This window comes from Saccharothrix algeriensis, from assembly GCF_016907655.1.
GTDB lineage: Bacteria > Actinomycetota > Actinomycetes > Mycobacteriales > Pseudonocardiaceae > Actinosynnema > Actinosynnema algeriense.
Window position 1 is genome coordinate 3,468,160 of record NZ_JAFBCL010000001.1, and the last position, 111,102, is coordinate 3,579,261.

Here is a 111,102-nt window from a genome sequence, read left to right on the forward strand (position 1 = left end):
ACCCCGATGATGGAGCTGCGGGCGCGGCTGAAGGGCACGCCGCAGTTCCGCGACGTCAAGCTCACGCCGCTGGCGTTCGCGGCCAAGGCCGTGGTCCTGGCGACCCGCCGCACCCCCGACGTGAACGCGACGTGGGACGCGGCGGCCGGCGAGATCGTCTACAAGGACTACGTGCACCTGGGCATCGCGGCGGCCACGCCGCGCGGCCTGGTGGTGCCGAAGGTCCGCGACGCGGACCGCCTGTCGCTGCGCGACCTGGCGGTGGCGCTGGACGACCTGGCCACGGTCGCCCGCGAGGGCCGCACGACGCCGGCGGACATGCTCAACGGGACCATCACCATCACCAACGTCGGCGTGTTCGGCGTCGACACGGGGACGCCGATCATCAACCCCGGCGAGTCCGCGATCCTCGCCCTGGGCGCGATCCGCGACCTGCCGTGGGTGGTCGACGGCCAGGTGGTGCCCCGCAAGGTGTGCCAGCTGGCGCTGAGCTTCGACCACCGCGTGGTCGACGGCCAGCAGGGCTCGCAGTTCCTGGCCGACGTCGGCGCCCTCCTGGCCGACCCCGGGGTGGCGATGACGTACTGATCCGCGCACCGGATCGCGACGGGTGGGAGCCGACCCCGGCCCCCACCCGTCGCCGTTCTCCCCGCCCGCCGGAAAAGGGCTTGAAGTTCCAGTCACTGGAGAGTCGAAGGTGGTTCCCGTGACGCACTACTCGATCGGCGAACTGGCGCGGTTGGCCGGCCTGTCCACCAGGACGGTCCGGTTCTACTCCGACTCCGGTCTGGTCCCCGTCGCGGGGCGGACCGCGGGCGGGTTCCGCACCTACGACGTCGACGGGTTGGCGCGGCTGAAGCTCGTGCGGACCCTGCGCGACCTGGGCGTGGACCTGCCCACGGCGCAGCGGGTGCTCGCGCACGAGGTGTCCGTCGCCGAGGTGGCGCGGGCGCACGCGGAAGCCATCGACGCGCAGCTGCGCACGCTCCGGCTGCGCCGGGCCGTGCTGCGGGTCGTGGCGCGGAACGGGGAGGTGGAGATGGTGCACGAGTTGGCGCGGCTGTCGGAGGAGGAGCGGCAGGCGATCCTCGACGACTTCTTCGACGAGGTCTTCGGCGGGTTGGACCTGGAGCCGGGCTTCGACCAGCGGATGCGGTCGGTGCGGGTGGAACTGCCCGACGACCCGTCGACCGAGCAGTTGGAGGCGTGGATCGAACTGGTGAACCTGGTGCGGGACCCGGACTTCCGCGCGTCGATCCGGCGGATGTCCGAGCGGCACCAGGAGATGCGCGCCGAGGGCGTCGACATGTCCGGCGGCAGCACGCCGGAGCACCTGCAGGCGTTCCAGGGCGCGATCGCCGAGGCGCGCAAGGCGCTCGACGCCGGGGTCGCGCCGGGTTCCGCCGAGGCGCGGGAGGTCGTCCGGCAGCTCAACGAGCGGTGGGGCGGGGTCTTCGGCGTCCCGGTGGGGCCGGAGCTGACGCGCCGGCTGGAGGAGTTCGGCGACCCCAGGGCCGAGCGCTACTGGGCGCTGCTGGCGAGGATCAACGGCTGGCCCCCGGTGCCGGACACCACCGCGGAGCGGGCCTGGCTCGCCGAAGCGGGCCGCTGACCCTCACTCCCGGACCAGGCAGAAGGGGTGGCCCGCCGGGTCGGCGAACACCCACCACGCCTCGTGGGAGTCGTCCAGCAGGGCGCCGCCGAGCCGCAGGACCTCGACCTTGCCGAGGTCGAGGTCCTGCACGGCGATGTCGAGGTGCAGCTGCCGGGGCCGGGCCGGGTCGGGCCACCGGGGCGCGACGTGCCCGGCGACCCGCTGGAAGCACAGCACACCGCGCGCGGTGTGCAGCGTCGACCAGTCCTCGTCCAGCGACCACTGCCGGTCGGGCCGGTCGACGTCCCCGCCCAGCAGCCCCCGGTAGAACTCGGCCAGCGCGCGGGGCTCCGGGCAGTCGAGCACGACGCACTGCAAACTCCCGATCATGCCCCGCACCCTAGGCCGGCTCGCACTCCCCCGCGGCCGGACGGGACCGCCGAGGACCCGTCCGGTGCAAGCCGGTCACCTGACGAGCCGCTCTGTCCACCAACGACCACTGAACTTGCTCGCCCCTTCCACGAGGGTGTCATGAGTTAGGTTGACCGCAAGTCAGCGCCACGGCGACGGACACGGGCGGGGCGCAGGTCGCAGGTCTGTCACCGTCTCCAACCCTTAGGGTGGGCCCATGCTTACTCGGCTGGAAGTCCGAGGGTTCAAGAACCTGCTGGATGTCGACGTGGAGTTCGGTCCCTTCACGTGCATCGCGGGCGCCAACGGAATCGGTAAGTCGAACATATTCGATGCGATCGAATTCCTCTCCCACCTGGCCGGTGAGACGTTGATGGAGGCTTCCCAGCGCGTCCGCGGTTCGACCGGACTCCGGGGCGGGGACCCTCGGGACCTGTTCTGGGATGGTTACCGCGACCACCAGCGGCAGATCGACCTGGCCGCGGAGATGATCGTTCCGGCCGAGGTGGAGGACGACCTGGGGGCGCCGGCCAACGCGCGAACGACTTTCCTGCGCTATGAGCTCACCCTCGGCTACCTCCCGCCCCGGGGCGAAGGGAGCATCGGCCGGCTGACCCTGCTGAAGGAGCAGCTCCGGCACATCACCAGAGGTGACGCGCCGAAGCACCTCCGCTTCCCGCACAGTGCGAAGCACTTCCGAGCGGCGGTCGTGAAGGGCGAACGGCGGGGCGGCCCCTTCCTCTCCACCGAGGATCGCGAAGGCGGCATCGTGATCAACGTCCACGGTGACGGCGGCAGCCACGGCAAACCCCAGCCCCGCGCTGCCGGTCGGGCCGGGCGCACGGTGTTGAGCACGGTCACGACGAATGACTACCCGACCGTCCTCGCGGCCCGGCGCGAGATGCAGAGCTGGAAGCGGCTGGCGCTCGAGCCGAGCGCACTGCGCGCCCCTGACGGCTTCGCCGACCCCAAGGCCCTGGACACCGACGGTCGCCACCTCGCGTCCACCCTCTACAGGATAGCGAACGAGAACGCGAGAGACTTGTCGGCACCGGACCCGGACGCCGTCTACGCGCGAGTGGCGGGGCGCCTCTCGGACCTGTCGGGTGTCAGCGTGGAAGGCTTGACGGTCGAACTCGACCAAGTACGGGAAGTGTTCACCCTCTTCCTCCAGGAACGCGGTGATCTCCGACTTCCCGCACGTGCCCTGTCCGAAGGCACGTTGCGCTTCCTGGCGCTGTGCGTCCTCCTCGAGGATCCGACGTTCAAAGGTCTCATCTGCATGGAGGAGCCGGAGAACGGCATCCACCCCGCGAACCTCCCGGCGATGCTGAAACTGGTCGAAGACCTCGCCGTCGACCCGTCCGCCGCTCCGGACAACGGGAACACCTTTCGGCAGGTGATCGTCAACACGCATGCGCCCGGAGTGGTGCAGTTGTGCGATCCGCAGGACCTGCTGCTCGCCGAGGTCCGGCCACACCGGACGCCGGACGGCGAAGTCACCCGAGGTCTTTCACTACTTCCGTTCAAAAATTCCTGGCGGGTCGGCGGGACGGGCTCGCCTTCCTTCTCGGAGGCGGATGTGGTGGCTTACCTGACGGCGCCGGCAGGAGCGCAGCTCCGACTTCCCTGGGACCTGGTGGGATGACTGATCCATCTTTTACCGGATTGTTCGTGGCGGAGGGGACCTCGGATGCGCCGCTGGCCGGCATAGTCGAATCCCTCTTCTTCGAACGCGGGGTCTCGCTCCGGCTGAGCAAGCCGGAATACGCGATGCTCGGCGCGCGGGTCAAGAAGGACGTGGAGTCGCGGATCCGGGCCGGTGTGGCGCTGATCGGGAGCGCTCCGCGGGTCATCGTGGTGCACCGCGACTCGGACAACGTCGACCCGTTCGAAAGGCGGGTCGAGGTGGAGTCCGCCGTCCGTGCCGCATCCTCGGGATCCCACCCCGTGCCGGTCATCCCGGTCAAGATGACCGAAGCTTGGCTCCTCCTGGACGAGCAGGCGATCCGGACGGTCGCCGGGAATCCGAGAGGAAAACTTCCGCTGGGCTTGCCGAAGACGCACGAAGTCGAATCCCGAGCTGACCCGAAAGCGATCCTCGCCGACTGCATCCTTCGTGCTTCCGAGCTGACCGGGAGAAGGCGTGAGAGGCTCTCCAAGCGTTTCTCGGACAACAGGAGGCAACTCCTGGAGAGACTCGACCACCTCGGCCCGGTGGCATCGTTGGCGTCCTGGCAGGCTCTCGTCGACGATGTCGACGAAGCTGTGCTCGAACTCGGTGGTCCGGACGGTCCGACTCGGCCGAGCGCGCGCAGGTGATGGAACGACCCACCCCTGAGATGCGCTGATGCGACCACGGCAGCGGATGTGCACCTCGGAGATCGCCCGGCCGCCCGCCGCTGAACCTCCTCCGCGAGTCCATCCGGGCTGGGTTCCAGCGCCGGGTCGACCCGCCGCAGCGTCGAGGCAGGCTTCTGCGGGTGAGCTTCGCCATTGCCTCGTCAGTGAGGTCGGTGGCCATGCACGTCACCCTCGCTACCTGCTCGTCGGTGACATTACTGACGAGTAGGTAGCGGGGTGGGGAGTCCGATAGCCTTGACCGGGCCTTGAGGGGGGTGACATGCACGCAGACCAACCGGTCCGCACCGGTCGGGCCAAGCGGCTGCCGCGCGCGGTGCGCGAGCGGCAGATCACGGACGCCGCGGTGGAGGTCTTCTCGCGCCGGGGCTTCCACGCCGCGTCCATGGACGAGATCTCCGAGGTCGCGGGCATCTCCAAGCCGATGCTGTACGCGTACCTGGGCTCGAAGGAGGAGCTGTTCGCGACCTGCATCCGCCGCGAGGCGACCCGGATGGTGGAGGCCGTCGCGACCGGGGTCGAGCGCGACCAGCCGCCGGACGTGCAGCTGTGGAGCGGGCTGCGGGCGTTCTTCGGCTTCGTCGGCGGCAACCGGGCGAGCTGGCAGGTCCTGCACCGCCAGGCGTCGTCCCAGGGCGGCCCGCTCGCCGAGGAGTCGGCCGACCTGCGCGGCCGGGCGATCGGCCTCGTGGCGGGGTTGCTGGTCGGCTCCTCCGGCTTCCCGGACGTGCCGCGCCCCGGCGACAAGGAGGCGGAGTCGCTGGCCGCCGCCCTGGTCGGCGCGGGCGAGTCGCTGGCCGACTGGTGGCTGGACAACCCCGAGGAGCCGGCGGGGGTCGTCGCGGCGCGCCTGATGAACCTGGTCTGGATGGGGTTCGGCGACCTGGTCGGCGGCCACACCTGGCGCCCGCCGTCCCGGCGCGCAGCCGACCCCGATGCGCCCGACCCTGATGCGCCCGACCCCGATGCAGCCGACCCCGATGCAGCCGACCCCGGCGCACCCGCGCCGGAGGCGCCCGCGGCGGGCGGTCCGGCCGACGGCAGTCCCTAGGCGGAACCCCTAGGCGAGCGCGGTCTTCAGGGTGGCGACGGCCTGCGCGATCGCGGCCCCGGCGGCGTGCGTCGGGCGCAGCGCGTCGAGCATCACGAAGTCGTGGATCACGCCCTGGTACCGGACCGCGACCACGGGCACCCCCGCCTCGCGCAACCGGCTCGCGTACGCCTCGCCCTCGTCGCGCAGCACGTCCGCCTCGGCGGTGATCACCAGCGCCGGCGGCAGGCCCGCCAGGTCGTCCAGCGACGCGCGCAGCGGTGACGCGGTGATCTCCGCGCGCTGCGCCTCGTCGGTCGTGTACTGGTCCCAGAACCAGACCATCGCGTCCCGGCGCAGGAAGTAGCCCTCGGCGAACTCGTGGTAGGACGGCGTGTCGAAGGACGCGTCGGTGACCGGGTAGAACAGCACCTGCTGCCGGAACGCCACGTCGCCGCGCCGCTTGGCCAGCAGGGTCAGCGCGGCGGACATGTTGCCGCCCACCGAGTCGCCCGCGACCGCGAGCCGGGACGCGTCGAGGCCGTGGTCCGCGCCGGAGTCGGTGATCCACCGCGCCACGGCGTAGCCCTCCTCCAGCGCGACGGGGTAGCGCGCCTCGGGCGAGAGGCTGTAGTCGGGGAACACGACGGCCGCGCCGACGCCGACCGCCAGTTCGCGCACGAGCCGGTCGTGCGTGCGGGCGTTGCCGAACACCCAGCCCGCGCCGTGGACGTAGAGCACGACGGGCAGCGGGCCGGTGGCGTCGACCGGGCGGACGACGCGGACGGGCACCTCGCCCACGGTCACCCACTCCTCGGCGACCTCGGGCTTGGCGACCTCGCCCGACTGCACCTCGTCCACGGCCTTGCGCCCCTCGGTCGGACCCAGGTCGTACAGGTACGGCGGGTTGGCGGTGGCGGCGGCGAACTCCGCGGCGGCGGGTTCCAGGACGGTCATCTCGAACTCCTCGGGTCGTGGTTGCGACGCTCGATAACCTAGTGCGCGATTACATCGTGCACAATCTAAATGGCCGCAGGGGTAGTGTGGACCCAGTCACGGGGGAGGGTCACATGGACCACACGCTGGCGCTCGACGACCAGCTCTGCTTCGCGCTCTACGCCGCATCGCGCGCCGTCACGGCCCGTTACCGCCCGCTGCTGGAGGACCTGGGCCTGACCTACCCGCAGTACCTGGTCCTGCTGGTGCTGTGGGAACGCGGCGACGTGCCCGTCAAGGACCTCGGCGCCGCGCTCCAGCTCGACTACGGCACCTTGTCGCCGCTGCTCAAGCGGTTGGAGGCGGCCGGGCTGGTGCGGCGCGAGCGCCGGGCCGACGACGAGCGCTCGGTGCGGGTCGCGCTCACCGGGCAGGGCGTCGCGCTGCGCGGGCGGGCGGAGCGGGTGCCCCCGGCGATGGGCGCGGCGATGGACCTCGACGCGGCGGACGCCGAGCGGTTGCGCGCCCTGCTGCGGACGCTCGCCGCCAACGTCAGCCGCTGATCGCGCCCTCCGGTCCGGGGCGCCGCGACCACGGCGCGAACCACCTGCCGGCCACCCCGTCCGCGGTGACCGGCGCGCGGGTCGTCGTGCCGCCGAAGGGGGCCCGATTTCTGTCCGCGCGACGGGAGGCCGGGCGTGACGGCGAGCCCGGAGCGTTGACCCGGGCCCCAGGGCGCTAGTCCAGCAGCGTCCACGTGGCGGTGCAGCGGACCGTCACGACGATCTGCTGCGCCTCCAGGTTCAGCTCGTCCATCTTCGGCGCCTGGCCGACCGACCCGCCGTACGCGGCCATCGCCCGGCCGGGGGAAGCCTCGGCGGCCCACACCTCGCCGTCGCCGTCGGAGAGTCGCTGCAGCGTGCCCAGGCGCGCACCCAGGGCCTCGGCGTACCCCTCGGCGCGCCGCCGCGCGTCGAGCACGGCCTCGCGCTGCGCCTCGCGGACCGCCTCGGCGTCCGCCGCGAGCTGCCACTGCGGGCCGTTGAGCCAGGTCGGCTCGGCGGCGACCAGGGTCGACAGCAGGTCGTCCAGCCGCGCCAGGTCGTCGACCCGCAGCACGTACTGCTGCGCCGCCCGGCTGCCCGCGCGCTGCTGCCCGTCCCAGTTGTCGTGCACGGACAACTGCCGCGACCGCACCTGCACACCCGCCCGCCCCAGCGCCGGCTCCACCGCCGCCATCCGCCGGTTGAGCAGGTCGACCGCCTCGTTGCGGGTCGCGCCCACGGTCTCGAAACTCGCCTGCACCTCGGCGCGGTCGGCGGTGCGCTCGACCTTGCCGGTGCCCTTGGTCACGACTTCAGCCACGGGTCCAGCCAACTCGGCCGCCGGCCCGTGCGCAACAACCCGGTCGTCCGGTGTTCCCGGGCGCCCCCCGCCGGAACGGGGGTCCGGGGGGTGCTCGCCGCGCGGTGCCCGGGACCGGTCCGCGGCGCTCGCCGGGCGGCCTGCGGGGCTCGGGAGTGGCGTCCGGCACAGGTGGGTGTCTGCCAGGCGAATCGTAGGGGCCACTCAGGTGGACGCCGGTGATTCGTCGGCCTGTGCGCCAACTCACCGGATAATCGGGTGATTTCGCTGCCCGGAGGGTGCATACTTGAGGCACACCACCGAGGAACCGTTGAGAGGGATGAAACCCCGATGAACTTCACTGCGAAGCTCCGCGCTCGTCGTGTCGAGGCTCGCAACCGCAAGGCTGTCGCCCGCGCGATCGACATGGCGCCCACCCCGGCGATGCGCCACGAGCTGATGGCGATCGCCCAGGCCCAGGTCTCCACCCTCCGCTGACGTCCCGCGCGGGGCGACTCACCCGATCGACACCGGGTGCGCGCCCCGTCGTCCCGCGCGGCCGGCGAAGGGGGAAACGTCGAAAGCCCTGCCGCACCTCCCGCGCGACAGGGCTTTCGACATTCGAGCTGACATCGCAACGTGATCTCCGTCACACTCATTAGAGGATGTAACGGACCACGATCGTGTATCGATGTTCCTGGTGACCCCGCGATGCTGTCGGACCCCCGACCTGGCAGCACCGCGGGGTTTCCCATGTCCCCGACTGCTCAGGACCACCCCGGCTCGACGAGCCAGGGCCTCCCCCGGACTACTTGGACGTGGCGGAGCCGGTCCAGGTGTCCTCGTCCTGTCTGCAGGCGTGCTCCATCATCACTATCCCCCTGAATGTGTTCTTGTCCCCCTTGGACACCTCCATGGTGCCATCGGAGTGCGACAGTTTTTTGAGGGTTTGCTGAGAGCATGGGGCGATGACCCGCCCACTCGTTGTCGTTGACGCGGCAAATGTCATCGGATCCGTGCCCGACGGCTGGTGGCGCGACCGCGCCGCGGCGGCGACGAGATTGCGGAATTCGCTGGTAGGAGTGGGTGAGCGGGGCTTGGCGGGGTTCGCCGAGGGACCGGTCGAGGTCGTCCTCGTGGTGGAGGGTGAGGCCCGCCACGTGCAGTCCGTGCCGGGCGTCCGTGTGGTCTCCGCCACTGCGTCGGGTGATGACGCGATCGTCGCAGTGGTCCGCGCCGAATCCGCTGACCGCCAATGTGCGGTGATCACCGCCGACCGCGACCTGCGCCGCCGGGTAACCGCCCTGGGCGCCACCACCCTCGGCCCGCGCACCGTCCGCTGACGGTGCGACTTCGAGCGCGGGAATACCCGCAACCGCCAATTGCGCCGACTTCTCGCGGAACGCAGGGTGCATGTTCACCGTTGCCGACTCCGCGGACCCCGGAATGCCGCGCCCGCCACGTCGTGTCGACTTCCTCCGCGTCGACTGCGCCGCGCCCGAGTTCGCGCCTCCGAACCGGTCGGTCGAGGTGACGGGGACAAGGCCGGCTCGACGCACTTCGACGGGCCCGGTCGGTGGAAGCGGTCCGCCGGTCGAGCTCACACCTTCCGGTGCACCTCGCGTCGATGCGCCACCCGCACGACCGTCACCAGGACCTTGGCGTCCTCCACCTGGTAGATCACCCGGTGGTCACCGACCCGGATGCGCATCACGCCTGCCGGTCGGCCGGTGAGCGCCCGGCACCCCGGCGGGCGGGGGTCGTCCCCCAGGGCCGTCACCGCCAGCACGACCCTGCGTCCGGTCTGCTTGTCGAGCTCGCGAAGCTCCCGCAGGGCGGAAGCCGTCCATTCGATCTCGTAGGGCACGGGTCAGACGTCACCGAACTCGGCGAGCACGTCGTGGTGGGCAACCCGTGGCTCGGCGGCGGCCAGCGCCTCCCGTGCCGCGGCGAGATCGGCTTCGTCCTCTGCCGCTTCGAGCCGCCGGAGGTCGTCGATGGAGACGACCGCGGCAACCGGTCGACCGTGCCTGGTCAGCACGGCTCGTTCATGCGCGTGCTCGACCTTGGAGACGAGTTCGCCGAGCTGGTCCCGCGCCACGCTGATCGGCAACTCGAACATGCCCCAAATTGTACAAAACGGGGACCCTTCCGGGAAGACGCCCACACCACGCCCTGCTGGACGTTCCGGGTTGGCTCGACTCAAGCACTGCTCGCGAAGCGGGTGTCGACGCAGAGGAGTGACCAGGCACTCGCGGACAGCTCGTGCAACTTGGCTCCTGTCCCTGGTGACACCGCTTTGGCGGGGCATCCACGTCCGCATCGTGGGCGTGGAAATACTGTGCCTTGGACGTCGTGTTGACTCACTGCGTGACGACTGTGCCACGCCGCCGCGCCCGAGTCCGCGCCCCCGAACTGGTCGGTCGGGGGTGGCTCAACACCGGTGACCGGGAGGTCCGGCTCGCCGACCTGCGCGGCAAGGTCGTGCTGCTGGACTTCTGGACCTTCTGCTGCATCAACTGCCTGCACGTGCTGGACGAGCTGCGCCCCCTCGAAGCCGAGTTCCCGGACGTCCTGGTCACCATCGGCGTGCACTCCCCGAAGTTCGTGCACGAAGCCGACGCCGAAGCGCTCGAGGCCGCCGTCGAGCGCTACGAGGTCCACCACCCCGTCCTGGACGACCCCGAGCTGACCACGTGGCAGAACTACGCCGTCAAGGCGTGGCCCACGCTGGTCCTGGTGGACCCCGAGGGGTACGTCGTGCACGTCGCCGCCGGCGAGGGGCACGTCGACGCGCTGCGCCGGATCGTCACCGAGGTCGTCGCCGAGCACGAGGCCAAGGGCACGCTGCACCGCGGCGACGGGCCGTACGTCCCGCCGGCCCCCGCCGACACCGAGCTGCGCTTCCCGGCCAAGGCGCTGCGCACCCCGCGCGGCACCCTGCTGGTCAGCGACTCCGCCCACCACCGCCTGGTCGAGCTGGAACCCGACGGCGAGACCGTCGTCCGCCGCGTCGGCACCGGCGAGCGCGGCCGGCGCGACGGGCTCGAACCGACGTTCTCCGAGCCCGCCGGGCTGGCGCTGCTGCCGCCCGACGTCGCCGCCGAGGTCGGCTACCACGTGGTCGTCGCCGACACGGTCAACCACCTGCTGCGCGGCCTCGACCTGGACACCGGCGAGGTGACCACCGTCGCCGGCACGGGCGAGCAGTGGCGCGACGGCGCGACCGACGGGCCGGCCGACGCGGTCGACCTCACCAGCCCGTGGGACGTGGCCTGGTGGGAACCCGCCGGCGGCGTCGTGATCGCGTTGGCGGGCAACCACACCCTCGGCCTGTTCAAGCCCGTCGAGCGCCGCCTCGAACGCCTGGCCGGCACCACCGTCGAGGGCCTGGGCGACGGACCGGCCGCCGACGCCTTCTTCGCCCAGACCTCGGGCCTGGCCGCCGACGGCGACCGGCTCTGGCTGGTCGACTCCGAGACCTCCGCCCTGCGCTACCTGGAGGGCGGCGAGGTGCGCACCGCCGTCGGCAGGGGCCTGTTCGACTTCGGCCACCGCGACGGGCCGGCCGACCAGGCGCTGCTCCAGCACCCGCTGGGCGTGGCCGTCCTGCCCGACGGCGGGATCGCCGTCGCCGACACCTACAACGGCGCGGTCCGCCGCTACGACCCGGCCACGGGCGAGGTGTCCACGCTCGCCACCGACGTCGCCGAACCGTCCGACGTCCTCTACGTCGACGGCGAGCTGGTCGTCGTGGCCTCCGCCGCGCACCGCCTGGAGCGCCCCGTCGCGCCCGGCGCCAAGGTGTTCGGTGAGGCCCACCGGGTCCGCCGCCCGCCGACCGTCCTGGCGCCCGGCGACGTCGAGCTGAGCGTCATCTTCACGCCGCCCGCGGGCACCGTGCTCGACGACCGCTACGGCCCGTCGACCCGCCTGGAGGTCACCAGCTCGCCGCCGGAGCTGCTGGCGGGCGGTGTGGGCGTGGGCACGGACCTGACCCGCGCCCTGCGCATCGCCGAAGGCTTCACCGAGGGCGTGCTGCACGTCGTCGCGCAGGCCGCGAGCTGCACCGACGACCCCGCGGTCGAGCACCCGGCCTGCAAGCTGACCCGGCAGGACTGGGGCGTGCCGATCCGCGTGGAGGCGGGCGGGCCGCACCGGCTGCCCCTGGTGATGGGCGGCCTGGACGAGGAGCCCCGGAGCGCCACGTAGACTCTGCTGGTGCCCGATGTCAAGCTTGAGATCCAGATGCTGCATGACCGCGTCATGGTGCGGATCTCCCCGGAGGACGGTGAGCGCCGCAGCAGCGGCGGCATCGTGATCCCGGCGACCGCTCAGATGGCGAAACGCCTGGCCTGGGGCGACGTCCTCGGCGTCGGGACGAACGTCCGGCACGTCAAGGTGGGCGACCGGGTCCTGTTCAACCCGGAGGACCAGTTCGAGGTCGAGGTGCAGGGCACGACCTACCTGGTGATGCGGGAGCGGGACGTGCACGCGACCGCCACCGAGCGGTCGGACCACGGGACCGGTCTTTACCTCTGAACCACCGAGAAGTGATCGGCGCGTGACGGCGGTCGGGTAAGCAGTCCCAGGAACTTGCGAGAGGCAAGAGGGGGAGCGGGTGCCGGAGAACCAGCGACCGGAGTACGACGCTGAGCGGACCAGGGCGTTCGAGCCCGTCCGCCCGTCGGGCACCGCTTCGGAGCGCACGACGCAGATCCCGGCGTCATCGGTGCGGGAGGCCGCGTGGCCGGCGGAGGACGCCTGGCCGCAGGAGGAGCCCGACGAGCCGTCGGCCGCCCCGACCGTGCGCACCGTCCCGCCCTCGGACGCGGCGCGGGCCGTGCCCGGCGAGCCGGCGCGCGACACCGCGCCGCCCGCGGACGCGGCGGCGCCCGGGTCGAACCCGCCCGCGGACGAGGTGACGCACAAGCTGAACCCGCCTGCGGGCGCGGTCACGCACAAGCTGAACCCGCCCGCCGAGCAGTCGCCGGCCGAGGAGACCCGGGCCGTCGCGCCCGACCGCGGCGCCGCGCCCGACGCGACCCGGGCGTTCCCGCCGGCGGGCGACCCGCGCGGGCCGTCCCCGGCCGAGGCCACGACGGTCTTCGCCACCCCCGTGCCGCCGCCCGAGGCCGTCGTCCACGGCCCGCTGCCGGTGGACGACGACAGGACCGCCGCGGAGGAGGGCGACGAGCGGCGCAAGCGGCGCCGCCGGGTCCTCCTCGTCGCCGCGGGCGTGCTGGGCCTGCTGGTCGTGCTCTACGGCGCGGACATCCTGATCTCCGGCGGCAACGTGCCGCGCGGCGTGACGGTCGCGGGCGTCGACGTGGGCGGGCTGAGCCACCCCGCCGCCGAGCAGAAGCTGCGCGAGACCATCGGCCCGCGCCTGGCGCAGCCGGTGCAGGCGCGGGCGGGCGACGTGACCACCGGGATCGACCCGAAGGCCGCGGGCCTGGAGCTGGACTGGGCCGCCACCCTGGACCGGGCGGGCGACCAGCCGCTGTCGCCGATCACCCGGATCACCTCGTTCTTCACCTCCCGCGAGGTCGGCTTCGCCACCCGCAGCGACGACGCGAAGCTCACCGCCGCCCTGGAGGCCCTGCGCGCCCAGACCGACCACGAGCCGGCCGAGGGCACCATCCGGTTCGAGGGCGCGACCCCGGTCGCGGTCGACCCGAAGCAGGGCCAGAAGCTGGACGTGCCGGGCGCGTCGGAGAAGCTGCTCGCCGACTGGGCCGACGGCGGCACGGTCGAGCTGCCGGTCGCGGTCACGCCCGTGAAGACCACGAAGGAAGGCGTGCAGAAGGCCCTGGCGGAGTTCGCCGAGCCGGCCACCTCCGCCCCGGTCGTCGTCAAGGGCGAGGGCAAGGACGCGACGCTCACGCCCGAGCAGCTGGGCGCCACCCTGGTGTTCGAGCCCGTCGACGGCGGCGGCCTGGCGGCCAGGGTCGACAACAACAAGGTCGTCGAGGCCGCCGGCCCGCAGCTCGAGGAGACCGAGAAGGAGGGCAAGGACGCCGAGATCGTCTTCGAGGGCGGCAAGCCGACGGTCAAGGAGTCGGTGGACGGCCTGGCCATCGACTGGGAGAAGTCCCTGGCGACCTTCATGGACGTGCTCAAGAGCACGGACAAGCGGGAGATCAAGGCGGAGTACAAGCACACGCCCGCGGAGGTCACCACCGAGCAGGCGAACAAGATGGGCATCAAGGAGGTCATCGGCGAGTTCCAGACCGGTAACTTCGCCGCCGACTCGGGCGTCAACATCCGCGTGGTGGCCGAGGAGGTCAACGGCGCGATCGTCAAGCCCCACGAGACGTTCTCGCTCAACGGCCACACCGGCCCGCGCGGCCTGGCGCAGGGCTACGTCGAGGCGGGCATCATCGAGAACGGCGCGCCCGGCCGCGCGGTCGGCGGCGGCATCTCGCAGTTCGCGACCACGCTCTACAACGCGGCGTACACCGCGGGCATGAAGGACGCGGGCCACAAGGAGCACAGCTACTGGATCTCGCGCTACCCGGCGGGCCGCGAGGCCACGGTGTTCATGGACAACGCGGGCAACAGCCTGATCGACATCGCGTTCACCAACCCGGACGACACGGGCGTCGCGATCCAGACCATCTGGACGCCGAGCTCGATCCGGATCGTCCTGTGGGGCACGAAGAACTACGACGTGACCGGGTCGACCAGTGAGCGGACCGACTTCACCGAGCCGAACGAGGTCAAGAAGACCACGCAGCCGTGCGTGAACAGCCCCGGCGCCCAGGGCTTCACGGTCACCGACACCCGCACCATCAAGGACCGCCGCACCGGCCAGACCCGCTCCGAGTCGCGCACGGTGCGCTACGACCCGTCGCCGAAGATCGTCTGCGAGGCGCCGCCCGCGGGGTGACGCGCCCGCGGGCCCGAGCCGGGCGCCGCGCCCGGCGCCCCGGTGGTCGGGGCGTAGAACCTCGCGAAACGGGTACTCACCCTTCGTGAGCGTTCACGCGGTAAGACGTCACCCGGCCGTGCAGTTGCTCGGCCGCGGTGGGATGGTGTGCTACGGGTTGGTGCACGTGCTGCTCGCCGTCCTCACCGCCCAGGTGGTGTTCGGCGACACCGGTGAGCGCACCGACCAGAAGGGCGCGGTCGGCGCCCTGGCCGAGACCGGCTTCGGGCCGGTCCTGCTGTGGGTCCTCGCCCTCGGCCTGTTCGCGTTCGCGGTCTGGCAGGCCGCCATGGCGGCCTCCGGCTACAACTGGGTCACCCCCGAGCGCAAGCGGGCCATCCGCCGGCTCGGCTCGGTCGGCCGCGCGATCACGGCGACGGCCATCGGCGTCGCGGCGGTCAAGTACGCGGTCGGCAGCGGGCAGTCCAGCTCCACCGAGCAGTCCCAGACCTGGACGGCGCGCCTGCTCGCCCTGCCGCTGGGCCAGTTCCTGGTCGGCGCGGTGGCGCTGTTCGTCATCGGGCTCGGCGTCGCGGTGGCGCGCAAGGGCTTCAAGAAGTCCTTCGAGGACGACCTGGACATGTCCGAGCTGCCCGCCGCCTCCCGGAAGTGGGTCGAGCGGGTCGGCCGCATCGGGTGGATCGGCAAGGGCATCTCCTACGTCCTGATCGGCGTCCTGGTCGGCTTCGCGGCGATCAACGCCAACCCGTCGGAGTCCGGCGGTCTCGACAAGGCGCTGCACACGCTCGCCGCCCAGCCCTACGGGGTCTTCCTGCTCGCCGTCATCGCCCTGGGGTTCCTGGGCTTCGGCGGCTACTGCTTCGCCGCTGCGCGTGCGCACAAGGACTGACGCCGGCGGTGGCGAGCACCGCCGGCGTCAGGCCCCGCTCCTGTGAGCGTCCAGCAGAACCCGTCCCGGACACCGGGGCGCGCACGACGAGAGGGCGGCCCCCCTGTGCGGGGGGCCGCCCTCTCGTCGTGCGTCGCCGTACCGGCTCAGAACGCGGCTTCGTCCACGTCCATCAGCGAGTTGTCGGTGTTCTCGGCGATCCTGCGGCGGGCCGACAGCTCCGGCAGGACCGTCTTCGCGAAGAACGACGCGACCGCGACCTTGCCCTCGTAGAACGCCTTGTCGCGCGCCGACACCTGGCCGTCGAGCCTGCCCAGCGCCACCTCGGCCTGGCGCAGCAGCAGCCAGCCGACGAGCAGGTCGCCCGCCGTCATCAGCAGCCGGACGCTGTTCTGGCCGACCTTGTACAGGTTGCGGGCGTCCTCCTGGGAGACGGTCAGGAAGCCGACCATCGCGCCGAGCATCCCCTGCAGGTCCTCCAGGGCCTGCTTGAGCAGCGCGCGCTCCTCCTTCAGCCGGCCGTTGCCGCCCTCGTTGTCCAGGAACGCCTGGATCTCGCCGTTGACGAACCCGAGCGCCTGCCCCTTGTCCCGGACGATCTTGCGGAAGAAGAAGTCCAGGGACTGGATCGCGGTGGTGCCCTCGTACAGGGAGTCGATCTTGGAGTCCCGGATGTACTGCTCGATCGGGTACTCCTGGAGGAAGCCCGACCCGCCCAGCGTCTGGAGCGACTGCGCCAGCTGCTCGTACGCCCGCTCCGAGCCGACGCCCTTGACCACCGGCAGCAGCAGGTCGTTGACCTTCTCGGCCAGCTCCCGGTCCTCGCCGCCGAGCGCGATCCGGTCCTGGAACGTCGCCGCGTAGAGGTACACCGCGCGCAGGCCCTCGGTGTAAGCCTTCTGCAGCATCAGCGAGCGCCGCACGTCCGGGTGGCTGGTGATGGCCACGCGGGGCGCGGTCTTGTCCGTCATGCGGGTCAGGTCGGCGCTCTGGACGCGCTCCTTGGCGTAGGCCAGGGCGTTGAGGTAGCCGGTCGACAGGGTGGCGATGGCCTTGGTGCCGACCATCATCCGGGCGTACTCGATGACCTGGAACATCTGCGCGATGCCGTCGTGCACCTCGCCCAGCAGCCAGCCCTTGGCGGGCACGCCGTGCTGGCCGAAGGTCAGCTCGCAGGTCGTCGAGACCTTCAGGCCCATCTTGTGCTCGACGTTGGTGACGAAGGCGCCGTTGCGCTCGCCGGGCTCGCCGGTCTCCTGGTCGAAGTGGAACTTGGGCACCAGGAACAGCGACAGGCCCTTGGTGCCGGGCTTCGCCTCGATGCCGGGGCCCTCGGGCCGCGCCAGCACCAGGTGCATGATGTTCTCGGTCAGGTCCTGGTCGCCCGAGGTGATGAAGCGCTTCACGCCGTCGAGGTGCCAGGAGCCGTCCTCCTGGAGCACGGCCCTGGTGCGGCCCGCGCCCACGTCGGAGCCGGCGTCGGGCTCGGTGAGCACCATGGTGGCGCCCCAGCCGCGCTCGATCATCAGCTCGGCCCACCTCTTCTGCCGCTCGGTGCCGTTGCGGTGGACCACCGTCGCGAAGCTGGGGCCGGCCAGGTACATGTAGATGGCCGGGTTCGCGCCCAGGATCAGCTCGGAGGCCGCCCACTGCACCGACGGCGGGATGCCGAAGCCGCCCAGCTCGACGGGCAGCGACAGGCGGTACCACTCACCGTCCCAGACGGCCCGGTAGGACTTCTTGAACGACTCGGGCAGCGTCGCCGAGTGCGTCCCGGCGTCGAAGACCGGCGGGTTGCGGTCGGCGTCGGCGAAGGACTCGGCCAGCGGGCCGACGGCCAGGTTGTTCAGCTCGGCCAGCACGCCGCGCGCGGTGTCCTCGTCGGACTGCTCGAACGGCCCCGTGCCGAGGTGGTCCTGCACGTTGAAGACCTCGAACAGGTTGAACTCGAGGTCCCGGACGTTGCTCTTGTAGTGACCCATCTCGTCTCACTCCATGAAGGTCGGGGCGGTGCCCTACTGACCGGTAATAACAGGATATTACCTGTCAGTAACACCGGCAAGGCCGGCCCGCTCGCCGCGGCCGGGAACCCTCACCCCGGGTCGCCGCCGAGCAACCCCGTCCGGTAGGCCAGCGAGACGGCGTGCGTGCGGTCCCGCGCGCGGAGCTTGCGCAGGATGTTCTTCACGTGCGTGCGGACGGTCTCCACCGAGACGTACAGCTGGTCGGCGACCGCCTGGTTCTCCAGCCCGTCCGCGACCAGCCGGAGCACCTCGTGCTCCCGGCGGGACAGCGCGCGGTGGGGACCGGCCTCGGCGGCGGGCGTGAAGCCGGCGGCCAGCGGCGCGAGCGTCGGGTCGAGGTAGAGCCGCTCCCGGTGGCCGCGCACGATGGCCTGGAGCACCTCGCCGACCTCCCCGGCCCGGGGCACCAGGCCGCGCACGCCGGCGGCCAGCGCGGTGCGCACGTACTTCGCCGTCCGGTGCGGCTCGCGGACCAGGGAGATCACCACGAGCCGCGGGTCGCTGCCGGTCAGCAGCGTCGCCAGGTCGCCCTGCGGGTCGAGCACCGAGTCGACCAGCAGCACGTCCGGCCGCAGGCGCTCCTGCAGGCGCACGGCGGTGTCGAGGTGGCCCGTCGAGCCGAGCCAGTGCAGCCCCGGTGTCCGGCGGACGACCGCCGAGAGGCCCTCGCGGAACAGCGGGACGGGGTCGACCAGCGCAATCCCCGGCCCCGTGGCAGGCCGATCGGCGCCGGTCGGGGACGGTGGGCGCGCGTTGACACCGGTTCGCATGGTGGTAGGAGTCGCGAGGGCGCCGGGCATGACGGTGGTTCGCGAAAATTCTTCGCGCGGTTCGCCGTGGTGTGACGCACCCCATGGCGCGCCCCGATCGGTCGTGGGCGGCGGTGGCCCTGTGCGCGGTTTCACGGGGTCGATCCGGCGGACCCGCCGCACAGTGGGTGCATGGGGACGTGGCAGCCGCGGGACGAGCACGAGTCGGCCGCGGGGTGGCGGTTGTGGTTGGCGCTGAGCGGGCGGCTGTGGCCGGACGGGTCGTGGGACGGCACGCCGGCGGCGGCCGTGGCCGGGCTGCGCGGGATCGCCTCGGCGTGCGCGGAGATCAGGTCGGCCTGCCCGGGCGACGCGCCCGTGCTGCGGCTGGTGGACTCGGTGGTGTTCGTGGTCAGCCTGCCGCTGGAGCTGTGGCGCGACGACCACGTGCCGGTCGACGCGGACCGCGCGGCGCTGCTGCACGGCGACCTGGCCGGGGTGGTGGAGCACGCGGCGGGGGTGCGGGCGGTGCTGGCGTCCGGCGGGGGGTGGGCGGAGCTGGAGGCGCGGTAGTAGTATGCACCCTAATGGTTAACGCACGAACTATCGGGGGCGACCCGCAGGCGGACCCGCTGGCCCTGGAGCGGCAGGTCTGCTTCGCCCTGTCCATCGCGTCCAGGAACGTGGTGGCCCTCTACCGGCCGCTGCTGGAGCCCATGGGCCTGACCCACCCGCAGTACCTCGTGATGCTGGCCCTGTGGGGCCGGACGCCGTTGTCGGTGAAGGAGTTGAGCCGCTTGCTGGCCCAGGAGCCGGCCACCCTGTCGCCGCTGCTCAAGCGACTGGAGGCGATCGGCTACATCACCCGGCCGCGCGCGGAGGCCGACGAGCGGCAGTTGGCCGTCGGGCTCACGCCGGAGGGCGCGGCCCTGCGCGAGCGGGCCCTCGCCATCCCGCCCGCGGTGGTCGAGCGCCTCGGCATGTCCCTCGCGGAACTGCAGGACCTGCACACCGTGCTGACCCGCGTCATCGCCGCGACGGACCGCGCATGACCCGGCCGCCCCTCCCGCTGCGCGCCTGGTACCTGATCGGCGGTCGCCTCCCGCTGGGCTACCGCGACTGGGTGTTCCACCAGGCGACGAAGCCGACCTGGCTGGCGTGGTTCGTGGTGCGCGCGCTGCTCCAGGTCCTGCCGCTGACGATCGTGATCACCCTGGCCCTGGTCTGGGGCCTGGGCTCACCGCTGCCGCTGGCGGTGGCCTGCGGCTCGCTCGGCCTGGTGGTCGGCGTGTACTTCGCGGTCTCCTACGCGATCGAGAGCACCGACCACCGCATGACCAAGTACGGCTACCCGCGAGCAGCGGCGAGCACGTACCGCAAGGAGCAGACCTCGGACACCGACCGGGAACGGGAACGCCGGTACAACGAGGCTTGGCGCACACCGGACCCGGGCCCCTGACACCGGCCGTCCCGCCGGTCGCCGGCCCACCCGCACCCCGGCGACCGGTTCCGCGCGCAGTGGCTCGCGCTGTGCCCCACCTTTTGCGGGACGGTCGGAGGCGGTATCGGCCCCGTCATTCCCAAAAGGCGGGCACGAGCGCGCGACATGCCGATCGAGTCAATACCGCACAATCCACCCGGGTGTGGTGGAGCGGTTTGCGCCGCGCTAGGATGTCCCGGTGTCCACCGCCTGGAGCATCTTTGCGGCCTGTCAGCGTGCCGTGGCCGGGAAAATTCCTACATCGCGACCTGCGAACGACAAGGAATTCCATTTCCAGAACTGGGTGTACGACCGCATCAGGGAAGCGGGCCACCACTCGTCGAGCGTCGGGAGGAATACCTACCCCGATTTCTCCATCGACGGGACGGATGAAGCGTACGAAGTGAAGGGGATCACGGTCGGCAGCCGCGAGCGCGACTTCGATTCCAACAGCGCCCTGCCTTCGGGGGCGCACCAGGGCAAGCAGGTCTTCTACGTCTTCGGGCGCTACGACAACGACCGGACCGGCGGGACGAACCCGACCGTCCACGACATCGCGATCGTGCACGGGTCGTTCCTCAACGCCGGGCAGGGCTTCGTGGCGGCCAACAGGAGCCTCCGCGTGCTGGGCAGCTACGGGGACATCCTGCTGCGCGACAGGAAGATGTACGCGCCTTACACGCCCTACAAGCTGCTCAGCGGCGTAAAAGGCGAATGCACCCTGGTCCTCCCGGCGAGCGAGGCGATGCCCGCGGGGTTCGTCGAGGTGGGGCACTTCGATCGGGTCGAAACCGATCTGATCCCCGTCGGGTACAAGGCCGACCTGAAAGCCGACACGCTCGTGGGCGAGTTCGAGCCGAACCCCTCCTCCGGTGTCGTGCACTCGTTCGTCGCCTACCGCACGCAGGAAAGCGGTTCGACGACCCCGGTCCACCTGGTGACACCATGAGCTACACGGTCCTGGGGATGTTCAGCGGAGCCGGAGGGCTCGACCTCGGCTTCGAACAGGCCGGATTCGACCACGTCGGCGCCGTGGAATGGGACCCCTGGGCGGTCGCGACCCTCCGGAGGAACCGGCCGGCGTGGCACGTCGACCAGGCCGATGCCAGGGAGTGGGACTTCGGGGAGCGAGCGGACGTCCTCGTCGCCGGACCTCCCTGCCAGGGCTACAGCCTGGGTGGGCACCGCAGGGCGGCGGACAAGAGGAACGACCTCTACGAACAGGTGCTGCGGATCGCCGCGACCACCCGGCCCAGAGCGGTGGTCATCGAGAACGTCCTGAACCTGCGGACCCTGGTGCACCCCGAAACGGGGAGGTTCTTCAACGACCAGATCGCGCACGACCTGACCCGGCTGGGTTACGAAGTCTTCCACGACGTCTTCCGGATGGATGGTTTCGGCGTTCCCCAGACGCGCCGCCGCTGGGTTTTCGTGGCTTTCCGCGGATCGGCTCCCGCCGGCTACGGCCTGCCTCGGGCGACCGGTACCGAGACGGTGCGGAAGTGGCTCTGGGACCTCGGCCAGGGCGGCGGAGCCGGGTTGCCGAACCACCACCCGAAGTGGGGTTTCCAGAGTTCCGTCCACGTCGCCACCGGAAACGGGTTCGATGCGTCGGAGGCGGCCGTGATAGTGCGGTTCTCGCGCACCGCCAGCGACGGCAACCCCGTGCGGTCCTTCGACCTCCCCTTCCCGGCGGTGGACACCGGAACGATTTGGGGGTGGGCGCAGGGAGCGGTGTCGGCCGCGCGGTTCGAGGTCGACCGGAGCTCCGCGAAGAACGTCCGGAACCCCGAGTCCACGGTGAAGCTCTGGCGCATCCAGGCCAGTCGCCTGCGCGCGATGACGCATCGCGAACTCGCCCGGCTCCAGACGTTCCCCGACGACTGGGAGTTCGTGGGCGGCTCCGCGAACCGGGACGTGCAGATGCAGGTCGGCAACGCGGTCCCCGTCGAGTTCGCCCGGCGGTTGGGCAGCAACGTCCGCGCAGCGCTCTCATGCCTCGACCGGGGCCGGGCGTTCGACAACGCCGATCAGCCGGTCCAACTGGCACTCCAATAGGGGACCGGCATTCCTGTGGACATCCGGACGGTGGTTCCGGAAGACGTTCGCACCGGTCGCTCCCGGGGAGGCGGCGGACGGCGCAAACCCGACCCACCCTGACAACCGAGCCGGTGGCGCCCGCGTCGCTGTCGAACGGCGGTTGCACGGCTTCGTGAACCGGCGCTCCGGATCGGGGTCTGCGACGCCGCTCCACCAGCACGCGCCGGCGAGGCGGCACGGGAGGTCGCGGATGGGCTCGACAGGCCGGTGGAGCGAGCGGTCCGGCGGTGACGACGACGTCCCGGTCCCGGCCTGCTGACCGCACGCGGGCGGCCCGGCGAGGCCCCCGGGCCCGAGCGCGGCGAAGGCCCAGGCGAGGCGGCGAACCGGCTCTCACCTGGGCCTTCGTCGTACCGAGCGGGTGACGGGAATCGAACCCGCCTCTACAGCTTGGGAAGCTGTCGTTCTACCAATGAACTACACCCGCGTGCTGCGCGTCCGATCATACACATAGGCTGTCCCCGTGTTGCTGAGTGACCGCGATCTGCGCAAAGAAGTCGACTCCGGTCGCCTGGTGCTGGAGCCGTTCGACGACGTCCTGGTGCAGCCGTCCAGCATCGACGTCCGCCTCGACCGGTTCTTCCGGGTGTTCAACAACACCCGGTACACCCACATCGACCCCTCGATCCAGCAGGACGACCTGACCTCCCTCGTGGAGACCCCGGACGACGAGCCGTTCGTCCTGCACCCCGGCGAGTTCGTGCTCGGCTCGACGTTCGAGCTGGTGACGCTGCCCGACGACCTCGCGGGCCGGCTGGAGGGCAAGTCGTCGCTCGGCCGGCTCGGCCTGCTGACCCACTCGACCGCCGGGTTCATCGACCCCGGGTTCTCCGGGCACATCACCCTGGAGCTGTCCAACGTCGCCAACCTGCCGATCACGCTCTGGCCGGGCATGAAGATCGGGCAGCTGTGCCTGTTCCGGCTGAGCAGCTCCGCCGAGTTCCCCTACGGCTCGGCGCAGGCCGGCTCGCGGTACCAGGGGCAGCGCGGGCCCACGCCCTCGCGGGCGTACCTCAACTTCCACCGCTCGGAGACCCGCCGCTAGCGGCAGGCCGCCCGCCGCAGGTCGCGAGAGCAGGTCACCGGAGCAGGTCGCTAGAGCAGGTCGCCGTACCGGGCCAGCACGCGGGAGCGCAGTTCGCGGTCGGTGCGCGGCACGGGTTCGAGGAACACCTCGTCCAGGTCCGACCACCGCTCGCGCAGTTCGGCGTCGATGCGCACGCAGGCGCGTTCCAGGTCCGCCGCGGACAGCGCGTCGTCGAAGTCCAGGCGAGCGCACAGCAGCACGCGGTCGGTGCCCACCGCCATCGTGAGCAGGTCGACCACCTGCTCCACCTCCGGCACCTCGCGCAGGTAGCCCCACACCGCCCGCACCAGCCTGGGGTCGGCCTGCCTGCCGATGAGCAGCCCCCGGTTGGTCCCCGCCAGCACGTACGCCGCGATCGCCAGCAGCAGGCCGATCAGCAGCGAGGCCACCCCGTCCCACACCGCCGACCCGGTCAGGTGGTGCAGCCCCAGGCCGCCGAACGCCAGCAGCAGCCCGACCAGCGCCGCCGAGTCCTCGAAGAACACCGTCTTCAGCGTCGGGTCGTCGGACACCCGCAGGAACGCGAGCACCGACCGCCCCTCCTCCCGCGCCCCCCGCCGCACCTGGCGCAGGGCCTGGGCGAACGACACCGACTCCAGCGCGAACGCGATCGCCAGCACCGCGTAGCCCACCCCGGGGCTGGTCTGCTCGGCCGACTCGCCGAACACCGTGCGGAAGCCCTCGTAGAACGCGAACACCGCACCGGACACGAAGATCGACACGGCCGCCAGCAGGGACCAGAAGTACCGGTCCTTGCCGTACCCGAACGGGTGGCGGCGGTCGGCCGGGCGGTCCGAGCGGCGCAGGGCGGTGAGCAGCAGGCCCTCGGTGAACGTGTCCGCGACCGAGTGCGCGGCCTCGGCCATCATCGCCGCCGACCCGGTGATCACGCCCGCGATCGCCTTCATGATCGCGATGGCCAGGTTCACCGCGAGCGCGAGCAGCACGGTGAGGGTGCTCTCGCCACCTGCCTTGGAACTCATGGACCGACGGTAGTTTCCCGCGCGGCGCCCCGCGCGTCGCGCGGGCGGCCGGGCGGGCAGCGGCGCGGCCTACCCCGTTCGGAGCACCGCCGGCGCTAGCCTGCGCGCCATGGGCATTCTGGTGCGCGTGCTGCTGACCGCGGTGGCGGTCTGGGTCTCCACGGTCATCCCCGGCATCGACCTCGGCGAGGCCCCCACACCCGCCAAGGTCGGCACCCTGATCGGCGTCGCGCTGCTGTTCGGCCTGGTGAACGCGGTCGTGAAACCGGTGGTGAAGTTCCTCGGCTGCGTCTTCTACCTGGTCACGCTCGGCCTGATCGGCCTGGTGGTCAACGCCCTGCTGTTCTGGCTCACCGGCCGGCTGGCGAGCGGGCTCGGCCTGCCGTTCGAGGTCACCGGCTTCTGGCCGGCCTTCTGGGGCGCGATCGTCGTCGCCCTGACCAGCTGGGTCCTGGACCTGGTCTACGACCGCGTCACCGCCGGCGACCGGCCGACCCGCTGACCGACCCCGACCCGCTGACCGGCCCCGAAGCGGAACCGGCCCCGAAGCGGAACCGGCCCCGAAGCGGAACCGGCCCCGACGGGGAACGGCCCGGTCCGCGGACCGGGCCGTTCGACGTCGCGCCGGGTGATCAGCCCTGGGTCGGGGCCTTGTCCTCGTCGGGCAGCGGGGTGCCGGTCGGGGTCTCGTCGGTGGGCACGTCCTGCCGCTCGGAGCCCCGCCGCACGGCCGTGAGCAGCAGCTGCGCCACGTCCACGACCTCCACGTGCGACCCGGCCTGCCCCTCGTTCTGGCGGGCCGTCACGCCGTCGGTGAGCATCACGCGGCAGAACGGGCAGCCCGTCGCGATCTTCGACGGGGCAGTGCCCAGCGCCTCGTCCACGCGGTCGACGTTGATGCGCTTGCCGATCCGCTCCTCCATCCACATCCGCGCGCCGCCCGCGCCGCAGCACATGGAGCGGTCGCCGTGGCGGGGCATCTCGCGCAGCGTCGCGCCGGACGCGCCGACCAGCTCGCGCGGCGCCTCGTAGACCTTGTTGTGGCGGCCCAGGTAGCACGGGTCGTGGTAGGTGACGTCCTCCGCCACCTCGGCGACCGGCACCAGGCGGCGCTCGCGCACCAGGCGGTTGAGCAGCTGGGTGTGGTGCACGACCTCGAACTGCCCGCCGACCTGCGGGTACTCGTTGGCCAGGGTGTTGAAGCAGTGCGCGCACGACACCACGATCTTGCGCTGCCCCGCCTCGCGGCCCTCGAAGACCGTGTTGAGCACCTCGACGTTCTGCTGGGCGAGCATCTGGAACAGGAACTCGTTGCCCGCGCGCCGCGCCGGGTCGCCGGTGCAGCTCTCCTCCGGGCCGAGCACCGTGTACTTCACGCCCGCGGTGTGCAGCAGCTCCGCCACGGCCCGCGTCGTCTTCTTCGCCCGGTCCTCGAACGCGCCCGCGCAGCCGACCCAGAACAGGTACTCGGTGTCGCCCAGCTCGCCGTCGAACACCGGCACCTCGAAGTCCAGGCCCTCGGTCCACGCCAGGCGGTCCTTGGCGTTCTGGCCCCAGGGGTTGCCCTTGTTCTCCAGGTTCTTGAACATGCCGCCCAGCTCGGACGGGAAGTTCGACTCGATCAGCACCTGGTAGCGGCGCATGTCGACGATGTGGTCGACGTGCTCGATGTCGACCGGGCACTGCTCGACGCACGCGCCGCAGGTCGTGCAGGACCACAGGACCTCGGGGTCGATGACGCCCAGCTCGGCCGCGCCGCCGACGAGGGGTCGCTCGGACTCGGCCATCGCCAGCACGTCGATGGACTCCAGGCGCTTCTGGTAGTCCTGGTACTTGTCCTCGGTCAGGCCGACCTCGTCACCCGCCACGTCGCGGCTGCCGCCGGCCAGCAGGTAGGGCGCCTTGGCGAAGGCGTGGTCGCGCAGCTGGGTGATGACCAGCTTGGGGGACAGCGGCTTGCCGGTGTTCCAGGCCGGGCACTGGGACTGGCAGCGACCGCACTCGGTGCAGGTGCTGAAGTCCAGCCAGCCCTTCCAGGAGAAGTCCTCCACCTTGCCGACGCCGAACACGTCCTCGTCCGGGTCGGCCTCCTCCAGGTCGAGCACCTGCCCGTTGCTCATCATCGGCTTGAGCGCGCCGAGGGCGACGCCGCCGTCGTCCTCGCGCTTGAAGTAGATGTTGAAGAACGCGCTGAACCGGTGCCACGCGACGCCCATGGTCAGGTTCCGGGACAGCACGATCAGCCAGATCATCCCGGACAGCAGCTTGACCACCGCCATCACCGAGACCCAGTCGGGGTTCGCCGGGAGGAGGTGGCTCAGCGGCAGCGTCACGAAGGACGACCAGAGCGGCATGTCCTCCAGCCCGGAGGACAGCTTGAACGCCTTCACCCCGAGGATGCCCAGGCCCTCGATGATCACGACCGCCTCGACGAAGTAGGCGAACGCGAAGTTCGACCCCGCGAAGCGGGACAGGCGGTCGGCGCGGCGCGGGTGGTTGAGCTGGCGGATCACCGCCAGCGCGACGCCGCCGACGACCGTGCCGATGCCGAGCAGCTCGACGAGCAGGCCCCAGACCGGCCACGCCCCGATGACCGGCCAGTGGAAGGCCGGGTGGAAGACCTCGCCGTAGGCTTCGAACAGCACCGCGGAGCCGATGAGGAAGCCCCACATCACCATCCAGTGCCACGGGGCGACGCTGCGGAACTTCGCCATCCGGGTGTGCGCGACGAACTCCACGACGAGCTGGCGCAGCCGCGGCACGAACGGGCCGTTGCGCGTCGCGTCGGGCTGGCCCAGGCGGATGGTCCTGATCATCCGGACCACGCCGGCGGCGAACAGACCCCAGGCGAACACGCTGACGGCGACGCCGATGGCGCCGAGGGTGAGCTGGAGGGCTCCCATGGGTGGCGGCCTTTCTCGTCCGTTCTCCTGGCTGGGCAGCCTACGCCCGACTACTGGCGGGTAACCACCTGAGCGTGGCCGATCACATAAACTAGTGGGACAGGTGTTCAGGTTGTTGGAGGCTCGCTGTGGTGTACCTGCTGCTCGCCCTGGCGATCGCGGGCGAGGTGGCGGCGACCGTGTCGCTGAAGCTGTCGGACGGTTTCACCAGGCCCTGGCCGGTGGTCGCCGTCGTCGTCGGCTACCTGGTCGCGTTCACCTCGCTCGGGTTCGTCCTGAAGGCGGGGGTGCCGATCGGGGTGGCGTACGCGATCTGGTGCGCGTTCGGCATCGCCGCGGTCGCGGCGGCCGGCGTGGTGCTGTTCGGGGAGCGGCTCACCCCCACCACCGTCGTCGGGCTCGTGCTGGTCGTGCTCGGCGTGGTGGCGATCGAGCTGGGCAGCGGTGCGACCCCCGGCTGATGGGCGCCGGGCGCGCGGGGAGCGCCGCCGGCGGGCGCTGCTCGCGGCGACGCTGCGGGTGGTCGAGCGCGACGGCGTGGCGGGGGTGTCGCACCGGTCGGTGGCGCGCGAGGCCGACCTGCCGGTGTCCTCGTCCACCTACTACTACGCGACCCTGGACGACCTGCTGGTCGCGACCCTGACCTGGTCGGCCAGGGAGATGGCGCTGGGCTTCGGCGCGGTCAAGCCGACGCCCGGTTCGGTGGCGCGGTTCCTGGCCGACGCCGTCGGCCCGAACCGCGGGCGGACGCTGGCCGAGTACGAGCTGTACCTGCTGGCGGCGCGGCGGCCCGAGCTGAGGCCGGCGGCGCGGCGGTGGATCACCCTGCTGTCGTCGGTGTTCGGCACGATGGAGCCGGCGGCGTTCCTCGGGTTCGCCGCGGCGCTGGACGGCCTGCTGATCCAGGGCCTGATCGCGGAATTCCCCCCAACGGCCGAGCAGTTGGAACCGGTCGTGTCCCTTCTGATGCCCTCCCGATGACCTCCGCGCGGGACACTGGGCGCATGAGGTTCGCGGGACGCGAGTCGTGGCAGGTGTCGCACGGGACGAACCAGACGGTCAACACCGCCCTGTTCGTGCGCGACACCCTGGCGCTGTCGGTCGACACCGTGCCCGAGCTGCCGGGCCTGGACCCCTCGGTGCCCGTCCTCGTGCCGCCGGGGGTGGACCGCGCGGGCGCGGCGGAGGAGTGGCTCGGCTGGTGGGCCGACGTCCTCGACCACGCCCGGACCGACTCGCCCGCCGGCCTGCCGATCGACCCGTCCGGGCCGTCCCTGGCCATCCGGCCCTGCCTGCGCGCGGCCGTCCTGGCGCTGCGCGGCGCGGCGGCGGAGCACGAGCGGCTGTACTCGGGCCGCTCGCCGGGCGCGCTGCCGATCGGCGAGGTGGTGCGCGGCGTGGAGAGCCGGTTGGGCCGCTACGTCAAGCCGTTCCGGCTGGTGATCACCGTGGTGTCGGTGCAGGGGCTGGTGTGGGAGCGGATGACCGACTCGCACGTGATCGCCTCGGAGCGCTACCTCGGCGACCCGGCGCGGTGCGCGCCCGCGTTGCGCGCCGTGGTCGAGTCGCTCGCCTGAGCCACCGCCCCCGCCCGCGGCCCCGGCGACCCGCCGGGGAGGTAGGGCCAGCCCTACCTGCGGGTCGGGGGTTCCCCCGGTGTCGAGGAGGTGGGGCCGACCTTAGGTTTGGGGCCGTAGTCCTTGACGGCGAGGGGGCAGTGGTGGTGAAGCGGATCGCGTTGGCGGCCGTCGTGGTGGTGGCCGCGGCGGGTGCGCTGTCGTCCTGCGTGCGACTGGTGCAGCACAGGTTCGAAGACCGGCACGAGGTGACCGGGGCGGTGGTCGCCGTGCGCATCCAGAACGGCTCCGGTGACGTCACCCTGCGCAGCAGGGACGGCGGTGGCGGCGCGGTCGAGGTCCGGCGGACCGTCCACCACACCAGGGACGACCGGCCCGACGGCGTCACGCACCGGCTGGAGGGCGACACGCTCGTGCTCGACGGGTGCGGCGACCGGTGCTCGGTGGACTACCACGTCACCGTGCCCTCCGAGGACGTGAAGGTGGTGGGCCACAACGACTCCGGTGACGTGACGGTGGAGCGGGTCGCCGCCGTGGAGGTCAGCATCGGCTCCGGCGACGCCGTCGTGCGCGAGATCGGCGGCGCCGTGCGGCTGGAGAACGGCTCGGGCGACGTGACCGCCTCGGACGTCGGCGGCGAGTTCACCGGCCGGATCGGGTCGGGCAACGCCCGGCTGACCCGGATGAGCGGGCCCGTGCTGGTGGACGACAGCTCCGGCGACATCGAGGTCGAGATGGCCGCCGCGCAGCGGGTGCACGCCGAGTCCGGCTCGGGCAACGTCACCGTCCGCGTGCCCAGGGGCTCCTACCGCGTGCGGACCGACGCGGGCAGCGGCGAGGAGGCCGTCGAGGTGCCCCACGACCCGAACGCCACCGTCGAACTCGTCCTGCGCTCCGGCAGCGGCGACCTGGCGCTGAGCGCCTCCTGAGCACCCGCCCCCGGTCCCGGCCGGCGGCCCCCGCGAGGGGTCGCCCGCCGGGACCGCGCGCGTCCGGGACCGGGTCGGGTGTCGGGGATCACCCCGCGCCGGGAACACCGCGGGGCCGCCGGTCGTTGGACGAGCAGGAAGGTTGAGCCCAGTGGACTCAAGTCCCGCCGGCCTGGCAAACTTGAGCGCACACCGCTCAACGCGGGGCTCTCACACACGTATCACCAGGAGGAATCCAAATGGCGCGAGCGGTCGGCATCGACCTGGGGACGACCAACTCCGTCGTCGCGGTACTCGAAGGTGGCGAGCCGACGGTGATCGCCAACTCCGAGGGTTCGCGGACGACCCCGTCCATCGTCGCCTTCGCCAAGAACGGCGAGGTGCTCGTCGGTCAGCCCGCCAAGAACCAGGCGGTGACCAACGTCGACCGGACCATCCGGTCGGTCAAGCGGCACATCGGCACGAACTGGACGACCGAAGAGGTCGACGGCAAGAAGTACACCCCGCAGGAGATCAGCGCGCGCGTGCTGATGAAGCTCAAGCGCGACGCGGAAGCCTACCTGGGCGAGGAGATCACCGACGCGGTGATCACCGTCCCCGCCTACTTCGAGGACGCGCAGCGCCAGGCCACCAAGGAGGCCGGCCAGATCGCGGGCCTCAACGTGCTGCGCATCGTCAACGAGCCCACCTCCGCCGCCCTGGCCTACGGCCTGGACAAGGGCGAGAAGGAGCAGACCATCCTGGTCTTCGACCTCGGTGGCGGCACGTTCGACGTCTCGCTGCTGGAGCTGGGCGACGGCGTCGTGGAGGTCCGCGCGACCTCCGGTGACAACCACCTCGGCGGCGACGACTGGGACCAGCGCATCGTCGACTGGCTGGTCGAGCGCTTCAAGCAGGGCAACGGCATCGACCTGACCAAGGACAAGATGGCGCTGCAGCGCATCCGCGAGGCCGCGGAGAAGGCGAAGATCGAGCTGTCCAGCTCGAACAACGCCACCATCAACCTGCCCTACATCACGGTCGACGCGGACAAGAACCCGCTGTTCCTGGACGAGACGCTGTCCCGCGCCGAGTTCCAGCGCATCACCAACGACCTGCTGGAGCGCACCCGCGCCCCGTTCAACAACGTGATCAAGGACGCCGGCATCTCCGTCGGCGACATCGACCACGTGGTGCTGGTCGGCGGTTCCACCCGCATGCCCGCCGTCGCCGAGCTGGTCAAGGAGCTGACCGGCGGCCGGGAGCCGAACAAGGGCGTGAACCCGGACGAGGTCGTCGCGGTCGGCGCGGCGCTGCAGGCCGGTGTGCTGAAGGGCGAGGTCAAGGACGTCCTGCTGCTCGACGTCACCCCGCTGTCCCTGGGCATCGAGACCAAGGGCGGCGTGATGACCAAGCTGATCGAGCGCAACACGACCATCCCGACCAAGCGCTCGGAGATCTTCACGACGGCCGACGACAACCAGCCCTCGGTGCAGATCCAGGTCTACCAGGGCGAGCGCGACTTCGCGGCGGACAACAAGAAGCTCGGCATGTTCGAGCTGACCGGCCTGCCGCCCGCGCCGCGCGGCGTCCCGCAGATCGAGGTCACCTTCGACATCGACGCGAACGGCATCGTGCACGTGTCCGCGAAGGACATGGGCACGGGCAAGGAGCAGCGGATGACGATCACCGGCGGCTCGGCGCTGCCGAAGGACGACATCGACCGGATGATCAAGGACGCCGAGGCCCACGCCGAGGAGGACAAGCGCCGCCGCGAGGAGGCCGAGGTCCGCAACCAGGCCGAGACGCTGGTCTACCAGACCGAGAAGGTCGTCAAGGAGAACGACGACAAGATCCCGGCCGACGTCAAGGAGAAGGTCAAGGCCGCGCTGGAGGAGACCAACGAGGCGCTCAAGGGCACGGACATCGCCAAGGTGCGGTCCGCGGTGGAGAAGCTGGCCACCGAGTCCCAGGCCATCGGCCAGTCCCTCTACGCCAACACGGGCGCCAACCCGGCCGACGCGCCGACCGGTGACGCCGGTGCGCCGGGCGCGGCGCCCGGTGGCGCCAAGGCCGACGACGTGGTGGACGCCGAGATCGTGGACGAGGACGAGAAGAAGTGACCCAGCCGGAAGAGCAGCCCCACGTGGTGGTGCACGACCGCCGGCGGATCGACCCGGAGACCGGCGAGGTGCGCCCGCCGGTCCCCGAGGCCGCCCCGGACGCGCAGGCGACGCCCGGAGCGGAGTCCGCCGCGGCGACCTCCGAGGTCCCGGCGGACGACGCGGTCGGCCGCCACGCCGCCCCCTCGAACGACCCCGCCGGCGCCGACCCGGCCGCCGAGCTGAAGGCGCAGCTGGACGAGCGCACCGCGGACCTCCAGCGGCTCACCGCCGAGTACGCCAACTACCGCAAGCGCGTCGAGCGCGACCGGGAGCTGGTGATCAGCAACGCCAAGGCGCAGGTGGCGGGCGAGCTGCTGGCCGTCCTGGACGACCTGGAGCGGGCCGGCGCGCACGGCGACCTGACCGGCGCGTTCAAGGCGGTGGCGGACAAGCTGGTCGGCGCGCTGCGCGGCGTCGGGCTGGAGCCGTTCGGGCACGAGGGCGAGGGCTTCGACCCCGCCGTGCACGAGGCGGTGCAGCACGGCACGTCCCCGGACGTGAGCGGCCCGACGGTGACCGCCGTGCTGCGGCGCGGCTACCGGTTCGGCGAGCGCGTGCTGCGGCCCGCGCTGGTCGCGGTGACCGACCACGAGCCGGCGGCGGAGCAGCCGGCCGAACAGCAGCAGGACTGAGGGAAGGGGGGACGTCCGGGTGAGCGCTCGGGACTGGATCGACAAGGACTTCTACCGGGAGTTGGGCGTCTCCTCCGACGCCTCGGCCGACGAGATCAGGAAGGCGTACCGGAAGCTGGCGCGGGAGCTGCACCCCGACGCCAACCCCGGCAACGCCCAGGCCGAGGCGCGGTTCAAGTCCGTGTCCGAGGCGTACGGCGTGCTGTCGGACGCCGCGAAGCGCAAGCAGTACGACGAGGCCCGCCGCCTGTTCGCGGGCGGCGGGGGCTTCCCCGGCGGCTTCGGCCAGGGCGGCGGGTTCGACGTCGGCGACCTGTTCAACCGGCAGCAGGCGGGTGGCATGGGCGGTCTGGGCGACCTGCTCGGCGGCCTGTTCAACCGGCGGGGCGGCACGTCGACGTCGACCACCCGGCCGCGCCGGGGCGAGGACGTCGAGACCGACGTGCGGATCGACTTCTCCGAGGCCGTGCGGGGCGCGACGGTGCCGATGAGGCTGTCCAGCCCGGCGACCTGCGCCACGTGCTCGGGGTCGGGCGCGCGGCCGGGCACCTCGCCGCGCACCTGCCCGACCTGCTCCGGCGCGGGGCTGGTCACCCGCAGCCAGGGCGCGTTCGCGTTCTCCGAGCCGTGCGGCGACTGCCGCGGCACGGGGCGCATCGTGGACGACCCGTGCCCGGAGTGCGGCGGCGACGGGGTCAGCACCAGGACCCGCACGCTGACCATCCGCATCCCGGCGGGCGTGGACGACGGCCAGCGGATCAGGCTGGCCGGGCAGGGCGAGCCGGGGCGCAACAACGGGCCCAACGGCGACCTGTTCGTCCGCGTGCACGTCAACCCGGACCCGGTGTTCGGCCGGCAGGGCGACCACCTGACGGTGACGGTGCCGGTGACGTTCCCCGAACTGGCGCTGGGCACCACGCTGACCGTGCCCACGCTGGACGGCAAGGTGACGTTGAAGGTGCCCGCGGGCACGGCCTCCGGCCGCGTGCTGCGGGCCAGGGGCAAGGGCATCGCCAAGCGCGACGGCCAGGTCGGCGACCTGCTGATCACGCTCCAGGTGGCGGTGCCGAACAACATGGACGCCACCGCGCGCGAGGCGCTGGAGGCGTACGCGGCGGCGACCGCCCGGCACGACCCGAGGGCGGACCTCAACGCCCTGGTGGAGAAGAGGTCGACATGACGTTCCCGTTCCCACCGGGGACGGACGAGGACACCCCGTTCTTCGTGATCTCGGTGGCGGCGCAGCTGTCCGGCCTGCACGCCCAGACCCTCCGGTCCTACGACCGGCTGGGCCTGGTGTCGCCGGGCCGCACGTCCGGCGGCGGCCGGCGGTACTCGATGCGCGACATCGTGCTGCTGCGGGAGGTGCAGCGCCTCTCGCAGGAGGAGGGCGTGAACCTGGCCGGGATCAAGCGGATCATCGAGCTGGAGAACGAGGTGGGCGCGCTGCGCACCCGCGTGGCGGAGCTGACCGAGGAGCTGGCCTCCGCCCTGGCCGCGGCCGAGCACGCGGCGGCGTCCGTGCACGCCTCGCTGCGCCGCGACCTCGTGCCGGTGCGCCACGAGACGGCCCTGGTGGTCTGGAAGCCGAACGGCAGGCGCTGACGCGCCGCTCCCCGGAGCGGACCGCGGCCGGGCCGGTCGACGCCCGAGCGCGCCGACCGGCCCGGCCGCGGTACTGCCCGGCGGGCTCCCGCGCCGGCCGCTAGTCCAGCGTGAACGGGTCGTACTTGATCCGGTCCAGCGGCGTGCCGGCGACCAGCATCCGCGACACGGTGGCCCGGATCATCGACGGCGAACCGCAGATCAGCACGTCCCGGTCCTCCCACGCCCCGTAGCGGGTGACGGCGTCGGCCAGCGTGCCGCGCTCGATCCCCCGCGCGCCGGGGTCGGACTCCAGCACCGGCACGACGGTCAGCCACGGGTTGGTCATCGCGAACCGCTGCAGGTTGTCCAGGTCGTAGAGGTCCTCGCGGGTGCGCCCGCCGACGAACAGGTGCACGCGGGGGTTCTCGCCCCACTGCGCCATCCCGTCGATGATGGCGTGCATGGGCGCGACGCCCGTCCCGCCCGCGATCATGAGCACGTCGCGGCCCGCCCGGCGGTCGACGTGCAGGCGGCCCATGGGCGGCCCGAGGCGCCACACGTCACCGGCCTGGGTGTGCCCGACGATGGACCGGCTCACCCAGCCGCCCTCGACCGAGCGGATGTGGAACTCGATGATGCCGTCCTCGCGCGGCGCGTTCGCGGGCGAGAAGTAGCGCCACATCCGCGCGCGCTGGGGCGTCTCGACGCTGACGTACTGGCCGGCGCGGTAGCCGATCGGGTGGTCGGGCTGGAGCCGGACCACGGCGAGGTCCCAGCTCACCCGCTGGTGCTCCAGGACGGTGGCGTGCCAGTAGGCGGGCCCGTCGTCGGCCGCCGCCGCCTCCTGCATGGCGCGGGCCATGATCGTGTACGCCTCGGCCCAGGCCAGTTCGACCTGGGGCGTCCAGACCGGGCCGGCGTACTTCTTCACGGCCGCGAGCAGCGCGGTGCCCACCGACTCGTAGTGCACGCTGACCACGCCGAACTTGCGGTGGTCGCGGCCGAGCTGGCGCAGGAACGGGATCAGGTCGTCCGGGCGGTCCACCATCTGCACGACGTGGACCAGTGCCCGCAGCAGCCTGCTGCGCTGCACCTCCATGTTCGCGGGGAACATCTCGCGGGTGGCCGGCGCGAGGCTGAAGAGCATTCCGTAGAAGAACTTCGCGACCTCGTCGGAGCGCGGCTCGACCACCGCGAAGCTCTCCCGGATCATCCGCACCATCGCGGTGACGCCCGGAGGGGGCTCTCGGTGGGGAGGGGGGCTCGGGATGGGGCTCAACACGGCGTTCGCAGTCATGGTCCGGGCGCAGTCTCCACGTTTCTGGCGGCGCCGGCAAGGCGCTACGTCCTCGTCAAGCTTCCATCCCCGACGGTGGGAGGCTAACCCGTCAACTGGCCGGCCGACGCCTTGATGCCACCTTCGAGTGCAGCCTGATCACAGCTGGTCGCGGCGTGTGGGCCTACCGGGTGAACGTCCCCCACCACTTGTACCGGGTCTGCGGATTGTGGTCCACCGACCGGCGATCATCGGCGCCCACCTCGCGTCCCGGCGTCGGCCGCGGTCCGCCCCGTCCGGTCGACGGGGCGGGGAACCACCCGTGGCAGCCGGTGCCCGCACCGGTGCGGTGCGCGCCGCCGGCCTGTGGATTCACACCTGCGGATTGTGGACAACTGTACGCGTGGTGTGGACAACCGGCTGCGACGTGCGGGTGACGCGGCTAGGAGGCGGCCCGCTCCGCCGGGCTGCGCTCGACGCAGAACTCGTTGCCCTCCGGGTCGGCCAGCACGACCCAGCCGCTCCCGTCCGGCCGGCGCCGGTCGTCCACCAGGGTGGCGCCGATGCCGAGCAGGCGCTCGACCTCCTGGTCCCGCGTGGAGTCGGGCACGAGGTCGAGGTGGATCCGGTTCTTCACGGCCTTGCCCTCGGGGACGCCGATGAACAGCAGGCGCGGCCCCTCCGGCAGCTCGATCACCGCCGCCGGGTCGCCGGGGTGGTCGTCGTCGGCCAGCGGCCGGCCGGTCACCCGGCTCCACCAGCTGCCCAGCGCGTAGGCGTCGGCGCAGTCGACCGTGATGCTGTGCACGAGTGAGCTCATGCGGTGATCATCACGGGTGCCGAGGGGGCGCCGCACCCCGATTAACCCCCGTAGGGCACCGTGATGATCTCCAGCTTGTGGCCGTTGGGGTCCTCGAAGTAGACGCCGCGCCCGCCGTCGTTGGTGTTGATCCGGCCGGGCTCCCGGCCGAACGGGTCGGCCCAGTAGGTCAGGCCGCGCTCCCGGACCCGGCCGAAGATGTCGTCGAACTCGGCGTCGGAGACGATGAACGCGTAGTGCTGCGAGGTGATGTCCCCCGGCACCGACATGACGTCGAGGGTCACCTCGTTGTCGGTCTCGACGGAGAGGAACGGGCCGAACGGGACGGCGGGCGCGAACCCGAACACCTCCACGAGGAAGTCCGCGGTGGCCCGGGCGTCATGGGCGGAGACGATCGTGTGGTTCAGCTTGACGGTCATGTCACCGAACGTAGGACCTCGATCACGCTGGAGGTCAAGCGTGGTCGACGCCACAGTCCGTCCGGTAGGTTGAGCGGAACCGGCTCAACTTTTCTGACGTTGACGGTGCGACGGCCGCTGAGGCCGCGCACGACACGCCGACCGAGGTGAGGAATGGACGCTTTCAACCCGACCACGAAGACCCAGCAGGCGGTGTCCGCCGCGGTGCAGGCGGCGACCGTCGCCGGCAACCCCGACGTCACCTCCGTCCACCTCCTCGGCGCGCTGCTGGCCCAGGGCGACGGGCTCACCGCGCCGCTGCTGTCCGCCGTGGGGGCCGACCCCAAGCAGGTGCACAAGGAGCTGGAGCAGCTGTCCCGCGCGCTGCCGGCGGCCAGCGGCTCCTCGGTGTCCGCGCCCCAGCTGTCGCGCGACGCGGTCCGCGTGCTGGGCAAGGCGCAGGAGCTGGCCACGGAGATGGGCGACGAGTACGTCTCCACCGAGCACCTCCTGGTGGGCCTGGCGCAGCACGGCGGCCAGGTCGCCGACCTGCTCACCCGGCACGGCGCGACGCCCGACGCGCTCAAGGAGGCGTTCGGCCGGGTGCGCGGCTCGGCGCGGGTGACCAGCCCGGACCCGGAGGGCACCTACCAGGCGCTGGAGAAGTACGGCGTCGACCTGACCGAGCGCGCCCGCAAGGGCGAGCTGGACCCGGTGATCGGCCGCGACGCCGAGATCCGCCGGGTCGTGCAGGTGCTCAGCCGGCGCACCAAGAACAACCCCGTCCTGATCGGCGAGCCCGGCGTCGGCAAGACCGCCATCGTCGAGGGCCTGGCGCAGCGCATCGTCGCGGGCGACGTGCCGGAGAGCCTGCGCGGCAAGCGGGTCGTGGCGCTGGACCTGGGCGCGATGGTGGCGGGCGCCAAGTACCGGGGCGAGTTCGAGGAGCGGCTCAAGGCCGTGCTCAAGGAGATCACCGACTCGGCCGGCCGGGTCGTCACCTTCATCGACGAGCTGCACACCATCGTGGGCGCGGGCGCGACCGGCGAGTCCGCCATGGACGCGGGCAACATGATCAAGCCGATGCTCGCGCGCGGCGAGCTGCGCATGGTCGGCGCGACCACGCTGGACGAGTACCGCGAGCACGTGGAGAAGGACCCGGCCCTGGAGCGCCGCTTCCAGCAGGTCCTGGTGGGCGAGCCGACCGTGGAGGACACCATCGGCATCCTGCGCGGCCTCAAGGACCGCTACGAGGTGCACCACGGCGTGCGCATCACCGACGCGGCCCTGGTCGCGGCGGCCACGCTGTCCGACCGGTACATCACCGCCCGGTTCCTGCCGGACAAGGCGATCGACCTGGTCGACGAGTCGGCCTCCCGGCTGCGCATGGAGATCGACTCCCGCCCGGTCGAGATCGACGAGGTGGAGCGGGCCGTCCGCCGGCTGGAGATCGAGGAGATGGCGCTGGCCAAGGAGTCCGACGCCGCCTCCGTGGAGCGGCTGGCCGCGCTGCGCGCCGAGGTGGCCGAGAAGCGCGAGGCGCTGGCCGCGCTGACCGCGCGCTGGCAGAACGAGAAGGGCTCCATCGAGAAGGTCCGCGACCTGAAGGAGCAGCTGGAGCAGCTGCGCGGCGAGTCCGAGCGCGCCGAGCGCGACGGCGACCTGGGCCGGGCCGCCGAGCTGCGCTACGGCCGCATCCCGGCGCTGGAGAAGGAGCTGGAGGCCGCGACCCGCACCACCCAGGACGCCGCGGTGATGCTGAAGGAGGAGGTCGGGCCGGACGACGTCGCCGACGTCGTCAGCGCGTGGACCGGCATCCCGGCGGGCCGCCTGCTGGAGGGCGAGACGGCGAAGCTGCTGCGAATGGAGGACGAGCTGGCCAAGCGCGTCGTCGGCCAGGCCGAGGCGGTGCGGGTGGTCTCCGACGCCGTGCGGCGCACCCGCGCGGGCGTGGCCGACCCGGACCGGCCGACCGGCAGCTTCCTGTTCCTGGGCCCCACCGGCGTGGGCAAGACCGAGCTGGCCAAGGCGCTGGCGGAGTTCCTGTTCGACGACGAGCGGGCGATGATCCGCATCGACATGAGCGAGTACTCCGAGAAGCACTCGGTGGCCCGCCTGGTCGGCGCTCCCCCCGGCTACGTCGGCTACGACCAGGGCGGGCAGCTCACCGAGAGCGTGCGGCGGCGCCCGTACAGCGTGGTGCTCCTCGATGAGGTGGAAAAAGCTCACCCGGACGTGTTCGACGTGCTGCTCCAGGTCCTCGACGACGGCCGGCTGACCGACGGCCAGGGCCGCACGGTCGACTTCCGCAACACCATCCTGGTGCTGACCTCGAACCTCGGCTCGCAGGCCATCGCGGACCCCGCCCTGGACGAGCGGCAGCGCACCGACGCGGTCATGTCGGTGGTCCGGGCGCACTTCAAGCCGGAGTTCCTCAACCGGCTCGACGACGTGGTCGTGTTCCGCGCGCTGGCCACCGAGGAGCTGACCTCCATCGTGGACATCCAGGTCGACCGGCTGGCCCGGCGGCTGGCCCAGCGGCGGCTGTCGCTGCAGGTCACGCCCGCCGCGCGGGAGTGGCTGGCGATCAACGGCTTCGACCCGGTCTACGGCGCGCGGCCGCTGCGGCGGCTGGTCCAGTCCGCCATCGGCGACCAGCTGGCCAAGGAGCTGCTGGCCGGCGAGGTGCGCGACGGGGACGCGGTGCGGGTGGACGTGCTGGAGGACCAGTCGGGGCTGATCGTCGGAAGGCCCTGAGGGCCCGTCGGTCCGACGGGTTGAGCCGAACGCCGGGGGGCGCGCCCCCCGGCGCCGGCGGGTAACGGGTTGGTCCGATCACGCGAACCGCCCCGCGCGTGATCTTCGTTCTGCCCGCCCGGCCCGCTACCCTCGCACCCGTGGGCATACCGGCGTGGGTCTGGTTCACCGTCGCCGCGGTCGCGGGTGTGGCGGGGTTCGTCCTGCTCGCCACCGACCGGGCGCAGCGCACCGCGCGCAACCGCGAGCGGCGTCGGTGGGCGGCGTTGCGCGGGTGGCAGTTCGAGGAGACCGACCACGTGCTGCCCACCCGCTGGGAGAGCGGCGCGATCGCGTACTACGGCACGGGCGTGGCGAAGGACGTGGTGGCGGGCTCGACGTTCACCGCGGACGGCCGCCGCCAGGTCTACGTGCTCGACCACGAGACCGGCGGCAAGGTCAACTCGGTGCTGGTCGGCGTGCGCTGCCGGCGCGCGATCGGCGTGGTGGTCGAGCTGTGGCTGCCCAGCGTGCCGTTCCAGCGCGACCAGATGCCCGACCTGCTGGGCCCGGTCGGCTCGCGGTACGCGTTCGTCGGCGAGCTGCCCGCCGCGCGCAGGCTGATCACCCCGGACCTGGTGGACGCCGCCGAGGAGATCGGCGGGGACGTGACCGTGGTGTGGCTGGAGAACGACTGGGTGCTGGCCGCCGCGCCGCCCAACTCGACGCCCGCCCGGCTGGAACGACTGCTGCGAGACCTGGGGGAGCTGGCCGACGTGGTGGACCCGTTCGACGCCGACCCGGAGGCCGAGACCGGTGGCGAGGTCCACCGCCCGCAGTTCGGCCGCAAGTCGTGACGCCGCCGCTGGCCCTGGTCACCGGCGCGACGGCCGGGTTGGGGGCCGCGTTCGCGCGCCGGCTCGCCGCCGAGGGCGACGACCTGGTGCTGGTCGCCCGCACGGCCGACCGCCTGGAGGCGACCGCGGCGGCGCTGCGCGACCGGCACGGCGTCCGGGTGGACGCGCTGCCCGCCGACCTGGCCACCGCCGAGGGCCGCGCGCAGGTGGAGGCGGTGCTGGCCGCCCGGCCGTTCGACCTCCTGGTGAACAACGCGGGCTTCGCCATCTCGGGCGAGTTCCCCACCGCCGACGCGGCCGAGCTGCAGGCCCAGCTCGACGTGAACGTGACCAGCGTGCTGCGGCTGACCCGGGCCGCCCTGCCCGGCATGGTGGAGCGCCGCCGGGGCGCGGTGGTCAACGTGTCCAGCGTCGCCGGCTTCCTGCCCGGCCGCGGCTCGACCTACAGCGCGGACAAGGCGTGGGTGACGTCGTTCTCCGAGGGCATGGCGCAGGCGACGGCGGGCACGGGCGTGCGCGTGCTGGCCCTGTGCCCCGGTTTCGTGCGCACCGAGTTCCACCGGCGCGCGCGCATCGACATGTCCGGCACGCCGGAGTTCCTCTGGCTGGACGCCGACCGCGTGGTGCGCGACTGCCTCGCCGACCTGCGCGCCGGGCGGCTGCTGTCGGTCCCGGGCGCGCAGTACAAGGCGATCCTGGCGCTGAGCAGGCTGCTCCCGCGCGGCGTGCTGCGCGCGCTGGCCTCCCGCGCGGCGGGCGCCCGCGGTCGCACCTGACGGCCGGTCCGCGATCGGCGGGAACCCGGCGGCCATCCGGACCGTCCCACTCCCCGAAGTGGAGGAGGAGGGATCCGCCCATGGGTGAGGGCTTCAAGGTCGAGCCTGCCGAGTTGCACGGGTACGGCGAGCTGCTGACCCGCAACGCGCAGCACTTCCTGACCATCAAGGACCACGCGGTGACCAGGGGCGGTGACACCGCGGGCTTCACCGGGCTGCTCGCGCTGCTCCACCCCGTCGTGACCGGTGTCGCGAACCTCTACGGCGAGACGCTGGACTTCGCCAACCGGATGATGGTCAAGGAGGCCGAGGGCCTGACCAAGGCCGCCGACCTCTACGCACAGGGCGAGCAGGCCGCGCTGGGCGTCCTGGACCAGGTGCTCGCCCAGCTGGCCGAGGCCGCGCAGGCGCCCGCGCTCGGAGGTGGCCGGTGACCGCCTACGCCGACGTCGAGGACCCCTCCGTCGCCCTGCGCGCCGCCGCCGAGGACCGGCCGGGCAGGCAGACCACCAGGGAGCTGATCGAGAAGGCCGGCTGGAAGATCCAGGGCGTCAACTGGATCTACGAGCAGGTCACCGGCGAGAACCTGGTCGAGTCGCTGATCAGCCCGCTGCTGGGCGACTTCGAGAAGATCGACGCCAACGCCAACGCGTGGGACCAGGTCGCGAAGGCCCTGGACTCGGTGCGGCACAACGTCGGCGCGGGCGTCGAGCAGCTGGGGCCGCACTGGGAGGGCGACGCGGCGCAGGCGTTCGAGCTGCGCATGAGCACCATGTGGGTGCTCGCCATCGAGGCGGACTCGCAGGTGGCGCGGATCATCGGCAACAAGTTCCAGTCGATGGCCTCGACCTGCCGCACGGCCACCGGCCTCGCGCTGACCCTGCTGGACAAGCTGGTCACCAAGCTGATGGAAGCCGTGCTCATGGCGCCCATCCCGGTGGTCGGCTGGGGCCGCGCGGTGTGGATGGTCTACGACGCGATCCAGATCGTGGACGCCATCCGCAAGATCATCCTGTCCATCCAGACGATCATCGAGGGCGTGCGGGGCATGGTGGACGGCATCGTCGCCATGGGCACGGCGCTGTCGAAGCTCAAGGACGTGCGCGACGTCAACGACCTGCTCGACGTGGTCGACGGGGTCCAGGACGGCAAGCAGAAGTTCGACAACGGCAAGTCGGCCGTGAAGTCCGGCGCGTTCAGCCTGGCGCTGGACGGCTACGGGCTGAAGAGCGCCGTCGGCGGCACCGGCCGGTACAGCGCCGGCGCGTCCGGTGGCGGCGCCGGCGGTGGGACCGGTGGCGGTGGTGGGACGGGCGGCGGTGGAGCGCCCGCCCCGGCCGCGAGCGGCGCCGGTGGCGGCGGGGGTGGGCAGTGACCTTCCCCTACGACCGGGCGCGGCTGGACGCGCTGGTGGCCGACGTGGACCGGCGGCTGTCCGAGGCGGAGCGGACCTCCCGCGAGGCCACCGGGGTGCAGCTGCGGTCCCGCGGGCTGTCCGAAGCGGACTACGCGGAGATCTCCCGGTTCGCCCGCAGCGCCGCCGCGCCGCGCGAGCTGCGCGACCTGGCCCGGCGGGTCGACTCGGGCGAGCTGTCCTGGCGGGACGTCGCGTCCGGTGAGCGCGCGGGCGACGAGGGCGTGCAGCGCGCGGTGCAGGCGGGCGTGCCCGAGCTCCGGCGCGCCTACGCGGCCCTGCGGGAGGGCGACGACCCCGAGGACGTCGCCGCCGCCGGCGCACCGCGCCCGGCCCGCCGCGATGACGACGACGAGCCGGGGCAGTTCACCGAGGACGCCTGGTGACGCCGGTCGGGTGACGCCAGCCTGGCGACGCGGGTCGGGTGGCGTGGGCCTGGAGACGCCGGTCGGGTGGCGCGGGTCAGGTGACGTCGGTCGGTGGCGCGGACCGGTGGCGCCGGTCGGGTGGCGCCGGTCAGGCGGCGGGGAAGTCGAACCCGTCGCCCCCGGTGTGGTTGGTGCCCACGCCGCGGACCACGTCGAACGCGAGGCCGACCGCGACGGCCAGCGACCGCGCCGGTTCGGGCGCGTCGGGGCGCACCCGCAGCACGTCGCGGCGCACCCGCCGGCCATCCCGCTCGGCGATCGCGCCCCGGGTGAACCCGGCGACGTCGCCGAAGTAGCAGATCCGCTGCCCGGCGGGGTCGAGCAGCGCGTAGTGGGTGCGGCTCTCGCGGCGCACCGAGCCGAGCGCCACGCCGTCCGCTCGGGTCACCCGGGTCGGTGGTTTGCCCGGTCCTTTCCGGATCAGCAGCAGCGGCCGGCCCGGACCCGGCGCCGCGAGGCCGGGCGCCACCGGGCCGGGACCCGCGAGGTCGGACACCACGAGGTCGAACACCGTGCGGCCGGAGAAACCCGTGGTGCGCAAGAGCCTGCGCACCGGGCCGAGCCGGCCGCGGTCCGCCACCGCCGCGACCGGCGCGCCGTGCTCGGTGTAGGCGCGGACCTCGTAGCGGGTGCCGAACAGGTGCCGGGCGGCGCCCCACGGCTGCTCGATGACCAGGGTGTCGGGAAGCGTCACGGTGTGCCAGCGTACGGGCGTATGACAGGCTTGGTCCCCGTGCGAACTGAAGTGGTTCTGGACTCCGGCGCCAAGGCGGAACTGGCGCGGCTGGTGAGCGAGTTGGCCGTCGTGCACGGCAAGGTGACGTTGTCCTCGGGCGCCGAGGCCGACTACTACATCGACCTGCGCCGCGCGACGCTGCACCACGCCGCCGCCCCGCTGATCGGCAGGCTGCTGCGGCAGCTCACCGCCGACTGGGACTACGTCGCGGCGGGCGGCCTGACCCTGGGCGCGGACCCGGTGGCCTGCGCGATGATGCACGCCGCGGCGGCGGCCGGGGAGGTGCTGGACGCGTTCGTGGTGCGCAAGGCGGCCAAGCAGCACGGGATGCAGCGCCGCATCGAGGGCATCGAGGTCGCGGGGCAGCGGGTGCTGGCGGTCGAGGACACCTCCACCACGGGCGGCAGCGTGCTGACCGCGGTCGAGGCCCTGCGCGAGGCGGGCGCCCACGTCGTCGGCGTCGCGACGGTCGTGGACCGGGGCACCGTCGCCCGCGAGGTGATCGAGGCGCAGGGGTTGGCCTACCGCTACCTGCTGGACCTCGCGGACCTCGGATTGGCCTGATGGCGGGCGTCGTCCTGCTGCTGGTGGTCGTGGCGGTCCTCGGGGTGGGGGTCGCCGTGGGGTTGGCGCGCCGCAGGCGCGACCCGTTCGCGGACCAGCGGTTCGCGAACCAGTGGGAGCAGCGGATGCGGGCGCTGGAGACCTCCCTGGGCTGGCGGTTCGTCGCCGAGGACCAGGGCTTCCCGGAACGCGTGCCGCAGCTCGGCCGGATGCTGGAGGCCGACCGCAGCCGGGTGAAGTGCCAGCTGGTCGGCCACTGGCGGGGCGTCCCCGTGCTGGCCGTCGAGGTGGTGCTGCGCGCGGACAACGTGGTGGCCGCGGAGTACCGGACGTACTCCGTGGTCGTCGTGCCCCGCCCGATGCCGGGGCCGTGGGTGCTGATCAGCCCGCGCAACGACAGCGTGTGGGGCCTGTTCGAGGAGTTCTCGGCGACCGGCGACCCGGCGTTCGACGGCCGCTACGAGGTGCGCCGGAAGAACCCGGCGTTCGCCGCGGCGCTGCTGGGCTCCGGGCTGGCCCAGGCGCTGCTGCAGGACCCGCGCGCGATCGGCGTGGCGATCGCGTTCGACGAGCACAACCTCGCGGCGGCGGCGCCGGGCCCGCTGCCGCAGGCGCCGCTGGGCGCCCTCGCCGACCTGCTGCTGGACGTCGCTTCGCGGGTGCCCTGGCAGGCGCTGCCCCGCGGGTGACGTGCGCTATATGCCGCGCACGGCCCCCCGGCCCGGCCTACCCTGGGTGGCAGGGAGGTCGCTATGGTCGCGCGCGCGTTCGCCGAACTGGTGATGGTGCTCCACTTCGGGGTGCTGATCTTCCTGGTGGTGGGCGGCTTCCTGGCGTGGCGCTGGCCCCGGCTGATCTACCCGCACCTGGCGATGGCGGCGTGGGGGCTGCTGGTGGTGACCTTCCCCCTGGCCTGCCCGCTGACGTGGCTGGAGAACGAGTTCCGCGCCGCCGCCGGCGGGCCGGAGCTGTCCACCGGCTTCATCGACACCTACATCGACGGCGTGCTGTACCCGGAGTCCGCCGCGCAGACCGTCCAGCTGGTGGTGGGGTTCGCGGTCGTCGTGTCGTGGGTCGGTTTCCACCTGCGGCGGCGGGCCGAGGCGGGGTCGTCGCCGGGGCACTCCGGGGTGTGCCGCTGAGCCGCGCGGTTACGATCCCCCGCGAGGTCGGTCTGGTGCGGGGAGCGGCGTGGTAGGACGAGTGGTCCTGGAAGGCTTTCACGCGGTCAAGCACGCGTTGCGGTTCGGCGCGGAGGTGGACCCGATCGTCGTGCTCGACCGGGAGCGGGCGGCGGCGCTCGCGCGGTCCCACGCCCCCGACCTGCTGGCGGTGTTCCGGGAGCGGGCGCGGGAGGTCGACGCCGCCGGGTTCGCCGCGGTGGTCGGGCGGGGGCACCCGACCGGGGTGGGCGCGCTGGCCGCGCGGCCGGCGGAGGTCGGGCCGGTGACCCGGACCGCGCCGCTGGTGCTGCTGGACAACCCCCGCAACCCGGGCAACTTCGGCGCGGTGGTCCGGGTCGCCGCCGGGCTGGGCGCGGGCGGCGTGGTCTCCACCGGGGACGTCGACCCGTGGCACCCCGCGGTGCTGCGGGGCAGCGCCGGGCTGCACTACGCGCTGCCGGTGGGGCGGTTGGCCGCGCTGGACGACCTCGCGGGCGAGGTGGTCGCCTTCGACGCCGACGGGTCGGACCTGCGGGACGCCGCGCTGCCCGACGACGCGGTGCTCGCGTTCGGGTCGGAGCGGCACGGCCTGTCCGACGCGGTGCGCCGACGCGCCGACCGGGTGGTGTCGCTGCCGATGCGGCCGAAGGTCTCCAGCTACAACCTGACCACCAGCGTCGCCATGGCGCTGTACCACTGGGCGCTGTTCCGGCGCGCTTCTTGACCGGTCGAGGGCGCAGGCTGGTGCCGTGACGACGACGAAGATCCTCGCCACCCGCGCGGGTGTCGCCGAACGCGCGGTCGAGAACCGCCACCTGCGGCGGGTCTGGGGGTTGCCGGGCACCGCGCTGGGTGCGACCGGGTGGCCGGTGGACTGGCCGGCGCGGGTGCACGTGCGGTTCAGCTACTGGTGGCAGGCGCACCTGCTCGACTGCTTCCTCGACGCCCAGCTCCGCTCGCCCACCGACGCGCGCCTGGGCGTGATCCGGCGGCTGGTGCGCGGCATCCGCGTGCGCAACCTCGTGGGGTGGACGAACGAGTACTACGACGACATCGCGTGGCTGGGCCTGGCGCTGCAGCGCGCCGCGCGAGCGGGGGTGGCGAAGCCGAAGGCCGTCGCCGCCATCGCGCGCCGGCTGCGGGCCGGGTGGACCGACGACGCCGGCGGCGGCATCTGGTGGCGGCGCGACGACGACTTCAAGAACGTGCCCGCCAACGGCCCGGCGGCGATCTTCTTCGCCCGGCTCGCGGCGGCCGGCGGCGACCGGGCCGACCTCGACCGCGCCCGGTCCACTGTGGACTGGTTGGAGGAGCGCCTGCTGGACCGGGGGACCGGTCTGTTCTGGGACGGCCTGCACGTCCACCCGGACGGGTCGGTCCGGGAGGTCGAGACGACCGTCTACACCTACTGCCAGGGCGTCGTGCTCGGCGCGTGCGTCGAACTCGGCGACGACTACGCCGACCGGGCGGCGGCCGTCATCGCGGCGGTGGACGACTCCCTGGCCGCCGACGGCGTGCTGCGCGGCCACGGCGGCGGCGACGGCGGGCTGTTCGGCGGGATCCTGGCGCGCTACCTCGCGCTGGCGGCGCTGCGGCTGGACCGGCCGGAGGCGGTCCGGGCCGCCGAGATCGTGCACCGGTCGGCGGAAGCGGTGTGGGCGAACCGGGTGACGGTGCTCGGCGAACCGCTGTTCGGTCCGGAGTGGACGGAGCGGGCGGAGCGGCCGGCCGCCGGGCGCGCGGAGCGGGACCTCTCGGTGCAGCTCGGCGGGTGGATGGCGTTGGAGGCGGCGGCTTCGTTGGAGCGCAACGGGATCATGCCGTCGTCGCGCGGCTGATCGGTGCCGGTCCGGTCGCGTTGTCGCCGGGGTGGTCGCGTTGTCGTTGGGCTGGCCGCGTTGTGGTGGAGCGGTGTCGGTTTGATCGCGCTGTGGTGGAACGGTCGCGCCGGCGCGGTGGTCAGGCCGAGTGCGGGCAACCGCAGGACTGGCGGTGCCGGAGCGCGGGGGGCAGCCGGATCGTCTCCGGGGCGCGGTCGGGGTCCGCGATGCGCGCCAGCAGCAGCCGCACGGCGGTCCGCCCGATCTCCTCCACCGGCTGCGCCATGGTGGTCAGCGGCGGGTCGACCAGCTCCGCCCACTCCACCTCGTCGTAGGTCACCAGCGCCAGGTCCGCGCCGATCCGCACGCCCCGCGCGCGAGCGGTGCGCAGCACGTCGACCAGCGCCTGGTGGTCGCCGACCACGACCGCGGTCGCCCGGCCCAGCAACGGGTCGAGCGAGCCCGCGACCAGGTCCTCGTCCCAGGCCAGCCCGGCGCGGCCCAGGCCCAGCCGGTAGCCCAGCACGCGCTCGTCGGTGGTCGCGAGGCCGGGCGTGCCGGTGACCAGGCCGATCCTGCGGTGGCCCAGCTCGGCGACGTGGCGCACCAGCGCGGAGGTCGCCTGCACGTTCTCCGGCCCCACCTGGTCCAGGTCCCGGGCCACGGTCAGCCGGTCCACCAGCACCGTCGGGACGCCCAGCCGGCGCAGCTCCGGCAGCGCCGCCGACCCGGACGTGGGCGTGAGCAGCACGCCGTCGACCCGCCGCGACCGCAGCATCCGCACCGCCGCCTGCTCGGACTCGGCGGAACCCCGCGTGTCGATCAGCACCAGCGTGTACCCGGCGTCGGTGGCCTCGGCCTCGATCGCCGCGATCAGCTCCGCGAAGTACGGGTGCGACACCAGCGACACCGCGAGGCCCAGCGACTTCGTGCCGCCGGTGACCAGGGAGCGGGCGATGGCGTCCCCGGTGTACCCGGTCTCCTCGATCGCCTTCAGGACCCGTTCCCTGGTGTCCGGCGCGACCGACCTGGTCTCGTTGACCACGTGCGAAACCGTGGTGATGGAGACGCCGGCCAGTGCGGCGACCTCCTTCATGGTGACCATGGACCCGTCCCCGTTGAGCCGGCGCAAGCGATTGCGGATGAGCCTACCCGCGCTCCTGCGCCACTGCTCCGCAGGCGGCGGGAGGGGGGAGGATGGGGGTGTGCGGTTCGGAGAGCTGGTCGAGCGGGCCCAGGAGTTGGCGGCGGGTGGCGGGCGACGGGTGCTGGGCATCGCGGGCGCGCCCGGCTCCGGCAAGTCCACCCTCGCGCGGCGGTTGGTCGAGGCGCTGGGCGGCTCGGCGGCGCTGGTCGGGATGGACGGGTTCCACTTGGCGCAGAAGGAGCTGGAGCGGCTCGGGATCGCCGGGCGCAAGGGCGCGCCGGACACCTTCGACGCGGCCGGGTACGCGGAGCTGCTCGCCCGGCTGAGGGCCGCCGGGCCGGACGTGGTGTACGCGCCGGAGTTCCGGCGGGAGATCGAGGAGCCGGTGGCGTGCGCCGTGCCGGTGCCGCCGGAGGTCCCGCTGGTGGTGACGGAGGGCAACTACCTGCTGCTGGGGCAGGGGCCGTGGGAGCGGGTGCGGGGGCTGCTGGACGAGGTGTGGTTCCTGCGGGTGGCGGAGGAGGTGCGGGTCGCCAGGCTGGTGGACCGGCACGTGCGCTACGGGCGTCCGGTCGGGGAGGCGCGGGAGCGGGTGCTGCGGGGGACGGACCACGTGAACGCCCTGCTCGTGGACGCGTCGGCGGGGGGTGCTGACCTGGTGATCGGAGAGGTGTGCTGAGGGTTTGCGCTCGGTGCGGTGCGGATCCCGGTGGAAGAGCTGAAAGAGCCCTCGCCGGACGGGCAGGCCGCCAAGGAGGAGGAAAAGGAACAGCGGTCGTGTTCTCCCCGCATGGCCTGTCTAAAGACGACCATGCTTTTCCCGGGGGTGCAAGCGAAAAGCGTGCTTGCACCCCCGGGAAAAGCATGGTAGCCCTCCGGGCAGGCCATACGGGGAGAACACGAGGGCACCGGGCTGCACGGGGCGTGCGGAGCCCTGGGCGGGAGTGCGGTGCTACTGGTTCTCGGAGGTGCCCGGGTTGCCGCCGGAGGTGGTGATCTCCTCCTCGACCGGCTTCCGCATTTCCTGGCGGTACCGGTAGAGGCCGTAGGCGGTGCCGACGACGAAGAACGCGACGCTCGCGATCACGGCTGCCGTCTGGAGCCAGGGGACGGCCGTCAGCAGGCCCGCGCCGTAGTAGCCGGCCAGGACCAGGGTCGGCACCCACGCCAGGGCGCCGATGGTGGTCGCCAGCATGAACCTGCGCGGGTCCATGTGGGCCGCGCCGGCGATCATCGGGGCCAGCGTGCGCACCCACGGGATCCAGCGGGCCAGGACGATGGCCCAGAAGCCGCGGCGGTCGAGGAAGTCGCGGGCCTTGGCCAGGTTCTCCTTGTTCAGGACCTTGCCGCCGCGCCGGGCCAGGAGCCGGGTGCCGGTGTGCCTGCCGATGTAGTAGCCGATCTGGTTGCCGACCACGGCCACGACCATGGCGGCGATCGAGAGCAGCCACGCGCTCAGCTCGCCGTCGTGCTGCGCGAGCACCACGCCGGCCGCGAACAGCAGCGAGTCGCCGGGCAGGAACAGGCCGAAGATGAACGCGCACTCGAAGAAGACGAAGCTCAGCGTGATGAGCCACACGGCCAACGGGCCTGCGGTCTCCAACGGGGCGAACGCGACTGCTTCGGACGTTGCGGACAACACCACGGTGCCACCCTACGTGGCCGGTGCGCGCCGGCAGGACGACTCCGGGCGAACACCGGTCGAAAGCTCGGCTCCGGGTTCCGCTGCGCTACCACTCGAACACCGAGGGTGCAGGGGGCTAGCGTGGACGGGGTGGAGGCCCTGCTCACCGAACTGCGCGCGGCCCTCGGACGGGACGCGGTGCTGACCGACGCCGACGTGACGGCCGCCTACCGGCACGACATGATGCCGCTGGCGCCGCACGGGCAGCCCCTGGCGGTGGTGCTGCCGACCTCGACCGGGCAGGTGCAGGCGGTGGTGCGGGCGTGCGCGGCGCACCGGGCGCCGATCGTGCCGCGCGGCGCGGGCAGCGGGTTGTCCGGCGCGGCCAACGCCGTCGACGGGTGCGTGGTGCTGGTCACCACCAGGATGAACGCGATCGTGGAGGTCGACGCGGACAACCGGCTGGCCGTCGTGGAGCCGGGGGTGGTGAACCTGGACCTGCGCGCCGCGGTGGAGAAGCACGGGCTGTTCTACCCGCCGGACCCGTCCAGCTACGACTGGTGCACGATCGGGGGAAACCTGGCCACCAACGCGGGCGGGCTGTGCTGCGTGAAGTACGGCGTCACCACGGACTCGGTGCTGGGGCTGGAGGTGGTGCTGGCCGACGGCTCGCTGCTGCGGACGGGCCGGCGCACGGTCAAGGGCGTGGCCGGGTACGACCTGACGAAGCTGTTCGTGGGCAGCGAGGGCACGCTCGGCGTCATCACGCGGGCGACGCTGGCGCTGCGCCCGCTGCCGCAGGCGCCCGCGACGCTGGTGGCGACCTTCGACAGCACGGTCGAGGCGGGCGCGGCGGTGGCGCGGGTGGTGCGCGAGGGCGTCGTGCCGTCGCTGATGGAGATCATGGACCGGACCTCGATCGAGGCGGTCGAGCGGTACCTGAGGACGGACCTGGACGCGGGCGCGGCGCTGCTGATCTGCCAGTCCGACTCGGGCGGCGAGGCGGCCCGGCGGGAGCTGGCGGTGGTCGAGCAGGCGTGCGCCGACGCCGGCGCGGGCCTCACCTACGTCACCGAGGACCTGGCGGAGGGCCGCGAGCTGCTGACCGCGCGCCGGTCGGTGCTGATGGCGCTGGAGGTCTACGGCGCCTGGCTGACCGACGACGTGTGCGTGCCCCGGACCCGGATCGCCGAGCTGATCACCGCGTGCGAGCGGATCGCGGCCGAGTTGGGCCTGCGGATCGCGGTCGTCGGGCACGCCGGCGACGGCAACATGCACCCGACGATCGTGTACGACCCGGGGTCGGCGGACGAGCTGGCGCGGGCGCGCAGGGCGTTCGAGGAGATCCTCGCGGTGGGGCTGGCGCTGGGCGGGACGGTGACCGGCGAGCACGGCGTCGGCAAGGTCAAGCAGGAGTGGCTGGCCACCGAGATCGGCCCGGTGGGGCTGCGGGTCCACCGCGGGATCAAGCGCGCGCTGGACCCAGGGAACCTGTTCAACCCCGGGTCGATGTTCAGCTGCTGAGCGGTCGCGGGGCCCGCGGTCAGCGGAAGGGCTCGGCCATCGCTTCGAGGAGGCTGTGCCGCGCGTCGTCGTGGCCCAGCTCCCACATGAACGCCCCGAGCAGCCCGCGGCGCTTGGCGTAGCCCGCGCGGATGCCGATGGAGCGCGGGTCCTCGAAGCTGACGAACTTGCGCTCGGCCGCGTTGTACAGCCAGGGGCTCTGCGCCACGGGGTGCCAGTGCTCGCGCCAGCCGGGCGTCGCGCGCAGGCGCTGCACCTCGTCGAACCCGTCGACCCAGAACGCGCTCTCGTACGGCTGGTACAGGCCGTGGTCCGGGCCCTCCTGGCGGACCTGGAAGCCGCGGCCGTAGAACGGGGTGCCCAGGACGAGCTTGCGCGGCGGGACGCCGTGCCGCACGTAGTACTCGACGGCGCCGGTCACGTTGTTCCAGCGGCGGTCGGCGGCGGGCATCGGGTCCTCGCGCACCTCCCGCATCGGCGCGTTGAACGTCGCCACCGGGGAGAAGCCGGTGCCCATGTCGTAGGTCATGAGGGTGATGAAGTCCAGCTCCCGCCCCAGCGCGCCCAGCTCGAAGCTGCGCGCCGGGTCGTACGGGCCGTCGGTCTGCAGCCGCCCGGTGGGCAGGGCGGCGGTGACCAGCGCGCCCCGCGGCAGCTGCCGGCGGAACTCCCGCACCAGCAGGGTCATGTTGCGCCGGTCCTCGGGGCGGTCGGTGATCTCGGTCGGCCCGCCGTAGACCGGGAACTCCCAGTCGACGTCCACGCCGTCGAAGACGCCCCCGTGCCGCTCGAAGAACAGCTCGGCGCAGGACGCCACGAACGCCCTTCGGGAGTCGCGGGTCAGCGCCGCGTCGGAGAAGCCGCCCGCGCCCCAGCCGCCGATGGAGATGAGCGCCTTCAGGGAAGGCTTGCGGCGCTTGAGGTCCGCGATGTCGGCGAAGTCCTTGGCCGCGGTGGGCGCGTTGAGCGCGCACCGGCCGCCCTCGATCGTGGAGAACGCGTAGAACAGGTGCGTGATCGGGGTGTCGCCGGGGATCGCCGAGATCGGTTTCGACCCGCTGAACCAGTTGCCGTAGTACGCGCCGATCACGGCCCGCCCGCCCGCGGCCGTCGCCGGGGCGGCGGTCGCGGGGGTCGTCGTGCCGGTCACCAGCAGCAGGAGGGCCGCGCAGGCGGCCAGCGCGTTCCGGAGCACCCCTCAACTGGTACAGACCACTGAGGGGTGCGGTCAACCGCTGATCAGCGGCTAGTCGATGCGCCCGAACTGCTGGGTGATGTCGTCGGCCTCCTGCACCAGCAGGGCCTTCTTCTCCCGGCGCGCCTTGACGACCTCGATGATGATCGGGACCACCGAGATCAGCACGATCAGGATCAGCATCATCTCCAGGTTGTCGCGCACGAACTGGATCTGACCCAGGAAGTAGCCCAGCACGGTCAGCCCGGCCGCCCAGGCCACACCGCCGACGAACGAGTAGGTGAAGTACTTGCGCGCGTCCATCCGGCCGACGCCCGCCATCGCGGTGATGAAGGTCCGCACGATCGGCACGAACCGGGCCATCACGATCGCGCGGGCGCCGTACTTCTCGAAGAACTCGTGCGTCTTGTCGACGTACTCCTTCTTGAAGATCTTCGACTCCGGTTTGGCGAACAGCGCGGGTCCGGCGCGGTGGCCGATCCAGTAGCCCACCGCGTTGCCCAGCATGGCGCAGGCCGTGAGCAGCACGCAGACCAGCCACAGCGGGTAGTCCATGACGCCGTTGGCGACGAACAGACCCGCCGTGAACAGCAGCGAGTCACCGGGCAGGAAGAACCCGATCAGCAGGCCGCACTCGGCGAAGACGATGAAGCACAGGCCGAACAGCATGTACGGCCCGAGTCCCTCGAGCAGCTTCTGCGGGTCCAGCCAGTCCGGGCCGAGGGCGAGCGGGGAGGAGGCGAGCGCGACCGTCACCCGGACCACGGTACAGGCTCAACGGAGCGTGATCACCGCCACGACCGTCCCGGCCGCGAGCCCGAGCAGCACGGCGAGCAGCAGCACCCACCCCGCGCCCGGCGCCGGACCGGCCGGCCGGGGCGCCGGGGCGGGCACGCCGCCGGTGCTGGTGGCCTGCGCGCGCAGCGCGTCGGCCACCAGCCGCTCCTGGTCGTCGGGCACCAGGTCAGTCTTTCACCCACTCGCCCCGGCTCATCACCTCGTGGGGCCTGAACTCCTCGTCCAGCACCACCAGGTCGGCGTCCAGGCCCGCCTTGATCTCGCCGGTGCGGCCCTCCAGCCCCAGCAGGCGCGCGGGCCGGGTCGCGGTGGCGACGACCGCCTCCTGGACGGTCATCCCGCACGACTGCACCGCGTTGCGGAACGCCGCGTCCATCGTGAGCGTGCTGCCCGCCAGCGAGGCGCCGCCGGCGAGCGTCGGCACGCCGTCCACGACGCGCACCTCCAGCCCGCCCACGTCGTACACGCCGTCGCCCACGCCGGCCGCCGCGATCGCGTCGGTGACCAGGACGGTGCGGCCGACGCCCGCGTGCCGGGCGGCCAGCCGGACCGCCGTCGGGTGCAGGTGCACCAGGTCGCAGATCAGCTCCACGGTGACCCGCTCGTCGTCCAGCAGCGCGCCGATCGGACCGGGCTCCCGGTGGTGCAGCGGGCGCATCCCGTTGAACAGGTGCGTCGCCACCGTCGCTCCGGCCTCCACGGCGGGCCGGATCTGGGCCTCGGTCGCGTCCGTGTGGCCGATCGCGGCCAGGACATCGTTGTCGACCAACTGGCGCACCGCCTCCACGCCGTGCTCCAGCTCCGGCGCGACGGTCACCATGCGGACCGCCCCGCGCCCGGCGATGAGCAGCTGGTTGACCGACGCGCGGTCCGGCGGGCACAGGATGGCGGGGTCGTGCGCGCCGCAGCGGGCCGCCGACAGGAACGGGCCCTCCAGGTGGATGCCCGAGACCACGCCGTCCTGCACCAGCTCGGCCAGCGCCGCCACCTGGTCGGCGAGCTCCGGGATCGGGCGGGAGACCAGGCTCGCGAGCAGCGTCGTCGTGCCGTGCCTGCGGTGCGCGGCGGCGGCCCGGCGCACCCGCTCCGGGTCGGCGCTGGTGAACGCCTCACCCCCACCGCCGTGGCAGTGGATGTCCACGAAGCCCGGCACCAGCCAGTTGCCGCTGACGTCGGTCGTGGGCCCCTCCGGCGGCGCGCCCTCGCCCACGGCGGCGATCGCGCCGTCCCGCACCGCCACCCACCCGTCGTCGAGCACTCCGTCGGGCGTGACGACCCGACCACCGGTCAGGGTCACGTCCACCGGTCCACCCCACGTGCTCATCTCTCCTCCAGCATGTCGATGGCCAGCAGCGCGGCGCCGAGGCATCCGGCCTCGTCACCCAGCGCGGCCAGCCGCAGTTCCGGACGCCGCTGGAAGGTGATCAACCCGTCCAGCCGGTCCCGCAACGGGTCCGTGAGCAGCGGCCCGGCCAGGGCGAGACCGCCGCCCAGGACCACCGCCTCCGGGCCCAGTAGAGCCGCTACCAGCAGGATGCCCCTCGCGAGGGCGTCCACCGCCTCCTGCCACACCACCACCGCGTCCGGCTCGCCCGCTCGGACCAGCTCCGCGACGTCGGCGGCGCCGTTGACCGGCCGGCCGGTCCGCTCGGCGTACCGGCGCGCGATGGCCGCGGACGAGGCCCTGGCCTCGACGCAACCCGATTGGCCGCAGCCGCACGGGTCGCCGTGGCCGACGTCGACGTGGCCGATCTCGCCGACGCAGCCGTCGCCCCGGTAGATCCTGCCGTCCAGCACCAGCGCCGCGGCGATGCCCGTGCCGATCGGCATGATCACCGCGTTGCCGAGCCCGCGGGCGCTGCCGATGCGGAACTCGGCCAGCCCGCCCGCCCGGACGTCGTGCCCGAACGAGGTGCGCAACCCGGTGCGCGCCTCGACCTGCTTGACGAACGGGAAGTCCTGCCAGCCGAGGTTGGCCGAGTACACGCCGATGCCGCCGTCCTCGTCCACGACGCCGGGCACGACCAGGCCGACCGCCTCCACGTCGGCGTCCGCGCGCAGGTCCTCGACCAGCGAGGCCACCTCGTCGACCACGGCCTCGGCGTCCTTGGGGGTAGCCCGTCGCCGCTGCCGCACCGCCCGCACGTCGCCGGTGGTGCCGGCCACCAGGGCAGCCTTGGTCTCAGTACCGCCGACATCGACGGCTATCACGTGTCTAGTGCGCGCCACGAGGACCGATACTGCGGCATCGCCCCACCATTGGTCTATACCAAGTGCCCGATTCCCCCACCCGGTACACCTCGGCCGACCCCGGCACGCCCGCGCCGGCGGCCCCGCCGGGTTCTGTGGACCCCAGGGCGCCCCCGCCCGTCCGGCGGTGCTCCCGCGGGGCGCGCGTGGGCGCCTTCAGGGCGAGCCCGGTGTTCCCGGCCGGCCGGGCGGGCGAATCCGGTCGTCGGTTTTCCCGCGCGCGCCGGAAACCGCCCACCGGTGATCGGGGCGGTGCGGGCGAAAAGCGCCGAGCGATTCCCACCGGGCCCGTGGGCCACCGGGGTGACCCGCGGTCCGCGGGGGATGTGCGCTGCGTGCAGCCGTGGACGGGGTGCGCGCGAGGCGGAGCGGAACGGCCCCGGCGGGCGCCGGGAATTCGACCCGGGAAAGGGTCAGCGGGCCGCCATGATCTTCTGCAGGGCGTCCAGGGCGCGGCTCGCCGTGCTTTTCACGGTGCCCTTGGAGATGCCGGTCGCCTCGGCGATCTCGGCTTCCGACAGGTCGCCGTAATAGCGCAGCACGAGCACCTCGCGCTGCCGGGGCGGCAGCTGGGACAGCGCCGCCACGACCGCCTGGTGCTCGGCCGTCAGCATGGCCAGGCTCTCCGCCGAACGGGCGTTCGCCACGTGCGGCGGGGTGTAGTCGCGGGCGGTCTTGCGGCGGCGCAGGACGCTGCGCGAGCCGTTGACCACCGCCGTGCGCAGGTAGCCGACGGCCGCCTGGGCGTCCCGCAGGTTGGACCAGTTGCGGTGCAGGCCGGTGAAAGCCTCCTGGACCACGTCCTCCGCGGTGGCCGGTTCGTCGACCAGGAGCAGGGCCAACCGGACCAGCCGCATCCGGTGCTGGCGGTAGAGGTCCTCCAGGGTGAGCGGACCGGTGGGGGGCGGGGCCGCGCCGTCCTGGATCCGCAGGTTCGTCAGCGTGTCCTGGACACGTGCGATGCCGCCGCTGTTGCGCTCCGAGCCGACCACGGAAAAGACCGTACCTCCTGTGCCGGTAGCTTCGGTCGTCAGCGTTGGTCTCTCGCGGAGGTGGGCTGTGGCCAGGTTCGTGGTCGAGTTGGAGTTCGGGGACGACCAGGAGGGGCGGCTCGCCGTCCGACCCGCGCACCGGGAGTACCTGGCGACCCTGGTCGACCGGGGGAAGCTGCTGGTGGCCGGGCCGTACGCCGACCAGACGGGCGCGGTGCTGGTCTACGAGGCCGAGGACGAGGAGGAGCTGCGCGCCCTGCTCGCCGCCGACCCGTACACGCCCGCCGGCGTGGTGGCCGGCACCCGCGTGCACGAGTGGGAGCCGGGCCTGGGGGTCTGGCTCTAGCGCCCGCCGGCCCGTGGTCGGCGGCGGGCGCCCGGCTCGCCGCCGACCGGTCCGCGGCCTGGGGGAACCGCGGGCCGCCGACCCGGCCGGGCACGTGCCCGGCCCCGGGGCGCCGCTCGACGGCGCGCCCGACGCCCCGGCCGACGCCGGGCGCCGCCCGGCCCGCCGGGCGCCCCTCCGCCCGGCGGACACCGCGACGCGCCCGGCCGCCGGCAGGCCGCACCGCCGGGCCGGGTCGGCCGCGAGCGGCCCGTCACCCGGCGGTCGGCTCGCTCGCCGCGCTCAACCGGGCGACCTCCTCCGCCTTCAGCTCCAGCTCCAGGACGGGCAGCAGGTCGGCCAGCTGCTCCACCGTCCGCGCGCTGGCGATCGGCGCGGCCACGGTCGGCTGGGCCGCGAGCCACGCCAGCGCCACGGCGGCGACGGTCGTGTCGTGCGCGGCGGCGACCTCGTCCAGCGCCGCCAGCACCCGCAGGCCGCGCTCGTCGAGGTACCCCGAGGCCGCCGAGGCGCGGGCGCTGGCCACCTCGACCCCCGGCCGGTACTTGCCGGTCAGGAAGCCCCGCGCCAGCCCGAAGTACGGCACGGCGGACAGGCCCGCGCCCGCCACGGCCGCCGCCAGGTCCTCCTCGTAGGACCGCTCGACCAGGTTGTAGTGCGGCTGGAGCGCCACGAACGGGGCGAAGCCCTCGCGCTCGGCGATCGCCAGCGCCGAGGCCAGCCGCTCGGCGGTGAAGTTCGACGCGGCGACGTGGCGGACCTTGCCCGCCCGCACCAGCGCGTCGAACGCCGCCAGCGTCTCCTCCTGCGGCGTCGCCGGGTCGTCCTGGTGGGCGTAGTACAGGTCGATGTGGTCCACGCCCAGCCGCCGCAGCGAGGCTTCCGCGGCGGTGGCGACGGTGTCGGCGCGCAGGTTGTCCAGGCCGCCCTCGCCGAGCATCCCGACCTTCGTGGCCACGACCACCCGGTCCCGGTTGCCGCGCGCCCGCAGCCACCGGCCGATGACCGCCTCGGACTCGCCGCCGGTGTGGCCCTCGGCCCACGCCGAGTACACGTCGGCGGTGTCCACGAAGTCGCCGCCCGCCTCCGCGTACGCGTCGAGCACGGCGAACGACGCCGCCTCGTCGGCGGTCCACCCGAACACGTTGCCGCCCAGGCACAGGCGGGCCACGTCGAGGTCACTGGTTCCCAGAGTCGTCATGGTGTGGACTCAACCGCACGGGGCGCGACCGCGCCGAACGTCACAGCCAGGACTAAAACGGTGGGGAGTTCCGGTTGCCCCGGACGACCCCCCCGACCGAGAGGAGTCGAGATGACGGTGGAGCTGGGCAGGTTCGGCGTGTGGGCGCTCGCGACCCGCTACGACGGGCGTGCGGAGGCCGCGGCCGGGCTGGAGGAGCTCGGGTTCGGCACGCTGTGGCTGGGCGGCGCGCCCGACGGCGGTGTCCTGGGGCTGGTGGCCGAACTGCTCGACGCCACCGACCGGCTCATCGTCGCGACCGGCATCCTCAACGTCTGGACCACGCCCTCGGCGCAGGTCAACGCGGGCTACCGGGAGCTGGCGCAGACCGACCGGTTCCTGGTCGGCGTCGGGGCCGGCCACCGGGAGAGCGTGGGTGAGGCTTACCACAGCCCGTACCAGAAGCTGGTGCACTACCTGGACGAGCTGGACGTCCCGCGCGACCGCCTGGCCCTGGCCGCCCTCGGCCCGCGCGTGCTGCGGCTGGCCGCCGCGCGCACCAGCGTCGTGCACCCCTACCTGGTGACGCCCGAGTACACCGCGCGGGCCCGCGAGACCATCGGCTCGGGCCCGCTGCTCGCGCCCGAGCAGCACGTCGTGCTGGAGGAGGACCCGGCCGCGGCGCGGGCCGTCGGCCGCGAGAACCTCGCCTACTACCTCGGGCTGGAGAACTACGCCAGGAACTGGCTGCGCAGCGGCTTCACCGAGGACGACCTGCGCGACGGCGGCAGCGACCGGCTGGTGGACGCGCTGGTGGCGTGGGGGTCGGTGGACCGGGTCGCGCGCCGGCTGCGCGAGCACCACGAGGCCGGGGCCGACCACGTGTCCGTGCAGCTGCTGGGCGAGCAGCAGGACACCTCGCCGCGGTTCCGCGAGCTGGCCGCCGCGCTGGCCGAGTAGGGGCGGTGGCGCGGGGGCGGGCGACCGCCCCCACCGCCGGTCGGTCAGTCGGAGACCTCGACACCCCGCCAGAACGCGACGCGCCCCTTGATGTCGGCCGCCGCCTCCTTGGGTTCCGCGTAGTACCACGCGGCGTCGGCGTTCTCCTCGCCGTTCACCCGGAGCGTGTAGTAGTTCGCCGTGCCCTTCCACGGGCACACCGTCGTGGTGTCGGAAGGCCGCAGGTACCCGGCGTGCACCGACTCCAGGGGGAAGTAGTGGTTCCCCTCCACCAGCTCGGTCTGGTCGCTCTCGGCGATGATCTCGCCGTTCCACCGTGCGATCGCCATGGCACCACTATGCCGGTGATCGACTTCTCTTGCCGGGCGGTGCCCGTAGGATGCTGCCGACACCGCGTTCCGGGCACCCGAGGAGGACCACCGATGCCCATCGCAACCCCCGAGGTCTACGCCGAGATGCTCGACCGCGCCAAGGCGAACGAGTTCGCCTACCCCGCGATCAACGTCACCTCGTCCGAGACCCTCAACGCGGCCCTGCGCGGCTTCGCGGAGGCCGAGAGCGACGGCATCATCCAGGTCTCGACCGGCGGGGCCGAGTTCGCCTCCGGCACCAAGGTCAAGGACATGGTCACCGGCGCGGTGGCGCTGGCGGAGTTCGCGCACGTGGTCGCCGAGAAGTACCCGGTGAACATCGCGCTGCACACCGACCACTGCCCCAAGGACAAGCTGGACGGCTACGTCCGGCCGCTGGTCGCGATCAGCCAGGAGCGGGTGGACCGCGGGCAGAACCCGCTGTTCCAGTCGCACATGTGGGACGGCTCGGCCGTGCCGCTGGACGAGAACCTGAAGATCGCCGCGGAGCTGCTCGACGCCACCGCCAAGGCGCGGATCATCCTGGAGATCGAGGTCGGCGTCGTCGGCGGCGAGGAGGACGGCGTCGCCAACGAGATCAACGACAAGCTCTACACCACCCCCGAGGACTACCTGAAGACGGTGGACGCCCTCGGCACCGGTGAGAAGGGCCGCTACCTGGTGGCCGCGACCTTCGGCAACGTGCACGGCGTGTACAAGCCGGGCAACGTCAAGCTGCGCCCGGAGATCCTCAAGCAGGGCCAGGACGTGGTGGCCGAGAAGCTGGGCCTGGCGCCCGGCTCGAAGCCGTTCGACCTGGTCTTCCACGGCGGCTCCGGCTCGCTGCTGGAGGAGATCCACGAGGCGGTCTCGTACGGCGTGATCAAGATGAACATCGACACCGACACGCAGTACGCGTTCACCCGCCCGATCGTGGGCCACTTCTTCACCAACTACGACGGCGTGCTCAAGGTGGACGGCGAGGTCGGCAACAAGAAGGCTTACGACCCGCGCAGCTACCTGAAGGCGGCCGAGCAGGGCATGGCGGCCCGCATCGCGCAGGCGTGCGAGCACCTGAAGTCCTCCGGCCGGATGATCGCCGGCTGACCCCGGTCGCGTTGCGCGACGGCCCCCCTCCGCGTCCGGAGGGGGGCCGTCGTCGTACCGGGGCGGTCGGGCTCAGAGCGGGGCCGTGCCCGCCCACGGGAACCGCCCGGCCACCGGCCACCGGCGCCGCGCCACCGCGTCCCCGACCGCCCACAGCGCGGCCAGCAGGGCGAACGCCACCGCCGCGGAGGGGAAGTCGATCGGCGGGGCCGCGTCCAGCGCCTGCTGCGCCCAGATGCCCCCGTAGCCCAACCCGGTGACCGCCGCCGCGCCCAGCACCGCCGCGACCGGCGCGGGCACCCGGCCCAGGTGCGCCACGTCCACCGCCAGGCCGACCAGCACCAGGAACACCGGCACCGCCGACAGCGGGAAGTCCGCGCCCGCCAGCAGCGGCCAGATCAGGCAGCGGTAGGCCACGTACCCGGCCGCCACCGCCGTCGCCGACCACCGCCCGCCGATCGTCCGCCGCGCCACGACCAGCACCAGCGCCGCCACCACCAGCCCCCACACCGGGTAGACCCAGTCGGGGATCGGCAGCGAGAACCGCACCATCGACTCGCGGTCCACCGGCCGCCCGATCTGGTCGGCCGCGAACTGCAGCAGGATCGGCTCCGCGTACGGGTCCCCCCGGTCCCACGACGCGATCTCCAGCACGCCGTACTCCTGGTGCTGGTTGGGGAACCAGGCGTTCTCCAGGAAGAAGAACCACAGCGCCGCCAGCCCCGGCAGCCGCCACCGCGACGCCGGGAACAGCCGCAGCCACCCGCGCAGCGCGCCCGCGAGCATGATCGCCGTGCCCAGGTACAGCAGGGCGTGCGACCCGCTCCACGAGGTGATGTCCAGGCCGTTCACCCGGTGGTTGATCAGGTCGATCGGCAGCGCCACCAGGAACACCCCGGTGCCCCACTGCATCAGCCGCAGCGCGCGGCGGTCCGCGCCGTACCCGGTGTAGGTGTGGAACAGGGTGAGGCCGACCACGACCACCGTGCCGACGGTGTTGATCAGGTGCGGCGGCGCCAGCTCGTCGCGCAGCCACTTGAAGTGCCACGCGACGTCCCACGACGACCCGAGCAGCTTCAGCAGCAGGCCCAGCAGCCACAGCCGGTACAGGCCCGAGACCAGCTCGGGCGGCGTCGCCCGCCCCGGCTCGCCCCGCTCCCAGTACCGGTCGCGCCACCGCGCGACGCGCTCGCCAACCCCCGTCTTCACCCGCCCATGATGCGTCCCGGGCCGACGGCCCGGAAGGGTGCCCAGCCCTGGTCTTCCCCCGGAAAACCCCTAGGGGGAAGTGGTGACCGGGGAAAACGGCGCGGTGTCGACGCGAAAGGGTGACCAACGTTGCTCCACCGGGCGCAGCGCGGCAAGGTGCGGGCCGGAGAGTCCGCCGAGGCACCGAGGAGCGCAGCAGCATGGGCAAGAAGGTCGTCGCGGGGCTCGTCGTGTCCGTGCTGCTCCTGGCACTGGTCGCAGCCGCCGCCCGCGCCTTCCTATCCTGAGCACATGGAGAACCTGCTCGGTCCCGACCCGACGCTGCTGCCCGACCGGCCGGAGGCGCAGTCCGCCGCCGAGGCCGGCACCGACCCGGCGAAGATCGTCCGCGCCTACCCCGACTTCAGCGAAGCCTGGGCGCTGCTCGCCGAACGCGCGCTGCAGACCGGCGACCCGGTCGCCGCCTACGCCTACGCCCGCACCGGCTACCACCGCGGCCTCGACCAGCTCCGCCGCGCCGGCTGGAAGGGCTTCGGCCCCGTCCCGTGGTCCCACCGCCCCAACCAGGGCTTCCTGCGCGCGCTCGCCGCGCTGGCGCGCGCCGCCGACGGGATCGGCGAGGCCGACGAGCACGAGCGCTGCCGCAAGTTCCTCGCCGACAGCGACCCCGCCGCCCCCGCCGCGCTCGGCCTGGGCTGATCCGTGGGGGCCGTGCGCGACGAGCTGGTGCGCAGGCTGAAGCGGTGGCGCAGCACGGCCCTGCCGATCGGCCAGGCCGCGCTCGCCGCCGGCCTGTCCTGGCTCGTCGCGACCGCCGTCGTCGGCCACACCCGCCCGTTCTTCGCGCCCATCGCCGCCGTGGTGTGCCTGGGCGTGTCGCTCGGGCAGCGGCTGCGGCGGGTGGTCGAACTGGTCGTCGGCGTGGCCGTCGGCGTCGGCGTCGGCGACGTGCTCATCTCGGTGATCGGCTCCGGCACCTGGCAGATCGCGCTGGTCGTGGCCCTGGCCATGTCCACCGCGGTGCTGCTGGACGGCGGCGCCGTCATCGCCCTGCAGTCCGGCTCCTCGGCCGTGCTCGTCGCCACCCTGCTGCCGCCCAGCGCGGGCGGCGGCCTCGACCGCATGGTCGACGCCCTGGTCGGGGGGCTGGTGGGGCTCGCGGTGACGGCGCTGCTGCCGGCGAACCCGCTGACCGTGGCGCACCGGCAGGCCAAGGTCGTGTTCGGCGAGCTGACCACCGCGCTGCGCGGCGTGGCCAAGGCGGTGGAGGAGCACGACGCCGTGCGGGCCGCCGGGGTGCTCGCGCGGCTGCGCGACAGCCAGGAGGCGATGGACGAGTTCCGCAACGCGCTGCAGACCGGCGGCGAGATCGCCACCATCGCCCCGATCCGCTGGCGGCGGCGCAACGAGCTGGGGCGCTACCGGGCGACCGCCGCGCCGGTGGACTACGCGCTGCGCAACATGCGGGTGCTCGCGCGGCGGGCGCTGTCCGCGCTGCACGACGGCGAGCAGCTGCCCGACGTCCTGCCCGAGGTGCTGCGGCAGTACTCCGACGCGGTGGACCTGCTGCGCACCGAACTGGCCCGCGGCGAAGACCCCGACCAGGCCCGCGCGGCAGTCCGCGACGCCGTCCGCGCGGCCACCGCGCACCGGCTGGGAGGGGAGGGCCTGTCCCCCAAGGTGGTGCTGGCCCAGGTGCGGTCGGTGGCCGTGGACCTGCTCCAGGCCACCGGCCTGACCCGAGCGGAGGCGGCAAGCGCCCTGCCGCCCCTGATGCACAAGGGCGACTCCACCCCCTGACCCTCTCCCGCCGGCTTCCCTTCTGTTGGGTTTCTCTCCGACCGGGCAGCCTTGCGGCGGGCAACACGTCCGGGTGAAAGCAAGCCAATCCTGTACGAAAACACCGTCACCAACACTCGGTGAGATATCGAACCCGCGCGAACCACCCACCCGCCATGCCGAAAACACCGGCACCCCCACCCACAAGAACAACTTGCCCCCACCACTCCCTCCCCCACCACCTACCGACCTACCGCCCTCTGTCAACAGACCGCCCGCCGAACGACTGCCGCCCGCCGAACGACTGCCGCCGACAGCCACCAACCGCCACCGATGGCCGCCCGATGGCCGGCCATCGGGCGGCCATCAACTCGGTGACCGCCGGCCGGCAAACCGCCGAGACGATCCCGACCGCGGGAAAGACCCCGCTGGAAAGCCCGACCGCAGGACAGGCGCCGCTGGAAGCCAGACCCGCAGGACAGGTACCGCTGGATGGACAGGTGACGGGACGGGTGCCGCTGCAAGGACAGACCACGGGACGGGTGCCGCTGCAGGACAAGTGCCGCTGGAAGGGCGGACCACAGGCGGAACCAGCCCTCGCTGGGTCGCTGGATCACTGGGACAGGCTGCCGCTGTGCCGCTATCACTGGGACAGGCAGCCGCTGCTGCCGCTGAAGGTGGGCCACCGGAACGGGCCTTGCCGGTGGTCGGGGTGGTGCTAGCCCGTCGGGCGGTGGAGTACGCCGAGGAGCACTTGGTGCACCGCGGCGTGGTCGCGGGGGTCTGCGACTCGGCAGGCGGCGCCGGTGACGGCGTACCACTCGTCCGCGCCCTCGTAGCGCACCTTCGCCCGCAGCACGCCGTCGGCCAGCGTGGTGCGCAGTTCCAGGTCGCCGGTCACGACGCCGACCTCGTCGGTCATCACGCCACCCGGTCCGGCTACGAGGGGGGACGAGTAGTCGGCCATCAGCACCTTCCGAGCATCGACTGCAGCGCGGACTTCTCGGTCGAGTTCACCTTGAGGCCCCACCGGTACTTCGTGTGTACCCACATCTTGGCGTAGGTGCACCAGTAGGAGGTCAGCGGCGGCTTCCACAGCGCCGGGTCCTGGTCGCCCTTCGCCTGGTTGACGTTGTCGGTCACGGCGATCAGCTGCGGGCCGCTGAGGTCGTTGGCGAAGGACTGGCGGCGGGAGGTGGTCCACGACGACGCGCCGGACCGCCACGCCTCGGCCAGCGGCACGACGTGGTCGATGTCCACGTCGGACGCGGCGCCCCAGGTCGCGCCGTCGTACGGGCTGTACCAGCGGCCCGAGGTGGCGGCGCAGCTGGAGTCCGTCACGACGGACGTGCCGTCGCGCTTGAGCACCGTCTCGCGGGTGTTGCAGGCCCCGGAGACGGTGCTCCAGTGCGGGAACTGCTCGCGCGAGTAGCCCGCCATCGAGCCCTCCGCCGCGACGGTCAGCGCCGCCAGCTCGGAGTTCGCCGTGGCGGCGCTGGGGATGCCGGGCGGCGTGGCCGCGGCGGGGGCGGTCAGGCCGAGGGTGAGCGCACCAGCCAGGAGCAGGGGGATCGAAAAACGCGCGGCTTTGTTGACCGTTGTCATGATTTCGACCTTCCTAGTTGGAAGCTGTCGGAATCACCTTGGGTCAATTTTCCTGCCCGCTCAACACCTCCGGGTGACGCTCGTGTGGATTGTGGATAAACGATTCGTCACTGCAATCCGCGCACCAGCCGGAAATCCTCCGTGTGGCGGTACCACGTCCACTTGCCCATCGGACGGGGGTGGGCGACACCGTCCAGCGTCACCTGGACGGGCAGGCAGCCGAGTTGGAACGCGCGCCCCTCCGTCGTCTTCACCTTTCGCGTCAGGAGTCGTTTGTGAATAACGCTCACCAAAAGCCCCAACCCCCGCTCCGGGTCGGGCGTCACCTCGATCCGACTGGCCTGACCGCGCAGCACGACCGTGTCGTCCGCGTACCCGACGCCGCGCACCGGCCCGAGCGAACCCAGCCCGACCAGCACGCCCCCCACGTCGTCCCGCACGAGCGGCACCCGGTCGGGGTCACCCGACAGGGCGAGGTCGAGGGCGCGGCCCCGGTCCGTCGGCAGGCCCCAGATCCGGGCCACCTCCGAACCCGCCTCGGCCGGCACGTACCCGACCGCCACCTCGGCCAGCCGCTCGGTCCGCAGCAGCCGCAGCACCACCGCGTTCAGGTCGGAGTCGGCGCCGTGGACGATGAGACGTCGGTCACCCAGTTCCGCCAGGACCGGGTCCACCTCGGCCTTCCCCGGTCGCGAGGGCACCGGCCGCACCTCGAACCGGTCACCGTCAGTGATCACCGGCGACTGCGGGTTTCCGCAGGCCAACACGATTCCGCGCACTCTCATCTCCTGGTCTACCCTCAACCACCGGCAAGTGACGGCTGCGCCGTCGTAGGCTCCGCTCTTACCCGTCGAACCGCTTGGAGTTTCACATGCCGGCCGTAGTGCTGATCGGCGCCCAGTGGGGCGACGAGGGCAAGGGCAAGGCCACCGACCTGCTCGGTGAGCGCGTCCAGTGGGTGGTCCGCTACCAGGGTGGCAACAACGCCGGGCACACCGTCGTGCTGCCCGACGGGCAGAAGTTCGCCCTGCACCTGATCCCCTCGGGCATCCTCACCCCCGGCGTCACCAGCGTCATCGGCAACGGCGTCGTGGTGGACCCCGGCGTGCTGCTGGAGGAGCTGGCCGGCCTGGAGGAGCAGGGCGTGGACACGTCCAGCCTGCTCATCTCGGCCGACGCGCACCTGATCATGCCCTACCACGTGGCGATGGATAAGGTCACCGAGCGGTACCTCGGCAAGGCCAAGATCGGCACCACCGGCCGCGGCATCGGGCCGTGCTACCAGGACAAGATCGCCCGCGTCGGCGTGCGCGCGCAGGACGTGCTGGACGAGAAGATCCTGCGGCAGAAGGTCGAAGCCGCCCTGGACTACAAGAACCAGGTGCTGGTCAAGGTCTACAACCGCAAGGCGCTCGACCCCGAGCAGGTCGTCGACAGCGTGCTGGAGCACGGCGCGAAGTTCGCCTCCCGCATCGCCGACACGCGGCTGCTGCTCAACCAGGCGCTGGAGCGCGGCGAGACCGTGCTGCTGGAGGGCTCGCAGGGCACCCTGCTGGACGTCGACCACGGCACCTACCCGTTCGTCACCTCGTCCAACCCGACCTCCGGCGGCGCCAGCGCGGGCTCGGGCATCGGGCCGACCCGGATCACCACCGTGATCGGCATCCTCAAGGCTTACACCACGCGCGTGGGCTCCGGTCCGTTCCCGACCGAGCTGAACGACGACATGGGCGAGCACCTGCGCAAGACCGGCGGCGAGTTCGGCGTCACCACCGGGCGCTCCCGGCGCACCGGCTGGTTCGACGCGGTGATCGCGCGGTACGCGTCGCGGGTCAACGGCATCACCGACTACTTCCTGACCAAGCTGGACGTGCTGTCGGGCCTGGAGAAGGTGCCGGTGTGCGTCGGGTACACGGTCGACGGCGAGCGCGTCGACGAGATGCCGATGACGCAGACCGACGTGCACCACGCCGTCCCGGTGTACGAGGAGCTGCCGGGCTGGTTCGAGGACGTCAGCCACTGCCGGGCGTTCGAGGAGCTGCCCGCGAACGCCCGCTCGTACGTGGAGCACCTGGAGTCCATCTCCGGCGCGCGGATCTCGGCGATCGGCGTCGGCCCCGGCCGCGACCAGACCATCGTCCGGCACGACATCATCTGACCCGACCGCGGGGAGCGCCCCCGGCCCCGGGATCACCGGGACCGGGGGCGCTCCCACCACCGGGGTCGCGATCGCGCTCCCCGGCGGCCGACCGCTCGGCGCGGCCGACCGCTCAGCGCGTCGGGCGCGCCTCCGCGGCGGTGTCGGGGTTGTCGGCGAACACGCCGTCCAGCCCGGTGGCGTAGAACCTGGCGTACTCGTCGAAGGCCCGGCCGTACGCGGCCGGGTCGGCCGAGGTGCGGAAGTCCGCCGGCAGGAACGCGTTCTCGTTGCGGAACGTCCAGGCGTGCACGACCAGGCCGCGCGCGTGCGCGTCCCGCACCAGGCCGGTCGGGGCCTGGAGGAAGCCGTTGGCGTCGCGCGGGATGACGCGGTCCTTGGCCGCGCCGACACCGGCGGCGTAGGTGCGGATCTCGCGCAGCCCCTCCGGCGTCACCAGGTCGTCGTAGGTGCGCTTGTCGCTGGCCTTGACGAAGTCGTACGGCGCGCCGGAGGAGTTCACCAGCTGCACCAGGGGCACCCGCAGCCGCTTCTTGAGCGCCTTGAGGTTGGCCACCTCGAACGACTGCACGTACACCTTGGCGCCGGGCCGGTTCAGGCGGTTGCGCTCGAGCACGTCGACCAGCCGGGGCTCCAGGGCCAGGCCGATGTCCTGGAAGTAGGTGGGGTGCTTGGTCTCCGGGTAGATGCCGATCTCCCGGCCCAGCTCGCGGGACAGCCGGCGGGAGAGGTCGACGACCTCCTGGAGGGTGGGCACCTCGTAGCGGCCGTCGTAGAGGGTGTTGCGCGGCCGGACGTCCGGGATGCGCTCCTCGGCGCGCAACGTCTTCAGCTCGGCGAGCGTGAAGTCCTCGGTGAACCAGCCGGTGACGGTCGCGCCGTCGACCACCTTGGTGGTCCTGCGCCCCGCGAACTCGGGCTTGGTGGCGACGTCGGTCGTGCCGCCGATCTCGTTCTCGTGCCGGGCGACCAACTGTCCGTCCTTCGTGGACACCAGGTCGGGCTCGACGTAGTCCGCGCCCATGCGCGCCGCCAGCTCGTACGCGGCGAGCGTGTGCTCGGGCCGGTAGCCCGACGCGCCCCGGTGGCCGATGACGACCGGGCCCCTCGGCCGGTGCGCGGCGGCGGCCTCGTCCCGCGCCGCCGCCGACGGCACGGTCACCGCCCCGGCCACCGCGAGCGCCGCCAGCGCCGCTCCGACGATCCTCGTCCGCACCATCGCCGACCTCCCTGTTCCGCGAACCAGACGCGCCGCAGCCTCGTTGCGCCCCGCGACCACCGGGTCACGGGCGGGTGAAGTGCGGGCCATGGCGCGGTGAACGGGTGGTGGGGCGGTCACTCCCGGGACAGCGCCGCCTCCTCCAGGTCGAGTTCCCGCAGGACCCGGAACAGCACCTCGTCGTCGATGCGGCCCTCGTCGCGCGCCTCGACGAACACCCGGCGCTCGGCCTCCAGCATGGTGCGCCGCAGCCTGCGGTAGGACGCGGCGGGGCTCTCGGCGCCCTGGCGGCCCAGGCGCTCCCAGGCGGCGTTGCCGCGGTGCTCGGCCAGGGCGCGCAGGCGTTCCACGACGTGCTCGGGCGTCGGGTCGCCGCGGCCGACCACCTCGTCCAGCCGGTCGACCGCGGCCCGCGCGGCGGCGTGCTGCACCTGCGCCTCGGCCAGGGCGTCCCCCCGCGCCTCGTCGCCCCTGACGCCGAGCCTGCCGATCAGCCAGGGCAGCGTCAGGCCCTGCAGGAGCAGGGTGCCGACGGTGACGGCGAACGCGCAGAACACGATCACGTCCCGGCCGGGCAGGTCCAGCGGGAGCGCGCTGGCGGCGGCCAGCGAGACCACGCCGCGCATCCCGGCCCACGACAGCACGGTGACGCCCCGCCGGCCGGGCGCCGGCTCCCGCTCCCGGACTCGCCGGGACAGCAGGCGCGGGAGGTAGGCCGCCGGGTACATCCACGCGAACCGGATCGCGATCGTGGCCGCGAGCACCGCGAGGGCCGCCACGACGAGGTCGCCGGAGACCTCCGCGTCGAGCACGATGCTCCTCAGCTGCAGGCCGATGAGGGCGAACACGAAGGACTCCAGCAGGACGTCCACCGACCGCCACACCGCCGTGTCCTGCAGGCGGGTGTAGTAGGAGCTGTCCGGGGCGTGGTGGCCGATGTAGAGGCCGGCGACCACCACCGCCAGGACGCCCGAGGAGCCCAGTTCCTCGGCGAACAGGTAGGCGCCGAACGGCACCAGCATCCCGAGCGCGCTCTCCACCACGCCGTCGTCCAGGCGGACGCGGACCCACCGCACGGCGACCCCGATGGCCAGGCCGACGGCGACGCCGCCACCGGCGCCGACGGCGAACGTCCGCACGCCGTCGACCCAGGAGGCCGTGACGCCGAGGGTGGCCGCGATGGCGACCTTGTAGACCGTGAGGGCCGTCGCGTCGTTGATCAGGCTCTCGCCGGTGAGCAGGGTCATCGTGCGGCGGGGCAGGTCGAGCCGCCGGCCGATGGCCACCGCGGCGACCGCGTCCGGCGGCGCCACCACCGCGCCCAGCACCAGGGCGGCCGGGATCGACAGGCCGGGCAGCACGAGGTGGGCGACCCAGCCCACGCCGACCGTGGTCGCGATGACCAGCCCGACCGCGAGCAACCCGATCGGGCGAAGGTTGGCCCGGATGTTGTGGTAGGAGCTGTCCAGCGCCGCCGAGTAGAGCAGCGGCGGCAGGACCAGCACCAGGACCAGTTCCGGCTCCAGCGCGAACTCCGGCAGGCCGGGCAGGAAGCTGACCGCGAGGCCGGTCGCGACCAGGACGAGCGGCGCCGGGGCGGACAGCCGCCTCGCGACGGCGGTGACCAGCAGGGCGCCGACGAGCAGCAGCAGCAGTTCCGGTCCGTGCATGGCCCAATCCTGCGTGATGATGGCGGGTATGACCTGTCCTCACGTCGCCGACCTGCCCGGGTCGGTCACCCCGGACGCCACCGGGGGGTGCGCCGACTGCCTGGCCCTCGGCGAGCGCACCTGGGCGCACCTGCGGCTGTGCCTGGTCTGCGGGCACGTGGCCTGCTGCGACTCCAGCCCCCGCCGGCACGCGACCGCGCACTTCCACGCCTCCGGGCACCCGGTGGTGCGCTCGTTCGAGCCCGGTGAGCGGTGGCGGTGGTGCTACGCGGACGGCCGGGTCGTCTGACGGCCGGGTCGTCTGAGGCCCCGCGTTCTTTACAGTCCCTTTGGACGATCGGTCTGTGGCTGTGACCGACCGCACAAGTAGCTTCGGTCGCGCAGGTTCCGAGCGCGGCGCGGGGGGTGCGCGTGTCGATCACACCGCAGGCGGGGGTCGCCGGACTGATCGCCGAGCACGACGGGGAACGCCCGTCGCGGGCCCTGTCCCGGCGGTGGGACCTGGGGGTCCGGGCGGCCGCGCTGGCGATCGCGCTGCTGGTGCTCGAGCAGGTGTTCCGGCCGTTCGCCCAGGGCGGGCAGTTCTACCTGGTGGTGTTCCTGGCCGCGACGCTGCCGCTGGTGTTCCTGGCCTACCGGGGGCGCCGGGGCGGCCGGGAGGACCCCGGCCCGCTGGACCGGGCCCTGGCCGCCGCCGCCCTCGTCGTGGCGGCCTACCCGCTGCTCGGCGGGTTCGACGCCTTCCTGGACCGCCAGGGGCAGCTCACCGACCTGGACGTGGCGGCGGGCGCGGTCCTGCTGCTGCTGGTCCTGGAGGCGTGCCGGCGGACGACCGGGTGGGTGCTGCCGGTGGTGTGCCTGGCGTTCATCGCGTTCGCCTACTACGGCGGGTACCTGCCGCCCTCCTGGGCGGTGTCCCACGCCGGTGTGGACTTCGGGCAGATCATCAACGGGCTGTACAACGACGCCACCGGGTTCTACGGGACGCCGCTGGACGTGGCCGCCACCTACATCGTGCTGTTCGCGATCTACGGCGCGGTGCTCAACGCGTCCGGGGCCGGGGCGTTCTTCGTGGACATCAGCTTCTCGGCGTTCCGCAGGTCGCGGACCGCGCCGGGGCGCACCGCGGCCGCGGCCGGGTTCCTGCTGGGCACGGTGTCCGGGTCGGGGACCGCCACGACGGTGTCGCTGGGCGCGGTGACGTGGCCGGTGCTGCGCCGGGCCGGCTACCCCCGGGAGAGCGCGGGCGGGCTGCTGGCCGCGTCGGGCATCGGGGCGATCCTGTCCCCGCCCACGCTGGGCGCGGCGGCGTTCATCATCGCCGAGTACCTGGAGACCTCCTACCTGCAGGTGCTGGTCTGGGCGGTCCTGCCCACCCTGCTGTACTACCTGGGGATCGCGCTGGCCGTCGAGATCGACGCGCGCCGCTTCGGCGCGAAACCGGTCGACGTCGACGTGCCGGGCGCCTGGGCGCTGCTCAAGCGCGGCGGGTACCACTTCCTGTCGCTGGGCGTGATCATCGCCTTCCTCGCGCTGGACGTCCCGGTGTACTCGGCGGTGGTGTACGCGACCGGCGTCGCCGCGGTGTTCGCGCTCGTGGCGCGGCGGGGCGACGTGCGGGGCTGGGCGCGGGCGATGGCGGACTCGCTGGCGCTGGGCGTGCGCGGCGCGCTGCCCGTGGTCGCCGTGTGCGCGGCGGCCGGGGTGATCACCTCCACGATCACCAAGACCGGGCTGGGCCAGGAGCTGGCCTCGGCGCTGGTCGACCTGGCCGGGCTGCTGACCTCCGACCCGACCGCCGTGCTGGTCGTGACCGCGGTGCTGGCGGCGGTCGCGGTGAGCCTGCTCGGGCTGGCCGTGCCGGTCACCGCGTCGTTCATCATCTCGTGGGTCGTGATCGGGCCCGCGCTGTTCGAGCTCGGCGTGGCGCGCGAAGAGGCCGCGATGTTCATCTTCTACTACGCGGTGCTGTCCGAGGTGACGCCGCCGACCGCGCTCGCCGCCGTGGCCGCCGCGGCCATCACCGGCGGCGACGTGGTGAAGACGATGTGGCGGACCTGGAAGTACACGCTGCCCGCGTTCCTCGTGCCGCTGGCGTTCGTGCTCACCGACAACGGCGCCGCCCTGCTGCTGCGGTCGTCGCCGGTCGACTCGGCGTGGGTGTTCGCGGTCTCGGCCGTGGGGGTGGCGGCGCTCGCCGCGCTCACCGGCGGCTGGCTGCTCGGCCCCGCGCGGTGGCCGGAGCGGGTCCTGTGCCTGCCCGCGGCCGTCGCCCTGCTCTACCTGCAACCGGTCACCGTCGCCGTCGGCCTCGGGTTCCTGCTGGCGGCGGTGGCCGTGCACGTGCTCGTGCCCAGGTTCGTCCCACGGGGAGAGGAACGAGATGCGTAGCTGGAAGGTCCCTGCCGCCGTGCTGGCGGTCGTGCTGGTCGCGGCCGGGTGCGGCGGGAAGCGGGACGCGGCCGGGAGCACCTCCGGCGCGGCCTGCGAGGCCGGCGAGGGCCGGATCACCATAGCCACCGGCAACTCCGGCGGCGTCTACTACGTCGTCGGCGGCGGGCTGGCCAAGCTGATCAGCGAGCACACCGCGCTCAAGGCGACCGCCGCCGAGACCGGCGCGTCCGTGCAGAACGTCCAGCAGCTGGTCGCCGGCGACTACGACGTGGCGTTCTCGCTGGCCGACACGGCGGCGGACGCGGTGAACGGCGAGGGCGCGTTCGAGGGCGCCCCGCAGCGGGTGCGGGCGCTGGCCCGGCTGTACCCGAACCACACGCAGGTGCTGGTGCGCAAGTCCAGCGGCATCAGGTCGATCGCCGACATGCGGGGCAAGCGCATCTCCACCGGGTCGCCCAAGTCGGGCACCGAGGTCATCGCGCACCGGCTGCTCGCCGCCGCCGGGCTCGACCCGGAGCGGGACGTGCAGGCGCAGCGGCTGGACCTGGCCAAGACCGCCGACGGCATGAAGGACGGCAGCCTGGACGGCCTGGTGTGGTCCGGCGGCCTGCCCACGGCGCAGATCACCGACCTCACCACGTCGCTGGGCGACCAGGTGGAGTTCCTGGACGTCACGCCGCAGCTGCCGAAGCTGAAGGAGGTCAACCGGGTCTACGACGAGGGCGTGATCCCGGCCGCCGCCTACGGGCAGCCGGCCGACGTGCCGACCGTCGTCGTGCCCAACGTCCTGCTGGTCGCGGAGAGCTTCCCGGCGGGCGACGCGTGCGCCGTCACCAGGCTGCTGTTCGACCGGAAGGACGAGCTGGAGAAGATCCACCCGGCCGCGCGGGACATCGTCGAGGAGCAGGGCGCGCTGACCGACCCGGTGCCGCTGCACCCCGGTTCGCTGGACGCGTTCGGCAACTGACCGGAGGGGTCCTCTAGGCTTCCCCACCGTGCGTGTCCTGGTCATCGGGTCTGGCGCCCGTGAACATGCCCTTGTCCTCGCGTTGTCGCGCGACCCCTCGGTGATCGCCCTGGCCTGCGCACCCGGCAACGCCGGCGTGGCGGGCCTGGCGGAGGTCTACGGGGTCGACGCGGGCGACCCGGCCGCGGTCGTCGCGCTGGCCAAGGAGTGGAACGCCGACCTCGTCGTCGTCGGGCCGGAGCAGCCGCTGGTGGCGGGCGCGGCGGACGCCGTGCGCGCGGCCGGCGTCCCCTGCTTCGGCCCGTCCGCCGCGGCGGCCCGCATCGAGGGCTCCAAGGCGTTCGCGAAGGACGTCATGACCGCCGCGGGCGTGCCGACGGCCACCTCGGAGGTCGTGGACAACCCGGCCCGCCTGGACGCGGCGCTGACCCGCTTCGGGCCCCGGTGGGTCGTGAAGGACGACGGGCTGGCGGCGGGCAAGGGCGTCGTCGTCACCGCCGACCGCGCCGTGGCGCGCTCCCACGCGATGACCCTGCTCGACCACGGCCACCCGGTGCTGCTGGAGTCGTTCCTGGACGGGCCCGAGGTGTCGCTGTTCTGCCTGGTGGACGGCTCGGTGGTGGTGCCGCTGCTGCCCGCGCAGGACTTCAAGCGGGTGGGTGACAACGACACGGGCCCGAACACGGGCGGCATGGGCGCCTACGCGCCGCTGCCGTGGGCGCCGGCCGACCTGGTTCCCACGATCGTGTCGACGTGCGTGCAGCCGGTGGTGGACGAGCTGGCCGCGCGCGGGACGCCGTTCACCGGCCTGCTGTACGCGGGGCTGGCGCTGACGTCCTCGGGGCCGCAGGTCATCGAGTTCAACTGCCGGTTCGGCGACCCGGAGACGCAGGCGGTCCTCGCGCTGCTGCGCACGCCCCTGGCGGGGCTGCTGCTGGCGGCGGCGACCGGCGGGCTGGGCGCGGTCGAGCCGCTGGACTGGTCCGACGGCTACGCGGTGACGGTCGTCGTGGCCGCCGAGGGCTACCCGGGCCGCCCCCGCACGGGTGACGTCGTGACCGGTGGTGACGCCGAGGGGGTGCTGCACGCGGGCACCCGGCGGCGCGAGGACGGCGCCGTGGTGTCCACCGGCGGCCGGGTCCTGGCCGTGGTCGGCACGGGCGCGACGCTGACCGAGGCGCGCGCCGAGGCGTACCGGCGGGTCGGGTCGGTCCACCTGACCGGTTCCCACCACCGCACCGACATCGCGCTGCGCGCGGCGGACGGCGAGGTCGTGATCTGAGCCGGGTGACCCGCCGAGCCCCGCGCGTCCTCGCGCCCGTGCTGGTGGTCGGCGCGGTGCTGGCTTCGTGCACCGACAAGGAGAGCGGGACGGCCGGCCCGGCGACCACCACCGCGCCCGACACCGCGACCACCACCACGCCCGCCGGCCGGTCGGCGGAAGCCCGGCGTCCGCGCGAGTTGAAGGTCGACGGCGTCGATCCGTGCAAGCTGCTCACGGCGGAGCAGATGGCGCGGTTGGGGGTCACCAGGTCGAGCCGCAACGACAGCGACATCGTCAAGACCGGTGACGTGCCGACCTGCGAGTTCCGCGGTGACCTGAGCACCAACTACGGCGTCGCGGTCATCGCCGGCAAGGGCGTCGACTACTGGACGGGCAAGGGCAACACCGACGTGAGCGAGGTGCGGGTCGCCGGGTTCGCCGCCAAGCAGATCAGCCTTAGCGGCGTCGAGGCGGACTGCGCGATCGCGGTCGACGTCGCCGATGGCCAGCAGCTCTACGTCGACTACATCCCGGTCGGCAGCAGGAGACCGGCGAAGGACGAGATGTGCCGGAACGTGGTCCTGGGCGCCGAACTCGCGCTCACGACGTTGCAGGACCCGGGATGAGGCGCTGAGACCCGCGGCGGGAGGCCGAGGTCCGGCCCGTTTCGGGTGAATGTCCTCAGAGGACGGTCGTCGGACGTCCCGACATCGGGTGATCCGCTCTCCGGCGGGTGATCGGGATCACCCGCGCTTACGACATCCGTGCGAGGCCGGAACCGCTCCGGGCTCGAGTTCGTCCAACCTCAGACCCGGCTCACGCGGTCGTTGGTAGCCTGCGAACCGGGACCAATCCGTTACCGACCGTACGGGGGATGGGCGTCGTGGCAGAGGAGAACGGCCTACTGGGAGCCGTCGCCGGCGTGGGCGGGGCCATCGGGCGTGCGGTCGGCGACATGTTCGCGGCGGAGAAGCGCCTGCAGGAGACGACGGCGTCGGGGCCGGGAACGGGCCGGAAGTTCGCCGTCACCAAGGAGACGGTCCTCCAAGCCGCCAAGATCATCCAGGACCAGGCGGACGACCTCCGGAGGTCGTACGGGGACGCGCTGACCGGGATGCGCATCGCCCTCGACGGCCTGGACGAGGTGAACCAGGACATCGCCGCGGCCTGGAACGAGCGCCTGCTGGACCACCCGGACTCCTACGCCGAGCGCGTCGTGGCGTACGTCGACAGCCTGACGGGGCTGGCTTCGCAGCTGCGCGCGGCAGCCCACCAGTACGGGTTCACCGACGGTGAGATCGAGGCTGCGTTGGGAGCGGTCGGTGCGTCCAGTTAAGTCCGCGGCGGTCGCCTGCGCCGCGTTCGCCGTGCTCGTCGGCTGCTCGAGCGGGGAGAAGGGCAACCCCACCCCGGACCCCTCCGCGGTCGGTGCGTCGGAGAGCGGCGCCACCGAGACCGCGGCGCCTTCCCCGCAGCGCCCGAAGGAGATCAAGCTCGAGGGTGTCGACCCCTGCTCCCTGGTGTCGAAGGAGCAGCGGGAGCAGTGGGGCGCGCCCAGGGTCGAGAACCGGCCCACCGAAGTGGTCAAGGGGGCGGGGGCGTCCCCCTCCTGCAGCTTCGTGACGGGCGCGGGAGTGCAGCCCTCGTTCTCCTACAACCTGTCGCTGATCACGGGCAAGGGCGTCGAGTACTGGACTTCGACGGGCAACCTCGACGTGGCCGAGAAGGAGGTCGGGGGCTACCCGGCCAAGCAGGTCAACTTCAAGGGCACGAGCAAGACCGACTGCTTCGTGGCGGTCGACGTGGCGGACGGCCAGCAGTTGTACGTGCAGTTCCTCCCGATCAGCCGGATCTTCAGCCAGGACCAGATGTGCCAGAACGCCGCGAAGGGCGCCGAAACGGCGCTCGCGACCTTGCAGACCTTGAAGTGAGGGGGGAGTCGTGACCGACTTCAGGCAGCTCAAGGACCACCGGTTCGAGGGGCGCGACAACGGCGCGCTGGCGCAGCTGCTGCAGCAGTTCACCGGCAGCGACGCCGCCCAGCGCTTCAGCGACGCCTCGCACGCGCTGCGGGCGTTGGCCGCCAGTCTGGAAGCGGTCGACGGGACGCTCCGCGACGAGCTCCGCAAGCTCGACATCGACTGGCAGGGCGCCGCCGGCGAGAACTCCGGCAAGGCGGTGACGGTCTCGGCCGAGGTCGCGTCCTCGGGCACCGAAGCCGGGCAGCAGAACTCCCAGGCGACCGCCATCCAGGGCTCGAACTACAGCCACTCCCGGAACGGGATGCCGGACCCGCAGGCGCTGCGCGGCGACACCGAGACCAGCTTCTGGGACGAGGCCGGCGGCTTCTTCGGCTACGAGACCGACCACGCCAAGGAGGTCAAGCAGACGCAGGCCGCGCGCGAGCAGGTGATCCGCGGGTTCGACCAGTACGTCGACGCCAGCCGGGACTCCCTCGACCGGTACCAGGGCATGACCAGGCCGTCGAGCTTCGACGTCACCACCACCTCCGCGGTCAGCACGCCGGTCGCGGCCGTGCCGCAGTTCAGCGGCGGTATCAGCGGCGCGACCGGAGGGGTGCCCGGGGTGGCGCCCGGTGGGGGTGGCACGCCCGGGTTCGTGCCCGGGAGCCCCGGGTTGGTCCCCGGCACGCCCGGCGCGCCGGGGTTCGCGCAGCAGCTGCCCGGTGGCGGGTTGACCGGTGTCACGCCGCCGGGGCTGCCCAACGCGGTCGGCACCCCGCCCACCGGGCCGGTGCTGCCCGCCAAGGCCGGCGGTTCCCCCGGGCTCGGCCTCGGGCTCGGGCTGGGGCTCGCCGGGGGGACGGCGCTGGGGCTCGCGGCCGGCACCGCGCGCGGCGGGCAGGTGGTCCGCGGTGGCAAGTCCGCCGGTGACGGGTCGCCCGGCGGCGCGAAGGGCGCCCCCGGCGTTCCCGGCTCACCCGGCTCGGGCCGGGGCGCGGCCGTCCCGGGCGCCGCCGCGCTGTCCGGCAAGGCCGGCGTCTCCGCCACGATCGGCGCCATCGACCCCGACGAGCGCGTCCCCGGCCGGTCCGGCGCGGCGGGCTCCGCGGCCGGCAAGGCCGGCGCCGGGTCGATGCTGCACCCCGCCGCCTCCGCCCGCAGCGGCGAGGGCGAGGAGGACGGCGAGCACGTCCGCAAGTACGGGGTGGACTCCGACGACGTCTTCGGCGACGAGCGCATGGTGGTGCACTCCGTCATCGGCGACGAGCACGAGCAGAAGTGACCGCGGCCGGCACCGTCGTGCTGTCCACGCTGGAGTTCGACGTCGCGTGGGAGGCCGAGCGGCTCACCCGGCGCAACGTCGCGCTGGACGTACCCAGCCCCGGTGTGACGCACACCGAGCGGGCGCGGTTCGTCGAGGGGGCCTGGGGTTCGCTGGAGGAGCGGGGGTTCGCCAACGGGCGGAGGCTGGTCCCGGAGCTGGCCGACTCCTTCGCCCTGCTGGCCAACCCGCAGGTGTCGGTGGACCTCTGGATCTGGGTGGACCGGCGCAAGATCAAGGGCCTGGCGGCGGCGGCCGGCGAGGACGCGGTGCTCGCCGTGGTCGACGGCGACGAGGTGTGGCTGATCGAGGCGCGGGCCAGTGCGCTCGCCGAGGCCGCCGTGTCGGTCGCCGGCGAGGCGCCGGCGGGCTACGGGCGGTCGATCAGCCTGCCCAACGACGTGCTGCGCGCCGCGTCCCGGGAGTCCGGCCACGACGCCGAGAAGCTCGTGCTGGCCCTGGAGCGGCACGGGCTGCCGCTGAGCGAGGCGCAGGAGCTGGCCGGCATGTGCGACGGGATGGGCACCAGGGGCCAGTTCGGCGCCGAGCGCGCCCGGCCCGGCGGCCCGCCGGCGCGGGCCGGCCGCGTGGTGGCGTGGCACGACACCCCGTCCGGCCGCTACCTGCACCAGGTGCGGCCCAGCTCGGACGGCCGCAACTGGAGCACCATCACGCCCATCGACAACGCCCGGCTCGCGTCGTGCGTGCGGGAGCTGCTCCAAGAGGTGTGAATTCCCACGTGCTTCCCGGCCGTTACGGGGGTGCGCGCGGGCCGGGAACCCTAGGATCCGGGGAATGGCGGTCGCGAAGTTCAACGCCGAGGCGATGGAGCAGTGCCGGAGCACGATGGGCGCGCAGGCGGGGCGGTTCGGCGCGGTGGGTGACGGGTTCTCCGGTGTGCACGCCGAACCGGGCATCTTCGGCGAACTGGCGGATTCGGGCGGCCTTTCCGCGGCCGCCGCCGAACTCGACCGGAAGGCCGGCGCGGAGTTCGCGGCGGCCGAATCGCTGCTGGGCCGGGTGGAACGCGCGCTGGACGCCGTCCAGGGCGCCGTGGTCGACACCGAGGACGCGAACGCGGCCTCCTTCCGGGCGGTGTGAGCGGATGAGCGCGGTGGACGAGGTCGCGGCGCTGCCCGGCGGGCAGGCGCTCGCGCAGTCGGCGCGGAAGGTCGAGCCGGCCCGGCTGGAGGCGGTCCGGGAGATCGCGAACCGGTGGCGGCAGGCGGCTACCGGTGGCGGCGAGGCCGGCAACGCGGTCCAGCGGTCGGTCGGGCAGCTGGACGGCGCGTGGGAGGGCGGGTCGGCCGACGGGTTCGTCGCGTACATGGGCGAGTTCGCCAAGGGCGGCAACGCGCTGAACGACGCCCTGAACGCGGCGGCGGGCGACCTGGAGGCGGTCGCGGCGGCGCTGGAGGCGGCGAAGTCGTCGATGACGCGCATCTGCGAGACCCTGCTCGGCCGCGTGCGCGCGTTGCGCGCGCAGAACCAGGGCCTGCCACAGGCGTTCGTCGACAACGCGATCCGCGGGCTGTGCGCCGAGGCGGCGGGCGACGCGCAGCCGGTGGTCGAGCAGGCCGAGCAGGCGCTGAGCACCGCGCTGGGCGCGCTGCGGGGCCGGGCCGGGTCGATCACGCCCGCGTTCTCCGCGATGGCCGACCCGGGCGTCCAAGCCTTCGTGCCCGCCCCCGGCCGGGCGATCACGTGGACCCCGACGCCCGAACCCGAGACCAGGCCGTCGTCGGCCGACCCCGAACCCCGGCCCGCGGACACCCAGGGGGGCGGCCCTGGCTCGGGCGGCGGTCCCGGCAGCGGAGGCGGTTCCGGTGGTTCCGGCGGCGGCAGCGGTGGTGGTTCCGGTGGCGGCTTCGGCGGTGGTGGCGGCGGCATAGGTGGCCTCGGCCCCAGCGGCGGCCCGCCCAGCAGCGGCCCGCCGCCCGGCAACGTCGAGCAGTGGATCCGCGAGGCGATCAGGATCCTGCAGGCCAACGGCATCCCGGTGACCGAGGAGAACATCGACGAGATCTGGACCATCATCGAGAAGGAGTCCGGCGGCAACCCGCACGCGCTCAACGACTGGGACTCCAACGCCGCCAAGGGCACCCCGTCCAAGGGCCTGATGCAGTGCATCGACCCGACGTTCCAGGCGCACAAGCTGCCCGGCCACGACGACATCTGGAACCCGGTCGACAACATCATCGCGGGCGTCCGCTACACCTTCTCCCGCTACGGCGGCTTCGACGGCCACCCCGGCCTCAAGTCGATGGCCGGAGGCGGCGGCTACCAGGGCTATTAGCCCCGGAGCCCGTCACCGGGCGGGTGGCCGGGAGCGGTCCGGAACGGCCGGGTCGGCAAGGCGAAGGCGCCGGGGGCGCGGTGGTCCGGCGGCTGGTCCCGCGCGGTCGGGCCGCACTAGCCTGGCGTCATGCTGGGTGTAGCCGCACGGGCCGATGTGCCGCCGTTCCACGTCATGGAGATCGTGTCCGCCGCCGCGCACCGCCGGCGCACGCACGGCGACGTCGTCTCGCTCGCCGCCGGCCAGCCGTCGAGCCCCGCGCCGGAGCCGGTGCTGCGCGCGGCCGAGCGGGCGCTGCGCGAGCAGCCGCTCGGGTACACCGAGCAGCTGGGCACCGCCGAGTTGCGCGCGGCACTGGCCGGGCACTACGGGCGCCGGTACGGGCTGGCCGTCGCACCCGACGACGTGGTGGTCACGACGGGCTCGTCCGGTGCGTTCCTGCTGGCGTTCCTGGCCGCCTTCGACGCGGGAGACCGGGTCGCGCTGGCCCGGCCCGGGTACCCCGCCTACCGCAACATCCTGCGCGCCCTCGGCTGCGAGGTGGTCGAGCTGCCGTGCGGGCCGGACACCCGGTTCCAGCCGACCACGGCCATGCTGGACGAGGCCGGGCCGCTGGCCGGCCTGGTGGTGGCCAGCCCCGCCAACCCCACCGGCACCGTGCTGCACCCGCACGAGCTGAAGGACCTCGCCGAGTGGTGCGCCGCGCGCGGCACCCGGCTGGTCAGCGACGAGATCTACCACGGCATCAGCTACGGCACGCCGCTGGCGTGCGCCTGGGAGACCTCGCGGGAGGCCGTCGTCGTCAACTCGTTCTCCAAGGCTTTCGCCATGACCGGCTGGCGGCTGGGCTGGATGCTGCTCCCACCGGACCTCCGCCGCGCCGCCGACCGCCTGACCGGCAACTTCACCCTGTGCCCGCCGGCGCTGGCGCAGCACGCGGCGGTCGCGGCGTTCGAGCCGGAGTCCTACGAGCAGACCGCCCGCCTGGTCGACGGCTACCGCCACAACCGGGACCTGCTGCTGAACGGGCTCAGGGAGCTGGGCATCGACAAGGTCGCCCCGGCGGAGGGCGCGTTCTACGCCTACGCCGACGTCTCCCACCTGACCGACGACTCCATGGCGTTCTGCCGGAAGCTGCTGGACGACACCGGTGTGGCGATCGTCCCGGGGATCGACTTCGACCCGGTGCACGGCCACGAGTTCATCCGCCTGTCGTTCGCCGGGTCGGCCGACGACGTGGAGGAGGCGCTGCGCCGGCTGAAGACCTGGCTCTGACCTCGCCGGCCCGGTCCCGGCCTCGGCTCCGGGCACGAACCCGCACGTCACGGCGTACGTTGGGGGCTAGGAGGTGCCATGTTCAAGATAATCCTGTGGCTGCTCGCGGCCTGGCTGGTGCTGTCGGTGGTGGGTGCGGTCGTCAAGGGCCTGTTCTGGCTCGCGATCGTCGGCGGTGTGCTGTTCCTCGGCACCGCCGCTTACGGCGCGATCAAGAGCAACGGCCGGAAGGGCATCAAGGGGCCCCGGTAGCGAACGAACAGGTCGTGCGCCGCGCGGCCTCGCAACGCAGGCCGCGCCCCGCGCGGCGGCGCTTCGCTCTCGTCGCAGGCCGCGCCTCGCGCGGCGGCGCTGTTCAGCGCAGCGGTGTGCCTCGTGTTCTCCCCGTACGGCCTGGGCGCAGCCCGATCACAGTTGTCGAGGGGGGTCAAGCACGCTCTTCGCTTGACCCCCCTCGACAACTGTGATTGCCTCCGGCAGGCCGTGCGGGGGGAACACGACGCACTTCCCTCCTCCTTGGGGGCCTCCCGGCCGCTCTTCATACTTGGGTCGCGCACCGATCCGGGTGAGATTTGGTGCGGTAGAGCCCGAAGCTGAAAAGATAAAAGAGTCCTCGCCGGACAGGCAGGCCGCCAAGGAGAATGAAAAGAAACAGCGGTCGTGTTCCCCCCGCATGGCCTGTCAAAGACGACCATGCTTTTCTGGGGGGTGCAAGCGAAAAGCGTGCTTGCACCCCCCAGAAAAGCATGGTAGCCCTCCGGGCAGGCCATACGGGGAGAACACGAAGACACCGGTCTGCACGGGGCGTGCCGAAAATCCAAAAGCGAAAAGCGCAAGCGGACGTCGGATTTCACGAGCTGTGTGGCGGTTGCGGCGGGGGCGGCTGCGCCTGCGAGCCCGCTCAGCTGTCGGGCGCGTCTGCGGCGGGCAGCACGCCGAGTCGGGCGAGTTGTTCGCGGGCGTGTGCCGCGCCCTGCCAGCACACGCCGACCAGTCCCGCCTCCGTCGCGCCGGCCACGTTCTCCGGTCGGTCGTCGAAGAACACGCAGTCCCGCGTCCCCAGCAGGTCCGCCAGCGCCGCCCAGATCCCGGGCGCGGGTTTGGCGACGCCCAGGTCGCCGGAGAACAGCAGGTGCCGGAAGTGCCCGGTCCACGGTTGCCGCGACACGACGCGCCCGAAGGACGACGGCGCGTTGGACAGCAGGGCCAGGGGCACGCCGGCCGCCGCCAGCTCCACCACCAGCTCCACCGCGGTCGCGGACGGGGTCAGCCAGCCGGTCGTGTCGAGCTCGGTCAGCTCGCGCGACAGCTCCTCGGGGACCGGCACGCCCAGCGCGCCGCCCACCGCCCGCCAGTACTCCAGGTCGGTGAGCCCGCGGTCGTAGTCGTGCCGCGCGCCCCAGTAGGCGGGCGCGAACCGGTCCTCGGGCACGCCCAGCCGCGCCGCCAGCTCGCCCAGGGTGGACACCGGCTCGCTGATCACCATGCCGTAGTCGAACACCACCCAGCCGCCCATCAGCTCACCGACTGGATGCGCCGCAGGGCCTCGGCCACGTCCGCCGCGGTGACGTCGCGGTGCGTCACGAAGCGGACCTTCCCGGCCATGGGCCCGGCGTAGACGCCGAGGTGCCGCAGGCCGTTCAGGGTGACCTCCAGGTCGGGCACGCCGGCCAGCACGATGTTCGTCTCCGGCTCGTCGACCTGCCAGCCCAGCTCCCCCAGGCCCCGGGCGAGCGCCTTCGCGTTGGCGTGGTCGACGGCCAGGTCGTCCAGCCGGTCCAGGCCGACCAGGCCCGCCGCGGCCAGCACGCCGCCCTGCCGCACGCCGCCGCCGAGCATCTTCCGCACCCGCCGCGCCTCCTCGACGAACCCCGACGAGCCGGCGACGACGGAGCCGACGGGCGCGCCCAGGCCCTTGCTCAGGCACACCTGCACGGTGTCCACGCCCACGGTCAGCGCCGCCGGCGGCACGCCCAGCGCCACGGCCGCGTTCCACAGCCGCGCCCCGTCCAGGTGGACGCGCAGGCCGGTCTCGCGGGCGGCCGACGCCAGCAGCGCGTGCTCGTCGGGCGGGGTCACGGAGCCGCCCGCCGAGTTGTGCGTGTTCTCCAGGCACAGCAGCGTGGTGCGCAGCGTGTAGTACGGGCCGTCGGCGCCTGCTGCCGCGCGCACGGCGTCCGCCGAGATCCGGCCGGGCGCCCCCGCCCACTCCAGCGGGTGCGGCATCCCGCCCGCGATCCACGCGGCCGTGCCGAGTTCGCTGTCGAGCACGTGCGCGCCGCGCGCGGCCAGGAAGCGGTCGCCGCGGCGCAGGTGCACGGTGAGCGCGATCAGGTTGCCCATCGACCCCGAGGGCACCCACAGGGCGGCCTCGACGCCGAGCAGGTCGGCCACGCGCTCCTCCAGCGCGCGCATCGTCGGGTCGTGTTCGAGCACGTCATCGGCCACCTCGGCGCCCGACATGGCCAACAGCATGGCCTGGTCCGGGCGGGTGACGGTGTCGGAGCGGAAGTCCAGGGGCGCGTGCCGGGTCACGAATGGATCACATCACACTCGGCAAGCCCTTACCCATTCGCGCCGGTCGTACCACGATGGGGGTGACGCAAGTCTCCGGGAAGGGGCGTGCAACCGTGGAGCGGTCCGGTTCCGTCCGGTAGGTGCAAGCACGACGAGCGGAGAGAGTCCGCGTGGACCAGCACGACGAGCAGGAGTTCGCGGAGTACTTCGCAGCTCGCCGGGAGGCCGTGCGCCGAACGGCGTTCCTGCTCTGTGGTGACTGGCACCGGGCGGACGACCTCGCGCAGACCGCGTTCGTCGCGCTGCACCGCAGGTGGCGCAAGGTCCGGGACAAGCAGGCCCTGGACGCCTACGTCCGCCGGACCCTGGTGCGCGCGGTGATCGACGAGTCGCGGCGGCCGTGGCGGCGGGAGCGCTTCGTGGACGAGGTCCCGGAGACGCCCTCCCGCGACGCGGAGGTCGCCGACTCGGTGGTGACGCGCGAGGCACTGGTCGCGGGCTTGAAGCGGGTCCCGCCCCGGCAGCGGGCGGTGCTCGTGCTGCGGTTCCTGGAGGGCTTGGACGTGTCGGCCGCCGCCGAGGCGCTCGGGTGCTCGGAGGGGACCGTGAAGAGCCAGACCTCCCGGGGCCTGGAGGCCCTGCGCGAGGCGCTGGGCGACACGATCGACGACTTGCGGCCGGCGTGAGAGGGAGGCGGGGGCGGGTGGACGAGCGCAGGATCGCGGAGGTGTTCCGCACGGCGGCCGGTGACGCCCCGCCCGCGTCCTTCGACGTGGACAGCGTCCGGTCGGCGTCGGCGCGGGCCACCGCGCGCCACCGGACGCGCGTGGCGCTGGGCTCGGCGCTGGCCGCGGTGCTGGTGTTCGGCGGTGCGGCGGTGACCGGGGGCCTGCTGTCGCAGTCCACCCCCGGGAACACGACCTCCGCGGGTTCCGCTGGGGACGCCCCGTCCAATAACCTGCCGTTTGCGGTTCCCGAACCGCAGGAGGGCGAGGAGCGCGTCGAGCCCCGCATGTCCGGCGGGCTGCCGCCCAAGAGCATCCCCGACGACCCGTCTACGCAGGGGGACGGAACGTCGGGGACGACCGGTCGTCCGCCGACGACCGGTGGCGCCTCAGGGTGCCAGGAGGTGGACCGGGAGCTCGCCGTCGCCCTCGCCGACGAGCTCCCGGCCGCCGAAGGGCTCCAGCCCTCCCACGCCGCGGCCAACTGCCCGTCCGGCGCGCGCGGCGCCGGCTACCTGGTGCGCGACCGGCTCGGCGTGCACGGCGTGGTGTCGGTCGTGCTGGTGCCGCCGGGCCGGCAGCCGCTCACGTCGACCTCGACCGCCGAGGGGCGCAGCGAGGCCCGCAGCGGCGCGGGCACGGTCTACGTGCTCACCGAACCGGCCCAGGGCGCGGCGGTGGGGCCGTTCGAGGCGGAGCTGCCGGCGCTGGCCGCGGGGGTGGCGGAGCACCTCTGAGCCGGCGGGCCGGTGAGCCCTGCCGCACTCTGGAACAGACGTACCACTAATTTGGTACGTTCGTGCCAGATTGTGGAGGTGGTCGCTGTGGCCTGGGTCGTGCTCATCGTGTCCGGCTTCTTCGAGGCGGGCTGGGCGGTCGCCCTGAAGCTGTCCGACGGGTTCGGCAAGCTGTGGTGGTCCGTCGTGTTCGCCGTGTGCGCCCTGATCAGCTTCGCCGGCCTGGCGTGGGCGATGAAGCAGCTGCCCGCCGGGCCGGCGTACGCGGTGTGGACCGGCATCGGCGCCGCGCTCACCGCCGTGATCGGCATGGTGTGGCTCGGCGACGGGGTCAGCACGCTCAAGCTGGTGTCCCTCGGGCTCATCGTCAGCGGTGTCATCGGCCTGAACCTGGCCGGTGGCGGGCACTAGTACCTTTCCCCGAATGACAGCCGCAACGCCGAAGGGCGAGCGCCGCCGCCAGGCGCTGGTCGAAGCCGCCGCGGGTCTGCTGGCCGACGGCGGCTTCGACGCGGTCCGGCACCGCGCCGTCGCCGAGCGCGCGGGTCTGCCGCTGGCGTCCACCACGTACTACTTCGACTCGCTGGACGAGCTGGTCGGGGCCGCGCTGGAGTTCCACGGCCGCGCGGAGCTGGCCTACGGCGAGGCGCGGCTCGCCGAGCTGGAGCCCGGCGAGTGCGGCGGCGAGGCGTTCATCGACCTGGTGCTGGACCTGCTGCTCGGCCCGCCGGCGGGCGACCGGGACGCCGAGGCCGTGCTGCTGCGCTACGAGCGGCTGGTCGCCACCGGCCGGCGGCCCTACCTGCGACCGCTGATGCGCGAGCTCAGCGGCGAGCTGCACGGCCTGCTGGTCGACATCTTCGCCCGCGCGGGCCGGCCGGTCGGCCGGGAGCGGGTGGCGGAGCTGATCGCCCTGGTCGACGGGTCCGTGGTGAACGCGCTGATCGAGATCAGCCCCGACCCGCGGGCGGCGGCCCGCCGGATGCTGGCCAAGGCGATGCAACCCCGCTGACCCCGGCCGCGTGTAGTGGGGTGAGGGTGGGGAGGGGTGTCCGGTGCGCGAGGCCGACGAGCGGGCGTTCCGCGACTTCGCGGCGGGCCACGCCGCGTCGTTGCGGCGCACGGCGTACCTGTTCTGCGGCGACTGGCACACGGCCGAGGACCTGATGCAGGCCAGCCTGCTCAAGCTCTACCAGGCTTGGCACCGGGTGCAGTGGCGCGACAACCCCTCCGCGTACGCGCGCAAGGTGCTGCTGCGGACCTGGCTGGACGAGAAGCGCAGGCCGTGGCGGCGGGCCGAGCAGCGCGACGGCGAGGTGCCCGACGTGGCCGACTCGTCGGTCGACCCCGAGGCGGCGAGCGAGCAGCTGTGGGCCCGCGACCTCGTGCACGCCGCCCTGCTGCACGTGCCGCCCCGGCAGCGGGCCGCGCTGGTGCTGCGGTACTTCGAGGACCTGCCGGTCAGCGAGGTCGCGGTCGCCATGGGGTGCAGCGAGGGGACGGTCAAGAGCCAGACCGCCCGCGGCCTGGCGGCCCTGCGGGCGGCGGTCGTGGCGCTGGACCGGGGGGCGGTGCTGGTGTCGTGAGCGAGGAGGAGCTGCGGGCACGGCTGCGCGCGGCGGTGGCCGGCGAGCCGCCCCTCCGGTTCGACGCGGACGCCCTGATCCGGCGCGCCCAGGCGGTGCGCAAGAGGCGGCGCGCGCTGACCGCGGTCGCGGTGGCCACGGCGGCGCTGACCGCCACGGTGCTGTCGCTGCCCGGCGCGCTGAGCGCCGCGCGCGGGCCGACCGGCGTCGACGCGCTCGACCAGGTCCTGACCACGACGGCCACCTCGGCGGCGCCCGCCCCGGCCCCGGCCCCGGTCTCGGCCGTGCCCGTCGGGCGCCTGGCGGACTACCTGGCGGCGCGCTTCGGCCAGGTAGTCCCCGGAGCCCTCAAGGTGCACGCCGAGTTCACCGACACCCGGCGCGAGCAGGTCTCCGGCTACGTCACCGGGTTCGTGCGCTTCGTCGACCGGGACGGGACCGGCGGGGTCGCGGTGCAGCTCAGCGCGCCGCCCTTCCTGGTCACCCGGGACGACTTCTGCGCCGGCGTGCGGTGCGACGCGCCCCGGCGGCAGCCGGACGGCAGCTACCTGGAGTTCGCCACCTCCAGCAGCTCCGGGCACGACCGGGTGAGCTACTCGGTGGCCCACTTCCGGACCGACGGCTCGGTGGTGCAGGTCAGCGCCTACAACTACGACCCCGCCGGGGGCAAGGAGGTCCGGCCCACCGTCCCGCTGACCACGGACCAGCTGGTGGCCCTGGCCACCGACCCGAACCTCGACGCCGGCTGACCCCGGCGTCGGTCCCCGGACGGCGGGCGCGGCCGGTCGCCGTGCCCGCCGTCCGCGTCCCGGCCGCCGACTATCCTGTGGCGGTGACGAGCAAGCCGCGCATCGCCAACGTCCTCGCAGGTCGCTACGCCTCCGCCGAACTGGCCACGCTGTGGTCCGCCGAGCACAAGATCGTGCTGGAGCGGCAGTTGTGGCTGGCGGTCCTGCGCGCCCAGGCCGAGCTGGGCGTCACCGTCCCGGACGGGGCCGTGGCCGACTACGAGCGGGTGGTGGACCAGGTGGACCTGGCCTCCATCGCCGCGCGCGAGCGCGTGACGCGGCACGACGTGAAGGCCCGGATCGAGGAGTTCAACGCCCTCGCCGGCCACGAGCACGTGCACAAGGGCATGACCTCCCGGGACCTGACCGAGAACGTGGAGCAGCTGCAGGTCCTGCGGTCCCTCGACCACGTCCGCGGCAAGGTGGCGGCGGTGCTGGCCAGGCTGGCGCGGCTCGCCGTCGAGCACACCGACCTGGTGGTGGCCGGGCGCTCGCACAACGTCGCCGCGCAGGCGACCACCCTCGGCAAGCGGTTCGCGTCCGCCGCCGACGAGGTGCTGGTCGCGTTCCGGCGGCTGGACGAGCTGATCGCCCGCTACCCGCTGCGCGGCGTCAAGGGCCCGGTCGGCACGGCGCAGGACATGCTCGACCTGCTCGGCGGCGACGAGCGGCGGCTGGCCGAGCTGGAGCGCTCCGTCGCCGGCCACCTCGGCTTCGAGCGCGTGCTGACCAGCGTCGGCCAGGTGTACCCGCGCTCGCTGGACTTCGACGTGCTGTCCTGCCTGGTCCAGCTGGCCGCCGGACCGTCGAGCCTGGCCAGGACGATCCGGCTGATGGCGGGCCACGAGCTGGTCACCGAGGGCTTCAAGGAGGGCCAGGTCGGGTCCAGCGCCATGCCGCACAAGATGAACACCCGGTCCTGCGAGCGGGTCAACGGCCTCGCCGTCGTCCTGCGCGGCCACCTGTCGATGGTCGGCGAGCTGGCGGGCGACCAGTGGAACGAGGGCGACGTCTCCTGCTCGGTGGTGCGGCGGGTCGCGCTGCCCGACGCGTTCTTCGCGCTCGACGGCCTGCTGGAGACGTTCCTGACCGTGCTGGACGAGTTCGGCGCGTACCCGGCGGTCGTCGCCCGCGAGCTGGACCGCTACCTGCCGTTCCTGGCCACGACGAAGGTGCTGATGGCGGCGGTGCGCCAGGGCGTCGGGCGGGAGACCGCGCACGAGGCGATCAAGGAGAACGCGGTCGCCGTCGCGCTGGCCATGCGCGAGCGCGGCGCGGACAACGACCTGCTGGACCGGCTGGCCGCCGACGAGCGGATCCCGCTCGACCGGGCCGGGCTGGACGCCCTGCTGGCCGACCGGCTGTCCTTCACCGGCGTGGCCGGGCAGCAGGTCGCCGCGGTGGCCGCGCAGGTGGCGGACGTGCTCGCGAAGTACCCGGCCGCCGCCGGGTACGTGCCGGAGCCGATCCTCTAGGGGCGCGGGGGGCCGGCCGGACCCGGGCGGGTCAGGGCCGGTCCCAGTGCAGCCGGCCGCGCCGGTTCTGCTCGCAGACCAGCGGGCGCCCGGCGGGGTCGACGGCGGTCGCGCCCTCCTGCTCGCACGGGAAGCCCCGGAGCGCCACGTCGGGGCGCTCGGTGGTCGGCGCGGTGGTGGTGGTCGGCGGTGGCGTGGTCGTCGGCCGGGTCGTGGGCGGCGGCTCGACGGGCGGTGGCGGCGGCGGTTCCTCGGTGGTGACCGCCGCGGTGGGCGGCGGTGCGGTGGTCGTCGGCCGCACCGAGATCGACACCACCGCGGGCACCGACCTGGGCGTGGCCGAGGTCGTCGTGGCGGGTGGCGGCGCGGGGGTGGGCGGCGACGCCTGCGGCTCGCCGCACCCGCCCAGCAGCAGCCCGAGGCCGACGCTCGCCGCGCTGAGCGCGACGGGCGCTCGGGACGCCTTCCGAGCCATCACGGGTAGCAGGGTAGGGCTCGCCGTCGGCGCTGCCCAATCACGCCCGGCCCGTCACCCGCCCGGGGTGTCCGGTGAACCGCCCCGGGAGCCGCCCGGCCCGCTGCCCGTGCCGGGCCCGCCGCTCGCACCCGGCCCGCTCGACGTTCGCCGGACCGCGGCTCGCCCGCTGGACCGCGGCCTGCCCGCCGGGCTTCACGCCCACCCGTCGGCGAGGCGACCCGCCCGCCGGGAGCCGCGTCGCCCACCCGTCGGCGAGGCGACCGCCCGCCGCGGGGCCGCAGCCCACCCGCCGAGCCCCGTCACAGCCGGCCCGCGTCGATGATCCGCCGGAGGAACTGCCTGGTCCGCTCCTGCTCCGGCGCGCCGAGCACCTGCTCGGGCGGCCCGGACTCGACCACGCGCCCGCCGTCCAGGAAGCACACCCGGTCGGCCACCTGGCGGGCGAAGCCCATCTCGTGGGTCGCCATCAGGATGGTCCGGCCCTGCCCGGCCAGCTCGCGGACCAGGGCCAGCACCTCGCCCACCAGCTCCGGGTCCAGCGCGCTGGTGATCTCGTCGAGCAGCAGCAGCCGCGGCGAGTACGCGAGCGCCCGCGCGATCGCGACCCGCTGCTGCTGGCCGCCGGACAGGCGGTCGGGGTAGCTGCCGGCGCGGTCGGCGAGGCCCACCCGGTCCAGCAGCTCGCCCGCCCGCCGCTCCGCCTCGTCGCGCGGGACGCCGTGCACCACGCGCGGCGCGAGGGTGATGTTGTCCAGCACGCTCATGTGCGGGAACAGGTTGAACGACTGGAAGACGATGCCCATGCCGCGCCGCGCCACGTCGGCGTCGACGCGCGGGTCCGAGACGTCCTCGCCGTCGAGCAGGATGCGGCCGTCGTCCAGCTCCTCCAGCAGGTTCACGCACCGCAGCAGGGTCGACTTCCCCGAGCCGGACGACCCGATGAGGGCCACCACCTCGTGCTCGCGCACGTCCAGGTCGACACCGCCCAGCACGGTGTTCGCGCCGTACCGCTTGACCACGCCCCGGACGCTCAGCACCGGTGACGTCATCGGCCCCCCTGACGAAGTTCCACCCGCCTGGACAGCGCGTCGGCCAACCGCCCCGACGGCACCGAGAGCAGCACGAACAGCAACCCCGCCACCACCAGCGGGGTGAAGTTGTACGACCGCGCCTGCTCGATCTGCGCGGCCCGCACCGCGTCGACCGCGCCCAGGACGGAGATCAGCCCGCAGTCCTTCTGCAGCGCCACGAAGTCGTTCAGCAGCGCCGGCGTCACCCGCCGGACGGCCTGTGGCAGCACCACCAGCCGCAGGGTCTTGCGCGGGCCCAGGCCCAGCGACCGGGCCGCCGCCACCTGGGACGGGTGCACCGACTCGATGCCCGCGCGGAACACCTCGGCCACGTACGCCGTGTAGGCCAGCACCAGCGCCGCGCCGCCCAGGACGACGTGGTCGTTGGGCACGCCGGCCAGCCGCAGCGCGGGCAGGCCGAAGCCGACCAGGTAGAGCAGGATGATCAGCGGGAAGCCGCGGAACAGGTCGACGTAGGCCGTGGCCAGCACGCGCAGCGGGAACCACACCGGGCCGCGCAGCGTGCGCACGGTGGCGATCCCCAGCGCGAGCAGCAGGATCAGGGTTCCGCACACCAGCAGCACGCGTAAGTTGAGCCACAGGCCCTCCAGCACGGCGGGCAGCGCCCGCCACGCCGTCTCGGCGTCGAAGAACGACTCCCGCACCCGCGGCCACCCGGGCGAGCCGGTCACGGTGAAGTAGGCGGCGACGGCGAACACCGCGGTCGACAGCAGCGCGACCAGGGTGGACCGCCGCGACCGGGAGCGCTTGTAGGCCAAGCGCTCCCGTTGCAGCGCGCTGACCGTCACTTCAGCTCGGGTGCGTTACCCGCGGTCGACAGCCAGTCCTGCTCCAGCCGCGCCAGCGTGCCCTTCGAGCGCAGGGCCTCGACGGCGTTGGACACGCAGCCGGTCAGCGGGCTGCCCTTGTCCAGCACGATGCCGAACTGCTCGGGCCGGCCGTCGCCGGCGGGCACCTGGCCGATGATGTGGCCGTCCTCCAGGTCGGTGGCCGTGATGGCGAAGGCGGTCGGCAGGTCCACCACCACCGCGTCGATCTGCCCGGCCCGCAGGGCGGCCTTGGCGTCGTCGTTGGTGTTGTAGACGGCGACGTCCTGCTCGGTGGACAGCCGCTCGGCGGCCTCGAACGACGTGGTGCCCACCTGCGCGCCGATCTTGACCTGCTTCAGCTCCGCTAGGGTCTTCACCGAGGCGGCCTTCGAGGACTTGAGCGTGATCACCGCCTGGGCCACGTCGTAGTACGGCGCGGAGAAGTCGACGGCCTGCCGGCGCTCCTCGGTGATGGAGAACTCGTTGATGTCGGCGTCGTAGGTCTTCTTGCCGGGTTGGATGGCCGCGTTGAACGGCACCCGCGTCCAGACGACGTCGGCCTGGGCGTAGCCGAGTTCCCCGGCGACCGCGTAGGCGACGGCGGACTCGAAGCCCTTGCCGTTGGTCGGGTCGTCGTCGACGAACCAGGGCGCGTAGGCCGGCTGGTCGGTGCCGAAGGTGATCTTGCCCGGCGTCAGGGTCGCCAGCTTGTCCTTCGTGCAGGCGACGCCGTCGACCGCGGTCGGCGTGGCCGAGGTCGGGTCGGCGGGGGCGCAGGCGACCGCGACGAGGGCGGTCGCGGCGAGGAGCAGTCCGGGTGCGCGCATGGGAGAATCTTGCCGCAGGTGGGAAGCCCTTCCCACGATGTGGCGGCAAGTAGGCTTCGGGCCGTGCCCACACTCGCCGACTACCGGCAGATCGCCGCAGGCAAGGTCCGCCACCTGTACCGGGTGGACGACGAGCTGCTCCTCCTGGTGGCCTCGGACCGGATCTCCGCGTTCGACCACGTGCTGACCACCGAGATCCCCGACAAGGGCCGCGTGCTCACGGCGATGAGCGTGTTCTGGTTCGAGAAGTTCGCGGACCTGGTGCCCAACCACGTCGTGGCCTGGGAGGACGAGCGGATCCCGGACGAGGTGCGCGGCCGGGCGCTGCTGGTGCGCCGGCTGGACATGGTGCAGGTGGAGTGCGTGGCGCGCGGCTACCTGACCGGTTCCGGGATGGCCGAGTACCGCGCGTCGGGCGCGGTGTGCGGCGTCGAGCTGCCGGCGGGCCTGGTGGAAGCCTCGGAGCTGGCGGAACCGATCTTCACGCCCGCGACGAAGGCCGAGCTGGGCGAGCACGACGAGAACGTGTCGTTCGAGCACGTGGTGTCGCAGGTCGGCGCCGAGCCGGCCGGGCGGCTGCGGGACGCCACGCTGCTGGTGTACGGGGCGGCGCGGGAGTTCGCGCGGTCGCGCGGGGTGATCCTGGCGGACACCAAGTTCGAGTTCGGCCTGGACCGGACGGGGCAGCTGGTGCTGGGCGACGAGGTGCTGACGCCGGACTCGTCGCGCTACTGGCCCGCGGACGGGTACCGGGCGGGGCGGGTGCAGCCGTCGTTCGACAAGCAGTACGTGCGCGACTGGCTGACGTCCCCGGCCTCGGGCTGGGACCGCGCGTCGGACACCCCTCCGCCGCCGCTGCCGGACGATGTCGTCGCCGCCACGCGGTCGCGGTACGTCGAGGCTTACGAGCGGATCACCGGGCTGTCGTTCGCCGACTGGATCGGGGCGCGTTAGCGGGTATTGGCGGGGCGTTGCCCGTGGCGCGGTCTCCTGCGCTTTTCACGCAGCGATGCCGCACCTCGTGCGCTTTGAGCGCGGTGGTGGTGCACCTCATGCGCTTTGCATGAAGTGGTGCTGCACCTCGTGCGCACACCGGTTGCTTCGTGTTCTCCTCCCCGTACGGCCTGGGCGCAGCCCGATCATGTTTGTCGGGGGGTGTCAAGCACGCTTTTCGCTTGACGCCCCCCGACAAACATGATTGCCTTCGGCAGGCCGTGCGGGGAGGAGAACACGACCGCTCTTTCTTTTCCTCCTCCTTGGGGGCCTCTCGGCCGCTCTTCTTACTTGGGCCGCGCACCGATCCGGGTAAGAATCGGTGCGGTACGGATCTAATTGGTGCTGTGCGGATCTAAGCTGAAGAGCTAAAAGAGTCCTCGCCGGACAGGCAGGCCGCCAAGGAGAAGGAAAAGAAAGAGCGGTCGTGTTCCCCCCGCATGACCTGTCAAAGACGACCATGCTTTTCCTGGGGGTGCAAGCGAAAAGCGTGCTTGCACCCCCAGGAAAAGCATGGTAGCCCTCCGGGCAGGCCATACGGGGAGAACACGAAGGCACCGGTCTGCACTGGGCGTGCCGAAAACCTTCAAAGCTGCTAGCCGCGGTCGGATTGTGCGGGCTGTGTGAATTGCGCGAGTCGGGCCGTGCGGGTGGGGCCGGGGCCTGGACCGGGGTCGGGTCTCAAGTGGGGTTGGGTGGTCGTTCGCGCGATCGGTTCCGGGGTGTCATCTGGTGGCCAAGCGGGCGACACGCCGGTGCGGCGCACTGGAGGGCATGGTCGCGACCCTGGTGGTTTCGCTGTCCGGTATCGGGCCGAGCACGCTCGGTCGGTGCGTCGACCTGGCGCGGGAGCTGGACGGGCGGCGGGTGCCGTTGTCGCTGTTGCTGGCGCCGCGCAAGGCGGTGCCGGGCGAGGCGCTGGACTGGGTGTCGGAGCGGGTGCGCGGGCGGGACGTGCTGGTGCTGCACGGCTTCGACCACAGCGCCGACCCGTGCCACCGGCCCGTGTCGTTGCGGCGGAGGGCCGAGTTCTCGGCCCTGCCGGCGCACGAGGCGGGTCTGCGGTTGGTCGCGGCCCGGGCCGCGCTGCACCGGCTGGGGCTGGTGACCGACGTGTTCGCGCCGCCGGGGTGGCTCGCGTCGCCCGGCACGGTGGTGGCGCTGCGCCGGCACCGGTTCGCGGTGTGCGCGGACATGGCGGGCGTGCGGGACCTGCGGACCGGGGACGTGCGGACCGGCCGGGTGCGGGTGGTGGGCGAGCACTGGAGCCACCTGCTCGGCGTGGGGCGGGCGGCCCGGCGCGGCGGGTTCGTGCGGATCGGCGTGGACGCGGCCGACCTGGAGCGGGCCGGTGTGCGGGACGTGCTGCTGGAGTCGATCGACCTCGCCCTGCACCACGGCGCCGAGGCCGCGACCTACAGCTCGGCCGACTCGCCGCGCGGCAGCACCCGGAACTCCACGCCCTCGGGCGCGGTGCCCGCCAGGACGCGGTAGTACAGCTCGGTGCGGGCGAGGATCGCCTCGTGGACCGGCACCGCGACCCGCGGGCCGACGGCGGCCAGGAAGTCGGCCGCGTCGGACAGCTTCATCCAGGGCGCGGCGGCGGGCAGGGCCAGGACGTCGACCCGCTGCCCGGGCGCGGTCAGCGAGTCGCCGGGGTGGTAGAACGCGCCGTGGTCGACCAGGTAGCCGACGTTGACCGGCACCTCGACCGCGGGGTGGATCCGCTCGTGCGGCGCGTCGACCACGTGCACGTGCGCGCCGCCGACGGCCAGCACGTCCCCCGGCCGCGCGGGCGTGGCGCCGGCCAGTTCCTCGGCCGCGTAGAGGGTCGCGCCAGGGTTGGCGGCGAGCAGGTCGGGCAGGCGGTCGACGTCCAGGTGGTCGGGGTGCGAGTGGGTGACCAGCACGGCGTCGAGCCCGGTGACCTCCTCGAACCCGGTCGACCAGGCGCCCGGGTCGAACAGCAGCCGCGCCGCGCCGGTGTCCACGAGCAGGCACGAGTGTCCGAAGTGGACTATCCGCATGGTTCGCTCCCTCCGGCGGCGGGCAGGCCGCGCGCCATCGTGCCACGCCCCGGCGGCGACGGCCCGGCCGCTCGGGTACCCGCTCGGGGCGCGCTCAGCCCACCGCGGTGAGCAGGGCCTCCTCGGCGTCCGCCGGGAGGCCGGCGCGGCGCGGCCGGTCGAGGCCCAGGGCGCGCTCGTGCGCCAGCGAGTCGACCGCCGTTTCGGCCGTCGACCGGACCCGCAGGCCGGCCGCCAGGGCGGGCCCGGCGTCGCGGAACATCAGGGAGCGGTGCGTGGCGGGCAGCCACAGCGGCAGGCTGCGCGGACCGGACCACGGCGCGACCTCGTGCCGGTGCAGGACCTCCTCGGGGACGCGCACGAGCTCGGTGCCCTGCGGCGCGACCGCGCCGGCGACCTCCCCGAGCACCAGGCTCAGCGGGTTGGCCGGCCCGATGGCGTCGAACGTGCCGGTGGTGCGGTGCTCGGCGGAGTCGACGACCCACGCGGCCAGGTCGCGCACGTCGACGTGCTGGGCGGGCTGGTCCGGCACGTCCGGGACGGCGACCCGCCCGCCCCGCGACAGCCGGTTGGCCCAGTAACCGAACCGGTCACTCCTGTCACCGGGTCCGGTGATCAGCCCGGCCCGCACGATGAACGCGTCGTCACCGCGGACCTCGCGGACCGCGTCCTCGCTGGCGACCTTGACCGACCCGTACCGCTCGGGCGTCATCGGCGCGCCCGGCTCGTCCTCCAGCGGCGGCAGCGTCTCCGTGCGCCCCGGTGTGGCGTGGTCGGCGTAGACCGAGCAGCTGGACACGAACGCCCAGTGCCCGGCGCGCAGGGAGCGCACCGCCTCGCGGACCCAGGTGACCGACATCGTGGCGAGGTCGACCACCGCGTCGAACGACTCCCCGGCCAGCGCGCCGAGCCCCTGGTCCCGGTCGACGGGCACGTGCGCGGCGCCCTCCGGGACCTGCCCGGACCGGCCGCGGACCGCGCAGAGCACCTCGTGACCCCGCCGCACCGCCTCGGCGGCCACCGCCCTGCCGAGGAAGACCGTCCCGCCCAGCACCAGGATCCGCATGGTGCCCACCCTGGAGACAGGGCGGTCCGCCCGCCAGCCCGTCCGCCCAGGGCGAACAACGCGAACACCCGTTCGGGCGGAGCCGTTCCAGCCGGACCGGGTGGCTGCCGATGCACGGTCGTGACAGTGCACGTGTTCGTCGACGAATCCCGCCGCAACGACACCTACTACCTGGCGGCGGCCGTCATCCAGCCGAAGGATCTGGCCCCCCTGCGCAAGCGGCTGCGCGCCCTGCTGTTCCCCGGCCAGCGCGAGCTGCACTTCTACAAGGAGAAGCCCGCCCGGCGGCGCTCCATCCTCGCGGCGCTGGCCGGGGCGGACCTCCGGGTCGACCTCTACCGCGCGGGCTGCCGCGGGGGCGAGGAGGAGGGCCGGCAGCGGTGCCTGGCGAGGCTGGTGGACGACGTGCTGGACCTCGACGGCCACCGGCTCGTCCTCGACAGCCGCCAGGAGCGCGACGCGCACGACAAGCTCACCATCCGCCGCGCGCTGGGCAAGCGCCCGCGCGAGACGGGCGTGGTCTACGAGCACTTGGACAGCGCGGTGGAGCCGCTGCTGTGGCCGGCGGACATCGCGGGCTGGTGCCACGGCGCGGGTGGCGACTGGGCGCGCCGGGCCGCTCCGCTGATCGGCTCGGTGATCGGCCTGGACTGAGCCGGACTCCGGACCGGGCCCGGACAGCGCGAAGCGCGGCCGCCGACCGTCCGGAGGGGGACCGCGCTCACTTCCTCGGCTTACGGGCCGAAGCTGGGACCAGGTTAGCAGCCGGCCGGGCCGCCCGGCGCGCCTCGACCGGGTGAACTCGGGTGAACGTGTGCCGCCCGCCACCTGTGAAGTGGATGAACACCCAGCTCAGGTAGGCTCTGCCAGTACCGCCAGCCCTCCTACCAGGGAGCAGCCTGTCGTGGCCCGAGTCGTCGTCGACGTCATGCCGAAGCCCGAAATCCTCGACCCGCAAGGACAGGCGGTGGCCAACGCGCTGCCGCGCCTCGGTTTCGACGGAATCACCACTGTCCGCCAGGGCAAGCACTTCGAGCTGGAGGTCGCCGACGACGTCGACGACGCCGCGCTCGCCAGGATCGCCGAGACCTTCCTCGCCAACCCCGTGATCGAGGACTGGGTCGTCAGGCGGGTCGACGCATGAGGGTCGGGGTCATCACGTTCCCCGGCACGCTGGACGACGTCGACGCCGCCCGCGCCGTCCGGTACGCCGACGGCGAGGCCGTGGCGCTGTGGCACGCCGACCACGACCTCAAGGGCGTGGACGCCGTGGTCGTGCCCGGCGGGTTCTCCTACGGGGACTACCTGCGGGCCGGGGCCATCGCCCGGTTCGCGCCGGTCATGCGCGAGGTCGTCGACGCGGCGGCCAAGGGGATGCCGGTGCTGGGCATCTGCAACGGCTTCCAGGTCCTCTGCGAGGCCCACCTGCTGCCCGGCGCCCTGACGCGCAACGACAAGCTGCACTTCGTGTGCCGCGACCAGTGGCTGCGGGTGGAGAACAACGAGACCGCCTGGACCTCCCGGTACGACCGGGGCGCCGAGGTCCTCGTGCCGCTGAAGTCCGGCGAGGGCGGCTACCAGGCCGACGCGGAGACCCTCGCGGAGCTGGAGGGCGAGGGCCGGGTCGTGTTCCGCTACGCCGGCGGCAACCCGAACGGCTCCCGCAACGACATCGCGGGCATCGCCAGCGCCAACGGCCGGGTCGTCGGCCTGATGCCGCACCCCGAGCACGCGATCGACGCCCTCACCGGCCCGAGCGACGACGGCCTGGGTATCTTCCTGTCCCTGCTGGACGCGGTGGTGAGCGCGTGAGCACCGACACCGTCGGCAACGCCGAGGCCACGCCCGACCAGGAGCAGCCCTACAAGGAGCTGGGCCTCAAGGACGACGAGTACGCCCGCATCCGCGAGATCCTCGGCCGCCGCCCCACCGACGCCGAGCTGGCCATGTACTCGGTGATGTGGAGCGAGCACTGCTCCTACAAGTCGTCCAAGGTGCACCTGAAGTACTTCAGCGACACCACCACGGACGAGATGCGCGCCAGGATGCTCGCGGGCATCGGCGAGAACGCCGGCGTGGTCGACATCGGCGACGGCTGGGCGATCACGTTCAAGGCCGAGAGCCACAACCACCCGTCCTACGTCGAGCCCTACCAGGGCGCGGCCACCGGGGTCGGCGGCATCGTGCGCGACATCCTGGCGATGGGCGCCCGGCCGCTGGCCGTGATGGACCCGCTGCGGTTCGGCCCGGCCGACGCGCCGGACACCCGCCGGGTGCTGCCCGGCATCGTCGCGGGCGTCGGCGGCTACGGCAACTGCCTCGGCCTGCCCAACATCGGCGGCGAGGTGGTCTTCGACGCGACCTACGCGGGCAACCCGCTGGTCAACGCCCTGTGCGTGGGCGCGATGCGGGTCGAGGACCTGCACCTGGCGCACGCCAGCGGCACCGGCAACAAGATCATCCTCTACGGCGCGCGCACCGGGCTCGACGGCATCGGCGGCGTCAGCGTGCTGGCGAGCGAGACGTTCGACGACACGGCGGGCAAGCGCAAGAAGCTGCCCAGCGTCCAGGTCGGCGACCCGTTCACCGAGAAGGTGCTGATCGAGTGCTCGCTGGAGCTGTTCCGCGAGAAGCTCGTCGTCGGCATCCAGGACCTCGGCGGCGCCGGCCTGTCCTGCGCCACGAGCGAGCTGGCCAGCGCGGGTGACGGCGGGATGCGCGTGCACCTCGACCGGGTCCCGCTGCGCGCCACCGGCATGACGCCGGCCGAGGTGCTCTCCAGCGAGTCGCAGGAGCGCATGTGCGCGGTCGTGCGGCCGGAGGACGTGGACGCGTTCATGGCGGTCTGCGCCAAGTGGGACGTCATCGCCACCGAGATCGGCGAGGTCACCGAGGGCGACCGGCTGGTCATCACCTGGCACGACGAGGTCGTGGTGGACGTCCCGCCGCGCACCGTCGCGCACGAGGGCCCGGTCTACCGGCGGCCGGTCGAGCGCCCGGCGGACCAGGACGCGCTGCAGGCCGACACCCCCGACGCGCTGCCCAGGCCCGCGAAGGAGGAGCTGCTCGACCTGGTCAAGACCATGGCCGCGTCGCCCAACCTGGCGTCCAAGCGGTGGGTCACCCAGCAGTACGACCGGTACGTGCGCGGCGGCACGGTGCTCGCGCAGCCGGCCGACTCGGGCATGATCCGGATCGACGAGTCGACCAACCGGGGCGTCGCGCTGTCCACGGACTGCAACGGCCGCTACACCCGGCTCGACCCGTACGCGGGCGCGCAGCTCGCGCTGGCCGAGGCTTACCGGAACGTGGCCACCAGCGGCGCGACCCCGGTGGCGGTGACGAACTGCCTGAACTTCGGCTCGCCCGAGGACCCGGGCGTGATGTGGCAGTTCGAGCAGGCCGTGAAGGGCCTCGCGGACGGCTGCGTCGCGCTGGGCATCCCGGTGACCGGCGGCAACGTCAGCTTCTACAACCAGACCGGCGCGACGGCGATCCTGCCGACGCCGGTGGTGGGCGTGCTGGGCGTGATCGACGACGTCCGCCGCCGCATCCCGACCGGCATCGGCGCGGAGGCGGGCGAGACGCTGCTGCTGCTCGGCGAGACCCGGGCGGAGTTCGGCGGCTCGGAGTGGGCGCACGTGGTGCACGGCCACCTGGGCGGCCTGCCGCCGGCGGTGGACCTGGCCCGCGAGAAGCTGCTCGGCGAGGTGCTGGTGGCCGGGTCGCGGGACGGGATGCTGTCGGCCGCGCACGACCTGGCCGAGGGCGGCCTGGCGCAGGCGCTGGTGGAGACCTGCCTGATCGGCGAGACCGGCGCGCGGGTGTTCCTGGGGGGCGACCTGTTCACCGAGCTGTTCAGCGAGTCCGCCGGCCGGGTGCTGGTGGCCGTGCCGCGCACCGAGGAGCTGCGGTTCACCGACATGTGCACCGCGCGCGGCCTGCCGTGGCGCAAGGTCGGCGTGGTGGACCCGGAGTCGGACTCGCTGGAGATCCAGGAGCTGGGCCGGCTCGGGCTGGCCGAGCTGCGCGCCGCGTGGGAGGGCACCCTCCCGGCGCTGTTCGACTGAAGCCGGCGGTGCGGTGGCCGGGGGCGTGCGGCGCCCCCGGCCACCGCTCGCGCGGGCGTCAGCCGTCGGCCAGCGCTCGGAGCCGGTCGTAGGACCCGTTGAACAGGTTCTGGTCGATCGGCGTGGACGTGTACTGCCAGAACGTGTGGATGCCCCACCCGTGCGGCAGGGTCCCGACGGTGGACGCGTAGCGCGCCACCCACAGCGGGCTGGTCGAGCCGAAGTCGCCCGCCGCGCACTGGTTCCACCAGCTGGTGGACGTGTAGATCACCGGCCGGCGGCCGGTGCGGTCCTGGTAGCGGTCGCTGAACGCCCGGACCCAGGACACCATCGCCTCCCGGGACAGCCCGTAGCAGGTCGGGCCGTAGGGGTTGTACTCCATGTCCAGCGCGCCGGGCAGGGTCCGGCCGTCGGGCGACCACCCGCCGCCGTGGTCGACGAAGTAGTCGGCCTGGGCGTTGCCGGACGAGCGGTCGGGCAGGGCGAAGTGGTAGGCGCCGCGGATCATGCCGACCCGGTAGGAGCCGTTGTACTGCTGGGCGAAGTCCGGGTTGCGGTACCCGGTCCCCTCGGTCGCCTTGACGTAGGCGAACCGCTTGCCCTGGCCCCACCAGTGCACCCAGTCGACGTCGCCCTGGTGGCTGCTGACGTCGATGCCGTGCACGACCTCCCGCGTGCCGGGGTCGACGACGGCCCGCGGGTCGCCGCGACCCTCGTGCCTGGCGATCTGCGAGCCCATCGCGTGGTCCTCCGCGGGTGGGGTGGCCGCGGGCGCGGCGACCGCCGGGGCGACCGCCCAGGCCACGACCAGGGACGTGCAGGTGGCCAGCACCGCCGCGCCGGTCAGGAGTGCTCTCATCGCGAGTACCTTTCGAGCCAGTGCGGCGGCGACTCGTCGGGCAGTGTGCCGCCGACCCCACCGGATGACCAGGGTCCGCGCCACCGGTCACGGGGACGGAGCAACCCCCGTCAGCCCAGCGCGTTCCCGCGCAGCTGCTCCGAGTCGCCGTAGGGGCTGTGCTCCGGGTCCACCGCGCCGGGCGGGGTCCGGCCGCCGGGCGACCACCCGCCGCCGCGGTCGACGGAGGGGTCGGCCGACCCCTCCGGCAGCGCCCGGCCCGGCGCGGCCGGCGCGAGCGCCGGCGCGGGCGACCGCGCGGACCGGTCGCGGGGACGAGTCGCCACCGACTCCTCCAATGGGCCTAGGCGTGTGCTGCTTCCGGCCTAGATCCTCGGGCCTGCCGTCGGGTTCCGCATTCCGGCGTCACCCGTCCAGCCGCACCAGCTCGTCGGCGGACAGCTCCAGGTGCGCGGCGGCGGCGGAGTCGCGGGCGCTCTCCGGGCGCGACGCGCCGGGGATCGGCACCACCACCGGCGCCTTGGCCAGCAGCCACGCCAGGCAGACCTGCTGCGGGCTCGCGCCGTGCGCGGCGCCGACCTCGGCGAAGGCCGCGAACCGCGCGCCCAGCTCGCCGGCCGCGCTCATGCCGCCCAGCGGGCTCCACGGCAGGAAGGCGACGCCTAGCTCCGCGCACAGCTCCAGTTCGGGCTCGGAGGACCGGTACGCGGGCGAGAACTGGTTCTGCACCGCCGCCAGCCGCCCGCCGAGCACCTCGTCCGCCTCGCGGATCTGCGCGGCGTCGAAGTTGGACACGCCCGCGAGCCGGATCTTGCCCTCGTCCAGCAGCTCGGCCAGCGCGCCGACGGACTCGGCGGTCGGCACCTCCGGGTCGGGCCGGTGGAACTGGTACAGGTCGATCGCGTCGACCCGCAGCCGGCGCAGCGACGCCTCGCACGCCGCCTTCAGGTGCTCGGGCCGCCCGTCCAGCGCCCAGCCGCCGCCGGGCGTGCGGACGTGGCCGCCCTTGGTGGCCACCAGGACGCCGGAGACACCCCTCAGCGCCTCGGCGACCAGCTCCTCGTTGTGCCCGAAGTCGGTGTCGTCGACCGAGTAGGCGTCCGCCGTGTCGATCAGCGTGACACCCGCCTCGACGGCCGCGCGGATGGTCGCGAGGGACCGCTCGCGGGGCGGGCCGCCCGCCACCGACATGGGCATCGCGCCCAGGCCGACGGCGCCGACCTCGACGTCCGCGATCCGGCGCTGCTGCATGTCCTGTCCTCCGGGGTCGGCGTCGGCTGCGCCCCCAGCCTGCGCCGGCCGCGCCGGGCTGTCCACCGGAGGGCGCCGATCCGTCCACTGTGGACCGGTCGGCGCGGCTCCCTCCCGGCGCGGCGGTCGCGGACCGGGTCAGCCGTCCTCGTCGGTGGTCCCCGGCTCGGGGCGGTGCTCGAAGGTCGCGTGCTCGGCGCCGACCAGCGCCCAGCCCGCCGGGTCCGCCTTCACCCGCGTCCCCTTCTCCAGCCCGAGCGCGCCGACCTGCGCCGGCGGGGTGGGCGGCAGGTGCAGGAAGCGGCCCACCACCGCCCCGCGCACGTCCAGCTCGCCCGCGAACTCCGCGTCCTGGAACGAGATGCCGCCCGCGAACCGGCCGTCGCTGAAGTCGACCCGGCCGTGGAAGGTCGCGCCGGAGAACAGCGCGGGCTTGGCGAACCGCACCTCGTGGAACGCCGTGATCCCGTGGAACCGGGTCCGCCGCGCGGTGAGCCAGCCGATCCGCCTGCCCTCCAGCCGCAGGTACTCGACGTTCGCCCCGGTCAGGTCCAGGTGGTACCGCCGCTCGTCGGTGTCCCGGCCCCACGGCAGCAGGTCGGTGATCAGCCGCTGCGCCGTCAGCCGGACCGTCCGCTCCTGGTCCTCCTCGGCGGTCGGCGCGCGGCCCGGCCCGTTCCGACCCGGCCCGGCCCGGCCGGACCCGGCCCGGCGGTGGAACGCCTGGTCCGGGTCCTCCGGCAGGTGCTCGAACGCCGGGTGCTCGAACGGGCGGCGCAGGTACGCGCACAGCACGTCCAGCACGGTCTGCTTGTACCGGGGCGTGGCCTGCGCCAGCCCGGCCAGCGCGTGCATCGCGCCCACCCGCACCTGGTCGGCGTCGTTGCCGAGCATCTCCACGGCCCGCGCGAACCGCTCGTCGGCGACCTTCTCGCTCTCCATCCGGTGCCGCTGCGTCTCGATCTGCTGCCGCTCCTCGTCGGTGCGCCGCCGCCGGTCGTTGAGCCACAGCGCGTACAGCGCCACGACCGCGCCGCCGGCCAGCCCGCCGGTCTTGACCGCCTCGGCCGCGGAGGTCCTCGGCTCGGCCCACAGCAGCGCGGCCGTGGTGGCCACCGTCACCAGGATCGCCGTGACCACGCCGGCCACGAGCAGCAACCGCCCCCGCACGTCAGCTCCTCACCAGTCCGGTCGTGCCGTCCCGCCGGTCGACCACCCAGCCGGCCGGCAGCAGGTTCTCGTGCTCCAGCGACACCTTCATCCCGTGCGTGCGGGCGACCGCCCCCCGGGCGAGCCGCAGGTCCACCCCGGCCCGGAACTCGGCGCCGGTGAAGTCGATCGGCTCGGCGAACTCGCACCCCTCGAACGTCACCGGCCCGGTGCACACCACCCCGGCCAGCTTGTTCGGGCCGAGGAACCGGGTGTGGGCGGCGTCGACGGAGTCGTGCGCCCGGAACCGGCTGAACCAGCCCTTGCCGTGGAACACCACGTGGTGCAGGTGGAGCCGCCCGAAGCTCTCCGAGTCGGTGAACCACGCGCCGCGGTGCACGACGGCGTGGTGGAACGAGTTCGACCGGTGCAGCCGGGCCGCCCGGACCATCAGCACGCCGACCTGGCGGTGCGAGATGTCGAAGTACTGCAGGTGCGCCCTGGTCAGGTCGAGGTCGTAGTGGGCGGCGCCGGCCTCGGAGACCGGCGGCAGGAGGTCGGCGATCAGGCGCTGCGCGGTGAACCGGACCTCCTGCTCGCGCTCGCTGTCCGTCGTCGGCTCGGCGAAGCCGCCGGCGGTCCCGTCGGCGTCGGCGAGGACCGGTTCGAACGGGCGGCGCAGGTACGCGCACAGCACGTCCAGCACGGTCTGCGTGTACTCCGGGCGCGACCGCGCCAGCCCGGCCAGCGCGTGCATCGCGCCCACCCGCACCTGTTCGGTGTCGTGCCCCAGGAGTTCGACCGACCGGGCGAACCTCTCGTCGGCGACCCGGGCCCGGTCGTGCTCGGCGCGCGCGTTCTCCAGCTCGTGCCGCTGCGCCTCGATCCGCTGGCGGTCCTCGTCGGTGCGCCGCCGCCGGTCGTTGAGCCACAGCGCGTACAGCGCCACGACCGCGCCGCCCGCCAGCCCGCCGGTCTTGACCGCCTCGTTCCTGGGCGCGGTCGGCTCCGCCGCCATCAACCACCCGGCGACCAGCAGGAAAGCCCCGATCGACGCCACCAGGGCGGGCGCCAGGAAGTTCGGCTCGCCCCCCGCGCCGGCGCGCCTGCGGCGGACCGGCAGCAACACGGCGGCGACGACGAGGGCCACCGCCCCCGCGATCCAGAGGTGCTCCACAAGGCCGGCATTCTTCCCGGTGACCGGACGCGCGGTGACCGGAACGGCGCGAACGGCAACGCGGCGGTGTGCCATCTCACCGCTTTGGCCCATGATGTCGGGGCCACCGCGACGGCGCGGGGCCGACGGCGCGGAACCGGAGGAGGACGCGTGGACGGGGTGGAGCGGCCCGCCTGGGCGCCGGGCGACATCGACCTGAGCCGCCCGAGCATCGCGCGGGTCTACGACTACTGGCTGGGCGGCGCGCACAACTTCGCCGTCGACCGGGCCGTGGGCGACCGGGTGCTCGCCGACGTGCCGGTGCTCAGGGAGGTCATCCTGAACCACCGCGCCTTCCTGCGCCGCGCCGTGCGCCACCTGCTGGCGCGGGGCGTCCGGCAGTTCCTGGACCTCGGCTCGGGCATCCCGACCGTCGGCAACGTGCACGAGATCGCCCAGGCGGTGGACCCGACGGCCAGGGTGGTCTACGTCGACGTCGACCCGGTGGCGGTCGCGCACAGCCGGGCCATCCTGACCGGCAACGAGCTGGTCGGCGTGCTCCGGACCGACGTGCGGGACGCGCCGGCCGTGCTGGGCTCGCCCGAGGTCCGCGGGCTGCTCGACCTCGACCGGCCGGTCGGCGTGCTGATGGTCGCCCTGCTGCACTTCGTGCCCGACGAGGAGGACCCGCCGGGCCTGGTCGCCGCCTACCGGGACGCCGTCCCGCCCGGCAGCTACCTCGCGCTCTCGCACGCCGGGTACGAGGACGGCGAGTGGGACCCGGCGTGGGACGAGGCCAAGCGGGCCTACGACCGGGGGGTGAGCCGGATGACCTACCGGCGCAAGCAGGACGTGGAAGCCCTGCTCAAGGGGTTCGACCTGGTGGCGCCGGGGGTCGAGCGGCTGCCGCTGTGGCGCCCGGAGTCGCCCGACGACGTGGCCGGCGGCGCCGAGCACTTCCTCGGTTTCGGCGCGGTGGGGCGCAAGCCGTGATGGTGTCGTGCGAAATGGTCTGTACCTCGCCTGTCGACCCCGCGCCGCGACCGGCCGTATCCTCTGCGTTGTGCTCTGCGTTGTGGCGGTTGGCCGGCGGACATGACGGAACAGGTTGACCATCGGGTGGCGCCTCCGAACCGATCGAACCCCGACCCCGCCGTACTGGCCGGGGCGGAGTCGTTCGCGCGGACCTGGGCCACGGCGGTGATCGGCAGCAGTTACGTCCCCATGACCAGGGCCGAGGTCGCCGAGCACCTCCGGGCGCTGACCGAGGTGCTGGTGCACGCGCTGCACGCGAGCCCCTTCCGCACCGCGCCCGGCTACGAGATCGGGGCGCGGCTGGTGGAGGCCCACTTCACCGGCACCGACACCCTCGGGCGCACGGTGCAGCTGCTGGGCGACGACCTGCTCGACGAGCTGGGCATCGCGCCGGACGAGCTGATGCGGTCGCGGCTGGCCGCGCTGCAGGGCGCGCTGGCCGCCGGGTACGCCCGCGCGCTGCGGGAGCGGACGCTGTCCGAGCAGGAGGCCATCCGGGCGGCCGTGCTGGACGCCCGGGACCAGGCCGAGGCCGCCCTGCGGGCGTCCGAGGCGCGGTTCCGCGCGATGTTCACCGAGGCCGCCATCGGCATCGGCATCGCCGACATCGAGGGCCGCATCCTGGACGTCAACCAGGCGCTGCAGGACATGCTCGGGTTCGGCGTCGAGGAGATGCGGCAGTACAACATCCGCGACCTGATGCACCCGGAAGACGGCTCCAGCGTGTGGCGGCTGTACGACCAGCTCACCGCCGGCGAGTGCGACCACTACCGGGCGGAGAAGCGGTTCCGCCGCGCCGACGGCGAGCAGGTGTGGACGCACCTGACGCTGTCGCTGGTGCGCGACGACCACGGCGACCCGCAGTACCAGGTGGCGATGGTCGAGGACGTCACCGACCGCCACCTGCTGCAGAACCGGCTGCGCTACCAGGCGCTGCACGACCCGCTGACCGGCCTGCCCAACCGGGCGCTGTTCCTGGAGCGGCTCGGCCGGGTGTTCAACAACCGGGCGCGGCGGCGGGTCGGCCTGTGCTACCTGGACCTGGACGGGTTCAAGGTGATCAATGACAGCCTCGGCCACGACATCGGCGACCAGCTGCTGGTCGAGGTCGGGCGGCGGCTGGACCACTCGGTGTCCGGCGACGGCAAGCTGGTCGCGCGGATGGGCGGCGACGAGTTCGTGATCCTGGTGGAGGGCTCGCGGGACACCCAGGACATCGTGAACGTCGCCGACCGCGTCTTACGGGAGCTGGAGTCGCCGATCCGCATCGGCGGGCACGAGCTGACCGTGTCGGCGTCCATCGGGATCGTGGAGCGGGCGCTGACCGGCACCACGGCCGCCGACCTGATGCGGGACGCCGACATCACGCTGTACTGGGCGAAGGCCGACGGCAAGTCGCGCTGGGCGCTGTACGACCCGGAGCGCAACGCCAAGGAGGTCGCCCGGTTCACCCTGTCCGCGACCATGCCCGCGGCGCTGGAGCGCGACGAGTTCTACGTCGACTACCAGCCGCTGGTGCGGCTGGAGGACAGCACGGTGGTCGGCGTCGAGGCGCTGGTGCGCTGGCAGCACCCGGAGTTCGGGCGGCTGGCGCCGGACCGGTTCATCGAGCTGGCCGAGGAGACCGGCCTGATCGTCCCGCTGGGCCGCTGGGTGCTGCGCCGCGCCTGCGAGCAGGCCCGGCGGTGGCGGGAGGAGTTCGGCGACGCCGCGCCGTTCGTCAGCGTGAACCTGGCGGTGCGGCAGTCGCGCGACCCGGAGCTGGTGCGCGACGTCAAGCGCATCCTCGACGAGTGCTCCCTGCCGCCCCACCACCTGCAGCTGGAGCTGACCGAGAGCGCCATCATGGGCACCGCCGACGAGCCGCTGGAGGCGCTGCGGGCGCTGTCGGAGATGGGCGTGCGCATCGCGATCGACGACTTCGGCACCGGCTACTCCAACCTGGCCTACCTCAAGCACCTGCCGGTGCACGAGCTGAAGATCGCGGGCTCGTTCATGGAGGGCCTGCGCGCGGCCGACGAGGAGGACCCGGTCGACGCCCAGATCGTGTCCACGCTCGTGCAGCTGGCGCACGCCCTGGGCCTGGGGGTGACGGCGGAGGGCGTGGAGACCCCGGCGCAGGCCAAGCGCCTGCACCGGATCGGCTGCGACACCGGCCAGGGCTGGTTCTTCGCCAAGCCGATGAAACCCGGCGACGTCGACGAGCTGCTCCGCGGCTGAGGGGTCGGGCCGCCCCACCGCCGGGCGACCGGCGCCTGGGCCGCCGCCGGGCCATCGGCGCCTGGGCCGCTGCCGGGCGACCGGCGCCGGGGCCGGCCGCACCCCGACCTCCGCGGGCCGGTGCGGCTAGGACAGGTCCACGACGACCTTCACGTCGTCCGCCGCGCGGTCCAGGGCCTCGGTGAAGCGGTCCAGCGGCACCCGCCGGGTGATGAGGCCGGCCAGCCACCGCCGGTCCGCCCCGGCCAGCGCCTCCGCGCCGTCCCGGTAGTCGGCCAACCCGGCGTTGACGGTGCCGACCACGGCCTTGTTGTGCAGCACGACCTGGTCGAACACGCTCGGGTCCAGGGCCACGGGGTCGTCCTCGCCCGCCAGGCCCGCCAGCACGGTGACCGACGCGCGCCGCACCGACTCCCAGATCAGCGGCGCCACGCCCGTGCACTCGACCGCCACGTCGACCTCGGCGGTCACGCGGTCCAGGCTCGGGTAGTAGGCCGCGCCGAGGGCGCGCACCAGGTCGGGCTTCGGGCCGTCCGCGGCCCGGTCGACCACGTGCACGGCGAAGCCCCGCTGCACGCCCAGCAGCGCCGCCAGCAGGCCGATCGGGCCCGCGCCGGTGACCAGCACGGACCGCGCGGGCACGTGGGCGCGCTCCCACGCCGAGCGGGCCAGGGTCCACGCCTTCGCGACGACCGACGCGGGCTCGGCCAGCACGCCGAGGTCGCCCAGCGCCGGGTCCAGGCGGATCGCGAACTTCGGCGGCACGCCCCACCGCTGCGCCCCGTAGCCGTCCAGGCCCTTGATGCCGCGCTCGGTGTACCGACCGTTGCGGCAGAAGTCCCAGGCGTCCACCGCGCAGGCCGGGCACGGTTCGGGGTCCGGCCGCCGCACGACGCCGGCGATCAGGTCGCCCGCCTCGAACCCGGACCCCGCCGGCGCGCTGATCACCCGCCCCAGGGACTCGTGGAACGGCACGACGGCCTCCTGCCCCGGCGGCGGCTCGCCGAAGCCGTCGTGGACGATCTCCGCGTCCGTCCCGCACACCCCGGCGAGCAGCCCCTCGGCCACCACCTCGTCGGGCCGTTCGTCGAACGTGCGCTCGACCACGCCCGCCCGCCCCGGTTCACCGGGAACGACCTGCGCCGCCTTGATGGTCCTTCGCCCCGTGTCGCCCACGAGGCGAGGCTACGGTCCTTCGGCCCCGTGCACGATCCGAGCGACGTCGTGCCCGATGGCCTCCGCCGGCGGCGGGCGATGCCGCTGACGAGTCGGGCGATGCCGCTGACGGGTGACGTGACTGCTGTCGATCGCCACGCTGCGTGCCCGGCGATCCGATACGTTGACCCCATGCGCCGTGCCGTGCCGATCATCGCCGCCGTCCTGCTGCTCGCGGGCTGCTCGCAGACCACGACCGGCTCGCCGACCTCGGGCTCCACCGGGACTTCCGACGGGACCCCCGGCGCCTCCCCCGGGACCACGGCGTCGGACCGCCCGGGCTCCACCGCGAAGGAGCCGAAGAAGCGGCCGAAGACGATCGACGTCGAGGGCGTCGACCCGTGCACGCTGCTCACCGAGGCGCAGCGCGCCCAGTTCGGCGCCGACCAGCCGCCGCAGAAGAGCACCGTGCCGGAGCTGAACTGGTCGGTCTGCTACTTCAACCGCGGCGACCACAAGTACATCGTCGGCGCGACGGTGATCACCACCGACGGCATCGAGTTCTACACCGAGGGCCCCAAGAGCGCCGAGGCGGAGCGGCTGGAGGTCGGCGGCTTCCCGGCGGTCCTGGTCAAGGCGACCGGCCGCGCCCCCAGCTGCACGGTCGCGGTCGACGTGTCCGACGGCCAGATGGTGAACGCCAACATCGGCAGCTTCGGCGAGACCCCCGTCGAGGAGCTGTGCCGGCTGGCCCCCCAGGCGGCCGGAGCCGTCGTGGCCAACCTCATGGCCGAGTAGGACCGGTCCAACTGCTCCCCTTGCGCGGGAACCGGTCACGCGGCCGGCGCATCAGAGCTAAAGTCGTCCCGAATGCACACGCCGGGATATGTGCAGCACTGAGGAGGGTGTGCCGTGTTCATCGCGGATGGTGGCGGGAGGTCCTCGTCGACCCCGCCGGAGTACAGCGGGAAGCAGCAGAAGCTCAGCGTCGACCCCACGGCGATCCCCGAGGCGCGCGCGGTCTTCACCGAGGCGCTGAACCGGCTGGACCCGCAGATCCGCAACGCGATGACCGCCGTCGAGGCGCGCCCCTGGGCGGGTGACCCGGTCAGCCGGGAGACCGCGGACGCGTTCAACCGCGACACCTTCGAGGCGGGCGACACCGCGGCGCTGAACGCCATCCTGGCCTACCGGGAGCAGCTGCAGGGCGTGGTCGACCAGTTGACCGCGATCGAGGCGGACTACCGCCGGGTCGAGGGCGACAACGTGGCGTCCTGGGGACGCATCCACAACCAGTGACCGTGACGGACCACGCACCCGAGGGGGGCGAGCACGATGGGTGACCACCGCTGGCGCGGGTATACCCACCCCGATCTGCACCGCATGATCAACGAAGGGCCCGGCGTCGCCGCCTCCCGCCCCGTGGAGGACGGCTGGAAGGGCCTGTCCGACGCGCTGGCCGAGGTCGACGAGTCGATCCACACCGCGCTGGCCAGGCTCGGCGCGAAGTGGGAGGGCTCCACCGCCGAGGAGACCCAGGCGGTGCTCTCGCCGCTGGGCATGTGGGCGGGCGACGCCAAGCAGGGTTCGGACACCATGAAGACCTCCGCGCAGCTGCAGGGCGAGTACATCGCGGACGCCCGCAAGAAGATGCCCGAGCCGGTGCCGGTCACCACCGAGGCGCCCTCCACCGGGGACAAGGTCCTCGGGGCGCTGGGCGGCCCGTTCGGCATGATGCACGTCATCAAGCAGCAGCAGGACCACGAGGCCCAGGAAGCGGCGCAGGACAACGCCGAGGCCAAGGCCGTCGAGGTGATGAACGACTACCAGGCCAGCAGCGAGTGGAACAGCAGC

Annotated in this window: 120 protein-coding genes and 1 tRNA gene (2 of these 121 cut by a window edge); 77 read left to right on the top strand and 44 right to left on the bottom strand. The window is 73.2% G+C overall.

Annotated elements, in window-relative coordinates:
• Positions 1-588 carry the final stretch of a dihydrolipoamide acetyltransferase family protein gene (locus JOE68_RS15725; protein ID WP_204843087.1) on the top strand. Its footprint begins 771 nt before the window's first position, so 588 of the gene's 1,359 nt are visible here — the last part of the coding sequence; the start codon falls outside the window, past its left edge; it ends in the stop codon at positions 586-588.
• Positions 589-706: 118 nt separating this feature from the next.
• Positions 707-1,612, top strand: a complete 906-nt coding sequence (locus JOE68_RS15730; RefSeq protein WP_204843088.1) for a helix-turn-helix domain-containing protein — start codon at positions 707-709, stop codon at positions 1,610-1,612.
• A 3-nt stretch (positions 1,613-1,615) separates the two neighbouring features.
• On the opposite strand, the gene JOE68_RS15735 is transcribed toward JOE68_RS15730, so the two are convergent.
• The gene (locus JOE68_RS15735; protein ID WP_204843089.1) at positions 1,616-1,984 is read right to left on the bottom strand and encodes a VOC family protein; all 369 of its coding nucleotides are present in this window, start codon (positions 1,982-1,984) and stop codon (positions 1,616-1,618) included.
• 238 nt (positions 1,985-2,222) lie between these two features.
• On the opposite strand from JOE68_RS15735, the gene JOE68_RS15740 reads away from it, so the two are divergent.
• From JOE68_RS15740 to JOE68_RS15750, 3 genes are all read left to right on the top strand, one after another.
• Positions 2,223-3,653 carry an AAA family ATPase gene (locus JOE68_RS15740; RefSeq protein WP_204843090.1) on the top strand — a complete coding sequence of 477 codons (1,431 nt, stop codon included), beginning with the start codon at positions 2,223-2,225 and terminating at the stop codon, positions 3,651-3,653.
• Between the two features lie 26 nt (positions 3,654-3,679).
• Entirely contained in the window at positions 3,680-4,327 is a 648-nt protein-coding gene (locus tag JOE68_RS15745) for a hypothetical protein (RefSeq protein WP_239562258.1), read from the top strand.
• 301 nt (positions 4,328-4,628) lie between these two features.
• Positions 4,629-5,417, top strand: a complete 789-nt coding sequence (locus JOE68_RS15750; protein WP_204843091.1) for a TetR/AcrR family transcriptional regulator — start codon at positions 4,629-4,631, stop codon at positions 5,415-5,417.
• Positions 5,418-5,426: 9 nt separating this feature from the next.
• Here JOE68_RS15750 and JOE68_RS15755 read toward each other — a convergent pair whose 3' ends face one another.
• Positions 5,427-6,353 carry an alpha/beta hydrolase gene (locus JOE68_RS15755; RefSeq protein WP_204843092.1) on the bottom strand — a complete coding sequence of 309 codons (927 nt, stop codon included), beginning with the start codon at positions 6,351-6,353 and terminating at the stop codon, positions 5,427-5,429.
• Positions 6,354-6,466: 113 nt separating this feature from the next.
• Between JOE68_RS15755 and JOE68_RS15760 the strand changes: the two genes are divergently transcribed.
• Positions 6,467-6,895 carry a MarR family winged helix-turn-helix transcriptional regulator gene (locus tag JOE68_RS15760; RefSeq protein WP_204843093.1) on the top strand — a complete coding sequence of 143 codons (429 nt, stop codon included), beginning with the start codon at positions 6,467-6,469 and terminating at the stop codon, positions 6,893-6,895.
• 175 nt (positions 6,896-7,070) lie between these two features.
• Here JOE68_RS15760 and JOE68_RS15765 read toward each other — a convergent pair whose 3' ends face one another.
• Positions 7,071-7,697, bottom strand: coding sequence for an SIMPL domain-containing protein (locus JOE68_RS15765; protein ID WP_204843094.1), 627 nt, complete (start codon positions 7,695-7,697; stop codon positions 7,071-7,073).
• A gap of 330 nt (positions 7,698-8,027) precedes the next feature.
• Here JOE68_RS15765 and JOE68_RS15770 point away from each other — a divergent pair, with 330 nt between their 5' ends.
• Together JOE68_RS15770 and JOE68_RS15775 are read left to right on the top strand one after the other, a co-directional pair.
• A complete protein-coding gene (locus JOE68_RS15770; RefSeq protein WP_204843095.1) occupies positions 8,028-8,174 on the top strand; it encodes a hypothetical protein in 147 nt (48 codons plus the stop codon).
• Between the two features lie 470 nt (positions 8,175-8,644).
• On the top strand, positions 8,645-9,019 hold the full coding sequence (locus JOE68_RS15775; protein ID WP_204843096.1) for an NTP pyrophosphohydrolase: 375 nt from the start codon (positions 8,645-8,647) through the stop codon (positions 9,017-9,019).
• A gap of 257 nt (positions 9,020-9,276) precedes the next feature.
• Here the strand turns inward: JOE68_RS15775 and JOE68_RS15780 are convergent, their stop codons facing one another.
• Positions 9,277-9,543, bottom strand: a complete 267-nt coding sequence (locus tag JOE68_RS15780) for a type II toxin-antitoxin system RelE family toxin (protein ID WP_204843097.1) — start codon at positions 9,541-9,543, stop codon at positions 9,277-9,279.
• A gap of 3 nt (positions 9,544-9,546) precedes the next feature.
• Positions 9,547-9,798 carry a type II toxin-antitoxin system Phd/YefM family antitoxin gene (locus JOE68_RS15785; RefSeq protein WP_204843098.1) on the bottom strand — a complete coding sequence of 84 codons (252 nt, stop codon included), beginning with the start codon at positions 9,796-9,798 and terminating at the stop codon, positions 9,547-9,549.
• 257 nt (positions 9,799-10,055) lie between these two features.
• Here JOE68_RS15785 and JOE68_RS15790 point away from each other — a divergent pair, with 257 nt between their 5' ends.
• The 4 genes from JOE68_RS15790 (at position 10,056) to JOE68_RS15805 (ending at position 15,457) form a co-directional block, all read left to right on the top strand.
• Positions 10,056-11,888, top strand: coding sequence for an NHL domain-containing thioredoxin family protein (locus tag JOE68_RS15790; protein ID WP_307820035.1), 1,833 nt, complete (start codon positions 10,056-10,058; stop codon positions 11,886-11,888).
• Between the two features lie 36 nt (positions 11,889-11,924).
• Positions 11,925-12,218 (top strand): GroES family chaperonin, encoded by a 294-nt coding sequence (locus JOE68_RS15795; protein WP_204846129.1) that lies wholly within the window; start codon positions 11,925-11,927, stop codon positions 12,216-12,218.
• A gap of 79 nt (positions 12,219-12,297) precedes the next feature.
• Entirely contained in the window at positions 12,298-14,568 is a 2,271-nt protein-coding gene (locus JOE68_RS15800; RefSeq protein WP_204843100.1) for a VanW family protein, read from the top strand.
• An 85-nt stretch (positions 14,569-14,653) separates the two neighbouring features.
• A complete protein-coding gene (locus tag JOE68_RS15805) occupies positions 14,654-15,457 on the top strand; it encodes a DUF1206 domain-containing protein (RefSeq protein WP_307819704.1) in 804 nt (267 codons plus the stop codon).
• A 146-nt stretch (positions 15,458-15,603) separates the two neighbouring features.
• On the opposite strand, the gene JOE68_RS15810 is transcribed toward JOE68_RS15805, so the two are convergent.
• On the bottom strand, positions 15,604-17,439 hold the full coding sequence (locus tag JOE68_RS15810) for an acyl-CoA dehydrogenase (RefSeq protein ID WP_204843101.1): 1,836 nt from the start codon (positions 17,437-17,439) through the stop codon (positions 15,604-15,606).
• Between the two features lie 110 nt (positions 17,440-17,549).
• A complete protein-coding gene (locus JOE68_RS15815; protein WP_372443359.1) occupies positions 17,550-18,074 on the bottom strand; it encodes a response regulator transcription factor in 525 nt (174 codons plus the stop codon).
• Between the two features lie 348 nt (positions 18,075-18,422).
• Between JOE68_RS15815 and JOE68_RS15820 the strand changes: the two genes are divergently transcribed.
• From JOE68_RS15820 to JOE68_RS15840, 5 genes are all read left to right on the top strand, one after another.
• Entirely contained in the window at positions 18,423-18,803 is a 381-nt protein-coding gene (locus tag JOE68_RS15820; RefSeq protein WP_204843103.1) for a hypothetical protein, read from the top strand.
• Positions 18,804-18,817: 14 nt separating this feature from the next.
• Positions 18,818-19,282, top strand: a complete 465-nt coding sequence (locus JOE68_RS15825; protein WP_204843104.1) for a MarR family winged helix-turn-helix transcriptional regulator — start codon at positions 18,818-18,820, stop codon at positions 19,280-19,282.
• A complete protein-coding gene (locus JOE68_RS15830) occupies positions 19,279-19,689 on the top strand; it encodes a DUF5313 family protein (protein ID WP_204843105.1) in 411 nt (136 codons plus the stop codon). The genes JOE68_RS15825 and JOE68_RS15830 overlap by 4 nt, the downstream gene beginning before the upstream one ends.
• A 220-nt stretch (positions 19,690-19,909) precedes the next feature.
• A complete protein-coding gene (locus JOE68_RS15835; protein ID WP_204843106.1) occupies positions 19,910-20,659 on the top strand; it encodes a hypothetical protein in 750 nt (249 codons plus the stop codon).
• Positions 20,656-21,768 (top strand): DNA cytosine methyltransferase, encoded by a 1,113-nt coding sequence (locus JOE68_RS15840; RefSeq protein WP_204843107.1) that lies wholly within the window; start codon positions 20,656-20,658, stop codon positions 21,766-21,768. The genes JOE68_RS15835 and JOE68_RS15840 overlap by 4 nt, the downstream gene beginning before the upstream one ends.
• Before the next feature lie 398 nt (positions 21,769-22,166).
• Here the strand turns inward: JOE68_RS15840 and JOE68_RS15845 are convergent.
• Positions 22,167-22,237, bottom strand: a tRNA-Gly gene (locus tag JOE68_RS15845).
• Between the two features lie 36 nt (positions 22,238-22,273).
• Here JOE68_RS15845 and dcd point away from each other — a divergent pair.
• Positions 22,274-22,855, top strand: a complete 582-nt coding sequence (dcd, locus tag JOE68_RS15850) for a dCTP deaminase (RefSeq protein ID WP_204843108.1) — start codon at positions 22,274-22,276, stop codon at positions 22,853-22,855.
• 50 nt (positions 22,856-22,905) lie between these two features.
• On the opposite strand, the gene JOE68_RS15855 is transcribed toward dcd, so the two are convergent.
• Positions 22,906-23,880: a cation diffusion facilitator family transporter gene (locus JOE68_RS15855; RefSeq protein WP_204843109.1), complete on the bottom strand. Its 975-nt coding sequence runs from the start codon at positions 23,878-23,880 to the stop codon at positions 22,906-22,908.
• Positions 23,881-23,989: 109 nt separating this feature from the next.
• Here JOE68_RS15855 and JOE68_RS15860 point away from each other — a divergent pair, with 109 nt between their 5' ends.
• Positions 23,990-24,382, top strand: a complete 393-nt coding sequence (locus tag JOE68_RS15860; protein ID WP_204843110.1) for a phage holin family protein — start codon at positions 23,990-23,992, stop codon at positions 24,380-24,382.
• A 130-nt stretch (positions 24,383-24,512) separates the two neighbouring features.
• Here the strand turns inward: JOE68_RS15860 and JOE68_RS15865 are convergent, their stop codons facing one another.
• On the bottom strand, positions 24,513-26,783 hold the full coding sequence (locus JOE68_RS15865) for a (Fe-S)-binding protein (protein ID WP_204843111.1): 2,271 nt from the start codon (positions 26,781-26,783) through the stop codon (positions 24,513-24,515).
• Positions 26,784-26,911: 128 nt separating this feature from the next.
• Here JOE68_RS15865 and JOE68_RS15870 point away from each other — a divergent pair, with 128 nt between their 5' ends.
• From JOE68_RS15870 to JOE68_RS15905, 8 genes are all read left to right on the top strand, one after another.
• Entirely contained in the window at positions 26,912-27,244 is a 333-nt protein-coding gene (locus JOE68_RS15870) for a DMT family transporter (RefSeq protein WP_204843112.1), read from the top strand.
• Complete coding sequence (locus tag JOE68_RS15875) at positions 27,228-27,764, top strand: TetR/AcrR family transcriptional regulator (protein WP_204843113.1); 537 nt, start codon at positions 27,228-27,230, stop codon at positions 27,762-27,764. Before JOE68_RS15870 ends, JOE68_RS15875 begins: the two co-directional genes overlap by 17 nt.
• A gap of 23 nt (positions 27,765-27,787) precedes the next feature.
• Positions 27,788-28,360, top strand: coding sequence for a hypothetical protein (locus JOE68_RS15880; RefSeq protein ID WP_204843114.1), 573 nt, complete (start codon positions 27,788-27,790; stop codon positions 28,358-28,360).
• A 143-nt stretch (positions 28,361-28,503) separates the two neighbouring features.
• Positions 28,504-29,289, top strand: a complete 786-nt coding sequence (locus JOE68_RS15885) for a DUF4097 family beta strand repeat-containing protein (protein WP_204843115.1) — start codon at positions 28,504-28,506, stop codon at positions 29,287-29,289.
• A 239-nt stretch (positions 29,290-29,528) separates the two neighbouring features.
• A complete protein-coding gene (dnaK, locus tag JOE68_RS15890; protein ID WP_204843116.1) occupies positions 29,529-31,391 on the top strand; it encodes a molecular chaperone DnaK in 1,863 nt (620 codons plus the stop codon).
• On the top strand, positions 31,388-32,065 hold the full coding sequence (gene grpE / locus JOE68_RS15895) for a nucleotide exchange factor GrpE (RefSeq protein ID WP_204843117.1): 678 nt from the start codon (positions 31,388-31,390) through the stop codon (positions 32,063-32,065). Before dnaK ends, grpE begins: the two co-directional genes overlap by 4 nt.
• A gap of 19 nt (positions 32,066-32,084) precedes the next feature.
• A complete protein-coding gene (dnaJ, locus tag JOE68_RS15900; protein ID WP_204843118.1) occupies positions 32,085-33,245 on the top strand; it encodes a molecular chaperone DnaJ in 1,161 nt (386 codons plus the stop codon).
• The gene (locus JOE68_RS15905) at positions 33,242-33,670 is read left to right on the top strand and encodes a heat shock protein transcriptional repressor HspR (RefSeq protein WP_204843119.1); all 429 of its coding nucleotides are present in this window, start codon (positions 33,242-33,244) and stop codon (positions 33,668-33,670) included. Before dnaJ ends, JOE68_RS15905 begins: the two co-directional genes overlap by 4 nt.
• Positions 33,671-33,770: 100 nt before the next feature.
• Here the strand turns inward: JOE68_RS15905 and JOE68_RS15910 are convergent, their stop codons facing one another.
• The 3 genes from JOE68_RS15910 to JOE68_RS15920 form a co-directional block, all read right to left on the bottom strand.
• Positions 33,771-34,874, bottom strand: a complete 1,104-nt coding sequence (locus tag JOE68_RS15910) for an FAD-binding oxidoreductase (protein WP_239562260.1) — start codon at positions 34,872-34,874, stop codon at positions 33,771-33,773.
• A 496-nt stretch (positions 34,875-35,370) separates the two neighbouring features.
• Positions 35,371-35,748, bottom strand: coding sequence for a VOC family protein (locus tag JOE68_RS15915; protein ID WP_204843121.1), 378 nt, complete (start codon positions 35,746-35,748; stop codon positions 35,371-35,373).
• A gap of 41 nt (positions 35,749-35,789) precedes the next feature.
• Entirely contained in the window at positions 35,790-36,167 is a 378-nt protein-coding gene (locus JOE68_RS15920) for a VOC family protein (RefSeq protein WP_204843122.1), read from the bottom strand.
• 153 nt (positions 36,168-36,320) lie between these two features.
• Here JOE68_RS15920 and clpB point away from each other — a divergent pair, with 153 nt between their 5' ends.
• The 6 genes from clpB to JOE68_RS15950 all read left to right on the top strand — a co-directional run bounded on the left by clpB (position 36,321) and on the right by JOE68_RS15950 (position 42,315).
• Entirely contained in the window at positions 36,321-38,903 is a 2,583-nt protein-coding gene (clpB, locus tag JOE68_RS15925) for an ATP-dependent chaperone ClpB (RefSeq protein WP_204843123.1), read from the top strand.
• Positions 38,904-39,043: 140 nt separating this feature from the next.
• The gene (locus tag JOE68_RS15930) at positions 39,044-39,739 is read left to right on the top strand and encodes a TtfA family protein (RefSeq protein WP_204843124.1); all 696 of its coding nucleotides are present in this window, start codon (positions 39,044-39,046) and stop codon (positions 39,737-39,739) included.
• The gene (locus JOE68_RS15935; protein ID WP_204843125.1) at positions 39,736-40,515 is read left to right on the top strand and encodes an SDR family NAD(P)-dependent oxidoreductase; all 780 of its coding nucleotides are present in this window, start codon (positions 39,736-39,738) and stop codon (positions 40,513-40,515) included. Before JOE68_RS15930 ends, JOE68_RS15935 begins: the two co-directional genes overlap by 4 nt.
• An 80-nt stretch (positions 40,516-40,595) precedes the next feature.
• Positions 40,596-40,949, top strand: coding sequence for a hypothetical protein (locus JOE68_RS15940; protein ID WP_204843126.1), 354 nt, complete (start codon positions 40,596-40,598; stop codon positions 40,947-40,949).
• Entirely contained in the window at positions 40,946-41,890 is a 945-nt protein-coding gene (locus JOE68_RS15945) for a WXG100 family type VII secretion target (protein WP_204843127.1), read from the top strand. The genes JOE68_RS15940 and JOE68_RS15945 overlap by 4 nt, the downstream gene beginning before the upstream one ends.
• Entirely contained in the window at positions 41,887-42,315 is a 429-nt protein-coding gene (locus tag JOE68_RS15950; RefSeq protein ID WP_204843128.1) for a hypothetical protein, read from the top strand. The genes JOE68_RS15945 and JOE68_RS15950 overlap by 4 nt, the downstream gene beginning before the upstream one ends.
• Before the next feature lie 130 nt (positions 42,316-42,445).
• Here the strand turns inward: JOE68_RS15950 and JOE68_RS15955 are convergent, their stop codons facing one another.
• A complete protein-coding gene (locus JOE68_RS15955) occupies positions 42,446-43,051 on the bottom strand; it encodes a hypothetical protein (protein WP_204843129.1) in 606 nt (201 codons plus the stop codon).
• Between the two features lie 51 nt (positions 43,052-43,102).
• Between JOE68_RS15955 and pyrE the strand changes: the two genes are divergently transcribed.
• The 5 genes from pyrE (at position 43,103) to JOE68_RS15980 (ending at position 46,658) form a co-directional block, all read left to right on the top strand.
• Positions 43,103-43,657, top strand: a complete 555-nt coding sequence (gene pyrE, locus JOE68_RS15960; RefSeq protein ID WP_307820036.1) for an orotate phosphoribosyltransferase — start codon at positions 43,103-43,105, stop codon at positions 43,655-43,657.
• A complete protein-coding gene (locus tag JOE68_RS15965; RefSeq protein ID WP_204843131.1) occupies positions 43,657-44,346 on the top strand; it encodes a hypothetical protein in 690 nt (229 codons plus the stop codon). Before pyrE ends, JOE68_RS15965 begins: the two co-directional genes overlap by 1 nt.
• A 63-nt stretch (positions 44,347-44,409) precedes the next feature.
• Positions 44,410-44,799 (top strand): DUF2784 domain-containing protein, encoded by a 390-nt coding sequence (locus JOE68_RS15970; RefSeq protein WP_204843132.1) that lies wholly within the window; start codon positions 44,410-44,412, stop codon positions 44,797-44,799.
• A gap of 49 nt (positions 44,800-44,848) precedes the next feature.
• Positions 44,849-45,544 carry a TrmH family RNA methyltransferase gene (locus JOE68_RS15975; protein ID WP_204843133.1) on the top strand — a complete coding sequence of 232 codons (696 nt, stop codon included), beginning with the start codon at positions 44,849-44,851 and terminating at the stop codon, positions 45,542-45,544.
• Positions 45,545-45,569: 25 nt separating this feature from the next.
• Positions 45,570-46,658, top strand: a complete 1,089-nt coding sequence (locus JOE68_RS15980) for a glycoside hydrolase family 76 protein (protein ID WP_204843134.1) — start codon at positions 45,570-45,572, stop codon at positions 46,656-46,658.
• Between the two features lie 121 nt (positions 46,659-46,779).
• On the opposite strand, the gene JOE68_RS15985 is transcribed toward JOE68_RS15980, so the two are convergent.
• Positions 46,780-47,745 (bottom strand): LacI family DNA-binding transcriptional regulator, encoded by a 966-nt coding sequence (locus JOE68_RS15985; protein ID WP_204843135.1) that lies wholly within the window; start codon positions 47,743-47,745, stop codon positions 46,780-46,782.
• Between the two features lie 100 nt (positions 47,746-47,845).
• Between JOE68_RS15985 and JOE68_RS15990 the strand changes: the two genes are divergently transcribed.
• On the top strand, positions 47,846-48,466 hold the full coding sequence (locus JOE68_RS15990; protein ID WP_307819705.1) for a nucleoside/nucleotide kinase family protein: 621 nt from the start codon (positions 47,846-47,848) through the stop codon (positions 48,464-48,466).
• Positions 48,467-48,739: 273 nt separating this feature from the next.
• Here the strand turns inward: JOE68_RS15990 and JOE68_RS15995 are convergent, their stop codons facing one another.
• A complete protein-coding gene (locus JOE68_RS15995) occupies positions 48,740-49,432 on the bottom strand; it encodes a DedA family protein (protein ID WP_204843137.1) in 693 nt (230 codons plus the stop codon).
• Between the two features lie 129 nt (positions 49,433-49,561).
• Here JOE68_RS15995 and JOE68_RS16000 point away from each other — a divergent pair, with 129 nt between their 5' ends.
• Positions 49,562-50,935, top strand: a complete 1,374-nt coding sequence (locus tag JOE68_RS16000) for an FAD-binding oxidoreductase (RefSeq protein WP_204846131.1) — start codon at positions 49,562-49,564, stop codon at positions 50,933-50,935.
• A gap of 19 nt (positions 50,936-50,954) precedes the next feature.
• On the opposite strand, the gene JOE68_RS16005 is transcribed toward JOE68_RS16000, so the two are convergent.
• From JOE68_RS16005 to JOE68_RS16030, 6 genes are all read right to left on the bottom strand, one after another.
• Entirely contained in the window at positions 50,955-52,130 is a 1,176-nt protein-coding gene (locus tag JOE68_RS16005; RefSeq protein ID WP_204843138.1) for a glycoside hydrolase family 18 protein, read from the bottom strand.
• Positions 52,131-52,181: 51 nt separating this feature from the next.
• Positions 52,182-52,895: a DedA family protein gene (locus tag JOE68_RS16010; RefSeq protein ID WP_204843139.1), complete on the bottom strand. Its 714-nt coding sequence runs from the start codon at positions 52,893-52,895 to the stop codon at positions 52,182-52,184.
• Between the two features lie 9 nt (positions 52,896-52,904).
• Positions 52,905-53,090 carry a hypothetical protein gene (locus JOE68_RS16015; protein WP_239565094.1) on the bottom strand — a complete coding sequence of 62 codons (186 nt, stop codon included), beginning with the start codon at positions 53,088-53,090 and terminating at the stop codon, positions 52,905-52,907.
• Between the two features lie 4 nt (positions 53,091-53,094).
• Entirely contained in the window at positions 53,095-54,252 is a 1,158-nt protein-coding gene (gene nagA, locus JOE68_RS16020; RefSeq protein ID WP_204843140.1) for an N-acetylglucosamine-6-phosphate deacetylase, read from the bottom strand.
• The gene (locus JOE68_RS16025; RefSeq protein WP_204843141.1) at positions 54,249-55,139 is read right to left on the bottom strand and encodes an ROK family protein; all 891 of its coding nucleotides are present in this window, start codon (positions 55,137-55,139) and stop codon (positions 54,249-54,251) included. Before JOE68_RS16025 ends, nagA begins: the two co-directional genes overlap by 4 nt.
• Before the next feature lie 452 nt (positions 55,140-55,591).
• Complete coding sequence (locus JOE68_RS16030; RefSeq protein WP_204843142.1) at positions 55,592-56,170, bottom strand: SigE family RNA polymerase sigma factor; 579 nt, start codon at positions 56,168-56,170, stop codon at positions 55,592-55,594.
• 67 nt (positions 56,171-56,237) lie between these two features.
• On the opposite strand from JOE68_RS16030, the gene JOE68_RS16035 reads away from it, so the two are divergent.
• Positions 56,238-56,516 (top strand): YciI family protein, encoded by a 279-nt coding sequence (locus JOE68_RS16035; protein ID WP_204843143.1) that lies wholly within the window; start codon positions 56,238-56,240, stop codon positions 56,514-56,516.
• Between the two features lie 253 nt (positions 56,517-56,769).
• Here JOE68_RS16035 and JOE68_RS16040 read toward each other — a convergent pair whose 3' ends face one another.
• The gene (locus tag JOE68_RS16040) at positions 56,770-57,717 is read right to left on the bottom strand and encodes an aldo/keto reductase (protein WP_204843144.1); all 948 of its coding nucleotides are present in this window, start codon (positions 57,715-57,717) and stop codon (positions 56,770-56,772) included.
• 111 nt (positions 57,718-57,828) lie between these two features.
• On the opposite strand from JOE68_RS16040, the gene JOE68_RS16045 reads away from it, so the two are divergent.
• Entirely contained in the window at positions 57,829-58,656 is an 828-nt protein-coding gene (locus tag JOE68_RS16045; RefSeq protein WP_204843145.1) for an LLM class F420-dependent oxidoreductase, read from the top strand.
• A gap of 44 nt (positions 58,657-58,700) precedes the next feature.
• On the opposite strand, the gene JOE68_RS16050 is transcribed toward JOE68_RS16045, so the two are convergent.
• Positions 58,701-58,985 carry a DUF427 domain-containing protein gene (locus JOE68_RS16050; RefSeq protein WP_204843146.1) on the bottom strand — a complete coding sequence of 95 codons (285 nt, stop codon included), beginning with the start codon at positions 58,983-58,985 and terminating at the stop codon, positions 58,701-58,703.
• Between the two features lie 93 nt (positions 58,986-59,078).
• Between JOE68_RS16050 and fbaA the strand changes: the two genes are divergently transcribed.
• The gene (gene fbaA, locus JOE68_RS16055) at positions 59,079-60,113 is read left to right on the top strand and encodes a class II fructose-bisphosphate aldolase (protein ID WP_204843147.1); all 1,035 of its coding nucleotides are present in this window, start codon (positions 59,079-59,081) and stop codon (positions 60,111-60,113) included.
• Between the two features lie 72 nt (positions 60,114-60,185).
• On the opposite strand, the gene JOE68_RS16060 is transcribed toward fbaA, so the two are convergent.
• Positions 60,186-61,322, bottom strand: a complete 1,137-nt coding sequence (locus JOE68_RS16060) for a hypothetical protein (protein WP_204843148.1) — start codon at positions 61,320-61,322, stop codon at positions 60,186-60,188.
• A gap of 291 nt (positions 61,323-61,613) precedes the next feature.
• Here JOE68_RS16060 and JOE68_RS16065 point away from each other — a divergent pair, with 291 nt between their 5' ends.
• Complete coding sequence (locus JOE68_RS16065) at positions 61,614-62,021, top strand: DUF3151 domain-containing protein (protein ID WP_204843149.1); 408 nt, start codon at positions 61,614-61,616, stop codon at positions 62,019-62,021.
• A 12-nt stretch (positions 62,022-62,033) separates the two neighbouring features.
• Positions 62,034-63,122 carry an FUSC family protein gene (locus tag JOE68_RS16070; protein WP_307819706.1) on the top strand — a complete coding sequence of 363 codons (1,089 nt, stop codon included), beginning with the start codon at positions 62,034-62,036 and terminating at the stop codon, positions 63,120-63,122.
• A 697-nt stretch (positions 63,123-63,819) separates the two neighbouring features.
• Here the strand turns inward: JOE68_RS16070 and JOE68_RS16075 are convergent.
• The 3 genes from JOE68_RS16075 to JOE68_RS16085 all read right to left on the bottom strand — a co-directional run bounded on the left by JOE68_RS16075 (position 63,820) and on the right by JOE68_RS16085 (position 65,491).
• Positions 63,820-64,068, bottom strand: coding sequence for a hypothetical protein (locus JOE68_RS16075; protein WP_204843151.1), 249 nt, complete (start codon positions 64,066-64,068; stop codon positions 63,820-63,822).
• Positions 64,068-64,706: an HNH endonuclease family protein gene (locus JOE68_RS16080; protein ID WP_204843152.1), complete on the bottom strand. Its 639-nt coding sequence runs from the start codon at positions 64,704-64,706 to the stop codon at positions 64,068-64,070. Before JOE68_RS16080 ends, JOE68_RS16075 begins: the two co-directional genes overlap by 1 nt.
• Positions 64,707-64,813: 107 nt before the next feature.
• Positions 64,814-65,491: a hypothetical protein gene (locus JOE68_RS16085; RefSeq protein WP_204843153.1), complete on the bottom strand. Its 678-nt coding sequence runs from the start codon at positions 65,489-65,491 to the stop codon at positions 64,814-64,816.
• 86 nt (positions 65,492-65,577) lie between these two features.
• Here JOE68_RS16085 and JOE68_RS16090 point away from each other — a divergent pair, with 86 nt between their 5' ends.
• On the top strand, positions 65,578-66,864 hold the full coding sequence (locus JOE68_RS16090) for an adenylosuccinate synthase (protein ID WP_204843154.1): 1,287 nt from the start codon (positions 65,578-65,580) through the stop codon (positions 66,862-66,864).
• Positions 66,865-66,976: 112 nt separating this feature from the next.
• Here JOE68_RS16090 and JOE68_RS16095 read toward each other — a convergent pair whose 3' ends face one another.
• On the bottom strand, positions 66,977-68,083 hold the full coding sequence (locus JOE68_RS16095) for a glycerophosphodiester phosphodiesterase (protein WP_204843155.1): 1,107 nt from the start codon (positions 68,081-68,083) through the stop codon (positions 66,977-66,979).
• A 116-nt stretch (positions 68,084-68,199) separates the two neighbouring features.
• Positions 68,200-69,753, bottom strand: a complete 1,554-nt coding sequence (locus tag JOE68_RS16100; protein WP_204843156.1) for a Na+/H+ antiporter — start codon at positions 69,751-69,753, stop codon at positions 68,200-68,202.
• A 28-nt stretch (positions 69,754-69,781) separates the two neighbouring features.
• Between JOE68_RS16100 and JOE68_RS16105 the strand changes: the two genes are divergently transcribed.
• The 13 genes from JOE68_RS16105 (at position 69,782) to JOE68_RS16165 (ending at position 81,486) form a co-directional block, all read left to right on the top strand.
• The gene (locus JOE68_RS16105) at positions 69,782-70,042 is read left to right on the top strand and encodes a UBP-type zinc finger domain-containing protein (RefSeq protein ID WP_204843157.1); all 261 of its coding nucleotides are present in this window, start codon (positions 69,782-69,784) and stop codon (positions 70,040-70,042) included.
• 122 nt (positions 70,043-70,164) lie between these two features.
• On the top strand, positions 70,165-72,144 hold the full coding sequence (locus tag JOE68_RS16110; protein ID WP_204843158.1) for a TRAP transporter permease: 1,980 nt from the start codon (positions 70,165-70,167) through the stop codon (positions 72,142-72,144).
• Entirely contained in the window at positions 72,137-73,114 is a 978-nt protein-coding gene (locus tag JOE68_RS16115; protein ID WP_204843159.1) for a TAXI family TRAP transporter solute-binding subunit, read from the top strand. Before JOE68_RS16110 ends, JOE68_RS16115 begins: the two co-directional genes overlap by 8 nt.
• A 28-nt stretch (positions 73,115-73,142) precedes the next feature.
• A complete protein-coding gene (purD, locus tag JOE68_RS16120; RefSeq protein WP_204843160.1) occupies positions 73,143-74,396 on the top strand; it encodes a phosphoribosylamine--glycine ligase in 1,254 nt (417 codons plus the stop codon).
• A gap of 5 nt (positions 74,397-74,401) precedes the next feature.
• Positions 74,402-75,004, top strand: a complete 603-nt coding sequence (locus JOE68_RS16125) for a DUF3558 domain-containing protein (RefSeq protein ID WP_204843161.1) — start codon at positions 74,402-74,404, stop codon at positions 75,002-75,004.
• 248 nt (positions 75,005-75,252) lie between these two features.
• Positions 75,253-75,714 carry a hypothetical protein gene (locus tag JOE68_RS16130; protein ID WP_204843162.1) on the top strand — a complete coding sequence of 154 codons (462 nt, stop codon included), beginning with the start codon at positions 75,253-75,255 and terminating at the stop codon, positions 75,712-75,714.
• Positions 75,701-76,309: a DUF3558 domain-containing protein gene (locus JOE68_RS16135; RefSeq protein WP_204843163.1), complete on the top strand. Its 609-nt coding sequence runs from the start codon at positions 75,701-75,703 to the stop codon at positions 76,307-76,309. Before JOE68_RS16130 ends, JOE68_RS16135 begins: the two co-directional genes overlap by 14 nt.
• 10 nt (positions 76,310-76,319) lie before the next feature.
• Positions 76,320-77,624 carry a PPE domain-containing protein gene (locus JOE68_RS16140; protein WP_204843164.1) on the top strand — a complete coding sequence of 435 codons (1,305 nt, stop codon included), beginning with the start codon at positions 76,320-76,322 and terminating at the stop codon, positions 77,622-77,624.
• Positions 77,621-78,394 carry an ESX secretion-associated protein EspG gene (locus JOE68_RS16145; RefSeq protein ID WP_204843165.1) on the top strand — a complete coding sequence of 258 codons (774 nt, stop codon included), beginning with the start codon at positions 77,621-77,623 and terminating at the stop codon, positions 78,392-78,394. The genes JOE68_RS16140 and JOE68_RS16145 overlap by 4 nt, the downstream gene beginning before the upstream one ends.
• Positions 78,395-78,458: 64 nt before the next feature.
• Positions 78,459-78,764: a hypothetical protein gene (locus JOE68_RS16150; protein WP_204843166.1), complete on the top strand. Its 306-nt coding sequence runs from the start codon at positions 78,459-78,461 to the stop codon at positions 78,762-78,764.
• Between the two features lie 4 nt (positions 78,765-78,768).
• A complete protein-coding gene (locus JOE68_RS31835) occupies positions 78,769-79,959 on the top strand; it encodes a transglycosylase SLT domain-containing protein (protein WP_204843167.1) in 1,191 nt (396 codons plus the stop codon).
• A 129-nt stretch (positions 79,960-80,088) separates the two neighbouring features.
• Positions 80,089-81,234: a pyridoxal phosphate-dependent aminotransferase gene (locus tag JOE68_RS16160; RefSeq protein ID WP_204843168.1), complete on the top strand. Its 1,146-nt coding sequence runs from the start codon at positions 80,089-80,091 to the stop codon at positions 81,232-81,234.
• 78 nt (positions 81,235-81,312) lie between these two features.
• Positions 81,313-81,486, top strand: coding sequence for a hypothetical protein (locus tag JOE68_RS16165; RefSeq protein WP_204843169.1), 174 nt, complete (start codon positions 81,313-81,315; stop codon positions 81,484-81,486).
• A gap of 649 nt (positions 81,487-82,135) precedes the next feature.
• On the opposite strand, the gene JOE68_RS16170 is transcribed toward JOE68_RS16165, so the two are convergent.
• Both JOE68_RS16170 and JOE68_RS16175 read right to left on the bottom strand, forming a co-directional pair.
• Positions 82,136-82,750 carry an HAD family hydrolase gene (locus tag JOE68_RS16170; RefSeq protein ID WP_204843170.1) on the bottom strand — a complete coding sequence of 205 codons (615 nt, stop codon included), beginning with the start codon at positions 82,748-82,750 and terminating at the stop codon, positions 82,136-82,138.
• A complete protein-coding gene (locus tag JOE68_RS16175; RefSeq protein ID WP_204843171.1) occupies positions 82,750-83,769 on the bottom strand; it encodes a threonine aldolase family protein in 1,020 nt (339 codons plus the stop codon). Before JOE68_RS16175 ends, JOE68_RS16170 begins: the two co-directional genes overlap by 1 nt.
• A gap of 152 nt (positions 83,770-83,921) precedes the next feature.
• On the opposite strand from JOE68_RS16175, the gene JOE68_RS16180 reads away from it, so the two are divergent.
• From JOE68_RS16180 to purB, 7 genes are all read left to right on the top strand, one after another.
• Positions 83,922-84,437, top strand: coding sequence for a SigE family RNA polymerase sigma factor (locus JOE68_RS16180; protein WP_204843172.1), 516 nt, complete (start codon positions 83,922-83,924; stop codon positions 84,435-84,437).
• A 17-nt stretch (positions 84,438-84,454) separates the two neighbouring features.
• The gene (locus JOE68_RS16185; protein ID WP_204843173.1) at positions 84,455-85,213 is read left to right on the top strand and encodes a hypothetical protein; all 759 of its coding nucleotides are present in this window, start codon (positions 84,455-84,457) and stop codon (positions 85,211-85,213) included.
• 87 nt (positions 85,214-85,300) lie between these two features.
• On the top strand, positions 85,301-85,624 hold the full coding sequence (locus JOE68_RS16190; protein ID WP_204846133.1) for a DMT family transporter: 324 nt from the start codon (positions 85,301-85,303) through the stop codon (positions 85,622-85,624).
• A 13-nt stretch (positions 85,625-85,637) separates the two neighbouring features.
• Positions 85,638-86,225 (top strand): TetR/AcrR family transcriptional regulator, encoded by a 588-nt coding sequence (locus tag JOE68_RS16195; RefSeq protein WP_204843174.1) that lies wholly within the window; start codon positions 85,638-85,640, stop codon positions 86,223-86,225.
• A gap of 43 nt (positions 86,226-86,268) precedes the next feature.
• On the top strand, positions 86,269-86,799 hold the full coding sequence (locus tag JOE68_RS16200; protein WP_204843175.1) for an RNA polymerase sigma factor: 531 nt from the start codon (positions 86,269-86,271) through the stop codon (positions 86,797-86,799).
• Positions 86,796-87,548, top strand: coding sequence for a hypothetical protein (locus JOE68_RS16205; protein ID WP_204843176.1), 753 nt, complete (start codon positions 86,796-86,798; stop codon positions 87,546-87,548). Before JOE68_RS16200 ends, JOE68_RS16205 begins: the two co-directional genes overlap by 4 nt.
• Positions 87,549-87,631: 83 nt before the next feature.
• Positions 87,632-89,062, top strand: coding sequence for an adenylosuccinate lyase (gene purB, locus JOE68_RS16210; protein ID WP_204843177.1), 1,431 nt, complete (start codon positions 87,632-87,634; stop codon positions 89,060-89,062).
• Between the two features lie 31 nt (positions 89,063-89,093).
• On the opposite strand, the gene JOE68_RS16215 is transcribed toward purB, so the two are convergent.
• The 4 genes from JOE68_RS16215 to JOE68_RS16230 all read right to left on the bottom strand — a co-directional run bounded on the left by JOE68_RS16215 (position 89,094) and on the right by JOE68_RS16230 (position 92,267).
• On the bottom strand, positions 89,094-89,540 hold the full coding sequence (locus JOE68_RS16215; RefSeq protein ID WP_204843178.1) for a hypothetical protein: 447 nt from the start codon (positions 89,538-89,540) through the stop codon (positions 89,094-89,096).
• Positions 89,541-89,839: 299 nt separating this feature from the next.
• Complete coding sequence (locus tag JOE68_RS16220; protein ID WP_239562261.1) at positions 89,840-90,589, bottom strand: amino acid ABC transporter ATP-binding protein; 750 nt, start codon at positions 90,587-90,589, stop codon at positions 89,840-89,842.
• Entirely contained in the window at positions 90,586-91,419 is an 834-nt protein-coding gene (locus JOE68_RS16225) for an amino acid ABC transporter permease (protein ID WP_204843179.1), read from the bottom strand. Before JOE68_RS16225 ends, JOE68_RS16220 begins: the two co-directional genes overlap by 4 nt.
• Positions 91,416-92,267, bottom strand: coding sequence for an ABC transporter substrate-binding protein (locus tag JOE68_RS16230; RefSeq protein ID WP_204843180.1), 852 nt, complete (start codon positions 92,265-92,267; stop codon positions 91,416-91,418). The genes JOE68_RS16225 and JOE68_RS16230 overlap by 4 nt, the downstream gene beginning before the upstream one ends.
• A 63-nt stretch (positions 92,268-92,330) precedes the next feature.
• Here JOE68_RS16230 and JOE68_RS16235 point away from each other — a divergent pair, with 63 nt between their 5' ends.
• Positions 92,331-93,221 (top strand): phosphoribosylaminoimidazolesuccinocarboxamide synthase, encoded by an 891-nt coding sequence (locus JOE68_RS16235; protein ID WP_204843181.1) that lies wholly within the window; start codon positions 92,331-92,333, stop codon positions 93,219-93,221.
• Positions 93,222-94,034: 813 nt separating this feature from the next.
• Positions 94,035-94,754, top strand: coding sequence for a DUF2334 domain-containing protein (locus JOE68_RS16240; protein ID WP_204843182.1), 720 nt, complete (start codon positions 94,035-94,037; stop codon positions 94,752-94,754).
• On the opposite strand, the gene JOE68_RS16245 is transcribed toward JOE68_RS16240, so the two are convergent.
• Together JOE68_RS16245 and JOE68_RS16250 are read right to left on the bottom strand one after the other, a co-directional pair.
• Positions 94,676-95,287 (bottom strand): MBL fold metallo-hydrolase, encoded by a 612-nt coding sequence (locus tag JOE68_RS16245; RefSeq protein ID WP_204843183.1) that lies wholly within the window; start codon positions 95,285-95,287, stop codon positions 94,676-94,678. The genes JOE68_RS16240 and JOE68_RS16245 overlap by 79 nt on opposite strands.
• Before the next feature lie 94 nt (positions 95,288-95,381).
• Complete coding sequence (locus tag JOE68_RS16250) at positions 95,382-96,353, bottom strand: NAD-dependent epimerase/dehydratase family protein (protein WP_204843184.1); 972 nt, start codon at positions 96,351-96,353, stop codon at positions 95,382-95,384.
• 126 nt (positions 96,354-96,479) lie between these two features.
• Between JOE68_RS16250 and JOE68_RS16255 the strand changes: the two genes are divergently transcribed.
• The 4 genes from JOE68_RS16255 to purL all read left to right on the top strand — a co-directional run bounded on the left by JOE68_RS16255 (position 96,480) and on the right by purL (position 100,423).
• On the top strand, positions 96,480-97,007 hold the full coding sequence (locus JOE68_RS16255; RefSeq protein ID WP_307819707.1) for a hypothetical protein: 528 nt from the start codon (positions 96,480-96,482) through the stop codon (positions 97,005-97,007).
• A gap of 250 nt (positions 97,008-97,257) precedes the next feature.
• On the top strand, positions 97,258-97,497 hold the full coding sequence (gene purS / locus JOE68_RS16260; RefSeq protein ID WP_204843186.1) for a phosphoribosylformylglycinamidine synthase subunit PurS: 240 nt from the start codon (positions 97,258-97,260) through the stop codon (positions 97,495-97,497).
• A complete protein-coding gene (gene purQ, locus JOE68_RS16265) occupies positions 97,494-98,165 on the top strand; it encodes a phosphoribosylformylglycinamidine synthase subunit PurQ (protein WP_204843187.1) in 672 nt (223 codons plus the stop codon). Before purS ends, purQ begins: the two co-directional genes overlap by 4 nt.
• Positions 98,162-100,423 (top strand): phosphoribosylformylglycinamidine synthase subunit PurL, encoded by a 2,262-nt coding sequence (gene purL, locus JOE68_RS16270; RefSeq protein ID WP_204843188.1) that lies wholly within the window; start codon positions 98,162-98,164, stop codon positions 100,421-100,423. Before purQ ends, purL begins: the two co-directional genes overlap by 4 nt.
• A 58-nt stretch (positions 100,424-100,481) precedes the next feature.
• Here the strand turns inward: purL and JOE68_RS16275 are convergent, their stop codons facing one another.
• From JOE68_RS16275 to JOE68_RS16295, 5 genes are all read right to left on the bottom strand, one after another.
• Complete coding sequence (locus JOE68_RS16275) at positions 100,482-101,282, bottom strand: lysozyme (RefSeq protein WP_204843189.1); 801 nt, start codon at positions 101,280-101,282, stop codon at positions 100,482-100,484.
• 110 nt (positions 101,283-101,392) lie between these two features.
• Positions 101,393-101,608, bottom strand: a complete 216-nt coding sequence (locus tag JOE68_RS16280; protein WP_204843190.1) for a hypothetical protein — start codon at positions 101,606-101,608, stop codon at positions 101,393-101,395.
• 79 nt (positions 101,609-101,687) lie between these two features.
• Positions 101,688-102,533 (bottom strand): aldo/keto reductase, encoded by an 846-nt coding sequence (locus JOE68_RS16285; protein WP_204843191.1) that lies wholly within the window; start codon positions 102,531-102,533, stop codon positions 101,688-101,690.
• Positions 102,534-102,671: 138 nt separating this feature from the next.
• Positions 102,672-103,703, bottom strand: a complete 1,032-nt coding sequence (locus JOE68_RS16290; RefSeq protein ID WP_204843192.1) for a pentapeptide repeat-containing protein — start codon at positions 103,701-103,703, stop codon at positions 102,672-102,674.
• A 1-nt stretch (position 103,704) separates the two neighbouring features.
• A complete protein-coding gene (locus JOE68_RS16295; protein WP_307819708.1) occupies positions 103,705-104,859 on the bottom strand; it encodes a pentapeptide repeat-containing protein in 1,155 nt (384 codons plus the stop codon).
• 150 nt (positions 104,860-105,009) lie between these two features.
• On the opposite strand from JOE68_RS16295, the gene JOE68_RS16300 reads away from it, so the two are divergent.
• Together JOE68_RS16300 and JOE68_RS16305 are read left to right on the top strand one after the other, a co-directional pair.
• Positions 105,010-105,831: an SAM-dependent methyltransferase gene (locus tag JOE68_RS16300; protein ID WP_204843194.1), complete on the top strand. Its 822-nt coding sequence runs from the start codon at positions 105,010-105,012 to the stop codon at positions 105,829-105,831.
• Positions 105,832-105,933: 102 nt separating this feature from the next.
• Positions 105,934-108,093, top strand: coding sequence for a putative bifunctional diguanylate cyclase/phosphodiesterase (locus JOE68_RS16305; protein WP_204843195.1), 2,160 nt, complete (start codon positions 105,934-105,936; stop codon positions 108,091-108,093).
• Positions 108,094-108,219: 126 nt separating this feature from the next.
• Here the strand turns inward: JOE68_RS16305 and JOE68_RS32245 are convergent, their stop codons facing one another.
• A complete protein-coding gene (locus tag JOE68_RS32245; protein ID WP_204843196.1) occupies positions 108,220-109,269 on the bottom strand; it encodes an alcohol dehydrogenase catalytic domain-containing protein in 1,050 nt (349 codons plus the stop codon).
• Positions 109,270-109,440: 171 nt separating this feature from the next.
• Here JOE68_RS32245 and JOE68_RS16315 point away from each other — a divergent pair, with 171 nt between their 5' ends.
• The 3 genes from JOE68_RS16315 to JOE68_RS31850 all read left to right on the top strand — a co-directional run.
• Entirely contained in the window at positions 109,441-110,046 is a 606-nt protein-coding gene (locus tag JOE68_RS16315; protein ID WP_204843197.1) for a DUF3558 domain-containing protein, read from the top strand.
• Between the two features lie 114 nt (positions 110,047-110,160).
• Entirely contained in the window at positions 110,161-110,547 is a 387-nt protein-coding gene (locus JOE68_RS16320) for a transcriptional regulator (RefSeq protein ID WP_204843198.1), read from the top strand.
• An 84-nt stretch (positions 110,548-110,631) separates the two neighbouring features.
• A protein-coding gene (locus JOE68_RS31850) for a PPE domain-containing protein (protein WP_204843199.1) crosses the window boundary here: on the top strand, positions 110,632-111,102 show its 5' end (the start). It continues 822 nt past the right edge of the window; only the first 471 of its 1,293 coding nucleotides appear in the window; it begins with the start codon at positions 110,632-110,634; its stop codon lies off the right edge, out of view.

Excerpts from the sequence above, each read along its gene's own strand:
- JOE68_RS15735 (WP_204843089.1), bottom strand. The coding sequence starts at position 1,984 with ATGATCGGGAGTTTGCAGTGCGTCGTGCTCGACTGCCCGGAGCCCCGC.
- JOE68_RS15740 (WP_204843090.1), top strand. The coding sequence starts at position 2,223 with ATGCTTACTCGGCTGGAAGTCCGAGGGTTCAAGAACCTGCTGGATGTC.
- JOE68_RS15750 (WP_204843091.1), top strand. The coding sequence starts at position 4,629 with ATGCACGCAGACCAACCGGTCCGCACCGGTCGGGCCAAGCGGCTGCCG.
- JOE68_RS15755 (WP_204843092.1), bottom strand. The coding sequence starts at position 6,353 with ATGACCGTCCTGGAACCCGCCGCCGCGGAGTTCGCCGCCGCCACCGCC.
- JOE68_RS15760 (WP_204843093.1), top strand. The coding sequence starts at position 6,467 with ATGGACCACACGCTGGCGCTCGACGACCAGCTCTGCTTCGCGCTCTAC.
- JOE68_RS15770 (WP_204843095.1), top strand. The coding sequence starts at position 8,028 with ATGAACTTCACTGCGAAGCTCCGCGCTCGTCGTGTCGAGGCTCGCAAC.
- JOE68_RS15775 (WP_204843096.1), top strand. The coding sequence starts at position 8,645 with ATGACCCGCCCACTCGTTGTCGTTGACGCGGCAAATGTCATCGGATCC.
- JOE68_RS15785 (WP_204843098.1), bottom strand. The coding sequence starts at position 9,798 with ATGTTCGAGTTGCCGATCAGCGTGGCGCGGGACCAGCTCGGCGAACTC.
- JOE68_RS15795 (WP_204846129.1), top strand. The coding sequence starts at position 11,925 with ATGCTGCATGACCGCGTCATGGTGCGGATCTCCCCGGAGGACGGTGAG.
- JOE68_RS15810 (WP_204843101.1), bottom strand. The coding sequence starts at position 17,439 with ATGGGTCACTACAAGAGCAACGTCCGGGACCTCGAGTTCAACCTGTTC.
- JOE68_RS15820 (WP_204843103.1), top strand. The coding sequence starts at position 18,423 with ATGGGGACGTGGCAGCCGCGGGACGAGCACGAGTCGGCCGCGGGGTGG.
- JOE68_RS15825 (WP_204843104.1), top strand. The coding sequence starts at position 18,818 with ATGGTTAACGCACGAACTATCGGGGGCGACCCGCAGGCGGACCCGCTG.
- JOE68_RS15830 (WP_204843105.1), top strand. The coding sequence starts at position 19,279 with ATGACCCGGCCGCCCCTCCCGCTGCGCGCCTGGTACCTGATCGGCGGT.
- JOE68_RS15840 (WP_204843107.1), top strand. The coding sequence starts at position 20,656 with ATGAGCTACACGGTCCTGGGGATGTTCAGCGGAGCCGGAGGGCTCGAC.
- JOE68_RS15855 (WP_204843109.1), bottom strand. The coding sequence starts at position 23,880 with ATGAGTTCCAAGGCAGGTGGCGAGAGCACCCTCACCGTGCTGCTCGCG.
- JOE68_RS15860 (WP_204843110.1), top strand. The coding sequence starts at position 23,990 with ATGGGCATTCTGGTGCGCGTGCTGCTGACCGCGGTGGCGGTCTGGGTC.
- JOE68_RS15865 (WP_204843111.1), bottom strand. The coding sequence starts at position 26,783 with ATGGGAGCCCTCCAGCTCACCCTCGGCGCCATCGGCGTCGCCGTCAGC.
- JOE68_RS15880 (WP_204843114.1), top strand. The coding sequence starts at position 27,788 with ATGAGGTTCGCGGGACGCGAGTCGTGGCAGGTGTCGCACGGGACGAAC.
- dnaK (WP_204843116.1), top strand. The coding sequence starts at position 29,529 with ATGGCGCGAGCGGTCGGCATCGACCTGGGGACGACCAACTCCGTCGTC.
- JOE68_RS15905 (WP_204843119.1), top strand. The coding sequence starts at position 33,242 with ATGACGTTCCCGTTCCCACCGGGGACGGACGAGGACACCCCGTTCTTC.
- JOE68_RS15910 (WP_239562260.1), bottom strand. The coding sequence starts at position 34,874 with ATGGTGCGGATGATCCGGGAGAGCTTCGCGGTGGTCGAGCCGCGCTCC.
- JOE68_RS15915 (WP_204843121.1), bottom strand. The coding sequence starts at position 35,748 with ATGAGCTCACTCGTGCACAGCATCACGGTCGACTGCGCCGACGCCTAC.
- JOE68_RS15920 (WP_204843122.1), bottom strand. The coding sequence starts at position 36,167 with ATGACCGTCAAGCTGAACCACACGATCGTCTCCGCCCATGACGCCCGG.
- clpB (WP_204843123.1), top strand. The coding sequence starts at position 36,321 with ATGGACGCTTTCAACCCGACCACGAAGACCCAGCAGGCGGTGTCCGCC.
- JOE68_RS15940 (WP_204843126.1), top strand. The coding sequence starts at position 40,596 with ATGGGTGAGGGCTTCAAGGTCGAGCCTGCCGAGTTGCACGGGTACGGC.
- JOE68_RS15965 (WP_204843131.1), top strand. The coding sequence starts at position 43,657 with ATGGCGGGCGTCGTCCTGCTGCTGGTGGTCGTGGCGGTCCTCGGGGTG.
- JOE68_RS15970 (WP_204843132.1), top strand. The coding sequence starts at position 44,410 with ATGGTCGCGCGCGCGTTCGCCGAACTGGTGATGGTGCTCCACTTCGGG.
- JOE68_RS15985 (WP_204843135.1), bottom strand. The coding sequence starts at position 47,745 with ATGGTCACCATGAAGGAGGTCGCCGCACTGGCCGGCGTCTCCATCACC.
- nagA (WP_204843140.1), bottom strand. The coding sequence starts at position 54,252 with ATGAGCACGTGGGGTGGACCGGTGGACGTGACCCTGACCGGTGGTCGG.
- JOE68_RS16040 (WP_204843144.1), bottom strand. The coding sequence starts at position 57,717 with ATGACGACTCTGGGAACCAGTGACCTCGACGTGGCCCGCCTGTGCCTG.
- JOE68_RS16045 (WP_204843145.1), top strand. The coding sequence starts at position 57,829 with ATGACGGTGGAGCTGGGCAGGTTCGGCGTGTGGGCGCTCGCGACCCGC.
- JOE68_RS16050 (WP_204843146.1), bottom strand. The coding sequence starts at position 58,985 with ATGGCGATCGCACGGTGGAACGGCGAGATCATCGCCGAGAGCGACCAG.
- fbaA (WP_204843147.1), top strand. The coding sequence starts at position 59,079 with ATGCCCATCGCAACCCCCGAGGTCTACGCCGAGATGCTCGACCGCGCC.
- JOE68_RS16065 (WP_204843149.1), top strand. The coding sequence starts at position 61,614 with ATGGAGAACCTGCTCGGTCCCGACCCGACGCTGCTGCCCGACCGGCCG.
- JOE68_RS16075 (WP_204843151.1), bottom strand. The coding sequence starts at position 64,068 with ATGGCCGACTACTCGTCCCCCCTCGTAGCCGGACCGGGTGGCGTGATG.
- JOE68_RS16080 (WP_204843152.1), bottom strand. The coding sequence starts at position 64,706 with ATGACAACGGTCAACAAAGCCGCGCGTTTTTCGATCCCCCTGCTCCTG.
- JOE68_RS16085 (WP_204843153.1), bottom strand. The coding sequence starts at position 65,491 with ATGAGAGTGCGCGGAATCGTGTTGGCCTGCGGAAACCCGCAGTCGCCG.
- JOE68_RS16090 (WP_204843154.1), top strand. The coding sequence starts at position 65,578 with ATGCCGGCCGTAGTGCTGATCGGCGCCCAGTGGGGCGACGAGGGCAAG.
- JOE68_RS16095 (WP_204843155.1), bottom strand. The coding sequence starts at position 68,083 with ATGGTGCGGACGAGGATCGTCGGAGCGGCGCTGGCGGCGCTCGCGGTG.
- JOE68_RS16100 (WP_204843156.1), bottom strand. The coding sequence starts at position 69,753 with ATGCACGGACCGGAACTGCTGCTGCTGCTCGTCGGCGCCCTGCTGGTC.
- JOE68_RS16105 (WP_204843157.1), top strand. The coding sequence starts at position 69,782 with ATGACCTGTCCTCACGTCGCCGACCTGCCCGGGTCGGTCACCCCGGAC.
- JOE68_RS16115 (WP_204843159.1), top strand. The coding sequence starts at position 72,137 with ATGCGTAGCTGGAAGGTCCCTGCCGCCGTGCTGGCGGTCGTGCTGGTC.
- JOE68_RS16130 (WP_204843162.1), top strand. The coding sequence starts at position 75,253 with ATGGGCGTCGTGGCAGAGGAGAACGGCCTACTGGGAGCCGTCGCCGGC.
- JOE68_RS16150 (WP_204843166.1), top strand. The coding sequence starts at position 78,459 with ATGGCGGTCGCGAAGTTCAACGCCGAGGCGATGGAGCAGTGCCGGAGC.
- JOE68_RS31835 (WP_204843167.1), top strand. The coding sequence starts at position 78,769 with ATGAGCGCGGTGGACGAGGTCGCGGCGCTGCCCGGCGGGCAGGCGCTC.
- JOE68_RS16160 (WP_204843168.1), top strand. The coding sequence starts at position 80,089 with ATGCTGGGTGTAGCCGCACGGGCCGATGTGCCGCCGTTCCACGTCATG.
- JOE68_RS16165 (WP_204843169.1), top strand. The coding sequence starts at position 81,313 with ATGTTCAAGATAATCCTGTGGCTGCTCGCGGCCTGGCTGGTGCTGTCG.
- JOE68_RS16170 (WP_204843170.1), bottom strand. The coding sequence starts at position 82,750 with ATGGGCGGCTGGGTGGTGTTCGACTACGGCATGGTGATCAGCGAGCCG.
- JOE68_RS16195 (WP_204843174.1), top strand. The coding sequence starts at position 85,638 with ATGACAGCCGCAACGCCGAAGGGCGAGCGCCGCCGCCAGGCGCTGGTC.
- JOE68_RS16220 (WP_239562261.1), bottom strand. The coding sequence starts at position 90,589 with ATGACGTCACCGGTGCTGAGCGTCCGGGGCGTGGTCAAGCGGTACGGC.
- JOE68_RS16230 (WP_204843180.1), bottom strand. The coding sequence starts at position 92,267 with ATGCGCGCACCCGGACTGCTCCTCGCCGCGACCGCCCTCGTCGCGGTC.
- JOE68_RS16240 (WP_204843182.1), top strand. The coding sequence starts at position 94,035 with ATGGTCGCGACCCTGGTGGTTTCGCTGTCCGGTATCGGGCCGAGCACG.
- JOE68_RS16245 (WP_204843183.1), bottom strand. The coding sequence starts at position 95,287 with ATGCGGATAGTCCACTTCGGACACTCGTGCCTGCTCGTGGACACCGGC.
- JOE68_RS16250 (WP_204843184.1), bottom strand. The coding sequence starts at position 96,353 with ATGCGGATCCTGGTGCTGGGCGGGACGGTCTTCCTCGGCAGGGCGGTG.
- purQ (WP_204843187.1), top strand. The coding sequence starts at position 97,494 with ATGAGGGTCGGGGTCATCACGTTCCCCGGCACGCTGGACGACGTCGAC.
- JOE68_RS16275 (WP_204843189.1), bottom strand. The coding sequence starts at position 101,282 with ATGAGAGCACTCCTGACCGGCGCGGCGGTGCTGGCCACCTGCACGTCC.
- JOE68_RS16285 (WP_204843191.1), bottom strand. The coding sequence starts at position 102,533 with ATGCAGCAGCGCCGGATCGCGGACGTCGAGGTCGGCGCCGTCGGCCTG.
- JOE68_RS16305 (WP_204843195.1), top strand. The coding sequence starts at position 105,934 with ATGACGGAACAGGTTGACCATCGGGTGGCGCCTCCGAACCGATCGAAC.
- JOE68_RS16315 (WP_204843197.1), top strand. The coding sequence starts at position 109,441 with ATGCGCCGTGCCGTGCCGATCATCGCCGCCGTCCTGCTGCTCGCGGGC.